Source organism: Streptomyces sp. NPDC088350, from assembly GCF_044753545.1.
GTDB lineage: Bacteria > Actinomycetota > Actinomycetes > Streptomycetales > Streptomycetaceae > Streptomyces.
Map to the genome: position 1 here is coordinate 471,439 of NZ_JBIVNL010000007.1, position 114,384 is coordinate 585,822.

The 114,384-nt window shown below is 70.2% G+C and carries 103 protein-coding genes and 1 riboswitch (2 of these 104 cut by a window edge); of the genes, 57 read left to right on the plus strand and 46 right to left on the minus strand.

Annotated features, from left to right (window positions below):
* Positions 1-80, plus strand: the final stretch of a protein-coding gene (locus ACIQBL_RS26820; protein WP_401945542.1) for a GntR family transcriptional regulator. 568 nt of this gene lie to the left of the window's left edge; 80 of the gene's 648 nt are visible here — the last part of the coding sequence; its start codon lies off the left edge, out of view; its stop codon occupies positions 78-80.
* Between the two features lie 13 nt (positions 81-93).
* On the plus strand, positions 94-1,110 hold the full coding sequence (locus ACIQBL_RS26825) for a 1-aminocyclopropane-1-carboxylate deaminase (protein ID WP_401945544.1): 1,017 nt from the start codon (positions 94-96) through the stop codon (positions 1,108-1,110).
* A 37-nt stretch (positions 1,111-1,147) separates the two neighbouring features.
* Here the strand turns inward: ACIQBL_RS26825 and ACIQBL_RS26830 are convergent, their stop codons facing one another.
* Positions 1,148-2,584, minus strand: coding sequence for an MFS transporter (locus ACIQBL_RS26830; protein WP_401945545.1), 1,437 nt, complete (start codon positions 2,582-2,584; stop codon positions 1,148-1,150).
* A gap of 146 nt (positions 2,585-2,730) precedes the next feature.
* Here ACIQBL_RS26830 and ACIQBL_RS26835 point away from each other — a divergent pair, with 146 nt between their 5' ends.
* On the plus strand, positions 2,731-3,327 hold the full coding sequence (locus ACIQBL_RS26835) for a TetR/AcrR family transcriptional regulator (RefSeq protein WP_401945546.1): 597 nt from the start codon (positions 2,731-2,733) through the stop codon (positions 3,325-3,327).
* A 60-nt stretch (positions 3,328-3,387) separates the two neighbouring features.
* Here the strand turns inward: ACIQBL_RS26835 and ACIQBL_RS26840 are convergent, their stop codons facing one another.
* Together ACIQBL_RS26840 and ACIQBL_RS26845 are read right to left on the minus strand one after the other, a co-directional pair.
* Positions 3,388-4,557 carry a TerD family protein gene (locus ACIQBL_RS26840; protein ID WP_401945800.1) on the minus strand — a complete coding sequence of 390 codons (1,170 nt, stop codon included), beginning with the start codon at positions 4,555-4,557 and terminating at the stop codon, positions 3,388-3,390.
* Positions 4,558-4,736: 179 nt separating this feature from the next.
* Positions 4,737-6,332: a glycoside hydrolase family 32 protein gene (locus ACIQBL_RS26845; protein WP_401945548.1), complete on the minus strand. Its 1,596-nt coding sequence runs from the start codon at positions 6,330-6,332 to the stop codon at positions 4,737-4,739.
* Positions 6,333-6,521: 189 nt separating this feature from the next.
* Here ACIQBL_RS26845 and ACIQBL_RS26850 point away from each other — a divergent pair, with 189 nt between their 5' ends.
* Genes ACIQBL_RS26850 through ACIQBL_RS26865 form a run of 4 tightly spaced genes read left to right on the plus strand, consistent with a single transcriptional unit; the run spans position 6,522 to position 11,176 of the window.
* Positions 6,522-7,931, plus strand: a complete 1,410-nt coding sequence (locus tag ACIQBL_RS26850; RefSeq protein ID WP_401945550.1) for an extracellular solute-binding protein — start codon at positions 6,522-6,524, stop codon at positions 7,929-7,931.
* Positions 7,928-8,893 carry a carbohydrate ABC transporter permease gene (locus ACIQBL_RS26855; protein ID WP_401945552.1) on the plus strand — a complete coding sequence of 322 codons (966 nt, stop codon included), beginning with the start codon at positions 7,928-7,930 and terminating at the stop codon, positions 8,891-8,893. The genes ACIQBL_RS26850 and ACIQBL_RS26855 overlap by 4 nt, the downstream gene beginning before the upstream one ends.
* A 22-nt stretch (positions 8,894-8,915) precedes the next feature.
* Entirely contained in the window at positions 8,916-9,788 is an 873-nt protein-coding gene (locus tag ACIQBL_RS26860) for a carbohydrate ABC transporter permease (RefSeq protein ID WP_401945554.1), read from the plus strand.
* Entirely contained in the window at positions 9,785-11,176 is a 1,392-nt protein-coding gene (locus ACIQBL_RS26865; RefSeq protein WP_401945555.1) for a glycoside hydrolase family 32 protein, read from the plus strand. The genes ACIQBL_RS26860 and ACIQBL_RS26865 overlap by 4 nt, the downstream gene beginning before the upstream one ends.
* A 246-nt stretch (positions 11,177-11,422) precedes the next feature.
* On the opposite strand, the gene ACIQBL_RS26870 is transcribed toward ACIQBL_RS26865, so the two are convergent.
* The 7 genes from ACIQBL_RS26870 to ACIQBL_RS26900 form a co-directional block, all read right to left on the minus strand.
* On the minus strand, positions 11,423-12,487 hold the full coding sequence (locus ACIQBL_RS26870; RefSeq protein ID WP_401945801.1) for a LacI family DNA-binding transcriptional regulator: 1,065 nt from the start codon (positions 12,485-12,487) through the stop codon (positions 11,423-11,425).
* Between the two features lie 542 nt (positions 12,488-13,029).
* Positions 13,030-14,019 (minus strand): zinc-dependent alcohol dehydrogenase family protein, encoded by a 990-nt coding sequence (locus ACIQBL_RS26875; RefSeq protein ID WP_401945557.1) that lies wholly within the window; start codon positions 14,017-14,019, stop codon positions 13,030-13,032.
* Complete coding sequence (locus tag ACIQBL_RS26880; RefSeq protein ID WP_401945558.1) at positions 14,016-14,864, minus strand: carbohydrate ABC transporter permease; 849 nt, start codon at positions 14,862-14,864, stop codon at positions 14,016-14,018. Before ACIQBL_RS26880 ends, ACIQBL_RS26875 begins: the two co-directional genes overlap by 4 nt.
* The gene (locus ACIQBL_RS26885; RefSeq protein WP_401945559.1) at positions 14,861-15,799 is read right to left on the minus strand and encodes a carbohydrate ABC transporter permease; all 939 of its coding nucleotides are present in this window, start codon (positions 15,797-15,799) and stop codon (positions 14,861-14,863) included. Before ACIQBL_RS26885 ends, ACIQBL_RS26880 begins: the two co-directional genes overlap by 4 nt.
* Entirely contained in the window at positions 15,796-17,166 is a 1,371-nt protein-coding gene (locus tag ACIQBL_RS26890) for an ABC transporter substrate-binding protein (protein ID WP_401945560.1), read from the minus strand. Before ACIQBL_RS26890 ends, ACIQBL_RS26885 begins: the two co-directional genes overlap by 4 nt.
* A 90-nt stretch (positions 17,167-17,256) precedes the next feature.
* Positions 17,257-18,027, minus strand: a complete 771-nt coding sequence (locus tag ACIQBL_RS26895) for a DeoR/GlpR family DNA-binding transcription regulator (RefSeq protein ID WP_401945562.1) — start codon at positions 18,025-18,027, stop codon at positions 17,257-17,259.
* Between the two features lie 269 nt (positions 18,028-18,296).
* Complete coding sequence (locus tag ACIQBL_RS26900; RefSeq protein WP_401945564.1) at positions 18,297-19,106, minus strand: NAD-dependent epimerase/dehydratase family protein; 810 nt, start codon at positions 19,104-19,106, stop codon at positions 18,297-18,299.
* Positions 19,107-19,346: 240 nt separating this feature from the next.
* Between ACIQBL_RS26900 and ACIQBL_RS26905 the strand changes: the two genes are divergently transcribed.
* Positions 19,347-20,312 (plus strand): 5-dehydro-4-deoxyglucarate dehydratase, encoded by a 966-nt coding sequence (locus ACIQBL_RS26905; protein WP_401945565.1) that lies wholly within the window; start codon positions 19,347-19,349, stop codon positions 20,310-20,312.
* Positions 20,309-21,472, plus strand: a complete 1,164-nt coding sequence (locus ACIQBL_RS26910; RefSeq protein ID WP_401945567.1) for a hypothetical protein — start codon at positions 20,309-20,311, stop codon at positions 21,470-21,472. The genes ACIQBL_RS26905 and ACIQBL_RS26910 overlap by 4 nt, the downstream gene beginning before the upstream one ends.
* Here the strand turns inward: ACIQBL_RS26910 and ACIQBL_RS26915 are convergent.
* Positions 21,409-22,668 carry an MFS transporter gene (locus tag ACIQBL_RS26915; protein ID WP_401945568.1) on the minus strand — a complete coding sequence of 420 codons (1,260 nt, stop codon included), beginning with the start codon at positions 22,666-22,668 and terminating at the stop codon, positions 21,409-21,411. The genes ACIQBL_RS26910 and ACIQBL_RS26915 overlap by 64 nt on opposite strands.
* 143 nt (positions 22,669-22,811) lie before the next feature.
* Here ACIQBL_RS26915 and ACIQBL_RS26920 point away from each other — a divergent pair, with 143 nt between their 5' ends.
* The 16 genes from ACIQBL_RS26920 (at position 22,812) to ACIQBL_RS26995 (ending at position 40,380) form a co-directional block, all read left to right on the plus strand.
* Positions 22,812-23,399 (plus strand): TIGR03086 family metal-binding protein, encoded by a 588-nt coding sequence (locus tag ACIQBL_RS26920; RefSeq protein WP_401945570.1) that lies wholly within the window; start codon positions 22,812-22,814, stop codon positions 23,397-23,399.
* Between the two features lie 77 nt (positions 23,400-23,476).
* On the plus strand, positions 23,477-24,226 hold the full coding sequence (locus tag ACIQBL_RS26925) for an MBL fold metallo-hydrolase (protein ID WP_401945572.1): 750 nt from the start codon (positions 23,477-23,479) through the stop codon (positions 24,224-24,226).
* Positions 24,227-24,373: 147 nt separating this feature from the next.
* Positions 24,374-25,042: a GntR family transcriptional regulator gene (locus ACIQBL_RS26930; RefSeq protein WP_401945573.1), complete on the plus strand. Its 669-nt coding sequence runs from the start codon at positions 24,374-24,376 to the stop codon at positions 25,040-25,042.
* Positions 25,039-25,947 (plus strand): dihydrodipicolinate synthase family protein, encoded by a 909-nt coding sequence (locus ACIQBL_RS26935; RefSeq protein ID WP_401945574.1) that lies wholly within the window; start codon positions 25,039-25,041, stop codon positions 25,945-25,947. The genes ACIQBL_RS26930 and ACIQBL_RS26935 overlap by 4 nt, the downstream gene beginning before the upstream one ends.
* Complete coding sequence (araD, locus tag ACIQBL_RS26940; RefSeq protein ID WP_401945576.1) at positions 25,944-27,683, plus strand: L-arabinonate dehydratase; 1,740 nt, start codon at positions 25,944-25,946, stop codon at positions 27,681-27,683. The genes ACIQBL_RS26935 and araD overlap by 4 nt, the downstream gene beginning before the upstream one ends.
* 144 nt (positions 27,684-27,827) lie before the next feature.
* A complete protein-coding gene (locus ACIQBL_RS26945) occupies positions 27,828-28,763 on the plus strand; it encodes a carbohydrate ABC transporter permease (RefSeq protein ID WP_401945577.1) in 936 nt (311 codons plus the stop codon).
* Complete coding sequence (locus ACIQBL_RS26950; RefSeq protein WP_401945579.1) at positions 28,760-29,644, plus strand: carbohydrate ABC transporter permease; 885 nt, start codon at positions 28,760-28,762, stop codon at positions 29,642-29,644. Before ACIQBL_RS26945 ends, ACIQBL_RS26950 begins: the two co-directional genes overlap by 4 nt.
* Before the next feature lie 49 nt (positions 29,645-29,693).
* The gene (locus tag ACIQBL_RS26955) at positions 29,694-30,899 is read left to right on the plus strand and encodes a Gfo/Idh/MocA family protein (RefSeq protein ID WP_401945580.1); all 1,206 of its coding nucleotides are present in this window, start codon (positions 29,694-29,696) and stop codon (positions 30,897-30,899) included.
* On the plus strand, positions 30,899-31,744 hold the full coding sequence (locus ACIQBL_RS26960; RefSeq protein WP_401945581.1) for a PmoA family protein: 846 nt from the start codon (positions 30,899-30,901) through the stop codon (positions 31,742-31,744). The genes ACIQBL_RS26955 and ACIQBL_RS26960 overlap by 1 nt, the downstream gene beginning before the upstream one ends.
* Positions 31,741-33,252, plus strand: a complete 1,512-nt coding sequence (locus ACIQBL_RS26965; RefSeq protein ID WP_401945583.1) for a glycoside hydrolase 43 family protein — start codon at positions 31,741-31,743, stop codon at positions 33,250-33,252. Before ACIQBL_RS26960 ends, ACIQBL_RS26965 begins: the two co-directional genes overlap by 4 nt.
* A gap of 114 nt (positions 33,253-33,366) precedes the next feature.
* Positions 33,367-34,704, plus strand: coding sequence for an ABC transporter substrate-binding protein (locus ACIQBL_RS26970; protein WP_401945584.1), 1,338 nt, complete (start codon positions 33,367-33,369; stop codon positions 34,702-34,704).
* A gap of 99 nt (positions 34,705-34,803) precedes the next feature.
* Positions 34,804-35,589 carry a rhamnogalacturonan acetylesterase gene (locus ACIQBL_RS26975; RefSeq protein ID WP_401945586.1) on the plus strand — a complete coding sequence of 262 codons (786 nt, stop codon included), beginning with the start codon at positions 34,804-34,806 and terminating at the stop codon, positions 35,587-35,589.
* A gap of 17 nt (positions 35,590-35,606) precedes the next feature.
* The gene (locus ACIQBL_RS26980) at positions 35,607-36,917 is read left to right on the plus strand and encodes a polysaccharide lyase family 1 protein (protein ID WP_401945588.1); all 1,311 of its coding nucleotides are present in this window, start codon (positions 35,607-35,609) and stop codon (positions 36,915-36,917) included.
* Positions 36,918-37,008: 91 nt separating this feature from the next.
* Positions 37,009-38,175: a pectinesterase family protein gene (locus tag ACIQBL_RS26985; RefSeq protein WP_401945589.1), complete on the plus strand. Its 1,167-nt coding sequence runs from the start codon at positions 37,009-37,011 to the stop codon at positions 38,173-38,175.
* Positions 38,176-38,177: 2 nt separating this feature from the next.
* On the plus strand, positions 38,178-39,218 hold the full coding sequence (locus ACIQBL_RS26990) for a pectinesterase family protein (RefSeq protein WP_401945803.1): 1,041 nt from the start codon (positions 38,178-38,180) through the stop codon (positions 39,216-39,218).
* Positions 39,219-39,267: 49 nt separating this feature from the next.
* Positions 39,268-40,380: a pectate lyase gene (locus ACIQBL_RS26995; RefSeq protein ID WP_401945591.1), complete on the plus strand. Its 1,113-nt coding sequence runs from the start codon at positions 39,268-39,270 to the stop codon at positions 40,378-40,380.
* Positions 40,381-40,460: 80 nt separating this feature from the next.
* Here the strand turns inward: ACIQBL_RS26995 and ACIQBL_RS27000 are convergent, their stop codons facing one another.
* Positions 40,461-41,237 (minus strand): hypothetical protein, encoded by a 777-nt coding sequence (locus ACIQBL_RS27000; RefSeq protein WP_401945593.1) that lies wholly within the window; start codon positions 41,235-41,237, stop codon positions 40,461-40,463.
* Between the two features lie 438 nt (positions 41,238-41,675).
* On the opposite strand from ACIQBL_RS27000, the gene ACIQBL_RS27005 reads away from it, so the two are divergent.
* Complete coding sequence (locus ACIQBL_RS27005) at positions 41,676-42,467, plus strand: HAD family acid phosphatase (RefSeq protein ID WP_401945595.1); 792 nt, start codon at positions 41,676-41,678, stop codon at positions 42,465-42,467.
* Here the strand turns inward: ACIQBL_RS27005 and ACIQBL_RS27010 are convergent.
* Complete coding sequence (locus tag ACIQBL_RS27010; protein WP_401945597.1) at positions 42,464-44,608, minus strand: family 43 glycosylhydrolase; 2,145 nt, start codon at positions 44,606-44,608, stop codon at positions 42,464-42,466. The genes ACIQBL_RS27005 and ACIQBL_RS27010 overlap by 4 nt on opposite strands.
* 128 nt (positions 44,609-44,736) lie before the next feature.
* Here ACIQBL_RS27010 and ACIQBL_RS27015 point away from each other — a divergent pair, with 128 nt between their 5' ends.
* On the plus strand, positions 44,737-45,891 hold the full coding sequence (locus tag ACIQBL_RS27015) for a right-handed parallel beta-helix repeat-containing protein (protein ID WP_401945599.1): 1,155 nt from the start codon (positions 44,737-44,739) through the stop codon (positions 45,889-45,891).
* A gap of 113 nt (positions 45,892-46,004) precedes the next feature.
* Here the strand turns inward: ACIQBL_RS27015 and ACIQBL_RS27020 are convergent, their stop codons facing one another.
* Complete coding sequence (locus ACIQBL_RS27020; protein WP_401945601.1) at positions 46,005-46,223, minus strand: hypothetical protein; 219 nt, start codon at positions 46,221-46,223, stop codon at positions 46,005-46,007.
* Positions 46,220-46,474: an ATP-binding protein gene (locus tag ACIQBL_RS27025; protein WP_401945603.1), complete on the minus strand. Its 255-nt coding sequence runs from the start codon at positions 46,472-46,474 to the stop codon at positions 46,220-46,222. Before ACIQBL_RS27025 ends, ACIQBL_RS27020 begins: the two co-directional genes overlap by 4 nt.
* Before the next feature lie 326 nt (positions 46,475-46,800).
* Here ACIQBL_RS27025 and ACIQBL_RS27030 point away from each other — a divergent pair, with 326 nt between their 5' ends.
* From ACIQBL_RS27030 to ACIQBL_RS27045, 4 genes are read left to right on the plus strand one after another with little or no spacing between them, the layout of a single operon-like run.
* A complete protein-coding gene (locus ACIQBL_RS27030; protein WP_401945605.1) occupies positions 46,801-47,073 on the plus strand; it encodes a helix-turn-helix domain-containing protein in 273 nt (90 codons plus the stop codon).
* The gene (locus ACIQBL_RS27035) at positions 47,070-47,429 is read left to right on the plus strand and encodes a hypothetical protein (protein WP_401945606.1); all 360 of its coding nucleotides are present in this window, start codon (positions 47,070-47,072) and stop codon (positions 47,427-47,429) included. Before ACIQBL_RS27030 ends, ACIQBL_RS27035 begins: the two co-directional genes overlap by 4 nt.
* Positions 47,408-48,043, plus strand: coding sequence for a hypothetical protein (locus ACIQBL_RS27040; protein ID WP_401945608.1), 636 nt, complete (start codon positions 47,408-47,410; stop codon positions 48,041-48,043). Before ACIQBL_RS27035 ends, ACIQBL_RS27040 begins: the two co-directional genes overlap by 22 nt.
* Complete coding sequence (locus tag ACIQBL_RS27045) at positions 48,043-48,561, plus strand: GNAT family N-acetyltransferase (RefSeq protein WP_401945609.1); 519 nt, start codon at positions 48,043-48,045, stop codon at positions 48,559-48,561. The genes ACIQBL_RS27040 and ACIQBL_RS27045 overlap by 1 nt, the downstream gene beginning before the upstream one ends.
* Positions 48,562-49,002: 441 nt before the next feature.
* Here the strand turns inward: ACIQBL_RS27045 and ACIQBL_RS27050 are convergent, their stop codons facing one another.
* The 3 genes from ACIQBL_RS27050 to ACIQBL_RS27060 form a co-directional block, all read right to left on the minus strand.
* Positions 49,003-50,685 carry a rhamnogalacturonan lyase B N-terminal domain-containing protein gene (locus ACIQBL_RS27050; RefSeq protein WP_401945610.1) on the minus strand — a complete coding sequence of 561 codons (1,683 nt, stop codon included), beginning with the start codon at positions 50,683-50,685 and terminating at the stop codon, positions 49,003-49,005.
* A 105-nt stretch (positions 50,686-50,790) separates the two neighbouring features.
* Positions 50,791-51,642: a hypothetical protein gene (locus tag ACIQBL_RS27055; RefSeq protein ID WP_401945612.1), complete on the minus strand. Its 852-nt coding sequence runs from the start codon at positions 51,640-51,642 to the stop codon at positions 50,791-50,793.
* A complete protein-coding gene (locus ACIQBL_RS27060) occupies positions 51,639-52,205 on the minus strand; it encodes a SigE family RNA polymerase sigma factor (RefSeq protein ID WP_043680774.1) in 567 nt (188 codons plus the stop codon). Before ACIQBL_RS27060 ends, ACIQBL_RS27055 begins: the two co-directional genes overlap by 4 nt.
* A 244-nt stretch (positions 52,206-52,449) precedes the next feature.
* On the opposite strand from ACIQBL_RS27060, the gene ACIQBL_RS27065 reads away from it, so the two are divergent.
* Positions 52,450-53,901 (plus strand): NCS2 family permease, encoded by a 1,452-nt coding sequence (locus tag ACIQBL_RS27065; protein WP_401945613.1) that lies wholly within the window; start codon positions 52,450-52,452, stop codon positions 53,899-53,901.
* Positions 53,902-53,986: 85 nt separating this feature from the next.
* Here ACIQBL_RS27065 and ACIQBL_RS27070 read toward each other — a convergent pair whose 3' ends face one another.
* The 3 genes from ACIQBL_RS27070 to ACIQBL_RS27080 all read right to left on the minus strand — a co-directional run bounded on the left by ACIQBL_RS27070 (position 53,987) and on the right by ACIQBL_RS27080 (position 56,809).
* Positions 53,987-55,444 (minus strand): peptidoglycan D,D-transpeptidase FtsI family protein, encoded by a 1,458-nt coding sequence (locus ACIQBL_RS27070; RefSeq protein ID WP_401945615.1) that lies wholly within the window; start codon positions 55,442-55,444, stop codon positions 53,987-53,989.
* Positions 55,445-55,557: 113 nt separating this feature from the next.
* On the minus strand, positions 55,558-56,031 hold the full coding sequence (locus ACIQBL_RS27075) for a GNAT family N-acetyltransferase (RefSeq protein WP_401945617.1): 474 nt from the start codon (positions 56,029-56,031) through the stop codon (positions 55,558-55,560).
* Positions 56,032-56,035: 4 nt separating this feature from the next.
* A complete protein-coding gene (locus tag ACIQBL_RS27080) occupies positions 56,036-56,809 on the minus strand; it encodes an IclR family transcriptional regulator (protein ID WP_200678173.1) in 774 nt (257 codons plus the stop codon).
* A 131-nt stretch (positions 56,810-56,940) separates the two neighbouring features.
* Between ACIQBL_RS27080 and ACIQBL_RS27085 the strand changes: the two genes are divergently transcribed.
* Together ACIQBL_RS27085 and ACIQBL_RS27090 are read left to right on the plus strand one after the other, a co-directional pair.
* Positions 56,941-58,470, plus strand: coding sequence for an aldehyde dehydrogenase (NADP(+)) (locus ACIQBL_RS27085; RefSeq protein WP_401945619.1), 1,530 nt, complete (start codon positions 56,941-56,943; stop codon positions 58,468-58,470).
* Positions 58,471-58,598: 128 nt separating this feature from the next.
* The gene (locus ACIQBL_RS27090) at positions 58,599-59,207 is read left to right on the plus strand and encodes a DUF1349 domain-containing protein (protein WP_401945621.1); all 609 of its coding nucleotides are present in this window, start codon (positions 58,599-58,601) and stop codon (positions 59,205-59,207) included.
* On the opposite strand, the gene ACIQBL_RS27095 is transcribed toward ACIQBL_RS27090, so the two are convergent.
* The gene (locus ACIQBL_RS27095) at positions 59,146-60,546 is read right to left on the minus strand and encodes an MFS transporter (protein ID WP_401945622.1); all 1,401 of its coding nucleotides are present in this window, start codon (positions 60,544-60,546) and stop codon (positions 59,146-59,148) included. The two genes, ACIQBL_RS27090 and ACIQBL_RS27095, sit on opposite strands and share 62 nt — an antisense overlap.
* Positions 60,547-60,608: 62 nt before the next feature.
* Between ACIQBL_RS27095 and ACIQBL_RS27100 the strand changes: the two genes are divergently transcribed.
* The 4 genes from ACIQBL_RS27100 (at position 60,609) to ACIQBL_RS27115 (ending at position 64,183) form a co-directional block, all read left to right on the plus strand.
* Complete coding sequence (locus ACIQBL_RS27100) at positions 60,609-61,622, plus strand: GlxA family transcriptional regulator (protein ID WP_401945624.1); 1,014 nt, start codon at positions 60,609-60,611, stop codon at positions 61,620-61,622.
* Positions 61,619-62,107, plus strand: coding sequence for a GNAT family N-acetyltransferase (locus ACIQBL_RS27105; protein WP_401945626.1), 489 nt, complete (start codon positions 61,619-61,621; stop codon positions 62,105-62,107). Before ACIQBL_RS27100 ends, ACIQBL_RS27105 begins: the two co-directional genes overlap by 4 nt.
* A gap of 180 nt (positions 62,108-62,287) precedes the next feature.
* Complete coding sequence (locus ACIQBL_RS27110) at positions 62,288-63,001, plus strand: DsbA family oxidoreductase (RefSeq protein ID WP_401945628.1); 714 nt, start codon at positions 62,288-62,290, stop codon at positions 62,999-63,001.
* A gap of 96 nt (positions 63,002-63,097) precedes the next feature.
* Positions 63,098-64,183 carry an aminotransferase class V-fold PLP-dependent enzyme gene (locus ACIQBL_RS27115; RefSeq protein ID WP_401945630.1) on the plus strand — a complete coding sequence of 362 codons (1,086 nt, stop codon included), beginning with the start codon at positions 63,098-63,100 and terminating at the stop codon, positions 64,181-64,183.
* 140 nt (positions 64,184-64,323) lie between these two features.
* Here ACIQBL_RS27115 and ACIQBL_RS27120 read toward each other — a convergent pair whose 3' ends face one another.
* Positions 64,324-65,373 carry a pyridoxal-phosphate-dependent aminotransferase family protein gene (locus ACIQBL_RS27120; RefSeq protein WP_401945632.1) on the minus strand — a complete coding sequence of 350 codons (1,050 nt, stop codon included), beginning with the start codon at positions 65,371-65,373 and terminating at the stop codon, positions 64,324-64,326.
* 193 nt (positions 65,374-65,566) lie between these two features.
* On the opposite strand from ACIQBL_RS27120, the gene ACIQBL_RS27125 reads away from it, so the two are divergent.
* The 5 genes from ACIQBL_RS27125 to ACIQBL_RS27145 all read left to right on the plus strand — a co-directional run bounded on the left by ACIQBL_RS27125 (position 65,567) and on the right by ACIQBL_RS27145 (position 70,227).
* A complete protein-coding gene (locus tag ACIQBL_RS27125) occupies positions 65,567-66,442 on the plus strand; it encodes a transporter substrate-binding domain-containing protein (RefSeq protein ID WP_401945634.1) in 876 nt (291 codons plus the stop codon).
* Positions 66,439-67,266: an amino acid ABC transporter permease gene (locus ACIQBL_RS27130; RefSeq protein WP_401945804.1), complete on the plus strand. Its 828-nt coding sequence runs from the start codon at positions 66,439-66,441 to the stop codon at positions 67,264-67,266. The genes ACIQBL_RS27125 and ACIQBL_RS27130 overlap by 4 nt, the downstream gene beginning before the upstream one ends.
* Positions 67,263-68,057: an amino acid ABC transporter ATP-binding protein gene (locus tag ACIQBL_RS27135; protein ID WP_401945636.1), complete on the plus strand. Its 795-nt coding sequence runs from the start codon at positions 67,263-67,265 to the stop codon at positions 68,055-68,057. The genes ACIQBL_RS27130 and ACIQBL_RS27135 overlap by 4 nt, the downstream gene beginning before the upstream one ends.
* Positions 68,058-68,122: 65 nt before the next feature.
* A complete protein-coding gene (locus tag ACIQBL_RS27140) occupies positions 68,123-69,214 on the plus strand; it encodes an amidohydrolase family protein (protein WP_401945638.1) in 1,092 nt (363 codons plus the stop codon).
* A 131-nt stretch (positions 69,215-69,345) separates the two neighbouring features.
* Complete coding sequence (locus ACIQBL_RS27145; protein ID WP_401945640.1) at positions 69,346-70,227, plus strand: SCO1860 family LAETG-anchored protein; 882 nt, start codon at positions 69,346-69,348, stop codon at positions 70,225-70,227.
* Positions 70,228-70,312: 85 nt separating this feature from the next.
* On the opposite strand, the gene cobC is transcribed toward ACIQBL_RS27145, so the two are convergent.
* From cobC to cobM, 6 genes are read right to left on the minus strand one after another with little or no spacing between them, the layout of a single operon-like run.
* Positions 70,313-71,398, minus strand: a complete 1,086-nt coding sequence (cobC, locus tag ACIQBL_RS27150) for an Rv2231c family pyridoxal phosphate-dependent protein CobC (RefSeq protein ID WP_401945642.1) — start codon at positions 71,396-71,398, stop codon at positions 70,313-70,315.
* On the minus strand, positions 71,388-72,323 hold the full coding sequence (locus tag ACIQBL_RS27155) for a sirohydrochlorin chelatase (protein WP_401945643.1): 936 nt from the start codon (positions 72,321-72,323) through the stop codon (positions 71,388-71,390). Before ACIQBL_RS27155 ends, cobC begins: the two co-directional genes overlap by 11 nt.
* Positions 72,320-72,934 carry a precorrin-8X methylmutase gene (locus ACIQBL_RS27160; protein ID WP_401945806.1) on the minus strand — a complete coding sequence of 205 codons (615 nt, stop codon included), beginning with the start codon at positions 72,932-72,934 and terminating at the stop codon, positions 72,320-72,322. The genes ACIQBL_RS27155 and ACIQBL_RS27160 overlap by 4 nt, the downstream gene beginning before the upstream one ends.
* A gap of 14 nt (positions 72,935-72,948) precedes the next feature.
* Positions 72,949-74,658 carry a precorrin-3B C(17)-methyltransferase gene (cobJ, locus tag ACIQBL_RS27165; RefSeq protein ID WP_401945645.1) on the minus strand — a complete coding sequence of 570 codons (1,710 nt, stop codon included), beginning with the start codon at positions 74,656-74,658 and terminating at the stop codon, positions 72,949-72,951.
* The gene (cbiE, locus tag ACIQBL_RS27170) at positions 74,655-75,893 is read right to left on the minus strand and encodes a precorrin-6y C5,15-methyltransferase (decarboxylating) subunit CbiE (RefSeq protein ID WP_401945646.1); all 1,239 of its coding nucleotides are present in this window, start codon (positions 75,891-75,893) and stop codon (positions 74,655-74,657) included. Before cbiE ends, cobJ begins: the two co-directional genes overlap by 4 nt.
* Complete coding sequence (cobM, locus tag ACIQBL_RS27175) at positions 75,890-76,720, minus strand: precorrin-4 C(11)-methyltransferase (RefSeq protein WP_401945647.1); 831 nt, start codon at positions 76,718-76,720, stop codon at positions 75,890-75,892. Before cobM ends, cbiE begins: the two co-directional genes overlap by 4 nt.
* 110 nt (positions 76,721-76,830) lie before the next feature.
* On the opposite strand from cobM, the gene ACIQBL_RS27180 reads away from it, so the two are divergent.
* Entirely contained in the window at positions 76,831-77,559 is a 729-nt protein-coding gene (locus ACIQBL_RS27180; protein ID WP_401945649.1) for a ZIP family metal transporter, read from the plus strand.
* A gap of 20 nt (positions 77,560-77,579) precedes the next feature.
* Here the strand turns inward: ACIQBL_RS27180 and cobI are convergent, their stop codons facing one another.
* The 10 genes from cobI to ACIQBL_RS27230 form a co-directional block, all read right to left on the minus strand.
* The gene (gene cobI, locus ACIQBL_RS27185; protein WP_401945650.1) at positions 77,580-78,332 is read right to left on the minus strand and encodes a precorrin-2 C(20)-methyltransferase; all 753 of its coding nucleotides are present in this window, start codon (positions 78,330-78,332) and stop codon (positions 77,580-77,582) included.
* Positions 78,329-79,765: a cobyrinate a,c-diamide synthase gene (locus ACIQBL_RS27190; RefSeq protein ID WP_401945652.1), complete on the minus strand. Its 1,437-nt coding sequence runs from the start codon at positions 79,763-79,765 to the stop codon at positions 78,329-78,331. Before ACIQBL_RS27190 ends, cobI begins: the two co-directional genes overlap by 4 nt.
* Positions 79,765-80,364 (minus strand): cob(I)yrinic acid a,c-diamide adenosyltransferase, encoded by a 600-nt coding sequence (gene cobO / locus ACIQBL_RS27195; protein WP_401945653.1) that lies wholly within the window; start codon positions 80,362-80,364, stop codon positions 79,765-79,767. The genes ACIQBL_RS27190 and cobO overlap by 1 nt, the downstream gene beginning before the upstream one ends.
* Positions 80,364-82,373: a putative cobaltochelatase gene (locus ACIQBL_RS27200; protein ID WP_401945654.1), complete on the minus strand. Its 2,010-nt coding sequence runs from the start codon at positions 82,371-82,373 to the stop codon at positions 80,364-80,366. Before ACIQBL_RS27200 ends, cobO begins: the two co-directional genes overlap by 1 nt.
* Positions 82,370-86,023, minus strand: a complete 3,654-nt coding sequence (gene cobN / locus ACIQBL_RS27205) for a cobaltochelatase subunit CobN (protein WP_401945656.1) — start codon at positions 86,021-86,023, stop codon at positions 82,370-82,372. The genes ACIQBL_RS27200 and cobN overlap by 4 nt, the downstream gene beginning before the upstream one ends.
* The gene (locus ACIQBL_RS27210) at positions 86,020-87,531 is read right to left on the minus strand and encodes a cobyric acid synthase (RefSeq protein WP_401945658.1); all 1,512 of its coding nucleotides are present in this window, start codon (positions 87,529-87,531) and stop codon (positions 86,020-86,022) included. Before ACIQBL_RS27210 ends, cobN begins: the two co-directional genes overlap by 4 nt.
* Entirely contained in the window at positions 87,528-88,469 is a 942-nt protein-coding gene (locus tag ACIQBL_RS27215) for a cobalamin biosynthesis protein (protein WP_401945659.1), read from the minus strand. Before ACIQBL_RS27215 ends, ACIQBL_RS27210 begins: the two co-directional genes overlap by 4 nt.
* 99 nt (positions 88,470-88,568) lie before the next feature.
* Positions 88,569-88,711, minus strand: a riboswitch (cobalamin riboswitch).
* Positions 88,712-88,906: 195 nt separating this feature from the next.
* Positions 88,907-89,128, minus strand: a complete 222-nt coding sequence (locus ACIQBL_RS27220; protein ID WP_401945660.1) for a hypothetical protein — start codon at positions 89,126-89,128, stop codon at positions 88,907-88,909.
* Positions 89,129-89,171: 43 nt separating this feature from the next.
* Entirely contained in the window at positions 89,172-90,431 is a 1,260-nt protein-coding gene (locus ACIQBL_RS27225; RefSeq protein WP_401945662.1) for an anion permease, read from the minus strand.
* 98 nt (positions 90,432-90,529) lie between these two features.
* Positions 90,530-91,279, minus strand: coding sequence for a lysozyme (locus ACIQBL_RS27230; RefSeq protein WP_401945663.1), 750 nt, complete (start codon positions 91,277-91,279; stop codon positions 90,530-90,532).
* 197 nt (positions 91,280-91,476) lie between these two features.
* Here ACIQBL_RS27230 and ACIQBL_RS27235 point away from each other — a divergent pair, with 197 nt between their 5' ends.
* From ACIQBL_RS27235 to ACIQBL_RS27245, 3 genes are all read left to right on the plus strand, one after another.
* Positions 91,477-92,208 carry a class II aldolase/adducin family protein gene (locus tag ACIQBL_RS27235; RefSeq protein WP_401945665.1) on the plus strand — a complete coding sequence of 244 codons (732 nt, stop codon included), beginning with the start codon at positions 91,477-91,479 and terminating at the stop codon, positions 92,206-92,208.
* A gap of 705 nt (positions 92,209-92,913) precedes the next feature.
* Entirely contained in the window at positions 92,914-94,041 is a 1,128-nt protein-coding gene (locus ACIQBL_RS27240; RefSeq protein ID WP_401945807.1) for an alpha/beta hydrolase family protein, read from the plus strand.
* A 295-nt stretch (positions 94,042-94,336) separates the two neighbouring features.
* Positions 94,337-95,737, plus strand: a complete 1,401-nt coding sequence (locus tag ACIQBL_RS27245) for a hypothetical protein (RefSeq protein ID WP_401945667.1) — start codon at positions 94,337-94,339, stop codon at positions 95,735-95,737.
* 6 nt (positions 95,738-95,743) lie between these two features.
* Here ACIQBL_RS27245 and ACIQBL_RS27250 read toward each other — a convergent pair whose 3' ends face one another.
* Together ACIQBL_RS27250 and ACIQBL_RS27255 are read right to left on the minus strand one after the other, a co-directional pair.
* A complete protein-coding gene (locus ACIQBL_RS27250; RefSeq protein WP_401945668.1) occupies positions 95,744-96,166 on the minus strand; it encodes a VOC family protein in 423 nt (140 codons plus the stop codon).
* 128 nt (positions 96,167-96,294) lie between these two features.
* A complete protein-coding gene (locus tag ACIQBL_RS27255) occupies positions 96,295-97,185 on the minus strand; it encodes a neutral zinc metallopeptidase (RefSeq protein ID WP_401945670.1) in 891 nt (296 codons plus the stop codon).
* Positions 97,186-97,548: 363 nt separating this feature from the next.
* On the opposite strand from ACIQBL_RS27255, the gene ACIQBL_RS27260 reads away from it, so the two are divergent.
* The 3 genes from ACIQBL_RS27260 to ACIQBL_RS27270 all read left to right on the plus strand — a co-directional run bounded on the left by ACIQBL_RS27260 (position 97,549) and on the right by ACIQBL_RS27270 (position 100,660).
* Positions 97,549-99,147 carry an ABC-F family ATP-binding cassette domain-containing protein gene (locus ACIQBL_RS27260; RefSeq protein ID WP_401945672.1) on the plus strand — a complete coding sequence of 533 codons (1,599 nt, stop codon included), beginning with the start codon at positions 97,549-97,551 and terminating at the stop codon, positions 99,145-99,147.
* 364 nt (positions 99,148-99,511) lie between these two features.
* On the plus strand, positions 99,512-99,730 hold the full coding sequence (locus tag ACIQBL_RS27265; protein WP_019060653.1) for a helix-turn-helix domain-containing protein: 219 nt from the start codon (positions 99,512-99,514) through the stop codon (positions 99,728-99,730).
* A 117-nt stretch (positions 99,731-99,847) separates the two neighbouring features.
* A complete protein-coding gene (locus tag ACIQBL_RS27270; RefSeq protein WP_401945673.1) occupies positions 99,848-100,660 on the plus strand; it encodes an enoyl-CoA hydratase/isomerase family protein in 813 nt (270 codons plus the stop codon).
* A 41-nt stretch (positions 100,661-100,701) separates the two neighbouring features.
* Here ACIQBL_RS27270 and ACIQBL_RS27275 read toward each other — a convergent pair whose 3' ends face one another.
* Complete coding sequence (locus ACIQBL_RS27275) at positions 100,702-101,475, minus strand: nucleopolyhedrovirus P10 family protein (protein WP_401945675.1); 774 nt, start codon at positions 101,473-101,475, stop codon at positions 100,702-100,704.
* 87 nt (positions 101,476-101,562) lie between these two features.
* Here ACIQBL_RS27275 and ACIQBL_RS27280 point away from each other — a divergent pair, with 87 nt between their 5' ends.
* The 5 genes from ACIQBL_RS27280 to amaP all read left to right on the plus strand — a co-directional run bounded on the left by ACIQBL_RS27280 (position 101,563) and on the right by amaP (position 103,942).
* Positions 101,563-102,048: an Asp23/Gls24 family envelope stress response protein gene (locus ACIQBL_RS27280; RefSeq protein WP_401945677.1), complete on the plus strand. Its 486-nt coding sequence runs from the start codon at positions 101,563-101,565 to the stop codon at positions 102,046-102,048.
* A 67-nt stretch (positions 102,049-102,115) separates the two neighbouring features.
* On the plus strand, positions 102,116-102,301 hold the full coding sequence (locus ACIQBL_RS27285) for a hypothetical protein (RefSeq protein ID WP_019060657.1): 186 nt from the start codon (positions 102,116-102,118) through the stop codon (positions 102,299-102,301).
* Positions 102,298-102,690, plus strand: coding sequence for a hypothetical protein (locus ACIQBL_RS27290; RefSeq protein WP_401945678.1), 393 nt, complete (start codon positions 102,298-102,300; stop codon positions 102,688-102,690). Before ACIQBL_RS27285 ends, ACIQBL_RS27290 begins: the two co-directional genes overlap by 4 nt.
* Complete coding sequence (locus tag ACIQBL_RS27295) at positions 102,687-103,358, plus strand: DUF6286 domain-containing protein (RefSeq protein WP_401945680.1); 672 nt, start codon at positions 102,687-102,689, stop codon at positions 103,356-103,358. Before ACIQBL_RS27290 ends, ACIQBL_RS27295 begins: the two co-directional genes overlap by 4 nt.
* A 5-nt stretch (positions 103,359-103,363) precedes the next feature.
* Positions 103,364-103,942, plus strand: coding sequence for an alkaline shock response membrane anchor protein AmaP (gene amaP, locus ACIQBL_RS27300; protein ID WP_401945681.1), 579 nt, complete (start codon positions 103,364-103,366; stop codon positions 103,940-103,942).
* A gap of 102 nt (positions 103,943-104,044) precedes the next feature.
* Here amaP and ACIQBL_RS27305 read toward each other — a convergent pair whose 3' ends face one another.
* The 4 genes from ACIQBL_RS27305 to ACIQBL_RS27320 form a co-directional block, all read right to left on the minus strand.
* The gene (locus ACIQBL_RS27305) at positions 104,045-104,800 is read right to left on the minus strand and encodes an SDR family oxidoreductase (protein ID WP_401945683.1); all 756 of its coding nucleotides are present in this window, start codon (positions 104,798-104,800) and stop codon (positions 104,045-104,047) included.
* 5 nt (positions 104,801-104,805) lie between these two features.
* Positions 104,806-106,593, minus strand: coding sequence for a glycoside hydrolase family 15 protein (locus ACIQBL_RS27310; RefSeq protein WP_401945684.1), 1,788 nt, complete (start codon positions 106,591-106,593; stop codon positions 104,806-104,808).
* A 71-nt stretch (positions 106,594-106,664) separates the two neighbouring features.
* On the minus strand, positions 106,665-107,459 hold the full coding sequence (locus ACIQBL_RS27315) for an SURF1 family protein (RefSeq protein WP_401945686.1): 795 nt from the start codon (positions 107,457-107,459) through the stop codon (positions 106,665-106,667).
* Positions 107,460-107,531: 72 nt separating this feature from the next.
* The gene (locus ACIQBL_RS27320) at positions 107,532-107,723 is read right to left on the minus strand and encodes a hypothetical protein (protein ID WP_401945808.1); all 192 of its coding nucleotides are present in this window, start codon (positions 107,721-107,723) and stop codon (positions 107,532-107,534) included.
* Positions 107,724-107,957: 234 nt separating this feature from the next.
* Here ACIQBL_RS27320 and ACIQBL_RS27325 point away from each other — a divergent pair, with 234 nt between their 5' ends.
* Both ACIQBL_RS27325 and ACIQBL_RS27330 read left to right on the plus strand, forming a co-directional pair.
* Positions 107,958-108,206, plus strand: a complete 249-nt coding sequence (locus ACIQBL_RS27325; protein ID WP_365444758.1) for a hypothetical protein — start codon at positions 107,958-107,960, stop codon at positions 108,204-108,206.
* 645 nt (positions 108,207-108,851) lie between these two features.
* Positions 108,852-114,384 carry the 5' portion of a LamG-like jellyroll fold domain-containing protein gene (locus ACIQBL_RS27330; protein ID WP_401945688.1) on the plus strand. It continues 4,022 nt past the right edge of the window, so only the first 5,533 of its 9,555 coding nucleotides appear in the window; it begins with the start codon at positions 108,852-108,854; the stop codon falls past the right edge of the window.

Below are 114,384 nucleotides of genomic sequence, written 5' to 3' on the forward strand. Positions count from 1 at the left end.
CCGAAGGTGACACGGACGGTGCGGTCCGCGTCACGGCCGACATCTGGCACACCCTCGCAGACCTGGCCGACGCCGACTGACCCTGGAGATCCCATGTCCCTTTCCTCGTACGACCGTTACCCCCTCCTCTTCGGCCCCTCGCCCGTCCACCCGCTGGAGCGCCTCACCGCGCACCTCGGCGGTGCCGCCCTGTGGGCCAAGCGGGAGGACTGCAACTCCGGTGTGGCGTACGGCGGGAACAAGACCCGCAAGCTGGAGTACCTCGTCGCCGACGCCCTCGCGAAGGGCTGCGACACCCTCGTCTCGATCGGCGGTGTGCAGTCCAACCACACCCGCCAGGTCGCCGCCTGTGCCGCCCGCGCGGGGCTCAAGTGCGTGCTGATCCAGGAGAGCTGGGTGGAGTGGCCCGACTCCGTCTACGACAAGGTCGGCAACATCCTGATCAGCCGGCTCGCCGGAGCGGACGTACGGCTGGTGAAGGCCGGGTTCGGCATCGGCTTCAAGGAGAGCTGGGAGCAGGCGTTGAGGGAGGTCGAGGAGTCGGGCGGCAAGCCGTACGCCATCCCGGCCGGTGCCTCCGACCACCCGCTCGGCGGCCTCGGGTTCGCCAACTGGGCCCATGAAGTCGCCGAGCAGGAACGGGAGTCGGGCGTCTTCTTCGACACCGTGGTGGTGTGCTCGGTGACCGGTTCCACCCAGGCCGGCATGGTCGCCGGGTTCCGGGCGATCGAGGAGGCGGGCGGGCGCGAGCGCCGCGTGCTCGGCATCGACGCGTCGGCCAAGCCCGCCGAGACCCGCGAGCAGGTGGCCCGTATCGCCCAGCGGACCGGTCAACTCATCGGTGTCAAGCGGGAGTTGACTGTCGACGACGTCGAACTGGACGACCGCTACCACGCCGGCGTCTACGGCATCCCCGACGAGACCACCCTCGAAGCGATGCGCCTCGCCGCCCGCACCGAGGGGATGGTCACCGACCCCGTGTACGAGGGCAAGTCGATGGCCGGGATGATCGACCTCGTGGCACGCGGGGAGATCGGCCGGGACTCCACCGTGCTCTACGCCCACCTCGGCGGACAGCCCGCCCTGAACGCGTACAGCGCGCTGTTCTAGACCCGCTGTTCAGACCCCCGGTCCTGGATTCCCTGTCCTAGGCTCCCTCGGTCTTCCTCCCTGTGATCACGAACGCCGACACCAGCAGCGCGGTCAGGGCGATCAGCGCGCCGACGCCGAACGCGCGGGCCGCGCCGTGCACGAGGATGTCGGACGGCGATCCGGTCGCGTGCCGGGTCGCCGTACCGAAGACCGTGACCAGGACGGACAGGCCGAGGGTGCCGCCCAGCCACTGCAGGGTCTGCAGGAGGCCCGACGCGGCGCCCGCCTCGCGGGGTGCGATGCCCGCGAGGATCGTCGCGTTGAGGGGCATGAAACTGAGGCCGACGCCCGCACCCATCAGCAGCAGCGGGCCGAGAAGGCCGGTCAAGTAGCCGTCACCCGGGCGGAGTTGCCACAGCCACACGGCCGCGGTGACGAGCAGGGCCATACCGGTGAGCAGGATCGGTTTCGCGCCGAGGCGGGCGAGCAGGCGCGGTACGAAACGTACGACCGTGAACAGCGCCAGGGTCATCGGCAGGAAGGCGAAGCCCGCGCGCAACGGGCTGTAGTCCAGGACCCGTTGGCTGATCAGGGTGAGGAAGTAGAACGCGCCGAACATGCCCGCAGGCAGCAACAGGACGCCCACGTAACCGCCCGCGCGGTCGCGGCTCGCGAACAGGTGCAGCGGCATGATCGGTTGGTCGGCGCGGGACTCGACCAGGGTGAAGCCCACGAGCAGGGCAGCCGCCGCGCTGAACCCCAACTGCGCCTGGATATCGCTCCATCCGTCCGAGGAGACCCGGATGAACGCGTACACCAGGGAGGTCATTCCGGCGGTGCCGGTGAGGGCGCCCGCCGCGTCGAACCGGCCCGCGTGGCGCGGGGTTTCGGCGACGAAGCGGGGGAGGGCGAGGGCGACCGCGATGCCGATCGGCACGTTGATCAGCAGGGACCAGCGCCAGGACGCCCAGGAGGTGAGCATGCCGCCGAGGACCAGGCCTATCGAGGCGCCGATGCCGGCCATGGAGGTGTAGATCCCGAGCGCGTGGTGCCGGCGCGGGCCCTCCGGGAAGTTGGTGGTGAGCAGGGCGAGGGTGTTGGGCGCGACGAGCGCGGCGCCCACGCCCTGGAGCGCGCGGGCCGCGAGCAACCAGGCACTGTCGGTGGCCAGTCCGCCGAGCAGGGAGGACGAGGCGAAGAGCAGGACGCCGATCGTGAGCGTACGGCGGCGGCCGACGATGTCGCCGACCCGGCCGCCCAGCAGGAGCAGCCCGCCGAAGGCGAGCGTGTAGGCGTTGAGCACCCAGGACAGGCCGGTGGGGCTGAAGTCGAGGTCCTTCTGGATGGCGGGCAGCGCCACGTTGACGACGGTGGAGTCGACGCCGACCATCAGATAGGCGGTCACGATGACGAAGAGGACGGCGCCGAGCCTGGCGGGCCCGGGTGGTGCGGAGAGAGGATCGGTGGTGGACGGTGCGGACGGGGTGGACATGGAGTTCTCCCGGTCTGGCGTCCCCGGCTGAGCGGCGTGCGGGCAGCACGGACTGTCCGTCACGAACACATCGATAAGCGGGGACTGTCTCCGTTTAGTACTCGGTAAGATACGGAGACGGTCCCCGGTTCGCAAGGAGTATCTGGATGGCGCAGGTCAGGCCCATGCGCGCGGACGCCCGGCGCAACTACGAGCGACTGCTGAAGGTGGCGGCGGAGGCTTTCGCCGAGCATGGGGAGAACGCGTCCCTCGACGACATCGCCAAGCGCGCGGGCGTCGGGTCGGGCACGCTGTACCGGCACTTCCCGACCCGGCAGGCGCTGCTGGAGGCGGCCTACGTCGAACGGATCGAGGCGCTCGGAGCCCGCGCCGACGAGCTCGCGAAGGAACTCCCGCCGGGCGAGGCGCTGGCCGAGTGGCTGTACGAGGTCTGTGTCGGCACGATCCAGGTGCGGGGGATGAAGACCCTGCTGGGCTCGGCCGTCACGGACGGCAGCCAGGTCGCGCTCACGGCCTGCGCCACCTCCATGAAGGGCGCGGCACAGCGGCTGGTCGAGGCGGCGCAGCGGGAGGGGACCCTGCGTCAGGACATCGAGCCGATCGAGGTCCTGCGGCTGGCCCACGGGGTGTCCACAGCCTCGGAGCTGGCGAACGGGCAGGGAAAGCACATCCGCCGGTACCTGTCGCTGCTGACCGACGGCTTGCGGCCGTCCAGCGAGGGGTCGTCCGCCCACGGGGAGTGAACGCCGGGCGCCCCTCGCTCAGGGGCGCCCGCAGCGGTCGTAGGGCTGTGTTCGGGGTGGTTACAGTGCTTGGGCGGCGGGCTTCACCATGCCGCGTACCGTGCGGGACTTCACGAAGTCGCCCATCGCGGTCATGTCCCACTCGCCGGAGAACTGCTTGACGAGTTTGGCCATCATCACCCCGGTCTGTGCCTCGGCGTTGGTGAGGTCGAAGCGGACCAGTTCCTCGCCGGTCGCGGCGTCCAGGAGGCGGCAGTAGGCCTTGGCGACCTCGGTGAACTTCTGGCCGGAGAAGGAGTTGACGGTGAAGACCAGGCCGGTGACCTCCTGGGGGATGCGGCCGAGGTCGACGACGATCACCTCGTCGTCACCGCCGCCCTCGCCGGTGAGGTTGTCGCCGGAGTGCTTGATCGCGCCGTTCAGGATCGACAGCTTGCCGAAGTAGCAGCTGTCGATGTGGTTGCGCTGAGGGCCGTAGGCGATGACCGAGGCGTCCAGGTCGATGTCCTTGCCGCGGAACGCGGGCTCCCAGCCGAGGCCCATCTTGACCTGGGAGAGGAGCGGACGGCCGCCCTTGACCAGGGACACCGTCTGGTTCTTCTGGAGGCTGACGCGGCCCTTGTCGAGGTTGATCTTTCCGGCGCCGAGCGGGGGTGCGGCGGGCGGCGGCGGGGGAGTCGGGGGAGCCGCGGCGGCCACCGGCGCGGGCGGGGCCACCGGCGTCGGAGCCGGGGCCGGCTCCTCGACCGAGACGCCGAAGTCCGCCGCGATGCCCGCCAGGCCGTTCGCGTATCCCTGGCCGACCGCGCGGGCCTTCCAGACGCCGTTGCGCAGGTAGATCTCGACGACCACCAGGGCCGTCTCGGCGCCGAGCTGCGGGGGAGTGAACGTGCCCAGCACGCTGTTGTCGTCCGCGTCGCGGATCGTGGCCGTGGGCTCGATGCCCTGGAAGCTCTGGCCGGCCGCGTCCGGGCTGGCGGTGACGACGATCTTCTCGATGCCCGGCGGGACGGCGCCGGTGTCGACGGTGATCGCGTCGGGTGCCGTACCGCCGCCGGAGCGGTAGGTCACGCCGGGGCCCGTCGGCTGGTTGTAGAAGATGAAGTCGTCGTCGGAGCGCACCTTGCCGTCGCCCGTGAGCAGCAGGCCCGATACGTCGAGCCGCACCGGGGCGGCGACGTCCACCGTCACGCGCGCGGCGGAGAGAGGGATGTTCGAGCCGGGGGTCATAGCTGTCATGCCTCGTGAACGACCGGGACCATTTTGCCGTTCCCTTACCAAGCGACCAATTGCCAAGCCTTGGAAGTTCCAGCCCGAATCCCGTCGATTCTCCCGGGCTGAAGCGGTCGGTGGATGCCCGGACGACAGTGACCGAGGTGCCTGGCGTGCACCCGTGCCGCCGGCCGGCCTCAGACCGAGAACTCACGTATCACCGTGTTGCGGAACACCGCGCTGCCGCCGATGGTGAACAGCGCGAGCCGGGTGTCCAGCAGGTACGGGAACACCTGGCTGGTGTGCACATAGCGGCCGTCGTCGACGAACATCTCCACCGACGTGCGGTCCACCAGGATGCGCAGCTTCACCGTGCCGGCGGACGGGTCGAACGGGGTGTGGCTCTCCTGCCATTTGCCGGACGTGTCGGCGTTCACGGTGTTGCGTCGGTTGAGGAAGGCGTAGTCGGCGTAGATCCCGGCGTCGATGTGCCGGCCGCCGCTGGGTGAGCGCCTCAACTGAAGGCCGGCGCCGGTCAGTTGGGACCACGTGATCTCGGTCGTCACCTCGTAGGAGATACCGGTGTAGTCGAGCACCTTCGTACCGTCCACGGTCACGTCGCCCAGGTTCACCGTGCGGGAGACATACGCGTCGAGACCGGCGACGGGCCGGGAGGCGAGGTAGTAGGTGCTGTCGGACGCCTTCTTCAGGGTGATCTCGCGGACGACGGAGTCGGTGCCGTTGAAGCCGTCGCAGTCGATGGTGGGGGTGGTGTCGGCGTAGTCCCAGTCGTTCACCCAGCCGATCGCGTACCGGGCGGACGCGTCCACCGCGCCGCTCGCGTCCCGCTTCTCGAAGGTGACGGCGCCGTACCAGTCCCAGCCGTGGTCGAGCCACTGCGGGTCGCTCGCGTCGGCGGTGAACGCGCTGCCGTCGAAGGAACCCGTCCAGTAGGCGTACGTGTTGGGCAGCCCCGAGCTCTTCCCGTTGGCGCTCGCGCCGAGCACCCATTTCACGGTGCCGTCGCCGGCGGTGACGCGGAACAGGTCGGGGCACTCCAGGACGCCGATGCCGTCGTGGACGAAACCGTTCACGTACGTCCAGGACTTGAGGTCGTCGGAGTGGTAGAAACCGATCTTGTCGTTCTCGGCGAGGGCCATCACCCAGCGGCCCCGGTCCTCGTCGCGGATCACCTTGGGGTCGCGGAAGTCGGCGACGCCGGGGTTGGGCAGGACGGGGGCGGTCCCGTAGTTGGTGAAGGTGAGACCGCCGTCGGTCGAGTAGTACAGGAACTGCTCCTGGTCGTCGGTGCCGCCGCCGGGCGACATGGTGACGATGACGACGACCGCGCCCGCGCCGAATCCGGCCGTGTTGCCGGTGTCGACCACCGCCGAACCCGACCAGAGATCGCCGTTGGGCGTGGTGTCCTTGGGTACGGCGACCCCGCGGTCGGTGAAGGAGACCAGGTCCTTGGTGGTGGCCAGGCGCCACGCGGTGCCGACGACACCGGTGAAGTAGTCGGCGTTGTAGAGGTAGTAGTAGTGGTACTCGCCGTCGATCCAGACGGGTCGCTGCGGGTCGTTCTTCCACTGGTCGGGAACCGTGAAGTGGTAAGCGGCGCGGTAACTCGCCCCGCTTACCGCGGAGTTGGCCGCGCTCTTGGCCGTCGCCCCGGGCTTGGGCCTGGGCTTCGGGGCGGCTGTGGCCGTTCCGGCGGGCAGCAGCGCGGCGGCGGTGCCCGCCGCGGATCCCGCGAACAGTGATCTCCTGGAAATCCCCGATGTTCCGGGCATGACGCATCGTTCCTCTCGTGGCGGCTCACGGAGTAGAGCAGAGCAGAGGGCGTGAAAAGCGGCTCCTGCGAACGAGGACTGTAGACCTAACTCGTTAAAGGTCAAGCGTTCCCGACCCTTGACAGGTCTGCCGCCCGGTTTCCATCATCTGGGGCATCACCCCTGAACTAACACGAGTTAGGCCCGTTGATGACTGACTCGCACCTCCCCCGCCGCACGCTGCTGCGGTACGGCGCGTACGGGGCCGGAGCAGCCGCTCTGGCCGCGACCGCCGCGAGCTGGGACCGGCTCACCGGAGCCGACATCCCCGGCCGTGACGACGGCTCCCTCGTCGTCGCCACCCTCGGCGCCGCCTTCGACCCGGCCACCATCGACGCCCTCACCAAGGGCTTCCACCGGCTCCACCCCGACATCCCGCTGCGGGTGAACGCGGTGCAGGCCGTCGACTGGTCGGACTTCTTCGCGAAGATCCTCACCCAGATCGCCGCGGGCACCGCCCCCGACCTGGTGTATGTGGCCACCGAGGGCGTGCAGTTGTTCGCCCGGAAGCTCGGCGTGGCCCTGGACCGCTGGGTACGGCGGGACGCGTCGGAACTGCGTGAGTACTTCGCCGACGTCCACCCCTCGCTGGTGGAGTCGATGATGTACGAGGGGAACCTCTACCAGCTGCCGATGGAGTTCAACGCCGCCGACATCTACCTCAACAAGCAGGTGCTGAAGCGGGCGGGCGCGGGTTTCCCGGCGGCCGACTGGAGCCGCGACGACTTCACCGCGCTGCTGCGGGAGATGAAACGCACCGGCGGCGCGCACTTCACGCCGTACTTCTGGACCAACCGGCTGTGGGGCGGCGTCGTGCCCTGGCTCTTCGCGAACGGCACGAACCTGCTGAAGGAGTCGAAGGCACCCGGCGGCTCCTGGCTGTGGGACACCTTCTACCCGGCCGCCGACCGCCAGGGGCGCGGCGGAGGCTTCCGCTGGAGCACCCCGCAGGCCACCGCCGACCGGGTCGAGGAGGCGTACGACTATCTCGCCTCCCTCGTCCAGGAGAACCTGTGCACCCGGCCCGAGGGCGGCAACGGCAGCAATCTGGTCGGCGTGTTCTCCACGGGCCGCGTCGGTGTCACACCGGCGGGCGGCTTCTGGGCGGGCGGCCTGCAGCAGGCCGGCATGCGGGCCGACGGCTACGACGTGCAGTACTTCCCCCGCTGGCGTACCCAGCGCCACCAGTTCGGCGCGGCGGGCTACGCGCTGCTGCGCACCTCGAAGAAGCAGGAAGCCGCCTGGGAGTTCATCAAGTACGCGGCCCGCAAGGACACGATGACCCGGCTGTTCCGGAGCAACCAGACCACCCCGGCCCGGCGTTCGATGCTGAACGCCGCCCGCTACGCCGAGAGCGGCCCGGCGCACTGGCGGGTCTTCTACGACACCCTCGACAGGTTTCCCGACACCGGCCCGATCCCCGCGCCGCCGCAGGTCGCCGAGGTGACCGACGTCCTGCTCAAGTACACCGGCACCGCGCTGGCCTCGCCGCGTGCGGTGGGTCCCGCGCTGCGCCGGATGCAGGGCGACCTGGAGCAGGCCATGGAGCGTGAGATATGACGAACACCGAGGTCCCGAACAGCCAAGTACAGGACGTGCGTTCGCGGCCCACCACGCCACCCGCCGTCACCGTACGGCCGTCCGTCCGCGACCGCGGTGCCCGGCTGCTGGCCACGCTGTTCCTGGCGCCCACGGTCGTCGGCATCGTCGTCTTCACGGTCGTGCCGATCATCGGGTCGATCGTGCTGAGCCTGTTCCACTGGAACGTGATCGACCCGCCCCGTTTCGCCGGCGGCGCCAACTACCGTACGACCTTCACGGATTCGACCGTCCTGGTCTCCTTCCGCAACACGCTCGTCTTCATGGTCCTCGCGGTCGCGCTGCAACTGCTGATCGCGCTGTCGCTGGCGCTCGCGCTGAACGGGCGGATGCCGGGATGGCTGCGGTCGCTGTTCCGTTCGGCCTTCTTCTTCCCGCTGGTGCTGTCCGCCGCGTCCATCTCGGTGGTGATGAAGTACCTGTTCAACCAGGACTTCGGGGTGGTGAACTGGCTGATCGGCCTGGTCGGCGTCGCGCCCGTGCCCTGGCTGACCTCGGAGCACGCGGCGATGGCCACGGTGATCCTGGTCTACGTCTGGCAGCAGTTCGGCTTCTCGTTCCTGCTGTTCGTCGGCGGTCTGAACAACATCCCCAAGGAGATCCACGAGGCCGCCGCCCTCGACGGCGCGACCGGCCTGCGCAAGCACCTCGGCGTCACGCTGCCGCTGCTGTCGCCGACGCTGCTCGTCGCGTCGGTGGTCGGCATCATCAACGCCCTCCAGGTCTTCGAACAGCCCTACGTCCTCACCGACGGCGGCCCCGGCGACGCCACCCGCACCGTGGTGATGGTGATCTACGAACGGGCCTTCGAGCAGCTCGACTTCGGCGAGGCGTCCGCGGTGGGCGTGCTGCTCTTCGCGCTGATCATGGCGGTCACCGCCCTCCAGTTCCGGCTCAGCCGGCGTTTCGTCCACTACCAGTGAGCCGGTGAGCCGCATGAGCGCTATGAGCCAAGCAACCCCGACCCTGAAAGCAACCCCGACCCTCAGCCGCCTACGTTATTCACTCACCCCCTGGGCCCGGATCGCCGCACTGACCGTGTGCGCCCTGCTGACGCTGGGCCCGGTCGTCTGGACCGTCTCCACCTCGCTGCGCACGCCGGCCCAGTCCTTCGACCTGCCCCCGCAGATCATCCCGACGCACCCGACGACCGCCGCCTACCGCGGGGTCTTCGATCAGATCGACGTGTGGCTGCTCGCCCTGAACTCCACGCTGGTGACGGCGCTGGTCGCCGTCGGTCAGATGATCACGGCGGGCCTGGCCGGATACGCCTTCGCGCGCATGGAGTTCCGTTTCAAGAGGCCGCTCTTCGGCCTGGTCCTGGCGACCATGATGGTGCCCTTGCAGGTCACCATCGTGCCGGTGTTCCTGGTGCTGAAGTCGATGGGCCTCACCGACACGCTCCTCGGCCTGATCGTCCCGGCCTTCCCGACGGCCTTCGGCACCTTCCTGATGCGCCAGTACTTCCTCGGTATGCCGAAGGACCTGGGCGAGGCGGCCATGCTGGACGGCGCGGGGCCCTGGCGGATCTTCCGCTCGGTGTACGCGCCGCTGGCCGCGCCCGGCCTGGCGATCGTCGGCGTACTGGCCTTCAACTACCACTGGAACGAGTTCTTCCGCCCGCTGATCCTGGAGACCTCCAGCCAGAACTACACGCTTCCACTGGGCCTGGTCTCCCTCCAGGGCAACCTCGGCACCGGCTCGATCTCCGTCGTCCTCGCCGGTGTCGTCCTCTCCATGTTCCCCGCCCTCGCCGTGTTCGTCGTCGGCCAGCGCCCGCTGCGTGAGGGCATCACCTCGGCAGGAGTCAACCGTTGAGCCATGACCCCAACGCGCCGCGTTTCAGGGTCCGTCCGCCCGCCGGCTGGATCAACGACCCCAATGGGCCGTTCCGTTGGCGGGACCGCCACCACCTCTTCTACCAGCACAACCCCGACGCACCGGTGCACGCGAACGTCCACTGGGGGCATGCCTCCAGCGCCGACCTCGTGCACTGGGAGCACCATCCGATCGCGCTCACCCCGACGCCCGGCGGCCCCGACGAGGCCGGCTGCTGGTCGGGCTGCGTGACCGACGACGCCGGCACACCGACCGCCGTATACACGGGAGTTGACCGTGCCCACACCGGACTCGGCACCATCTGCCTGGCGCGGGCGGCGGACTCCGACGACGAGCGGCTGACCGAGTGGAAGCCGCTGCCGACGCCGGTGGTGGCGGGGCCGCCGCCCGGCCTGGACGTGGTGATGTTCCGCGACCCGTTCGTCTTCCGCCACGCGGACCGGCGCTGGGCCCTCGTCGGCGCCGGGCACGCCGACGGCACACCGTCGGTCCTGCTCTACGACTGCGACGACCTGACCGACTGGCGGTTCGCCGGTGTGCTGCTGGACGGCAAGGACCCGGTGGCCGCGGGTGTGTTCGGCGACAAGTCGGTGGGCTGGGAGTGCCCGCACCTGTACCGGACGGCGGGCGGCGAGTACGTGCTCCTGGTGTCCCTGTGGGACGGAGACCCCTGCTCCACCGGATACTTGACGGGTCGTCTGGAAGCTTACCGCCTGGGCGAGTTGAGGTTCGTTCCGCGCGCCGGCGGCCGGCTCGACCAGGGGCGGGACTTCTACGCCCCCGCCGTGCTCCAGGAGCCGGACCGCGCACTGCTGTGGGGCTGGTCGTGGGAGGCCCGCCCGCAGGAGGAGGTGGACCGGGCCGGGTGGGCAGGCGTACTCACGGCACCCCGGGTCGTCGACGTCCACCCCGACGGTTCACTGCGGGTGAGTCCGGCCCCGGAACTCGACCTCCTGCGCCCGGCGGAGCCGTTCGTCACCACGCCGGGCCGGGTTCCGCTTCCCCGCGCCTACGACCTGACGGTCACCGCCTGCGGACCGACCACGGTGAGCCTGCTCCGGGACGCGGCGGGCCGGGAGTTGACCGTCCGGGCGGACCCCGCCTCGGGGACCGTCGTCCTCGACCGCAGCGCCTGGCCCCGGACCGGCAGGGAAGGCTCCGCCCCGATCACCGTGCACGTGCCGAAGGGGCCGGAACTCGCGCTCCGGCTGCTCGTCGACGGCTCGCTCCTCGAACTCTTCGTCGCGGACCGGGCCATGGTCACCGAACGCGTCTACCGGCGCCCCGGCGACATCCCCGAGCTGGTCGTCGACGGGCCGGGCGCCCGGGTCACGGGGTGGGCGCCGGACCCTGGGAGGCACGACTGACCACGGGCCAGGGCATGCGCGGGCCGGGTGCCCAGGTCGCGGGGTGGGCGGCCGGACCTACGGAGGCGCGGCTGACCGGAGCGCAGGCCACCGCGGGCCGGGCGCCCGGGGCACCGGATGGGGGCCGCGCCCGCGAAGGCACGACTGACCACGCACGGGCCGGGTGCTCAGGTCACCGGATGGGCGCTGAGCTCAGGGAGGCGCGGCTGACCACGGGGTAGGTCACGCGCGGGCCCGGCGTCCGGATCACCGGGTCGGTGCCGGACCCACCGAGTCGCGGCTGACCACCGGGCAGGCCAGGCGCCGGACGGTCGCGGGTGGCGTACGGCCTGCTTCGATGGCGTCCAGGAGCAGCCGGGCCGCCGCCTCGCCCATCGCCCGGTGCGGCAGCGCGACCGAGGTGAGCGGCGGGGTGAGGAACGCGGCCATGTGCTCCTGGTCGTCGTAGCCGACCACCGACAGATCGGCGGGCACATCGATCCCGAGCCGGGTCGCGGCGTGCAGGACACCTGCCGCGACCCGGTCGTTGTAGCACAGGACGCCAGTGGGGCGACGGTCCGGCCCGACCCCGTCGAGCAGGCGCAGCGCCCCCGCGTATCCCGCGGAGATCTCCCCGCCGCCGCGCACGATCCACTCCTTCGGCACGGTGACGCCCTCGGCGCGCAGCACCTCCCGGAAACCACGGGTACGTTCCACCGAGGCGATGTCGTCCAGACCGCCGATCACGGCGAGCCGGCGGTGGCCCGCACCGAGCAGCAGCCTGGCCGCGGTACGGCCACCGGCGCGCTCGGCGGGGACCACGGCGGGCAGGGAGCCGTCCTCGGGCAGGCAGTTGGCCAGCACGGAATGGGTGCGGTGCAGGCCCTCGGGGACGCGGACCCGGCGCAGTGACATGGCCGCGTAGATGATGCCGTCCACACGCCGGTCGAGCAGTTCCGCGACGGCCGCGTCCTCCTTGACCGGGTCACCGCCGGAGTCCACGGTGAGGACGAGATGGTCCCTGTCCCAGGCGGTCTCCATGGCGCCGCGCAGCAGCCGGCCGGCGAACGGCGAGGACGCGATCTCATCGGTGACCAGCCCGATCACGGCCGTACGGCGACGGCGCAGACCGCGGGCCACCGGGTCGGGCCGGTAGCCCAGCCGGGTCGCGGCCTGCCGGATGCGTTCCTGGGTGGCGGGGGAGAGATTGCCCTCGGCCCGGCCGTTGAACACGAAGGACACCGCGGTGTGCGACACACCGGCGAGCCGGGCGACGTCCCGTGACGTCGGGCGCCCGGTGCCCGTGTTCCCGCTCTCCTCGGCACCGCCCACGCCGTCCGCCGCCCTCGCCAGCCCGTCCCCGTCGATCACCGTCCACCCTATCCGCGGGGAGCGCGACGGCACACAGGAGATCCTCGGGGCGTCGCGGCGCGGGCGTCCGATGTGATCACTCACCGGATTCCGCGGAGAGCGGGGACCGCTTCGGGCCGGGCGTCGGACCGACTGGGCGCAAGCACGTCATCCGCCGGCGATGCCGACCCACCCGCCCGGTGGAGGGCCTGTCTGCGGGCCGGACCGCGCAAGCCGCTCACGGCGACGGGCCGTGACGGCGGACCAGACCGGCGCCCCCCGCCGAAGGTGACGTCCTCGATCCGGCGGACGGTGTTCTCGATGACCCCGTGCGCGCGAGCCCGGCCCGCGACCTCCTTCGCGGTGGCCTGCCCGGCGCGCAGACAGGCCCTCCTGGCACTCGATGAACTGCCAAGAAGCCCTGCTGCCCTGCTGCCCTGCTGTCCTGCCTCGGCCTCACGCGATCACCCGATCAGGAACTCTGTTCGGCCGGACCAGCCCCGTGATCGACAAGCGGATGACGTCTAAGGGACCACGACGATCTTCCGGCCCACCCCGGCCGCGAACTGCTCCAGCGCCTCCGGATACCGCTCCAGCTCGATCCGGTCGCTGATGAAGATCCCCGGGTCGAGGACCCCGTTCGCGAACAGCTCCGCCGCGCGCTCGAAGCTGTGCAGCACCGCCATGGAGCCGGTGATGGTGATCTCCTGGTTGTAGATACGGTACGGGTCGATCGACACCCGGGTCGCGTAGTCCGCCACCCCGAACTGGAGGAACGTGCCCGCCTTCGCCACCCGGTCCAGGCCGTCCTGGATCGCCGCCGCGTTGCCGGTCGCGTCGACGACGAGGTCCCAGCCCCGCGGCCGGTCCAGCTCGTCCGCGTTCGCCGCCGACCCGGAGACACCGAGCGTGCGGGCGGTCTCCAGGCGGGCCGGGTTCAGGTCCACGATGTCGACGCTCGCCGCGCCGGTGCGCTTGGCCAGCTCCAGCATCATCAGGCCCATGGTCCCGGAGCCGTAGATCAGGACATGCGCGCCGAGACGGGACTTGAGGACGTCGTAGCCGCGCACCGCGCAGGAGAGCGGTTCGACGAGGGCCGCGTCCTGGGTGCGTACGTGCTCGGGGAGCCTCACGCAGTTCGCCACCGGGGCGAGGGCGTACTGGGCCGCGCCGCCCGCCGTGGTGACGCCGATCGCGGCCCAGCGTTCGCAGAGGTTGTTGTGGCCGTTGCGGCACTGCCGGCACTCGTAGCAGTAGAGGGACGGGTCCACGGCCACCTGGTCGCCGACCGAGACCTCGGTGACCTGGGTGCCGACCGCGACGATCTCGCCCGCGAACTCGTGGCCCGGCACGATCGGCAGCTTGGGGGCGAACTCGCCCTGGAGGATGTGCAGATCGGTGCCGCAGAGGCCGCAGGCGGCGACCTCGACGACGACCTCGCGGGGGCCCGGCGTCGGGTCCGGGACCTCGGTGACGACGGCGCGGCCCACGGACTCGATGACGGCGGCCTTCATTTGACGGCTCCCAAGGAGAGGCCCTGGACCAGTTTGTCCTGGGCGGCGAACCCCGCGGCGAGCACCGGCAGGGAGATCACGAGCGACGCGGCGCACACCTTCGCCAGGAACAGGCCCTGGCTGGTGATGAACCCGGTCAGGAAGACGGGCGCGGTCTCCGCCACCACGCCGGTGAGCACGCGGGCGAACAGCAGCTCGTTCCAGCTGAAGATGAAGCAGATCAAGGCGGTTGCCGCGATACCTGGGAGGGAGATCGGGGCCACCACGCGCGCGAGGATGGTCGGCAGCCGGGCGCCGTCGATCTGTGCCGCCTCGATGACGGCGACCGGGACCTCGGAGAGGAAGGACTGCATCATCCACACCGCGATCGGCAGGTTCATCGAGGTGTAGAGGATGACCAGGAGCCAGATGTTGTCGAGCATCCCGGCGTTCTTCGCGAACAGGTAGATCGGCAGCAGGCCAGCCACCACGGGGAGCATCTTCGTGGACAGGAAGAAGAACAGGACGTCGGTCCACTTCTTCACCGGGCGGATCGACAGCGCGTAGGCCGCCGGGAACGCCAGCAGCAGCACGAAGAGCGTCGAAGCCACGGACGCGACAAGGGAGTTGACCAGCGCGGGCCAGGGGCTCGCGCCGCCGCCGGTGCCGAAGAACTCCCGGTAGCCGTCCAGGGTGAGGGCGGCCCCGAAGGACGGCGGGTTGGTGGCCGCGTCGGGCTCGGAGTGGAAGGACGTCAGCGCCATCCAGGCGATGGGCAGGAAGAACAGGATGCCCAGCACCCAGGCCACCAGGCCCAGGCCCGCTCCTTTGCGGCGGGCACGCACGCGTACGGCGATGCTGCTCATGCGCGGGACGCCTCCTCTCGGAACAGGGACGACACGACGCGCAGGGCGAAGGTCGCGATGATGATGGAGCCGATGACGACCAGGACGCCGGCCGCCGAGGCGAGGCCGTTCTCGTGGGCCTGGTAGAAGCTCTGGTAGACGGTGTAGGGCAGGTTGGCGGTGCCCAGGCCGCCGGACGTGATCGTGAAGACCGCGTCGAAGTTCTGGACGATGTAGATCGAGCCCAGCAGGGCGCCGAGTTCGAGATAGCGGCGCAGATGCGGGAGCGTCAGATAGCGGAAGACCTGCCAGTCGCTGGCGCCGTCCACCTTCGCGGCCTCGGTCTGCTGGTGGTCGCGGCTCTGCAGCCCGGCCAGCAGGATCAGCATCATGAACGGCGTCCACTGCCACACCAGGGAGGCCTCGACCGCGAGCAGCGGGTTGGTGGAGATCCAGTCCGGCTGTGGGCCGCCCACATAGTGCAACAGCCCATTGAACAGGCCGTATTCAGGGTTGTAGAGCACATGCTTCCAGAGCAGGGCCGCGGCCACCGGCACCACCAGGAACGGCGCGATCAGCAGGGTGCGGACGAAGCCCCGGCCGCGGAACTTCCGGTCCAGCAGCAGTGCGAGGAGTAGGCCGAAGACCAGGCTGGCCAGCACCACCGCCACGGTGAGCAGGACGGTCGTCCACACTGAGTGGCGCAGGTCGGCGTCGCTGAGGACCTGCTGGTAGTTGTCGAAACCGGTGAAGTGACGGGCCTTCGGATAGAGGGCGTTCCAGTCGAAGAACGAGATCACCAGCGTGGCCACGAACGGGAGTTGGGTCACGACGATCATGAAGATCAGGGCGGGGAGCAGCGGGGCGCGGGTGGCCCAGGCGCGCAGCCTGTCCGAGGGCTGACGCGCGGTGCGGGTCGGAGTGGCGGCCAGACGGGCCGTTGTCGTGGCGGTCATCGTCCCTCGTACTCCTTGGAGATCTTCTCGGCGAGTTTCTGGGACTTCTTCAGGGCCGAGTCGACGGACTGACGTCCGGCGATGGCCGAACTGATCTCCTGGGAGACCTTCGTGCCGAGGTCGGTGAACTCGGGGATGTCGACGAACTGGATGCCGGGCGCGGGGCGCGGCTGCACACCCGGGTCGGTGGGCCTGGCGCCCTCGATGGCCGCCTTCGTCATCTCCTGGAAGGCGGCGGCCTCCTTGACGTAGTCGGGGTTCGTGTACGTCGAGGCGCGCTTGCCGGCCGGCACGTTGGACCAGCCGTCCGTGTCGCCGACCAGCTGCTCGTACTGCTTGCTGGACGCCCAGGACACGAACTTCCAGGCCTTGTCGGAGTTGTGGGACGCCTTCTGGATGCCCCAGGCCCAGGTGTAGAGCCAGCCGGAGGACGCGGTCTTCTCGACGGGCGCGGGGACGTAGCCGAGCTTGCCCTTGACCGGGGAGCCCTTCGCCTCCAGCGATCCGGCCGCCGAGGTGGCGTCGTACCACATGGCGACCTTGCCCTGGGTCATGTTGTTGAGGCACTCGGCGAAACCGGACTGGGCCGCGCCGGACTCGCCGTGCTTGCGGACCAGGTCGACATAGAACTGTGTCGCCTTCTTGAACGCGGGGGAGTCGAGCCGCGCCTTCCAGTTCTTGTCGAACCAGGTGCCGCCGAAGGTGTTCACGACGGTCGTCAGGGGCGCCATCACCTCGCCCCAACCGGGCAGCCCGCGCAGGCAGATGCCCTTCATGCCCGACTTCGCGCCGTCGACCTGGGCGGCCAGGTCGGCCACCTGGGTCCAGGTCGGGTGCGCGGGCATCGTGAGGCCCTTCTCGGCGAAGATGTCCTTGCGGTACATCAGGAAGGACGACTCGCCGTAGAACGGCTGCCCGTAGAGCTTGCCGTCGTCGGCGGTCAGGGACTGCCGCATCGGTTTGAGGATGTCCTGCTCGTCGTATGCCGGGTCCTTCGCGACGTACGAGTCCATCTCGTGCAGCCAGCCGTTGCGGGCGTAGATCGGGATCTCGTAGTTCGAGAGGGTCGCCACGTCGTACTGGCCGGCCTGGTTGGCGAAGTCCTGGCTGATCTTGTCGCGGACGTCGTTCTCGGGCAGCACCGTGAAGTTGACCTTGATGCCGGTCTCCTCGGTGAAGTGCGGGGCCAGTTTCTGGAGTTCGGTCATCTGGGGGTTGTTGACCATGAGGACGTTGATCGAGTTGCCGCCGGATCCGGCGCCGCCCGCTCCGACCCAGCAGCCGGAGAGCAGCGGGGCGAGCAGCGTCCCTACGGCGGCCAGGGCGAGCGTGGCTCGCGGCGGCCGTCGTCGGCTCTGGGTTCGCATGGATCGCTCCTGCACATATGGGGAGAAAAAGCGCGGGCCGGGCATGGTCGCGCCCTACGTAGAGACTCAGTTGGAATTCCAAACGGCGTGCTAGACGCGGATGACCTGTGGCCCCAGCAAGGAGTACCGGTGGGCTTCGGCCGACGGGAGCAGCGTGCTCGTGACGATCGTCTCCAGGGCGCCGATCTCGGCGAACCGGCAGAAACTGACCGCCCCGAACTTGGTGTGCACGCCCGCGAACACGGTGCGCCGGGAGGCGCGGACGGCCTGTGCCTTGACCTCGCTGACCGCGGGGTCGGGGGTGGTCAGGCCGTGTTCGCGGGAGATGCCGTTGGCGCCGATGAAGGCGAGGTCGATGACGAAGCCGGCGAGCATCTTCGTCGTCCAGTGGTCCACGGTCGCGAGCGTGCCGTGCCGGACCCGGCCGCCGAGCAGCAGCACCGAGGTGTTCTCGGACTCGGCCAGCACGCCCGCGACCGGCAGGGAGGCGGTCACCACGGTCAGCGGCCGGTCCCTGGGCAGCGCCTCGGCGATGAGCTGGGGGGTGAAGCCCTCGTCGACGAAGACCGTCTCGGCGTCCCCGAGCAGCTCGGCCGCCGCGACCGCGATCCGGCGCTTCTCCGGGACATGACTCGTGGCGCGGAAGGCGAGCGTCGTCTCGAAACCGGCGCTCTCCACGGGGTAGGCGCCGCCATGGGTCCTGCGGACCAGCCCGTGGTCCTCCAGGGCGCGCAGATCGCGCCGTACGGTCTCCTTGGCCACGCCCAGCTCGGCGGCGAGCGCGGTGACATCGACCGAGCCGGTGCGGCGGGCGGCCCGCACGATCTCCCGCTGACGTTCTTCCGCCGAACTCGCGCCCATGGCCGACACCGCCTTCCCCGCTCACCTGGAGTACTGCCCGTTCGGGCCCGGTGGGACCCTGGGGGAAGTTCTACAGCCGACGTGCGGCACTGACCAGGCCTGTTGCACGCCCGATGCTGCCCGTGTGTGACCGTTTGCCGCACGCGGTGCCCGTCGCGGACCTGCGCGGCTGTCCACCGGGGCGTGGGATCGGGCAGTGTCCGTGCCCGAACACGCCGACGGGCGGGCCCGTTCGGTGCCCGCCCGCCTGTCCGGAGTTCCTTTTCCGGTCAGTACGGCCAGATCGGCGGGTCGTTCACGAAGTGCCCGCCCAGATAGGCGTGGGCCTCCTTGCCCGGCTCCAGCTCGCCGTGTTCGGCGATCAGCTTCTCGGCGTACGGCTCCGAGTCGTCCCGCGGCTCGTAACCGAGCGCCCGCGCGGTCGAGAGGTCCCACCACAGACGGGTGTTGGCGGAGGAGCCGTAGACGACGGTGTGCTCCACGTCCTCGGCGGTCAGGGCCGCGTGGAAGAGGCGGGCGCCGTCGGCGGGGCTCATCCAGATCGACAGCATGCGCACGCTGCTGGGCTCGGGGAAGCAGGAGCCGATGCGCACGGAGACGGTCTCCAGGCCGTGCCTGTCCCAGTAGAGCTGCGCCAGGTCCTCGCCGAAGGACTTGGACAGGCCGTAGAAGGTGTCGGGGCGGTGCGGGGTGTCGACCGGGACGAGTGGGTCGTCGCCTTGAGGCCTCGGGGTGTAGCCCACCGCGTGGTTGGAGGAGGCGAAGACGACACGGGGGACGCCTTCCTCGCGGGCGGCCTCGTAGAGGTTGTACGTGCCCTCGATGTTCGCCTTGAGGACCTTGTCGAAGGAGGCTTCCAGGGAGATGCCCGCGAGATGGATGACCGCGTCGACGCCCCGCACGGCCTCGCGGAGCGCCGCCCGGTCGGAGAGGTCCGCGGTGATCGCGTCCGGCTCGCCCTCGACCGGGCGCATGTCCAGCAGCCGCAGGTCGTAGCCGTAGGAGGGCAGCAGGTCCCGCATCAGGGTGCCGAGCCCGCCTGCGGCGCCGGTGAGCAGAACGGTGCGGGGAGCGGGCATCCTCGGGTCTCCTTGAGTGGTCGGCGAGTTGCTGGCCTCATGTGTGGATGGTATTCACATGCGTGGACCAGTTAAGGATCTGTCGTCGCGCCCGTCAAGTGTGGCGCGGACCTGGGAAATCCGCTCCCCTGTTGCTCATTCGCGCGCTTGACCCATCCTGAGGCGGCTCCCTAGGGTGAGCTTGTTCAGAGATGTAGACATTGATCAGAAGAACGTACGCGCTTGTTCAAGGGAGAGCCCGTGACGCCAGCCCCTCTCGCCGACCGGCTCTCTGTCCCCAGCGGGCCGCTGTTCTTCCCCGTCACTCCGTACGGCCCCGACGGCTCCGTCGATCTCGACGTCTACCGCGCGCATGTCAGCCGGGGCGTCGAGGCGGGTGCCGCCGCCGTGTTCGCGTGCTGCGGCACCGGGGAGTTCCACGCGCTGCTGCCCGAGGAGTTCGAGGCGTGTGTCCGGGCGGCCGTGGAGGCGGCGGACGGGCGGGTGCCGGTGGTCGCGGGCGCCGGCTACGGCACCGCGCTCGCCGTACGGTACGCGCGGCTCGCGGAGAGTGCCGGGGGGGACGGGCTGCTCGCCATGCCGCCGTACCTGGTGGTCGCCGGGCAGGAGGGACTGCTGCGGCACTACCGGGAGGTGGCCGGGGCGACCGCGCTGCCCGTCATCGTCTACCAGCGCGACAACGCCGTGTTCACCCCGTCGACGGTCGTCGGACTCGCCCGCACCGAGGGCATCATCGGCTTCAAGGACGGACTCGGCGACCTCGACCTGATGCAGCGGATCGTGAGCACCGTACGCACCGAAGTCCCCGGCGACTTCCTCTACTTCAACGGACTGCCGACCGCCGAACAGACCCAGCTCGCCTACCGGGGCATCGGTATCACCCTCTACTCGTCCGCCGTGTTCTGCTTCGCCCCCGAGATCGCGCTCGCCTTCCACCGGGCACTCGCGACCGGCGACGACACCACGGCCAACCGCCTCCTGGACGGCTTCTACCGGCCGTTCGTCGAACTCCGTGCCCTGGGCCGGGGTTACGCCGTCTCGCTCGTCAAGGCGGGGGTGCGCCTGCGGGGACTGGACGTCGGCGAGGTGCGCCCGCCGCTGACCGAACCGGCCGAGGACCACGTCAAACAGCTCGCCCAACTCATCGAGCGGGGCTACGCGTTGATCGATACGTTGAGCGGGACATTGATCGAGGAGGACGCGTGAAGGCATCGGCTTTCGTCTACCCCTGGGACATCAACGGCGACCCCGAGGCGGGCGGCAGGATCGCCGCGCTCGGCGTCCAGCAGGCGACCCTCGCCTCCGCGTACCACTCCACGCGCGCGCTGACCCCCCGCCACCCGCGCCACCGCGTCGTCACCGCCGAGCACGCCGCCGTGCTGTATCCGCCGGACTCCCGTTGGCAGGGGCGGGAGTTGAGGCCCTACCCGGCCGGCGACTGGGCGCCCGGCGACGCCTACGGCGAGGCAGCCACCGCCCTCGCCGACGCGGGCCTCGATGTGCACACCTGGGTCGTGCTCGCCCACAACTCCCGCCTGGGCGCGGAACATCCGGACACCTCGGTGGTCAACGCCTACGGCGACCGCTACCCCTGGGCACCCTGCGTCGCCCAGCCCGCCACGCGCGCGTACCTCGTCGACCTCGCCGCCGAGGCGGCCGTACGCCCCGGCGCGCGCGGCACCGAACTGGAGTCCCTCGGCTGGTACGGCCTCACCCACCTGCACGCCCACGACAAGACCGCCGGCATCGGGCTCGGAGACGCCGGCCAGTACCTGATGGCTCTCTGCTTCTGCCCGGTCTGCCGGGAGGGCTACGGTGAACAGGGCCTCGACGCCGAGGAGTTGGCGTCGGCCGTACGGACCGCGCTGGAACCGGTGTGGCAGGGGGCACCCTCCGACGGCGGCTGGGCGGGGGTCGAGAAACTCCTCGGCGAGGCGAACGCGACGGCCACCCGCGCCTGGCGCGACGACAGGGCCCGCACACTCCAGGAGACGGCGGTGGCCGCGGTCCGGGCCGCCGCACCCGACGGCTTCCAGGTACTGCTGCACGCGGACCCGGAGTCGTACCACTGCGGCGCCAACGCCGGCGTCGACCCCGCGCACATCCTCTCGGTGGCCGACGGTGTCGTCGTCCCCTGCACGGCAGGCGCGGGTCTGCTGACCCCGTTCGCCGAACAGGGCCGGGACGGGGCGGTGTTGGCCGCCAACTTCACGGTGGTCTCCGGGATGGGAGGACGGCCGGGGGCGCTTGCGGCGGACGCGGCGCGGGCGCGGGAGCTGGGGGCGACCGAACTGCGCCTCTATCACGCGGGGTTGGCGTCGGAAGGGGACCTGGCAGGGGTGCGGGAGGCGTTGGGCGGGCTCTGAGGCGGGGGCGTTCTCGTCCCGAGCAGCGCCAGCGAAAGGCCCGTTGCGAGCAGCGCGAGGCCGATCAGGACCAACAGCAGCCGGTAGTCGGCCAGTTCGACCAGTGCCGCCCCCGCCGCCAGTCCGATCACGTTCGGTGTGAAGATCAGGGTGTTGGCGGTGGCGGTCGCCCGGCCGAGCAGCGGCCCCGGCAACTCGCCCTGCACAGCGGTGAACGCGGCGATCAGTACGCACGGCAGCCCCAGTCCGATCGCGGCGCTGCAGGCCAGGACCACGAGGTCGGACGGCACCGCCCGCGCGGCCACCGCGACCGCCGTGAGCGCGATCCCGGCCGCCCCGAACCGGCGCGCGCCGAGCCGTCGTAGCGCGGGCCCGGAGACCAGTCCGACCGCCACCGAGCCGGCGCCCTGCGCCGCGTACAGCACGCCGGTGTAGGCCGGGGCGTGCCCCAGGGCGTCGACGATCGCGTAGGTCGTGCTGCTGCTCAGGGAGGCGAGGAACATCGTGGCCCCGCCCGCCAGGACCAGCGGGCGCAGCCGGGGGTGCCGCCACAACTCGCGTACGCCTTCGGCGGTTTGGGCCCGCCAGGTGCCGGCGGGACGCTCGGGCCGCTCCTCGTGCGCGCGGACGAACAGCCACAGGCAGGCCGCCAGCACGAACGTGACCGCGTCCAGAGCGGCCACCGCGGGCCCGCCGAACGCCGCGTACAGGCCCGCGCCCGTCAGCGGTGCCACCAGCTTCATGCCCTCCACGGCCGTCATCCGCAGCCCGTTGAAGTCGCCGAGGAGGTCCCGGTCGACGACGGTGGCGAGGAGGGCCGACTCGGCGGGGTCCTGGACGACGGCAATGGTGCCGTAGACGAACAGGACGGTGAACAGGAGCCACAGGTCGGCGCGGGAGTGGACGGCGAAGAGGGTGAGGAGGAGGGCGGCCAGGCCGAGGTTCGTCCGGATCAGCAGCGGCTTGCGGCGGACGCGGTCGGCGAGCGTGCCCAGGGCCGGGCCGCACAGGGTCGGCGCCCAGACGGCGAACACGCACAACGCGGCGAGGCCGTTCGAGCCGGTGAGGTCCTTCACCCACACACCGGCCGCGAGCCCGAGCGCGGACGTGCCGAAGGCGGACACCACCAGGCCCGTGAAATACAGCCCCGCGTCGCGGTCCCGCAGGATGCGCGTCACCGTCCAGTTTGTCGTCATGCCTGGTCATCGTGGGTCTAAGGCGGGGGAGACGGCATCGGGCAGGTGCCCTACATATACGGGGTCGCGGAGGCGCGCGATGAGTTTCGGGTCCGCCGTCGGTCCACCTCACGACAGGAGACCGATCCCCCGAAGGGAAGCGCATGACCGACAGCATCTTCGACCTCGGCCCGCAGACCCGTGTCGTCGCCCGTCTCGTGGAGGGCGTCACCGACGAGCAGCTCAAGGACGTGACCCCGTGCCCCGGCACCGCCGTACGCAACATGCTGGGCCATCTGCTCGGCCTGTCCGTCGCCTTCCGCGACGCCGCGCGCAAGGACCTGGGCGTCATGACGGACACCGCACCGGACGCCGCCGTCCCGGACATCGGCCCCGGCTGGCGCGAGGACTTCCCCAAGGTCCTCGACGGACTCGCCGAGGCCTGGCGCGACCCGGCCGCCTGGACCGGCATGACCCGCGCGGGCGGCATCGACCTCCCCGCCGCGGTCGCCGCGGCCGTCGTGGCCGACGAACTGGTCATCCACGGCTGGGACCTGGCCCACGCCACCGGCCAGACCTACGAGCCCGACCCGGCCGCGCTCCGGGCGTCGTACACCTTCCTGCTGGCGGCGGCCGAGGACCCGACCGGGGGCGGGGGGATCTTCGGCCCGGTGGTGCGGGTACCGGTGGACGCGCCGCTGCTGGACCGGGCGGTGGGCCTGAGCGGACGGGACCCGGGCTGGAAGCCGTAGAACATCCCGAGGCCGGGCGCCAGGGAACGCCCCGAAATGTGAGCGTCCCGGCCCCCGGAACCGTACTCTTCCCCACCATGCCTCTCAGTCTCACCGTCCTCGGCACCGCCTCCCCGCATCCGCGTCCCGGCCGACCCTGCTCCGGGTATCTGCTGCGCGGTGGGGGCGCCGAGGTGTGGGTGGACGCGGGGACCGGGACGTTCGCCGAATTGCAGCGGCACACGGATCCGGCGCGGCTCACCGCGATCTGGATCTCGCATCTGCACGCCGACCACAGCGCCGATCTCCTCGCGGCGGCCTACGCGTTCGCCTTCGGCGGGATGACCCCGGCCGCACCGATCCCGCTCTACGCCCCGCAGGACTGCGCCCGCCGGCTCGCGGGCTTCTTCGGGCAGCCGGACGTACGGTTCCTGAGCGGCGTCTTCGACTTCCGCCCGCTCTACGACGGCCACTCCGTCCGGCACTGGAACCTCCGGCTCACCGCGCGCGCCGTCGTCCACGACACCGAGGCGTACGGGCTGCGCGCCGAGTGCCAGGGGAGTGTCCTCGGGTACTCCGGGGACAGCGGCCCCTGCGACGCACTGGCCGAACTCGCGGGCGGCGCCGACGTGTTCCTCTGCGAGGCCGACATCGACCGGCATCGCGAAGGCGAACGGCAGGTGCATCTCACGCCCGAGGACGCGGGCGCCTGGGCGAAGGGCGCGCGCGAACTCCTCATCACCCACGTGGGACCCACCCTCACCAGGGAATCGGCCCTGGAACGCGCCGCCGCGATCTTCCCGGGCCGGACCTCCGCCGCCCTCGAAGGCGTCACCAAGATCATGTGACGTCCTTTCCCGTTCCTTTGTCAGAAGCATTGACGAAACACAGGGCCGCTCCTACCTTCAACGCGTCGTACTTCGTACGTCATATATGAGACGCGATACGCGAGATCAGATACGCGACCGCAGCCACGTGACATCCGAGAGGCGCGCATGACCTCTGTGCCCACGCCGATCCCCTCCCGCACGCAGTACGTGCAGGAGGAGATCAAACGCCGCATCCTCACCGGACAGTTGACGCCGGGTCAGCCACTGGTCGAGACCGAACTCGCCGCACGGTTCGGGGTGTCCAAGACCCCGGTGCGCGAGGCGCTCAAGACCCTGGCCGGTACCGGACTCGTCGTGATGAACCAGTACAAGGGCGTCACGGTGCGCATGGTGGACGCGGACATGGCGCGCGAGGTCTACGACGTACGGCTGCTCCTCGAACCCGAGGCGCTCCGGCGGGCCGTACGGCGCAAGGCCTCCCTGGACGCCGCGCGCGACGCGCTGACCCGCGCCGACGAGGCCACGGACACCGCCGAACGCTCCCTCGCCAACCGGGAGTTCCACCGCGCCCTGTACCTGCCGTGCGGCAACCCGCTGCTCGGCCGGATGCTCGACGAGGTCCGCGACCAGGCAGCCCTCGTCTCCGCCGTCGCCTGGGCCGCCTCGCCCTCCTGGGAACGCGAGGCCGGCGAACACCGGGAGATCCTGCGGCTCGCCCTCGACGGCGACGCGGACGGCGCGGCCACCGCGCTGCACGCCCACATCGCGTCGTTCGTGCGACGGGCCTTCCCCGACGCGGAGTTCGGGGACCAGGGAGAGGACGGTCAGGCATGACAGCGGCGTTCGAGACCAGGCGGGCGGCCCTGGCCGACGTGGTGGCGATCCCGGTGACCCCGTTCGCCGAGGACGGCACCGTCGACCAGGACACCCACCGGGCCCTGCTGCGCCGGCTGCTCGACGGCGGGGTCGGGATCCTCACGCCCAACGGGAACACCGGTGAGTTCTACGCCCTGACCCCTCAAGAGCGGCAACTGGTGACGGAGTTGACCGTCGACGAGGCGGGGGACCGGGCCATCGTCCTCGTCGGTGTCGGTCACGACGTGCCGACCGCCGTCCAATCCGCCCGGCACGCCCGCGAGTTGGGCGCGGACATGGTCATGGTCCATCAGCCCGTCCACCCCTACGTCTCACAGGACGGCTGGGTCGACTACCACCGCGCCATCGCCGGGGCCGTGCCCGACCTCGGCGTCGTCCCGTACATCCGCAACGCCCAGCTCCCCGGCGCCCGCCTCGCCGAACTCGCCGACGACTGCCCGAACGTCATCGGCGTCAAGTACGCCGTCCCGGACGCGGCCCGCTTCGCAGCCTTCGCCCGGGACGCGGGGCTCGAACGCTTCGTGTGGGTCGCCGGTCTTGCCGAACCGTACGCGCCCTCCTACTTCTCGGCGGGCGCCACCGGCTTCACCTCGGGGCTCGTGAACGTCGCCCCGTCCGTCTCGCTGAACATGATCGAAGCGCTTCGATCAGGAGACTATCCGGGGGCGATGAAGGTGTGGGAGCAGATCCGCCGGTTCGAGGAACTCCGTGCGGCGAACGGCTCCGCGAACAACGTCACGATCGTCAAGGAAGCGCTTGCGTCCCTCGGCCAGTGCCGCCGTGACGTTCGCCCGCCCAGCAGGCCCCTGCCCGAGAGCGAGCGCGCCGAGGTCGCCGCGATAGCCGCCGGATGGTCCATATGAATGCCCCTGTCACCAGAAAGCGTCCCGAGGAACTCAGAAGCCACCAGTGGTACGGCACCGACGGGCTGCGCTCCTTCAGCCACCGGGCCCGGACCCGTCAGCTCGGCTACCTCCCCGAGGAACACCTCGGCAAGCCCGTCATCGCGATCCTCAACACCTGGTCGGACATCAATCCCTGTCATGTGCACCTCCGTGAGCGCGCCCAGGCGGTCAAGCGGGGCGTGTGGCAGGCCGGCGGCTTCCCCCTCGAATTCCCGGTCTCCACGCTCAGCGAGACCTTCCAGAAGCCGACCCCGATGCTCTACCGCAACCTCCTCGCGATGGAGACCGAGGAACTGCTGCGGTCCTATCCGGTCGACGGAGCCGTGCTCATGGGCGGCTGCGACAAGTCGACCCCCGCGCTGCTCATGGGTGCCGCGAGCGTCGACCTGCCCACTGTCTTCGTGCCCGCCGGGCCGATGCTGCCGGGGCACTGGCGCAACGAGATCCTCGGCTCCGGCACCGACATGTGGAAGTACTGGGACGACAAGCGCGCCGGCCTCATCGGCGACTGCGAGCTGACCGAACTGGAGAGCGGCCTCGCGCGCTCGCCCGGTCACTGCATGACCATGGGGACGGCGTCCACGCTGACGGCCGCGGCGGAGGCGCTGGGCGTGACCGTGCCGGGGGCGTCGAGCATTCCCGCGGTGGACTCGGGGCACGACAGGATGGCCGCGTCATCCGGCATGAGGATTGTTGAACAAGTCCACAAGGGGCGTGTTCTCTCGTCGATCCTCACCCAGGACGCCTTCGAGGACGCGGTCACCACCGTCCTCGGCCTCGGCGGCTCCACCAACGCCGTGATCCACCTCATCGCCATGGCCGGCCGCGCCGGCGTCCACCTCACGCTCGACGACTTCGACCGCATCGCCCGCACGGTCCCGGTCCTGGCGAACGTACGGCCCGGCGGACAGACGTACTTGATGGAGGACTTCCACTTCGCCGGCGGCCTCCCCGGGTTCCTCTCCCGGATCACGGACCTGCTCCACCTCGACCGCCCGACCGTCTCCCACGACACCCTGCGCGAACAGCTCGCCGGCGCGCGGGTGCACAACGACGACGTCATACGACCCCGCGGCAACCCGGTCGCGCACGAGGGCGGGGTCGCGGTCCTGCGCGGCAACCTCTGCCCGGACGGCGCCGTCATCAAGCACATCGCCGCCGAACCCCACCTGCTCAAGCACACCGGCCCCGCGGTCGTCTTCGACGACTACCGGACCATGCAACGCACCATCAACGACCCGGAGTTGGACATCACCGCCGACAGTGTGCTGGTGCTGCGCAACGCGGGCCCCAAGGGCGGCCCGGGCATGCCCGAGTACGGCATGCTCCCGCTCCCCGACCATCTGCTCAAGCAGGGCGTCCGGGACATGGTCCGGATCTCCGACGCCCGGATGAGCGGCACGAGTTACGGCGCGTGCGTGCTGCACGTGGCGCCCGAGTCGTACGTCGGCGGACCACTGGCGCTCGTCCGGACCGGGGACACCATCACCCTGGACGTCGAGGCGCGCACCCTCCAACTCAACGTGGACGACGAGGAGTTGGCGCGACGCAGGGCGGAGTGGACACCGCCGCCCGCACGGTACGAGCGCGGCTACGGCGCGCTCTACAACGACCAGATCACCCAGGCGGACACCGGCTGCGACTTCGAGTTCCTGGCCCGGCCGGGCAAGGTGCCGGACCCGTACGCCGGTTGAGCACCCTCGCTCTTTGCATGTCCGTTGAGCAAGCGCTTCCTATACCTGAACCGCACACCTGTACCTGAACCGCCCCCGTACCTGAACCGCCCCCGTACCTGAACCGCACCTGCTCCACCCGCCCCACTGGAACGGAGAACAGTCATGGCCCAAGCCGCAGCCGTGGCGAAACCGCCCGCGCCACCCCGGCAGCGCCGTGCCTCCGCGACCCCGCGCAGGCTCCCGTACCTGCTGATCGCCCCGGCCGCGCTGCTCATGCTGGGCTTCATCGCCTACCCGGTGATCAGCGTCTTCTACTACAGCCTGCAGAACTACAACCCCACCAAGCCGTGGCGCAACGGCTTCGCGGGCCTCGACAACTTCACCCACGCCTTCACCAACGACCCCCAGTTCTGGGACACGTTGACCTTCAGCGCCAAGTGGGTGATCGTCGAGGTAGGCCTCCAACTGCTCTTCGGACTCGCACTCGCGCTGATCGTCAACCAGACCTTCGTGGGCCGGTCCATCGGCCGCGCGCTGGTGTTCTCCCCGTGGGCCGTCTCGGGCGTACTGACCTCCGCGATCTGGGTCCTGCTCTACAACTCCCAGACTGGCGTGACCCGTTACCTCGCGGACATGGGCATCGGCCAGTACGGCACGAGTTGGCTCTCGGACCCCTCAACGGTCTTCTCCGCAGCGGTGGTTGCGGACCTCTGGCGAGGCGTCCCGTTCTTCGCGATCCTCATCCTCGCCGACCTCCAGTCCGTGTCGAAGGACCTGTACGAGGCCGCCGAGGTCGACGGCGCGAGCCGCTTCCAGCAGTTCCTGCACATCACGCTGCCGCACCTCAAGGACGCGATCGTCCTCTCCACCCTCCTGCGCGCGGTATGGGAGTTCAACAACGTCGACCTCCTCTACACCCTGACCGGCGGCGGCCCGGCCGGCGAGACGACCACGCTCCCGCTCTACGTCGCCAACACCAGTGTCGAGGCCCACAACTTCGGCTACGCGTCGGCCCTCACCACGGTCGCGTTCGTGATCCTGCTGTTCTTCTCGATCGTCTATCTGCGCCTGAGCAAGTTCGGAGGCGGCGACAAGTGATCACCGAGATCGCCCCGGCCCGCGAGCGGGAGACCGCCGCACCGCACCAGCCGCGCAAGGTCCGCCGCGCCTGGGACGAGGTCCCGCGCTGGCAGATCTACGTCCCCCTGGGCATCTACCTCGTCTTCACCCTGATCCCCTTCTACTGGATCCTGCTCTTCGCGTTCCGCCCGGCCGGCTCGACCTCCCTGGTGCCCTGGCCGATGACCTTCGACCACTTCCAGAAGGTGTGGACCGAACGCGGCTTCGGCGTCTACTTCCAGAACAGCGTCTACGTCGGTGTGGCCACCCTGGTCCTCACCACGGTCGTCGCCCTGGCCGGCGGCTACGCCCTCGCGCGCTTCGAGTTCAGGATCAAGCGCGCCTTCATGCTGGCCCTGCTCTGCTCCCAATTCGTGCCGGGCGCCCTGCTGTTGGTCCCGCTGTTCCAGATCTTCGCCAAGCTCCAGATGATCAACTCGCTCGGCAGCGTCATCATCGCGGAGACCGTCTTCCAGCTGCCGCTGTCGATGATCCTGATCAGCGGCTTCATCAGGAACGTCCCGCAGTCCCTGGAGGAGGCCGCCTGGGTCGACGGCTGCAACCGCTTCGCCGCGTTCCGTATCGTCGTCCTCCCGCTGCTGCGGCCGGGGTTGATCGCCGTCGGCTCCTTCGCCTTCGTGCACGCGTGGAACCACTTCCTCTTCGCCCTGATGTTCCTCTCCGACCAGAGCAAGCAGACCATCCCGGTCGGCCTCAACACCCTGATGGGCGCGGACAGCGTCGACCTGGGCGCCCTCGCCGCGGGCGGCATCGTCGCGGCCGTACCGGTGGTGATCGTGTTCGCCTTCATCCAGAAGTGGCTGATCACCGGGTTCAGCGCGGGGGCGGTGAAGGGATGAGGCAACCGCTTACCCTGCTGGCGAAGATCGTCGACGCAGGGAGAATCCCATGACATCCAAGACCGGCCCTACGACCGTCACCGCGCAGGCTCCTACGACGGCCCCCGCGCCCGTCACCCTGCCCGTCCCCGTCGTCCTCGCCGGCGCCCGAGGCCACGGCCGCTGGCACGTCGAGAACATCCGCCGACTCCAGGACAAGGGACTCGTACGCCTTGCCGGCATCTGTGAGCTGACGCCCCTGACGGAGGAGGAGTTCGGGGGCGGACTCCCCGCGCAGTCACCGGACTTCGGCGCCCTGCTCGACTCCACCGGCGCCCGGGTCGCGGTGATCTGCACCCCGATCCCGACCCACACCGACCTCGCCCTGGCCGCCGCGAAGCGGGGCGTCCACCTGCTGCTGGAGAAGCCGCCCGCGCCGTCGTACGCCGAGTTCCGCCGGATGGCCGACGGGGTCGCCGCGGCCGGGGTGGCCTGCCAGATCGGGTTCCAGTCGCTCGGCTCGCACGCCGTGCCCGCGATCCGTGAGCTGATCGCCAAGGGCGCCATCGGCACGCTGACCGGGGTCGGCGGGGCCGGTGCCTGGGCGCGCGACGAGGCCTACTACCGGCGCGCCCCCTGGGCGGGCAAGCGGCGCCTGAACGGCGTCGACGTGATCGACGGCGCGCTGACCAACCCCCTCGCCCACGCCGTGGCCACCGCCCTCGCGCTGAACGGCACGACCCGCGCCGAGGACGTCACCGGCATCGAGACGGAACTCGTCCGCGCCAACGACATCGAGTCCGACGACACCTCCTGCGTCCGCGTCACCACCGTCCAGGGCCGCCCGGTCACCGTCGCCGTGACCCTGTGCGCCGAACACCCCGGCGAGCCCTACGTGGTGGTGCACGGCAGCCACGGCCGGATCACCTACTGGTACAAGCAGGACCGCGCACTGCTCCAGCGGGCGGACCACGGCCCCGAGGAGTTCGAGTACGGCAGCACGGACCTGCTGGAGAACCTGGTCGCCCATCTCGCCGACGGCGAGGAGCTGTTGGTCGAACCGGACTCAACAGGCGCCTTCATGAAGGTCGTTGAGGCGATCCGCCAGGCCCCCGACCCGGCCCCGCTGCCCGCCGACGCCTGGCACCTGATCCCCGCCGAGAACCGCCGGGTCGTCCCCGGCATCGACGCGCTGGTCACGGCGGCGGCCGACACCCTCGCCCTCTACTCCGAGCTGGGCGCCCCCTGGGCCCCACCGAAAGAGGTGAGCCCCTGATGATCACCCATGACACGCCGGTGCTGCGCGTCGCGGGCCGCCCGGTCGCCCGGTACGTCACCCGGCCCGAGCTGCCCGCCCGGCTCTCCCCGCGCCCGTATCTGCACCCCGTCACCACCCTGGCCGGTACAGCGGTCACCGAGCTGAGCCCCGCCGACCACACCCACCACCTCGGCGTCGGTGTCGCCGTTCCCGACGTCGAGGGGCACAACTTCTGGGGCGGACGCACGTATGTGCGTGAGCAGGGGCCGGTGGCGTTGGACAACCACGGCGCCCAACGCCACACCGCCTTCCAGCTCCGCGACCCCGACGGCTTCGTCGAGGAACTGCGCTGGATGGCGTCCGGCGCCGAGCTGCTGCGCGAACGCCGTACGGTCGCGGCCACCGAACTCACCGACACGGCATGGGCGTTGGACTTCACGTTCTCCCTCACCAACGTGACACCGACCCCACTCTCCATCGGCAGCCCCGCCACCAACGGCCGCCCCGGCGCGGCCTACGGCGGCTTCTTCTGGCGGGCCCGCAAGGAGGCCGAGACGCCGCACGTCTTCACCGCCGACCGTGCGGGCGAACCGGAGATCCACGGCACCCGCGCCGACTGGCTCGCCCTCGCCGGCACGGGCTGGACGCTGGTGTTCGCCGGCGCCACGGACCGCTCCCGCGAGGACCCGTGGTTCGTCCGCACCGCCGAATACCCGGGCGTGGGCGGGTCGTTGGCCTGGGCCGAGCGGCTGCCGGTACCGCCCGGCGACACGGTCGTACGGCGGATCGTCACCGTAGTCGCCGACGGCCGCCTGGACCGGGCCGAGGCGGCGGCGCTGGTGCGGAAGGCGGTCGGCCAGTGACGCACGAGACGTACACCAACCCCGTCCTGAACGCCGACTGGTCCGACCCGGACGTCGTTCGCGTCGGCGACGACTTCTACCTCACCGCGTCCAGCTTCGGCCGTGTACCGGGCCTGCCGCTGCTGCACTCCCGCGACCTGGTGAACTGGACCCTGATCGGCCACGCCCTCCAACGCCTCGAACCGGCAGGGGAGTTCACGTCTCCCCGGCACGACTGCGGGGTCTGGGCACCGGCGTTGAGACACCACGACGAACGCTTCTGGATCTTCTGGGGCGACCCCGACCAGGGCATCTTCCAGATCAACGCCCCCGAGATACGCGGCCCTTGGACCCGCCCGCACCTCCTCAAGGAGGGCAAGGGCCTCATCGATCCCTGCCCCCTGTGGGACGACGGCAACGACGAGGCCTACCTCGTCCACGCCTGGGCCAACTCCCGCGCGGGCATCAAGAACCGCCTCACCGGCCACCGTATGCATCCCGACGGCACGACTCTGCTCGACGACGGCAAGGTCATCGTCGACGCGGACCGCATCCCCGGCTGGTTCACCCTGGAGGGCCCCAAGGTCCACCAACACGACGGCTGGTTCTGGATCTTCGCCCCCGCCGGGGGAGTCGAGACCGGCTGGCAGGGCGTGTTCCGCTCCCGCGGCTTCTTCGGACCGTACGAGGAAAAGGTCGTCCTGGAGCAACGGGACACCTCGGTCAACGGCCCGCACCAAGGCGCGTGGGTGCGCACCCCGTCCGGCGAGGACTGGTTCCTGCACTTCCAACAGCGGGGCGCCTACGGCCGGTTGGTCCACCTCCAGCCGATGCGCTGGGGTGATGGGGGCTGGCCGGTCGTCGGCGACGAGGGCGCCCCCGTAGCCGTACACCGGAAACCGGACCTGCCGCCGCAGCCGGCCGCCGCGCCCGCCACCGACGACGACTTCCCCGGCGGACGGTACGGCCGCCAGTGGCAGTGGACGGCGAACCCGCGGGACGGCTGGGCCACCCACCACTCGGGAGACGGCCTGCGGCTGACGTGTGTCCGCTCGGCCGACGCGCACGACCTGCGCAAGCTCCCCAACCTGCTCACCCAGCGGCTCCCCGGCACACCCGTCGTGGTCGAGACCGAACTATGCCTGCACAGCGCGGAATTGGGGGCGCGGGCCGGGCTGGCCGTGCTCGGGGACGCGTACAGCTGGATCGGACTCCAGCGGGGTGCGGACGGGCTGGTGCGGTTCGTGCACCGCTTCGCGGAGCCGGTCGCCGAGCGCGAACGCGACGCGGGGGAGTCGTGCCTCGCACCCGAGGGGCGGGTCCGGCTGCGCATCGAGATCGGTACCGGGGCGCGCTGCCGTTTCCTCTACGACGTCGGGGACGGGCCGCGTCCGACCGGCCAGGTGTTCGCCGCCACCCCCTGGCGCTGGGTCGGCGCCCTGCTCGGGCTCTTCGCGCTCGCGCCCGTCGGCACGGGACATGCCGGCGCGGCCACGTTCACGTGGTTCCGGATCACGCCTCTTCATTGACTCAGCCTGCCCGTACGCCTGTTGGGAGTCGCCATGACGCACCTCCGTAGCAAGCGCTTGCCAGCCCTTCGTGACGTCAACACCCCGTTGGATCCACCGGAAGAGAGCCGACCTATGAAGACCAGCATCCGCAGAAGCAGGCGTGCCGCCACGGCCGTCGCCCTGGGCTCCGTGCTCGCGCTGACCGCCACCGCCTGCGGCGACGACGGCAGCGGCGGCGCGGGGGACAAGGGCGGCGAGGGCTCCGGCAAGGGCACGATCACCTTCTGGGACAACAACGGCGGTGTCCGCACCGACATCTGGAAGCAGATCATCGCGGACTTCGAGAAGAAGTACCCCGACATCAAGGTCAAGTACGTCGGGATACCCGCCGCGAGCGCCCAGTCCAAGTACGACACCGCCATCCAGGGCGGCGGTCTGCCCGACGTCGGCGGAGTGGGGACCGCGGTGCTCGCCGAGGTCGCGGTGCAGGGGGCGCTGGAGCCGTTGGACAGTCGGCTCAAGTCGAGTTCGCTGAACGGCAAGTTGAGCCAGAATCTCATCGACGTCAGCAAGTCCGCGGGGGGCGGGGACACGCTGTACCAGATCCCGACCTCCGCCAACAACGGCACGCTGTGGTACCGCACCGACCTGTTCAAGGCGGCGGGGCTGGACGCGCCGACCACCTGGGCGAAGTTCTACGCCGCCGCCGACAAGCTCACCGACAAGGCGAAGAACAAGTTCGGGTTCACCATCCGGGGCGGTGAGGGGTCGATCGCGCCGGCGCTCGACGCGGTGTACGGGCAGACCGGGATCACGTCGTTCTGGAACGGGGACAAGACGACGGTCAACGACCCCAAGAACGTTGCCGCGTTGGAGAAGTATATCGGCCTGTACAAGAAGGACACTCCGTCCGCCGACCTCAACAACGACTTCACCAAGATGGTCGCGCAGTGGGACAGCGGCACGATCGGGATGCTGAGTCACAATCTCGGGTCGTATCAGGATCATCTGAAGGCTCTCGGCGCGGACAAGTTCAAGGGCATTCCCAATCCCACGCTGGAGGACGGCACACGGGTGCAGATCTCCAACCCCGTTGACGGGCTGAGTCTGTTCAAGTCCAGCAAGAACAAGACGGCCGCCTGGAAGTTCATCGAGTTCGCGGTGTCCGCCGCGGAGAACTCCAAGTACAACGAGTCGGCGGGGCAGGTTCCGGCGAACACGGACGCGGCACGCTCCGCGTGGATTCAGAAGTCCGAGCCCACGCAGTTGGCTGCGGAGGCGCTCAACGGGGCCGACACGAAGATTGTGCAGCTGCCGTATTACCTGCCGGACTGGAACACGATCTCCAAGGCGGACAACGAGCCGAACTTCCAGAAGCTGTTGCTGGGGAAGATGACGGCGAAGGCGTTTCTGGACACGCTCGCGGACCAGCTGAACAAGGCGCAGGCGGACTGGAAGAAGAACCACTGAGTTCGGGTGGTTTCGGTTTGCGGGGGACTGCCGGCCCGTTGTGGCTGGTCGCGCAGCTCCCCGCACCCCTGAAAGACAAAAGCCGGAAGGTGAACCATCGTGTCTCTCACCCGCAGACAGGTCACCCTTGCTGGTCTCGCTGCCGTTCCATTACGAGCTGGTCGGCAGAAGGACCGTACTCTCCACATCGCCGGTGATTCCACCGCCGCCCAGAAGTACTCCACCGAAGCCCCGGAAACAGGGTGGGGAATGGCGCTCCCCTTCTTTCTCAGGAAGGGAGTGAAAGTCGCCAACCAGGCCGTCAACGGGCGGAGTTCGAAGAGCTTCGTCGACGAGGGGCGGCTGGACGCCATCCTCGCCGCCATCCGGCCCGGCGATTTCCTCCTCGTCCAGTTCGCGCACAACGACGAGAAGAGCGCCGATCCGACCCGCTACACCGAGCCCTGGACGACCTACCAGGACTATCTGCGGCTGTACGTCGACGGGGCCCGGGGCCGTGGCGCCCGGCCCGTGCTCGTCACCCCGGTCGAGCGCCGCAGGTTCGACGTCGACGGCAACGCCGTGCCGACGCACGGTGATTACCCGGCGGCGATGCGGGCGCTCGCGCAGGAGGAGTGTGTCGCGCTGCTCGACATCGAGGCGTTGTCGCTCGCGCTGTGGCAGCGGCTCGGAGTCGAGGAGACGAAGGTCTACTTCAACTGGACCGGCACCGAGCAGGACAACACGCACTTCAATCCGCCCGGTGCGATCGCCGTGGCGCGGCTCGTGGCGCGGGAGTTGGCGCGTACTCGGGTGCTCGCGCCGCGTGACGTCGTCCGGCTGCACGAGGACATCCCCACGTCCTGGATCACCTGGCCCGAGGCGACGGACGCCTCGGACGTCTGAGCAAGGAGACCCGCACCATGCGTACACAGAAATGTCATGGACGCGTCATAGCTGCGCTGGTGGGCTGCACCGCCATGGTCGTCGCGGTCACCACCACGACGGCCCAGGCCCATCCGCGCAGCCTCGCCCGCGAGGAACTCGGGGCAGGTGACGGCTGGGCCTCCTACGGCACCGGCACCGGCGGTGGCGCCGCCGCCACCCCCGATCACGTCTACACCGTCACCAACTGGGCCGAATTCAAAGCCGCGTTGGCCGACGGCGGTACCGCGCCGAAGATCATCGGCATCAAGGGGACGATCGACGCCAACGCCGAGGGCTGCGACTCCTTCGCCGCGCCCGGCTACGACTTCGCCCAGTACCTCGCCACCTACGACCCCGCCGTCTGGGGCTACGGCCAGAACCTCGACAACGAGCCCGCCGACAGCCCCGAGGGCCTGCGCCGGGTGTCGGCCGCCAACCAGGACACGGCCATCAAGGCCTACATCCCCGCCAACACCACCATCATCGGCATCGGCGGGAACGCCGGCTTCAAGGGCGCCAGCCTGCAGATCAAGGCCGTCGACAACGTCATCGTCAGGAATCTCTCGTTCGAGAGCCCGCTCGACTGCTTCCCGCAGTGGGACCCGACCGACGGCGCCACCGGCAACTGGAACTCCGAGTACGACAGCGCCGTCATCTACGGCTCCACCCATGTCTGGCTGGACCACGACACGTTCACCGACGGCGCCCACCCGGACAGCTCGCTGCCCACCTACTTCGGGCGGATCTTCGAACAGCACGACGGCGAACTCGACATCGTCAAGGGCGCCGACTACGTCACCGCCTCCTGGAACGTCTTCAGCGACCACGACAAGACGATCCTCATCGGCAACAGCGACAGCGCCTCCACCGCCGCCGTCGACCGGGGCCATCTGAAGGTGACGCTCCATCACAACCTGTTCGCCAACCTCGTCGAACGCGCGCCCCGCGTCCGCTTCGGCCAAGTCGACTCCTACAACAACCACTTCGTCGCCGAGCCCGGATACGGCTACAGCTACGGCATCGGCAAGGAGTCCCAACTCGTCGCGGAACACAACGCGTTCACGGTCCCGGCCGGTATCTCGCAGGCCACCGTCCTCAAGAAGTGGTCCGAGGCGCCGCTCACCGCCGACGACAACTACGTCAACGGCACCCTCACCGACCTGATCGCCGTCCACAACGCGGGTGTGCCCACCGAGATCCTCCAGTCCGGCGCGGGCTGGACACCGACCCTGCGCACGAAGATCGACCCCGCGAAGGCCGTGCCGTGCGTCGTCGACCGCGGCGCGGGCGCGGGCCGCCTGCGCTGACACCACCACCGCACCGGGACCGGGCCGGTCCCCTCCGACCGGCCCGGCACCGGCGCCCACCTCACGAGCCACACCGCGAAGGAGCACCCGCATGCCCTCGCACCACCAACTCCCGCTTTCCAGAAGGGGATTCCTGATGGCGAGCGCCGGCGCGGGCGTCGCGCTCGGCCTCGGCGCCGTCCCCGCTCTCGCCGTCGGCCGGCCGCACCCGCCGTTCGGCCGGTACGGTTCGCCGTCCGCGCGCCTCACCCCGCTCACCCTGTACGTCGACCCGCGCGGCCGGGGTGACGTCACCACCGTCCAGGCCGCCGTCACCGCCGCGACCGGTGCCGGGTACACCCTCGTCATCGCGCCCGGCGTCTACCGCGAGACGGTCACCGCCGGAGTCACCGACCCCGCCACCGGCCAACTCACCCCCGCCGCCTCCGAGATGACCTGGATAGGCGCGAGCGAGAACCCGTGTGACGTCGTCATCGTCTACGACAACGCCAACGGCACCCGGAAACCCGACGGTTCGGGCACCTACGGCACCTCCGGCTCGGCCACCACCCTCATCCGCACCGACGGCTTCACCGCCCGCCGGATCACCTTCGCCAACGACTGGCTGCGTGCCGACCACCCCGACATCACCGGCACACAGGCGGTCGCGATCAAGGTGCAGGGCGACCGTTCGGCGTTCTTCGACTGCCGCTTCCTCGGCCATCAAGACACGCTGTACGCCGACTCGTTCGCCCTCGGGGTCTTCGCCCGCCAGTACTACGCGCGCTGCTATGTCGAGGGAGACGTCGACTTCGTCTTCGGGCGGGCGACGGCCGTCTACGACCACTGCCACTTCCGGACCCTGAACCGCACCGGCCTGGCGACGGCGCCGTACGGCTTCGTGTTCGCGCCCTCCACGGCGGTCGCGAACCCGCGCGGATACCTGGTGACGCGCAGCCGGGTGAGCAGCCAAGCGCCGGACACCTACTACAAGTTGGCCCGGCCCTGGGTGCCCGGCTCGGACACCACCGCCCGCCCGATGCTCACCGTGCGGGACACGGTGCTCGGCCCGGGGATCGACGCGGTGGCGCCGTACACCAACATGTCGGACACCTATCCCTGGCAGAGCCAGCGGTTCGCCGAATATCGCGACTCGGGCCCGGGTGCCGTGATCAGCGTGCCGGAGAACCGGCCCCAACTCACGCCCGCCGAAGCCGGGTTGCACACCCCTGCCGCCTATCTCGGCGACTGGAACCCCGGGGCGGAGGCGCTGAGATGACCCTGCGCAGACGCACACTCCTGACGGGATTGACGGGATTGACGGGGATCGCCGGTGGGCTGGTGCCCGCCGTTGCCGTGCCCGCCGTAGCGCTCGACCGTCGTCGTGTGCTGCATGTGCGGCCCGGTGACTCGGTGCAGTCGGCCGTGGACGCGGTGGACGGCGGCGGCTGGACGATCGTCGTGCACCCGGGGACGTACCGCGAGGTCGTCAACGTGCCTGCGGGGGTGGGTGAGTTGACCCTGTGCGGTGCCACCCGGGACCCGCGTGACGTCGTCATCGTCCACGACAACGCCAACGGGACGCAGAAGCCGGACGGTTCGGGGACGTACGGTACGGCGGGTTCCGCGACCTTCACCTCGGCGGCGCCCGGTCTGACCGTACGGGACCTGACCCTCGCCAACGACTGGCTGCGCGCGGACCATCCGGAGATCACGGGGACGCAGGCGGTGGCCGCGTATGTGACGGGGGACCGTTCGCGGTTCTCGCACGTCCGGCTGCTGGCCCACCAGGACACGCTGTTCGTGGACACGTCGGCGCTGGACGCCTTCGACCGGCAGTACTTCTCCCGCTGCTACATCGAGGGGGACGTCGACTTCGTCTTCGGGCGGGCCACCGCCGTCTTCGCGGACTGCCACTTCCACACGCTGCAACGGGACGTGGCCTTCACCCCGAAGGGCATGGTGTTCGCCCCGTCCACCGCCCGCGCCAACCCGCACGGCATCCTCGCGGTCCGCTCGCGGATCACCTCCGGTGCCGAGGACGCCGCGTACAAGCTGGCCCGGCCGTGGGTCCCGTCGTACGAGACGACGGCCTGGCCGTCCCTCGTGGTGCGGGACACCCGGATCGGGCCCGGCATCGACCCGGTCGCGCCCTACGCGAACATGCGCGACGCCTATCCCTGGCAGTCGATGCGCTTCCACGAGTACCGCAACACAGGACCGGGCTCCGTGATCACCGTCCCGGAGAACCGGCCCCAACTCACGGCTGCCGAGGCCCAGTTGCACACCCCTGCGACGTACCTCGGTGACTGGCGTCCCTGAAATCCTCCATCCGCAGCAAAGAAGAGAACGACGAAAGGACCGCACTCCTATGTCTCGTCGTACCGCTCTCACCCTGGCCACGGCCCTCGCGCTCGGCGCCGGGCTGGCCGTCCTCCCCACCCAGGCCCAGGCCGCCACGGTCGTCGTCGACACGACCGCCGAACTGACCAGCGCCATCTCAAGTGCCACCGCCGGTACTGTCATTCAGGTGCGCGGCGGCACGTACTACCCGACGTCCACCCTTCAGTCCACGACGAACGGCACCTCGTCCTCGCCGGTCACGCTCACCGCGTACGGCTCGGAGACGGTGAAGATCGACGGTTCGTCGCTGCCGTCCGGGTCCTGGATCTTCAAGCTGACCGCCGACTACTGGAACGTCTCCAACATCACCTTCCAGAACTCCCCGGACAGCGCGGTCGTGTGCCAGTCCTGCACCGGCACCAACTGGAGCAACGTCAAGACCATCAACGGCGGCGACTCCGGCTTCACGCTCACCGGCGACGGCACCGTCAACAACACGGTCAAGAACCTTGACTCGTACGGCAATTACGACGCCGCGACGCACGGCCAGAACGCGGACGGGGTCGCCATCAAGTTCGGCTCCGGCACCGGGAACCTCGTCACCGGCGCCCGCCTGTACAACAACTCGGACGACGGCATCGACCTCTGGTCCTTCTCGTCGCCGGTCACCATCGAGCACAGCTGGTCCTTCGGCAACGGGGTCAACCGCTGGGGCGACTCCGCCTTCGAGGGCAACGGCAACGGCTTCAAGCTGGGCGGCAACGGCGTCACCGTCGCCCACGTCGTCAACAACTCCGCCGCCTGGGGCAACGCCGGCAACGGCTTCACCGAGAACTCCAACACCGGCGCGATCGTCATCAACCGCACCACCGCGTACGCCAACAGCGGCTGGGGCTACTACTTCGCCACCAGCTCCGCCAAACTCGGCAAGAACCTCGCGGTGAGCAACGGCAGCGGCTCGGTCAGCAAGGGCTCCGCGGTCACCTCGGCCGGCAACAACTGGGACTCAGGCATCTCCACCCCGTCCTTCGTCTCCACGGACGCGTCGACGACGTACAACGCCCGCTCGTCCAGCGGCACGTTGCCGACGACGACGTTCCTGACGACGGGGAGTTCGACGATCGGCGCGACGATGAACTGACCTGGCGCGTGGGCTCGGTCGCGGTGTGGTGGCACCGAGACCGGGCCCGGTCGCCAGGACGAACTTCCTGTGCTGTCGCGCTACTCGAACCAGTTCTCGCGGAACTCGGCGACCCGGTCCCGCAGGACCGAGGCCCGGGGATCGTCGGCCAGCGGTGCGAGTCCGGCCAGGAGCGCGTCGAGTTCCCCGAGCAGCTCCGGGTCACCGTCCTGCATGCGGTCGATCCCGGGTTCCACGAACAGGTCGAAGAAGACGCTCATCGCCCGGACCTGCGCCACCGGCGGTTCGTGCGCGGCGGGTGTCTCACCCGGGTGGGCGAGATGGGCGGCCGGGTGCGTGAGGATCCAGCCCGCGTAACCCCCGTCGGCGAAGACGAGGTCCAGGTCGCGGGCGACGCGGAGCCGGAGCAGTTCCCGGGGGGCGGTGGACGGGTTGTCGTAGGCGCACAGCAGAAGATCACCGCCCGGACCGGTCCAGCGGAGGTCCGTGGGCGGTGCGTCGAAGTTCTCGGGCCTGAGGGAGCGCAGGCTTCCCTCGACGGGTGGTGCGTCGAGCCAGGACATCGGGGCCCGGGACGCGGGGAACGCCTCGTCCGGCACGGTCAGGGTGACTCCCTTCAGCTCCTCGTCGGCCTTGCCGAACCGGAACTCGTCGTTGGGGGACGACAGCCAGTCGACGCTGCCGAAGGTCTCCGACAGCAGTGACTCGTGGCCGCGCTGATCCGTGTGGGGGGAGACCGATACGATCCCGCCCAACGGGGTGAAGCGCGGCCGGTAGGGGAGGGGTGGCCCCGAGACGGCGACCGGATGGTGGTCGGGCAGCAGGAGGTCGGTCCGGGCGGCCGGCGTGGATCCCATGGGTGTTCCTTAGCGCAGCGGGGTCGCGGGAGGCAGCGGGCAGGATCTTCCGAGCCTCGTCCGCAACGCTCACCGGCACCGTCCGCCTCGGTGACCTTCACGTCGGTGAACATTCCGGCGATCAACTCGTCGTTGTCCACGTGACCGTCCGCCATGTCGACCAACGCCTCGTGAATGCCCGTCAGACCGAGCACCAGCGTGCCCGCCGCGCTGGACCAGGTCCTCGCCGTCACCCATTGTGCGTTCCCCCGTTCGCAGTCGCGTCCACAACCCCGGGAGAGGATGACCAAGAGGAGGTCGAGTGCGCCCCATGCGCGGGCAATTCCCCGGCCTGTGCGTTGTGTATCGATCGGATAAAGGTCCTCGCGTACTGGGTTGTGATGCGCGTAGATAGTCCCTGACCTGGTGCATCACCCATCAACCAGATCCGGAGATCCCATGCGGAAGTCCCTCAGAGCGGCCGCCGTCGGCGCCGCCTGTGTCGTCGCCGGTGCCGCCCTGTACGGCACTGGCGTCGCCACGGCCGGCCAGTCGACGGCCAACTCGACTCACGAGCCCTACAACATCGGGCTGTTGACGAAGGACATCGACACCTACTACGGCACCACGCTCGACAGCAACGGTGTGTACCAGGCCTCGGCGACCAGCCCGTACGCCAAGGACCTGGCGCGCATCGACGCGTCGGCCAAGAAGTACATCGACGAGGCCGTGCGCAAGCACCACAAGGGCGCCAAGCCCGCGGTCGTCTTCGACATCGACGACACGCTGCTGCTCAGCCTGGACTACGAGAAGAAGAACAACTACGGCTACAGCTCGGCCACCTGGGCCACCTACGTGGCCCAGGCCAACCGCCCGGAGGTCTTCGGCACCCCCGAGCTGGTCGAGTACGCCGCGTCCAAGGGCGTCACGGTCTTCTACAACTCGGGTCTGAAGGAGTCGCAGCGCACCTACGCGGTCGACAACCTGAAGAAGGTCGGCGCCGACGTCAACCTCGACGCCGACCACATGTTCCTCAAGGACACGGCCAACCCGCCGGCGTACCTGAGCGACTGCGCCACCGTGACGGCCTGGACCTGCACCACCGTGCAGTACAAGTCCGGCACCCGGAAGCACATTGAGGACCTCGGGTACAACATCATCGCCAACTTCGGCGACCAGTACTCGGACCTCGACGGGGGCTACGCCGACAAGACGTACAAGATCCCGAACCCGACCTACTTCGTCAGCTAGTCCGTACGGGCAGTCCGTACGGGGCTGATCGACCCGAGGGTGGGCACCGCCGGCAGGATCGTCCCGTCCGCCGCGAACCGCAGGCGGTCGATCGTGGTCTCCCGGTGCGTGCCGTCCCCACCAGGCTTTCCTGGCCCGTTCAGGGCGAACCGGTGGTAGACGATGTACCAGTCGTCGGTCCCCGGAGCATTCACCACGGAGTGGTGGCCGGTGCCCAGGATGCCGTACTCGGGGTTCTTGGACAGAATCGTGCCCCGCTCGGTCCACGGACCGAGCGGGGACGGTCCCGTCGCGTAGGCCACGTGGTAGTTCTCGCTGCGGGTGTCGTCCTCGGACCACATGAAGTAGTAAGTCCCCTTGCGCTTCACCACGAAGGACCCCTCACGGAAGTCGCCCGCCGTGATCTCCTTCACCTCCGTCACGTCGTACGACGTCATGTCGTCGTTCAACGGCACGACATACGCGTGCCCGTTGCCCCAGTAGAGATACGACTGCCCGTCGTCGTCCGTGAAGACCGCAGGGTCGATCATCTGACCTGTGAACTGGCCCTTCTGTATGAGGGGTTGGCCCAGCGCGTCCTTGAATGGGCCTGCGGGCGAGTCCGCCACCGCGACCCCGATCTGCTGCTCCGCGCAGAAGTAGAAGTAGTACTTCCCGTCGCGCTCCGCTACCGCCGGCGCCCACGCGTTCTTGTCGGCCCAGGAGACGTCCGACCCCAGGTCGAGGACGACTCCATGGTCCTGCCAGTGGGCCAAGTCCGTTGAGGAGTACGCCTTGAAGTTGGTGCCGCCCCAGTCCGCGTAGCCGTCGCTCGTCGGGTAGATCCAGTACCGCCCGTCGAGAAAGTGCCCGTCCGGGTCGGCGGTCAGCCCCGGCAGTACGGGACTTCGCGTCTCCACGGCCTCCACTGTCCAGGCCCGGCTCGTTCCGTCTGCTGCCGTGACCGTGTACGACTGCGGCTCACGGAAGTCGCGCGCGGTACCGGACGGCGGGCTGAGCGTCGCACCGGTACCGATGGCGAGCGAGGGCGCCAAGTGCCTGGGATCCACGCCCGGTTGCATCGGCAGCACGACCTTCGACGAGGCCTCCGTGACGACGGCGTACCCGCGCTGTCCCTCGACCGTCGCGTCAACGACCGATGCCGAGGTCACCGGACAGGCGGCCGACAGCCGGTCGTACTCCGCCCGCGTCACAGGTACGACGGTGCCGTGGCGGGGATTCGGGGGCAGTTGGTGATCCGTGCACGGAATCCACTCACCGGAGTCGAGATCGGTCGTCTCGAAGGGGACGTAGCCGCGCAGACCGTACTCGTCGACGAACAGGTACCACTTCTCCTCGGTGTTGGACTTGAACACCGTCGGCCCCTCGCCCCGCTCGATCGCCCCGCTGCCGATGCACTCGGAGACGAAGTCGTACGAAGTGGAGGTCAGTGAGGTCGACTTCTCGCCGGTGATGAACTTCGAGCAGGGTGAGCCGGCGGCCGTATCGCGCTCGTCCTTGGTGTAGCGGTAGTAAGTGTCCTTGTACCGCACGACAGTCGAGTCGATGACGGAGTGACCCGGGTCGTCCCAGACCTTCGGGTCGCTGAAGGTGCGGAAGTCCTTCGTCGTCGCGTACAGCATGCGGTTGTACGTCGAGCCGGTGTGGCCGGGGTCGTCGTCGGCGTACAGCTTCGACGCCCAGAAGACGACGTACTCACCGAGCGAGTCGTCCCAACAGGCCTCCGGCGCCCAGGTGTTGCCCGCGTTGTCCGGGGCCACCCGCACCAGCCGCCGGTCGGTCCAGTGGACCAGGTCCGTCGACTCCCAGATCATTACCGACCTGCTGCCGTGCCGCTGGACATCGTCCCAACTGCCGCTGCCGTTCCGGTACATCCGCAGATCGGTGGCGATCAGATAGAACCTGTCGCCCTCGGGGGAGCGGATCACGAACGGGTCGCGCAGCCCCTTCTCGCCGATCGTGGAGGAGAGGACGGGCCGGCCGCCGTTCAACTCCCGCCAGTGCAAAGGGTCGTTGCCACGGCTGAGGGCGTAGCGGATCTGCTCGCCGTCGGCGGTGTCCTCCCCGGTGAAGTAGACGAAGAGGTAGCCGGCGTACGGGGGTCGGGTCACGGGCGGTGCTCCTGAGTGCGCATGGCACATAGTTTTGCTTCTTTTCCGGTGCCCGCGGCAACCCTTTCCGGCCACGGCGGCGACCAGGACTCAGAAACGGGCAGGGGCGGCCCCTCCGGTCCGTTTCGTCCTCGTCATCCAGGAAAGGAACCAACGCCGTGCGTACGAGCACCGGACGCCACCGCAGGACCCGCACCCTCTCGATCGCCGCCGCGGTGGCCGTCGCCGCGGGGGCGGGCGGCGTCTACCTCGGCCTCAACAGCGGCGGCGCGCAAGCCGCTTCGTCGACGGTCACCGTGTCCACCACCGCGCAGCTGGAGTCGGCGGTGGCGAACGCCGTAGCCGGTACGGTCATCCAGGTCCGCGCCGGCACCTACACCCCGGCCGCGACCCTCAAGTCCACGGCGAACGGCACCAGTTCGGCCCGGATCACGCTGGAGGCGTACGGCACGGAGAAGGTGAGGATCGACGGCTCCAAGCTGCCCGCGGGCCAGTGGCTGGCCGGTATCTACGGCGACTACTGGACCGTCCAGAACCTCACCTTCCAGAACTCCCCAGCGCAGGGCTTCGTAGCCACGTCCTCCGCCGACGGCGTCTTCAAGAACCTGGTCACGGCGAACAACGGGGACTCCGGCTTCACCCTGCGCGGCGACGGCACGACCAACAACCTCGTGCAGAACCTGGACAGTTACGGCAACTACGACGCCGCAGGACACGGCCAGAACGCCGACGGCATCGCCATCAAGTTCGGCTCCGGCACCGGCAACAAGGTCACCGGCGCCCGCCTCTACAACAACTCCGACGACGGCCTCGACCTGTGGCAGTTCTCCTCGCCGGTCACCATCGAGCACTCCTGGGCGTTCGGCAACGGCAAGAACCGCTGGAACGACTCCGCCTTCGAGGGCAACGGCAATGGCTTCAAGCTCGGCGGCGGAGGCGTCGCGGTCGCGCACGTCGCCAACGACAACGCGGCCTGGGACAACAGCCTCAACGGCTTCACCGAGAACTCCAACACCGGCGCGATCGTCCTCAACCGCAACACGGCGTACTCGAACGCGGCGGCGGGCTTCTTCTTCGCCACCAGCAAGTCCCGCCTGGCCCGCAACCTGGCGGTCGGCAACAAGGGCGGCCTGGACAAGCTCGGTTCGGGGACGGTGTCCGCGGCGAACAACTGGGACGGCGGCGTCACGACTCCGTCCTTCAAGTCGACGGACGCGACGACGGCGTACGGCGCGCGGTCGTCGAGCGGGACGCTGCCGACGACGACGTTTCTTACGACGGGGTCGACGACCATCGGCGCGACGATGGATTGAGGTGCCGCTCACTGCGAGCTCTGCTTTTCAGGGGGGCGATGTGCAGGGCTGACGCGCGAAGGGCCCCGGTAGTTGTGAGCTGACCGGGGCCTTCCCTTTCTTTCCGGGGTGGGTCACCAACCCAACTCCCGGTGTCGCTTGAGCCGCTCGTCGCGGGGGAGGACGACCTCCAGGTTCTCGTCACTGGGAGCTGTCCAGGTGGCCGTCCACATATGAACGGGGCCCAGGACGTACGTTCCGTCGCCCGTCACGTCGGTGACGATGCCTTCCCTGCCCGCGTCGGCGTCGTAGACCTGGTCGCCGACCCACGCTCGGGGCTTCTTCTCGCTCATACCGTTGACTCGCTCAGCAGCTCGGCCCAGACCTGCTTGCCCCAGCGATACATGTCCGTCCCCCAGCGCTCGGCCAGGGCATCGATCAGCAGGAGACCCCGACCACTGGTGGACAGGTCGTCGCCGGGCTTGACCATCTGCGGCAACGCGCGGGCCTTGTCGACCACACCGATCCGTACGAACCGTTCACTCGGCCTGGAGACCACGACCCGGATGCGCCGGGTGTTCGTGTGCTTGATCGCGTTGGCCACTAACTCCGTGACGAGGAGAATCCCCGAGTCCGTCAGATCGTCCAGGTGTCACGCGGCCAGTGCGGTTCTGACGAGCGTGCGAGCTGCAACGGCGCTCTCCTCCAGTGCAGGAAAGGACTCGGAGTATCCGGGGTGCCCGATGGGGCGTGGCTGCGCTGACACGATCATCTGGACCTCAGGGGTGTCGGTGGACGACGGCCTCGCCTCAGTCAACGGCCGTACACCCGTGGCGAGGAGGAAAAGTCGGCCTCATGCGCATCGTGGGCAACCGGAAATTTCTCGCCTCTCACACCTACTCACGGGGTCGAATTGGCTACCGTGGGTGCATGGAGGGCAACGCGAGCCTCATCAACGCCATGCGCGAGTCGGCCCTCAAACAGGCCGAGTTGGCCGAGACCGTGAACGACTTCCTGTGCGCTCGCGGAGACGAAGGAACGGTGAGTGACCGTACCGTCCGCAACTGGCTCACCGGAAAGACCCGCTGGCCCCACCCGCGTCAGCGTGAAGCCTTAGAGGCAGTATTCGGCTGTACGGCCGAGGAGTTGGGCTTCAGCCGCCAGCGGCAAGCCGCATCACCACCGAACCGGAGACATCAGTGAGGCGCAGGAACTTCCTCACCGGCACCGCTGCCGCCGTCGCGGCGCCCATCCTGGATTCGCGGCCGACCTCAGTCGGTACCTCCGATGTGATCCGCCTCCGTGGTGGACTCGACGCCCTGATGGCCCTGGACGCGTCCAGAGGCGGACACGAAGACTTGGAGCGGTCGGCGCTCGCCGGCGCGGACGACGCACTCGGCAAGGTGGGGCACGCCGCCTCCCAGCGCATCCGCCAGCGGCTGTACTCGGTGGCCGCCAACTACCTGTCGACTGCCGCATGGGCCGCCAACTCGGCCGCGCCCAGAGCCGCTTGGACCGCGCTTTGTACCTCGCCGGAATGGCCAAGGACCCCGTCGTAGAACTGCGCGTCTGGAACTCGTACGCGATGCTCGCCCACCAGCGGGACAAGTTCACCGACGCTGTGGACGCCGGGTACGCGGCCCAGTCGACTGCGATCGCCAGGCGGGACTCCTTCTACGGCTCCCTCGCCCACGCCCGTACGGCCCTCGCCCACGCCACCCTAGGCGACCGCCAGGCCACCATCAGGTCCCTCGGGTACGCCGAGGAGGCGTTGAGCAAGTCGACCGACGACGAGACCCGCCCGAGCTGGGTGGGCTTCTACGGGGTGGCCGAGCTGACCGCGATGACGGCCATCGCCCGGGACCGAATCGGAGACTCGGCAGAGGCGGAAGCGGCTTCCCACAAGGCACTGAGCGGCATCCCGAAACCCTTCAAGCGAAACCGTGCCCTGGCCACGGCCCGACTCGCCCTGACGCAGGTGCACCAGCGGGACCTGGACCCTGCGTGCAGGTCGGCCTCGGAAGTCTTCGAGCTGATGTCCGGCCACCCGATCCCCGGCCGTATGCGATCCCTACTCGGCGACTTCTACCGGGACTTGATCACTCTTGCGCCGGACGCGTCCATCGCCCGAGAGTGGGGAGACCGCTACCGATCCGAATGGAGCCGAGCCTGATGGCAGACCTGGACGTCCGTCGCTACCGCCGTGAGGACCTGCCGGAGATCCGGCAAACGATCATCGACATCCACGCGGACGCCCAGGGCGAGCGGCCGGACGGGTTTCGCAAGAAGTTCCCCTGGTTCGTCGACCAGTGGGGCTCGCGCGAGGGCTACTCCTGCGTGATCGCGTGGGACGGGGACACGGCTGTCGGGTTCGCGTACGGCGCTCCGGCGGTGGAGAGGAGGGAGTGGTGGCGCGAGTACGTCGAGCCGGCGCCGGAGAGGACCGTAACCTTCGCCTACTCGGAACTGGCCGTCCGTCAGGCGTACCGGAAGCGGGGCATCGCCGACCTGCTCTCCCGAGCTCTGCTGGAGGACAGGCCGGAAGAACTGGCCGTTCTTCTGGTGGACGTCACCCACCCCCGCGTCCAGGCACTGTACGAGGACTGGGGCTTCAAGAAGGTGGGCGAACAGCAGCCCTTCCCGGACTCCCCGGTCTTCGCCGTGATGCTGGTCGAATTGCCTCTGGAGTAGGCACCGAACACTGAGGGGAGCCCTTTTGGATCGGGATCGGAAGGGGATGTTCAACAGCTACTACCTGCGCCGTCTCGACGACTTCGCCGAATTGGTGCCCACGGACGGACTTGCGGATGGACTCGAACTCGCGAAGGTCGACTGAGGGATGGAATGAGGCACTTGAGTAAAGACACTGCGTGGCGGCAAGCGTGTTGATGATCAGCGGGTGTGGACTGATGTTCGATCTGATGGCCCATCTCTCCTGACGCCATGAGTTTCCGTTCTGGAGCCGCGGATCAACCTCTTCGAGATTCGAGCAAGCCTTGCGTCGGTGTTCGACTTGTCTATCTAAGCTCCGCGTGTCTGGTACACCATGGCGCATGAGTCCCTGAGATCTAGGGGACAACGCCCCCACCGGTCGTCACCGGCAGGGGCGTCGCTCTGCTGACCGAGGGGGGCTCAGGCCAGCAGGTCCACGCAGTCGAACGACGTACCCGGGCTGAGGAACCCCGACCCCGTCGAACCACTGACGACATTGATCTTCAGCACGTTGTCCTTCGTGACGTCCGAACTCCACGCACTGGAAGGGACGTTGAAAACGAACGTGTGGTTGTTTCCGCGATAGGAACCCGTGGTGAGATCGCGCGTCGAGGGCTGCGTGGGAGGCGTGGGGACGGCCGAGACCCAGTCGTTCACGGTCACTTGGGGACGGGCGTTGATGTACGCCGTCGTCACCCCGACCCGCAGCGTGTGCGCGACGGCGGCCTGTGCCGCGGTCAGCTTGAAGTAGACGAGGACACCGTTGTTCACGTCCTTCCACAGGTATGCCGGGAAGGACGCGGCCTCGCTCCCGCTCCCGATCGTGACGTTCCCGGTCCACTTCGCCGCGCGGGCGTCGGAGGGATGCGCGTAGGTCATCAGCTCGGCGTTCTTGAACTCCCCGGGCGTACCGTCCCAGTTGCCCAGCCGCCACACGGCCGAGGCGGCGGACGGGTCACCGGTGAGGCTCAGGGTGTGCAGGGACGTCGTACCGCCCGCCGTCACCGTCACCGACCCGGTGTGCACGGCGAGTTCACCCTTGAAGACGGTCAGCGTGTACGTCCCCGGGAGCATCCCCTTGCAGGAGAACGCGCCGGTGCCGGCCGCGGCCTTCGCCCAGTACTGCGCGTCGGTGTTGGAAAAGCCCACGGTGTAGGGGTACTTGGCGTCCATGCCCTTCAGGCCGACCCCCGCCACCTTCCCGCGACCCGCCTTGCCCACCCAGCCTGTGATGCCCAGCGCGTCCACCCACGACGTGTCGAGGTTCGCCGCGAAGAGCGAGGACGAGGGCGTCCCGCCGTCCGTGAACGCCACCACGAACGGGCCCTGCAGACCGAAGCGTTCGGCCTCCGTCTGGGCCTCGTTGTAGTGCAGGATCTCGTACAGCCCCGCGCCGCCCTCGTTCGAGTGGCGCAGCAGGGAGCGGTAGAACGGGCCGCCGGACGCCTTCTCGTGGTTGGAGCGCACCACGTACAGGCCGACCGAGCCGGTGGTGAAGCCGACGTGGTCGTAGTCGATGGTCCGCTTGCCCGAGTAGTGCTTGGAGTGGGTCGTACCGTCGGGGTGCTTCCAGACGTCACCGGCCTCGATGATCGTGTCGGTGGTCGAATTCCACGCGTCCGAACCGGAGTTGGGGAACACTCCCGCCTTCACGCGCACGATGTACCGGGTCGCGGTGAAGGAGGCGTCCGCCTTGTTCGTCCACAGGTAGACGTTGTTCTGGCCGCTGCGGGCCGCGTACCACTGGGTGATCGCGCCGTGCACGACCTTCACCAGGATCGTCGAACCCGACTGCTTGATGGTGACCGTGGAGGCGCCCAGCCCGGACTCGACATGCGAGTGCTTGCCGCCGTAGCCCTCGTACTCCTTGCCCTTGTAGGTCAGGGAGGTGAGGTCACCGGTCGACTTGGAGACCTTGAACACGAGCGAAGCGCCCGTGGTGATCACGTAGTGGGAGCCGTCGTCGGTGTACCCGAAGCCGGCGGCGGAGGCGGACGAGAGGAGACCGGTACCGCCCGCGACGGCCGCGCCGGTGGCGGCGACACCGATCGCGGAGGCCCCGAGCACCCGCCTGCGGGTGAGGTGCTTCTTGTGCGTGCTCAAGCGACTTGCTCCGTGTGCTCCGTGCGAGAGGAACCTTGCGCCTCTTGGTCGCCACCGCCGGAGAAAGGGTTGCCGCCCGCCCGAGATTTTTTCTACGACCTACTGCTACGACTTCTGCGCCGCGAAGTCGCCCTTCACCGCGAGCTGTTGGCCGCCCGCGGTGGCCGCCGCCGAGTAGCTGTCGTCCTTGGCGTCCCGCCCGCCGCGCTCATGCTCGTACTGCCCGGCGAAGACCCACTGGCCGACCGCGACCGTACGGCCCTCCTTGAGCACCCAGGTGTAGACCAGGAACCCGTCCTGCTCCGCCACCGTCTGCGTGAAGTCCTGCTCGGGCAACGAGCGCCAGGCGCCCGCGGAGCTGACCCCGCCGGTCAGCTTGATCTTCAACTGGACGGTGAGCGCGGTGAGTTTCCTGGTCGTCTTCAGGGTGACGTCGCTCTGCGCCCAGAAGTCGTTGCTGCCCGGGTCCACCGAGCCGTCCGACCACAGCGGGCCGTCCTGGACGCCGGAAGCGGGCGGCAGTACGGGCACGGAGGCCGAGGCGGTCGCGGACGGAGTCGGCGAGGCGCTCACCGTGGGGGAGCTGTGCGAGGTGCCGCCGGAACCCGAACTCGGCTTCGGGACAACCGGTTTGACCGGCGCGCGGCTCGTCGCGGCCGGTGACGGCGTGGGTGTCGGCGAGACGGACACGGTCTGCTCGGCGGGGGAGTTGCCCTTCACCGCGGACGCCACCGCGTAGCCGCCGATCGCGAGGACGCTCGCCACCGCGGCCGTGGCGCTGACGACCCGCACCCAGCCGAACACGGGCGGCCGGGTGGCCCGGTGGTCGGGACGGGACTGCGCGGCCATACCGCGTTCGAGCCGCGCCAGGATGCGAGAACGGTCGGGCTCGTGCCCCTCGCCGGCCTCGCGCAGTCGCGCGATCAACTCGTCGTCGTGCACGTCCTGGTGCCTCATCGGTTCCTCCCTCCGGTCTCGCCGCCGCGTGCCATCGTCGCGTGCATCCGCAGCGGAGGGCTCTGCGGACCGAGCAACCGCTGCAACTCCGCCATGCCCTTCGACGTCTGGCTCTTAACCGTACCGACGGAAACACCGAGGGCGAGCGCGGTGTCCTTCTCCGACAGGTCGAACGCGTGCCGCAGCACCACACAGGCCCGCTTGCGGAACGGCAGTCTGCGCAACGCCTCCTGGACGTCGACCACACCGGCCACGTCCGGGTTCTCGGTCTTCTCCTCGCGCTGCGACCAGAACAGGGCGACCCGCCGCCGCTCGCGCACCGCGCTGCGGATCCGGGTGCGGGCCAGATTGGCGACGACCCCGCGGGCGTAGGCAGCGGGATGGTCGGCGGCGCGCACCCGGTCCCAGCGGTGCCAGAGCGCCAGCAGCGCGTCGGCCGCGAGATCGTCGGCGGCGTCCGCCTCACCCGTCAACAGGTGGGCGAGCCGGGACAGTTCGGCGTAGTGGCGTTCGAAGAAGGCGTGGAACTCCACGGAGGCGGCGTCGTCGACGACTGTGCCCACGGCGGACCTCTCCTCGCTGTGGTGTGTGCGTGTCATGTAGATGACACGTGATCATTCGGGAAGGACCCCGACCAGATCGGGAGCGTAGCAGTGATCAACTGGGCGGATTGGTACAGGCCTTCGGACATCGTCTGGCGGGCCGACCCCGATTCCGTAACACGGGGAAAACCTGAAACAGGTTCAACGCGGGAACAATCCAGCCAGCATCCGCGCACCGATCATTGAGGCAACGAGGAGTACCCGCATGTCAGAGTCACAGAAGGTGGCCGACCGGCCAAGTGCTGAACCACCGGCGGCGAACGGCGTCGACCGGTTCTTCAAGATCTCCGAACGGGGATCCACCTTCGGCCGTGAGATACGCGGCGGCTTCGCCACGTTCTTCACGATGGCCTACATCCTCGTCCTGAACCCGATCATCCTCGGCAGCGCCAAGGACAAGTTCGGGCACACCCTCGACACCGGCCAACTGGTCACCGCCACCGCCCTGGTGGCCTGTGTGATGACGGTCATCATGGGCGTCGGCGGCAACCTGCCCCTCGCCATCGCCGCGGGCCTCGGCCTCAACGCCGTCGTCGCCTTCCAGTTGGCGCCGCTGATGAGCTGGCCCGACGCGATGGGTCTCGTCGTCATCGAAGGCGTCCTGATCTGCGTCCTGGTCCTCACCGGCCTCCGCGAAGCGATCATGAACGCCATCCCGCAACAGCTCAAGCAGGCCATCGGCGTCGGCATCGGCCTGTTCATCGCGTTCATCGGCTTCGTCGACGCCGGCTTCGTCAGTCGTATACCGGACGTCGCGCAGACCACGGTCCCCGTGCAACTCGGTGCCGTCGGCAGGCTGACCGGCTGGCCCGTCCTGGTGTTCTGTCTCGGCGTACTGCTGACCATCGCGCTGGTCGCCCGCAAGGTGAAGGGCGCGATCCTGATCAGCATCGTGTCGATGACCGTCCTCGCGATCATCATCAACTCCGCCGCGGACATCAAGAGTTGGGGTCTGATGACCCCCAAGGTGCCGGACAAGATCGTGGACACGCCCGACTTCGGACTCATCGGCCACTTCAGCCTGTTCGGGGCCTTCGGCGAGACCGGCGCGATCACCGTGATCCTGCTGATCTTCACGCTGATCCTGTCGGACTTCTTCGACGCGATGGGCACGATCGTGGGTATCAGCGCGGAGGCCGGTCTCCTGGACGACGACGGTCAGGTGCCGAACATCGGTCGCGTCCTGTTCATCGACGGTGCGGCAGCCGTCGCCGGCGGGATCGGGTCCGCTTCCTCCAACACCGCGTACATCGAGTCGGCTTCCGGTGTCGGTGAGGGAGCGCGTACCGGGTTCTCGAACCTGATCACCGGTGGGCTGTTCGGGCTCGCGCTGTTCCTTACGCCGTTGCTGACGATCGTCCCCTTGCAGGCCGCCGCGCCCGCGCTGATCGCCGTCGGGTTCCTGATGATGACCCACGTCAAGCACATCGACTGGGACAAGTACGAGATCGCCATCCCGGCGTTCCTCACCATCGCCGTGATGCCGTTCACGTACTCGATCACCGACGGGATCGGGGCGGGGTTCATCTCGTACGTCGTGATCAAGGCGGTGCTCGGTAAGGCGAAGGAGGTCAACTGGTTGCTGTGGGGAGTGTCGGCGCTGTTCCTCGTGTACTTCGCCATCGACCCGGTGGAGCAGATTCTGGGTGTGAAGTAGAAGTAGGGGGCGCTGCGCGATCGGCTGACGGTTCGTCGTGGCTGGTCGCGCAGTTCCCCGCGCCCCTAAAAGCGAAAACAGGGCATCACTGCAACGCCGCTTTCATCATGGCCTTGGCCACCGGAGCCGCCAAGCCGTTGCCGCTGATCTCCGACCTTGCCGCGTCCGACTGCTCGACCACTACCGCCACGGCGACCTCTTTCCCGGTCTTGTCGGACTTGCCGTAGGCCGTGAACCAGGCGTACGGCGACTGGTCGTTGTTCTCTCCGTGCTGGGCCGTGCCTGTCTTGCCGCCCACCGTCACGCCGGAGATCCGGGCGTTCGTGCCCGTGCCGTCCTCGACGACCGTCTGCATCGCCGACTGGAGCTGCTGGGCGGTGTGGGAGCTGACGATCTCCTTCGTTGTCGTGCTGTTGTCGTAGTTGTGGACCACATCTCCGCCGCTGTTGGTGGTCTCCGACACCATGTGCGGGGACACCAGCTTGCCGTCGTTGGCTATAGCTGCGGACACCATGGCCATCTGGAGCGGGGTGGCGGTCACGTCGTACTGGCCGATGCCGGTCAGCGCCGTGGACGACTTGTTCATGCTCGACGGGTACACGCTCGTGTACGCCCGCACCGGGACGTCCAGCTTGTCGTCGTTGAAGCCGAACTTCTCCGCCATCGCCTTGACCTTGTCCTGCCCCAGGTCGACGGCCATCTTCGCGAACACGGTGTTGCACGAGTACTGCAGCGCGACGCGGATCGACGCGTTCGTGCAGGGCGCGGACGAACTCTCGTTCCTCAGCGGGGTGACCGTGCCCGGCAGGGTGTACGGCGACGGGCTGGTCGTCTTCTCGTCCACCGAGGAGTAGAGCCCGTCCTCCAGGGCTGCCGCCGCCACGACCAGCTTGAACGTCGACCCCGGCGGCAGCGGCTGGCGCAGCGCGCGGTTGGTCAGCGGCTTGTCGGAGTCCGCGGTGAGCTGCTTCCAGGCCGACGCGGCGGTGTTGGCGTCGGTCAGCGACGAGGGGTCGTAGGACGGAGTCGAGACGACGGCGAGGATCTTGCCGGTCGTCGGATCGATTGCGACGGCGGCACCCTTCTTGTCGCCGAGCGCGTTGTACGCGGCCTTCTGCACATCCGGGTCGATCGTCGTGACCACGTTGCCCGGAGCGGCCCGCTCGCCGGTGACCGTGTCCATGACGGTCTTCACGCCGCTGTCCGTGCCGTCGAGGAGATCCGCGTAGATCCCCTCCAACTGGGTCGGCGCATAGCTCTGCGAGGCGTAGCCCGTCACCGCCGCGTAGAGCTTGCCGTTCGTGTACGTGCGTTTGTACGCGAGGTCGCTGCTGCTCTCCGTCCGTGCCGAGCCGGTGATCGCGTTCCCGGCCACGATGATGTTCCCGAGCGGGTCCGCGTACGTCTCGATCGCGTTCCGCCGGTTGTCCTTGTCGTTCGCGAGTGCCTGGCCGTCGTAGAACTGCACCCAGGTCGCCCTCACGAGGAGAGCGAACACCAGCAGCAGTACGAAGACGGAGGTGCGCCTGATCGTCTTGTTCATCCCGCTCTGAAGACGACCGGACGAGCGCGAATCGTTCCCTTGCGCGGCCCTTTCTCATCGAGCGCTCATGAAGTCCGGGGTCGTTCATGAAGCGCCGATGACTCCCCCTGGCTTCATGAATCCAGCGTCAGCACCAGCTCGTCGATCTCCTCGCCCCGCGCGTTCGCGAACCCCCGATCGTGCCCGCTGACGCGGAACCCGCACTTCTCCAGCACGCGCCGCGAGCCCGCGTTGTCGGCCGCCACGCGCGCGTGCAGCGGGCGCTCGGGCACCTCGGCCAGCAGGTCGCGCAGCGCGGCCGTCGCGATGCCCTTGCCCCAGTAGGCGCGGTCGATCCAGTACGTCACCTCGCGCTCGTCCGGCTCCCCGTACACCGCCGCGCTGCCCACCACGTCACCGTCCACGAGGACCGTGCGATTGAGCACGCCGGCCGAGGCGCGAATGCGCTTCCAGTGGGCCTCGAAGGCGTCCCGGTCGGCCGGGTCCGGCGGGGTGAACGCGGCCATGCGCAGCGCTTCGGGGTCGTTCATCTGGCGGAAGAAGACCGGCAGGTCACTGTCGTGGACGGGGCGGAGCGCGACCTGCATGAGTTCAGAGCCTCCGGGTGGCGAGGGTCAGCCGGTCGCGGGCGTCGAACAGGGCGTCCTTGACCATCTGTTCGTGCGCGGGGGTCAGCCGGGCCACCGGCACCGAGCAGCTGATCGCGTCGCGGGCCGGGGTGCGGTACGGGATCGCGACGCCGAAGCAGCGCAGCCCCAGCGTGTTCTCCTCGCGGTCCACGGCGAAGCCCTGCTCGCGGACCGTGTGCAGCTCCTCGATGAGCTTCTCGCGGTCGGTGATCGTGTGCTCGGTGAGCGCGGGCAGCGTCTCCGGGAGCATCTTGCGGACCTGCTCGTCGGAGTAGGTGCTCAGCAGCGCCTTGCCCAGCGAGGTCGAGTGGGCGGGGAGCCGGCGGCCGACGCGGGTGAAGGGCCGTAGATAGTGCTGCGACTGGCGGGTGGCCAGATAGACCACGTTGGTACCGTCGAGCCGGGCCAGGTGGATGGTCTCCGTGGTGTCGTCGGAGAGCCGGTCCAGCGTGGGCCGCGCGGCGGCCACGACCTCGTCACCGTCGATGTAGGAGGTGCCCACCAGCAGCGCCCGCACGCCGATGCCGTACCGGGTGCCCGTGGCGTCCGTCTCCACCCACCCCAGCTCCACCAGCGTGCGCAGCAGCATGTAGAGACTGGACTTCGGATAACCGACGGCCTCCTGGACCGCCGCGAGGGAGTGCATGCCGGGCCGGCCCGCGAAGTATTCGAGCAGCTCCACCGTCCGCACCGCGGACTTGACCTGTGCCCCGCCGCCTGTCTCGCCTGCCGACATCGCCCTTGACCCCTTCGTTCGACGGGAAATAGTCTCCGAGAGCATATTCATCATCAGAGACAGCGTTCAGCATATCGAACGACCCTGGTGAATGACCCAGAACTGCGGCATTACATGTGGAGGGACCCCCGGTGGCAGCAGCACCAGTCTGGAGCGTCGACCCCCGAACCGGGAAGCAGCGGGAACAGGTTGCGGTGGAGGCCACAGCCCAGGAGGTGGACGCCACCGTCCGCGCAGCGTACGCGGCGCGCGGTTCCCTCGCCGACCGCACGGTCCGCGCGGCCTTCCTGCGCGGCGCGGCCGACCAGCTCGAAGCGGCCAAGGACCACCTGGTCGAGGTCGGCGACGCGGAGACCGCGCTGGGCCCGGTCCGGCTGACTGGCGAACTCGCCCGCACCTGCTACCAGTTGAGGGCCTTCGCGGACATCGTCGACGAGGGCGCCTTCCTCGACGTGGTCATCAACCACCCCGACGACACCGCGACCCCGCCGATCCCGGACCTGCGCCGCTACAAGGTGCCGCTGGGCGTCGTCGCCGTCTACTCGGCCTCCAACTTCCCCTTCGCCTTCTCCGTCCCCGGCGGCGACACCGCGAGCGCGCTGGCCGCCGGCTGCCCGGTCGTCGTCAAGGCCCACCCCGACCACCCCGGCCTGTCCGAACTGGTCGCGAAGGTACTGCGCCGCGCCGCCGCCGAGCAGGGCATCCCGGACGGCGTCCTCGGCCTGGTGCACGGCTTCGAGGCGGGCGTCGAACTGGTCAAGCACCCGCTGGTCTCGGCGGCCGGTTTCACCGGTTCCGTACGAGGCGGTCGTGCCCTGTTCGACGCGGCGGCGGCCCGTCCCGTCCCGATCCCCTTCCACGGCGAACTGGGCTCCCTCAACCCCGTGTTCATCACCGAGGCGGCGGCGGCCGAACGCGCCGAGGCGATCGGCACCGGCCTCGCCGGCTCCATGACCCTGGGCGTCGGCCAGTTCTGCGTCAAGCCCGGCCTGGTCCTGGTCCCCTCCGGCTCCGCCGGTGACGGCCTGGTCAAGTCCCTCACCGACGCGGTCAGCAACACCGACTCCGGGGTCCTCCTCGACCACCGGATGCGTGACAACTTCCTCGCCGGCGTCACCGAGCGCGCCCAACTCCCCGACGTGGACTCGCCGGTGACCCCGGGCGCGGGCAGCGAGCACACGGTCAGCCCCGGGTTCCTGACGGTGCCGGCGGAGAAGCTCGCGTCGGAGGGGGCGTACGACCTGCTCCTCGAAGAGTGCTTCGGTCCGGTCACCGTGGTGGCCCGCTACGACGACGACGCGCAGGCGAACGCGGTGCTGTCGCGGCTGCCGGGGAATCTCACGGCGACGGTTCACCTCTCGGCGGAGGAGGCGGCCGGGGAGGGGCGTGGGGCGGAGATCCTGGCCGAACTCACGCCGTTGGCCGGGCGGGTGTTGGTGAACGCGTGGCCCACGGGAGTTGCGGTCGCGCCGGCGCAGCATCACGGGGGGCCGTACCCCGCCACGACGTCGACGTCGACTTCCGTTGGTGGTACGGCGATCGAGCGGTGGCTGCGGCCTGTTGCCTACCAGAACACGCCTGAAGCGCTGCTGCCGTTGGAGTTGCGGGACGGTAATCCGCTGGGGCTGCCTCGGCGTTATGACGGGCACTTGGAGCGGTAGCGCCGTTGGGGTGCGGTGGATTTCGGAGTGCCGGTCCGCTGTGGCTGGTCGCGCCCACGCGGCGGAGCCGCATATCGACACCGCCCCGCGCCCCTACGCAAGTCAGCTGGTCCTGAGATGATTAGTGGATGGACTTGGAACTCTCCCAACTGCCCTTCCCCCTCCGCACTTATGGGCCCGACGGACACTGGTCGTTCGAGGACGGTGTGCTCACCGGGTGGGCCGGGCCCCGGCAGGATCGGTTCGTGTCGCCCACCGGGGAGGCGCTGGATCCCGCGTCGGACGCGCCTCGGCTGCTCGGGGCACCCCATGGCGACTTCCAGCTGATCGCCCGTGTGACCGTGGGGTTCGCGGGGTCGTTCGATGCCGGGGTGCTTTATGTCCATGTCGGGGAGCGGGCCTGGGCGAAGTTGTGTCTGGAGTACTCGCCGGACGTACCGACCGTGTGCACGGTGGTCACCCGGGGACACTCGGACGACGCCAACTCCTTCACGGTGGACGGGAGTTCGGTGTGGCTGCGGGTCAGCCGTACCGGTCGGGCATTCGCCTTCCACGCCTCCCTCGACGGGAAGCGCTGGACCTTCATCCGGCTCTTCACCCTCGGTGACGAGAAGGAGACGGACGCGGCGCTGGTCGGCTTCATGACGCAGTCGCCGATGGGGGAGGGGTGTGTCGTCACGTACGACCACATCGAGTTCCGCCCCAGTTGGCCGAACGACCTGAGAGACGGAAGCTGAGGAAGGCCGTCACCGCGAAGAGGGCCGCGCTGATCGCGAGGCTCTCCCGCAGTCCCGCCGTGAACCCGCCGGCGACCAGGGCCCCGAACACGGCGATGCCCAGCCCGCCGGCCACCTGCCGCGCGGAGTTGAGCACGCCGGCCGCGAGCCCCGCCCGTTCGGCGGGCACCGCGTCCATCATCACGGCGGTCAGCGGCGGGACCGTCAGGGCGCAGCCGAGGGCCATCGGCACGAGGAGCACGGCGACCAGGAGCGGGGGCGTGCGCGCGTCGACGTACAGCAGGACGAGCACGCCCACCGCGGCCAGCACCTGCCCGATCAGCATCGGCACCCGGGCGCCGAAGCGACCGGCCAGCTTGCCCGACAGGACGTTCGTCACCGCGATCAGACCGGTCATCGGCAGGAACATCAGCCCGGCGTACCACGCCGAACGCCCTTGCACCTGCTGGAAGAACAGCGAGAAGAGAAAGACCAAGCCGTAGAAGGCGGCACTGCACGCGGCACCTGCCGCGACCGCGACGGACACCGCACGACTGCGGAACAGACCGAACGGCACCACCGGATGGGCGTGCCGCAGTTCGATCCGGACGAAGACCGCGCCCGAGACGACCGCGACCAGCAGAGCCACAACTCCCGTCGTCCCGCCCTCGATCACCGCGAAGGTCACGGCGCTGAGAGCGACGACGGCCGTCAGCTGACCCGGCAGGTCCAGCGGCGCGGGCCGGCGTTCCGAGCGCGGCGCCCGGACCAGCAGCACCAACGCCACCGCGCCCAGCGGCAGGTTGATGAAGAAGATGCCCCGCCAGTCCCACACCGTGGTCAGCGCACCCCCGGCCACCGGCCCGAGAGCGATCGCCACCGCACCGCCCGCCGCCCAACTCGCCACCGCCCGCGCCCGCTTGACCGGTTCGGCGTAGGCCTGCCGTACGAGGGACAGCGAAGCAGGCAGGACGACGGCCGCGGCCACCCCCTGCACCACGCGCGCACCGATCAGCGCCGGCAGGTCCGGAGCCAGCCCACAGGCCGCCGATGCGAGGGTGAAGACCGCGATGCCGATCGCGTACGCGCGGCTCGCCCCGACCCGGTCGGCGAAGGCGCCGGTGGACAGCATCAGGGCCGCGAAGGACAACGTGTACGCGTCGACCACCCACTGCAGCCCCGACATCCCGCCACCGAGCGCGTGCCCGATCGACGGCAGCGCCACATTCACCACGGACGCGTCGAGAGTGATGAGCGCGAAGCCGAGGAGGGACGCGGTGAGGGTGAGGGCGGGAGACGAGGAGGTCAAACCGCCCGTCCGGGGCTTGAGTTGGCCGGCGGTCGATGTCATGCCCTCCATGCTGCGGACACACGACGCCGTACAGTAGTGGCCGGAACGCCATACATCCGGAGGTTCTGGCCATGCCCCCCAGCCCCAACCGCCGCTCCCGCTCCCGCCCCCGTCGGGTCGCCGTCGTCGCGGCGACCCCCGTCTCGATGTTCAACCTGGCCATCCCGGAGCTGTTGTTCGACCGAGTGGAGATCGACGGGAAACCGGGCTACGAGACGGTCATCTGCGCCCCGGAACCGGGCCCCGTCCCCACCACGGGCGGCCTCGACCTGCACGTACGGCACGGCCTCGACGTCGTACGGGACGCGGACATGGTCCTCGTCGTCGGCACGGGCCACCGGTACATACCGGACCCGCGCACGGTGACCGCCCTCCGTGCGGCGGCAGCCGCGGGCAAGCGCATCGCCTCCATCTGCAGCGGCGCGTTCGCCCTGGCCGAGGCGGGACTCCTGGACGGCCGCCGGGCCACGACCTACTGGAACCAGGCGGAGGAACTGCGCAGGCGCTATCCGGAGGTCGACCTCACGGGCGACGTCCTCTACGTCCAGGACGGCCAGTTCCTGACCGCCTCCGGATACGCCGCCGGCATCGACCTCTGCCTGCACATCATCCGCACCGACTACGGCGCCGCCGCGGCCAACGAGGTGGCCCGCCTCGCCCTGGTCGCCCCCGTCCGCCCGGGCGGCCAGACCCAGTTCACGCACACCCCCCTCCCGCCCGAACGCGGCACGGCGTGCGCCGACACCCGAGGCTGGGCCATGCGCAACCTCGACAAACCCCTCACCCTCACCGACCTGGCCCGGCACGCCGGCGTCAGCGTCCGCACCCTCACCCGCCGCTTCCACGCGGAGAGCGGCGTAAGCCCCCTCCAATGGCTCCTCCACCAGCGCATAGAGCGAGCCAGGGAACTTCTGGAGACCACCACCCTCCCCATGGACCAGCTGGCCCGAGCCTGCGGCCTGGGCACGGCGGACTCCCTGCGCGCCCACCTGATCCGCCGCACGGGCCTCACCCCGAGCGCCTACCGCACCCAGTTCACGCGCCTAGGAACCGAAGGAGCCTCCCCCACGTCATCGGTTGCATGATCAGCGACCGTGTCAACGAAACCCGGGTGATCAGAACCGCCCTGCCCACCGACGCCCAGGCCATCACCGACCTGCACTTCCGCGCCCGCTCGACCTACTACCCCGACGGCGTCCCGGACGACGGAACGGACTGGCCGGCAGCATGGCAGGGCGTCATCGTCCGCCCCCACGCCGAAGTCCTCTGCCTGATCGAACAGGACCACATCGTCGCCGTAGCCTCCTTCCGCACCCCGGACGAGGCCCCGCCGGAAACGGTCAAGCTCTTCCAGTTCCACGTGGACCCCCACCACTGGCGCGAGGGCCTGGGCACGGCCCTGCACAGGGCCTGCGTCGACCGATGGCGAGCCGACGCCCGACAGACGGCCGTACTCGAAGTCCACGTGGACAACGAACGCGCCCAGGCCTTCTACACCCGCCAGGGCTGGGTGGCCGCCCCGCCCGACGGCGGTCACCACCTCCCCATGACCCTGCCGCTGACCACGTAGCGGCAGCAAGGCGGACGAGCCCGCAGCCGCGTACGGCGCGGCCCCGACCCCCCCCACAGACCGCAGGCGCGAAGCCGCACCCCCACACAGCCGCACCAGGGAATGAACCAAGATGCTTGAACGTTCACGGGGGAAACGGAGAAACCCTCCTACCCCGCACGCCCTGGAAAGAGCCGAAGAATGCGCGTCGAGATCTGGTCGGACATAGCCTGCCCCTGGTGCTACGTGGGCAAGGCCCGCTTCGAGAAGGCCCTCGAAGCCTTCCCGCACCGCGACAACGTCGAGATCGTGCACCGCTCCTTCGAGCTGGACCCGGGCCGCGCCAAGACCGACATCCAGCCCGTGCTCAAGATGCTCACCAAGAAGTACGGCATGAGCGAGGCACAGGCGCAGGCAGGCGAGGACAACCTGGGCGCCCAGGCGGCAGCCGAGGGCTTGGACTACCGCACCCGCGACCGCGACCACGGCAACACCTTCGACATGCACCGCCTCCTCCACTTCGCCAAGGAGCAGGGCCACCAGGACGAGCTGATCCAGGCGCTGTACAAGGCGAACTTCGCCGAGGAACGCTCTGTCTTCGGCGACGACGAGCGCCTCGTCGAGCTGGCGACCGCCGCGGGCCTGGACGCGGAAGCCGCCCGCAAGGTACTGGCCGACCCCACCGCGTACGCCGACGACGTCCGCGCCGACGAGCGCGAGGCCGCCGAGCTGGGCGCGAACGGCGTCCCCTTCTTCGTCCTGGACCGCAAGTACGGCGTCTCCGGCGCCCAGCCCGCCGAGGTCTTCGCCCAGGCACTCACCCAGGCGTGGGGCGAGCACACACCCCTCAAACTGATCGACAACGGCGACGCCGAGGCCTGCGGTCCCGACGGCTGCGCGGTACCGCAGAGCTGAAACCCGCAGCTCAGGCCTGATCCATAAGCGTTCCTTAGGGGATCCAGGCAAAAACCCGCAATGGACGAGGACTCCAGGGCGCCGCAGAGTGGTGCCATGGAGACCTTCGAGAGCCTCGTCCGCGCCGAGTTCGCCCCGAAGAACACCTACCTCAACACCGCGAGCACCGGCCTCCTCCCGACCCGCACGGTCACCGCCATGCGCACCGCCATAGAGGCGGCGGCGATCGGCACCCCGACCGACATGTTCGACGACGTCGAGGCATCCCGCGCCGCCTTCGCCCGCCTGACGAACGTGCCGGTCGACCGGGTGGCGGCCGGTGCGTCCGTAGCGGTCTACAGCGGCCTGATCGCAGCCTCCCTTCCCGCGGGTGCCGAAGTCCTCACAGCAGAGGCCGACTTCAGCTCGGTGGTGACCCCCTTCCACATACGCGCCGACCTCAAGGTCCGCGGCGTCCCGCTGGAACGCATAGCCGAATCGATCCGCCCCGGCACCACCCTCGTAGCGGTCAGCGCGGCCCAGTCGGCCGACGGCAGGATCGCCGACCTGCCGGCGATCCGGGCCGCGGCGGCCCAACACGGAACACGGACGTACATCGACGCGTCACAGGCGGCCGGCTGGCTGGACCTCGACGCGGACGCCTACGACTACGTCGTCGCCGCCGGCTTCAAGTGGCTCTTGTGCCCACGCGGGGTCGCCTTCCTGGTCACCCCGCAGAACTTCGGCGACCTCACACCGGTCTTCGCCGGCTGGGTCGCCGGCGAGGCCCCCTGGGACAGCTGCTACGGCCCGGTCGAGGAACTCGCCCACTCCGCCCGCCGGTTCGACCAAAGCCCGGCCCTCTTCTCCTACGCCGGCGCCCGCCACTCGCTCGCGCTGCTGGAGGAGTTGGGCACCCACGCGATCCGCACCCACGACCTGACCCTCGCCGACCGCTTCCGCGCGGGCCTGCACACTCTCGGCCACGAACCGGTGCCGTCCCCCGGCTCACCGATCGTGTCGGTACCCGGACTAGGCGTGAGGCAGGGCGAGTTGAGCGCGTCCGGAGTCGAAGTCTCCAACCGTGCAGGAAACTTGCGCGCCGCTTTCCACCTCCACAACACCCCGGAAGACGTGGACGGACTGCTGGACGCCCTTTCCGGCCGCCGCACGGACGGGCACCCAGCAGTGAACGTCACCTGACCGGAGCGAAGTCCCGCTCGGGTGGCGGTCATGCGAATGGAATTTACCGAGAGAAATTCAAAATTGCATGGGGGAATGGGGTTGCGCGGGCAGCTGCCTGAAAAAGGCGGGAAGACAATTCCCCGGTAATTGCATGGGAATCAGAACTCGGCGGCCAGTGCCGCGCCCAGTGCCGCCAGGCAGGCCTCCACCACTTCCACCGTCGCGTCCACCCCGTAGTGGTTGACCCGGATCATCTCCTTCGCCAGGGCGCCTCCACCCGCAACCAACGGCAGGGCGGGGTCCGATGACAGGGCCCGGGCCACCAGCTCCGAGGCGACAACACTCGGCGGTGTCCTGAGCGTCGTAGCGACCGGTGCGGCCTGGGTCGCGTTGTGGACGTACGGTTCGAAGCCGCCGCCCAGGGCCACCGCGCCCGCTCGTGTCGCCGCGGCGGCGGCAGCGTGGCGGCGCATGACCGCGTCCAGGCCCTCCGACTCGATCCGCTCGACGCACGCCTCCAGCGCCAGCATCTCCAGCTGCGCCGGTGCGTGCAGGAGGGCCTTGCGGCCGGCGTCCACCCAGCGCTCCTTCCAGTCCAGCAACGAGAGGTACGAGTGGCGCGGCGCCCCCGGGTTGGACGACATCCGCGCCCACGCCCGCTCGCTCACCGACACCGCCGACACCCCCGCCGGGCCGCCCATCGCCTTCTGTGCGCCGATCACACACAGGTCGACACCCCACGCGTCCGGCAGCACCGGTTCCGCGCCGATGGAGGCCACCGCGTCGAGGTAGAAGAGCGCGCCGTGCGAGCGCACGACCTCGCCGATCTCCGCGACCGGGTTGGTGTTGCCGGTCGCCGCCTCCGCGTGGACGAGGGACACGAAGTCGATGTCGGGGCGCTCGGCGAAGGCCTCCCGGATCTGGTCGGCGGTGACCGCCGTGTGGAACGGGACGGCGAGGTCGATCACCTCGGCGCCGCAGTCCCGCAGCCAGTTCCCGAAGGTCTGCCCGTAGGGGCCGGTGACGACGTTCAGCGCGACCGTGCCAGGACCCGCCGTCGAACGGATCGCGCCCTCCAGCGGCAGCAGCGCCTCGCCCTGCATGATCACGACATCCTGTTCGGTGCCGAGCAGCCGGGCCACCCGGTCCTCGATCGCGGCGAAGTGCGCGGCGCTCAGCGGGGCCAGGTCGAGGAAGGGGTGCGTCACGGAGGTGCTCTTTCACTCGCGGGGACCGAAGGTGTCCCGGGGACCGATGCGACGAGCGTAACCGGCGCCCCCGAGCCCCCTCCGACCGGCGACTTCTTAGCCCGTACGGCCCCGTTCCCGGCGCCTCACCGCGAGCGGGTCACCCCGCCCCTCCCAATAATCGGAAGCCACAGTTCCGTCACAGGAGGCCTCCGTGAACACGCTCCTCGGCCGCCGGGTCCGCACCCTGGCCGCCACCACCGCGACGGCCGCACTCGCACTCGCCCTCGCGGCCGGCTGTACGTCGAGCGACAGCGGCGGCAGCGGTACGAAGACCGCCGCCGGTGGCGTCGAACTCGTCAAGGCCGGTCACCTCACGACCTGCACCCACCTGCCCTACCCGCCCTTCCAGTCCGAGATCGACGGCAAGGTGCAGGGCTTCGATGTCTCCCTCATCGACCTGGTCGCCAAGAACCTCGGTGTGAAGCAGGAGATCCTGGACACCCCGTTCGAGAACTTCAAGACCGGGGCCTTCCTCAACGCCGGCGAGTGCGACCTGGCCGCCGCCGGCATGACCATCACCGCCGAGCGCAAGAAGAACGTCGACTTCTCCGACCCGTACTTCGACGCCACCCAGGCCGTCCTCGTCGACAAGAAGAGCGGGATCACCTCCCTCGCCGATGTGAAGACCAAGGGCAGGAAGCTCGGCGCCCAGGCGCAGACCACCGGCGAGGACTACGCCAAGAAACAGGGCTTCGACCCCGTCTCCTTCGAGTCCTCCGACGCCGTCCTCAACGGCCTGCGCACCGGCCAGGTCCAGGCCGTCATCATCGACTACCCGGTCGTCCAGGGCTGGCTCAAGACCAAGGCCAACGCCGACGCCTTCCAGGTCGTCGACAACCTCAACACCGGTGAGCAGTACGGCTTCACGGTCAAGAAGGGCAACACGAGACTCCTCGCGGCCATCAACAAGGCGATCAAGGACGCGAAGGCGGACGGCACGTACAAGAAGCTGTACGAGAAGTGGATCGGCCCCTACGACGCCACAGCCGCCTCGCCCTCACCCTCACCTTCGTCCTCGGCCTCATGACCGACCTGCAACTCCAGCCGAAGGCAAAGGGCCTGACCCGCCGTCAGCGACGCAAGGTGTCCCAAGGCGCGCAGTACGCCGTGTTCCTCGCCGCCGTGATCGCCTTCGCGGTCACCGCCGACTGGGGCCGCCTGAAGAACCAGTTCGCGCAGTGGAGCATCGCCAAGCAGATGTTCCCGGACGTCATCACACTGGCGCTCAAGAACACCGTCCTCTACACCCTCTCGGGCTTCGTCTTCGGACTGGTCCTCGGCATGGTCGTCGCGCTGATGAGGCTGTCGTCCGTCGGCCCGTACCGCTGGCTGGCAGGCATCTACATCGAGATCTTCCGCGGCCTGCCCGCCCTGCTGATCTTCATCTTCGTCGGCGTCGCCGTGCCCCTCGCCTTCCCCGGTACGGAGATCGTCGGCGGTACCTACGGCAAGGTCGCCCTCGCGCTCGGCCTGGTGTCGGCCGCGTACATGGCGGAGACGATCCGAGCGGGCATCCAGGCGGTGCCCAAGGGCCAGTTGGAGGCGGCCCGTTCGCTCGGTTTCTCCCAGGCACGGGCCATGGTGTCGATCATCGTCCCGCAGGCCTTCCGGATCATCCTCCCGCCGCTGACCAACGAACTCGTCCTCCTCTTCAAGGACTCCTCCCTGGTCCTGTTCCTGGGCGTCACCCTGGAGGAACGCGAACTGTCCAAATACGGACGGGACTTGGCCAGCACGACCGCCAACTCCACGCCCATCCTGGTGGCGGGCCTGTGCTATCTCCTCGTCACGATCCCGCTGAGCTTCGTGGTGCGCCGCATGGAGACGAAGACGGGGGAGGCGGTCCGGTGAACGACAGTCCGGTGAAGGGCACTCCGGAGATCCAAGTCCGCGGCCTGCACAAGTCGTTCGGTACCAACGAGGTGCTGCGCGGCATCGACCTGGACATCGGACAGGGCGAGGTCGTGTGCGTCATCGGCCCGTCCGGCTCCGGCAAGTCGACCCTCCTGCGCTGCGTGAACCTGCTCGAAGAACCCACCGAGGGACGGGTGTTCGTCGGCGGTACCGAGATCACCGACCCCGATGTCGACATCGACGCCGTACGCCGTCGTATCGGCATGGTCTTCCAGCAGTTCAACCTCTTCCCGCACCTGTCCGTCACCGAGAACCTCACCCTGCCCCAACGCCGGGTCCTCCGCCGCGACAAGGCGACGGCCGCGAAGGTCGCCGCCGAGAACCTGCGCCGCGTAGGCCTCTCGGAGAAGGCCACCGCCTACCCCGCGTCCCTCTCCGGCGGACAGCAGCAACGCGTCGCGATCGCCCGGGCGTTGGCGATGGGCCCCGAGGTGATGCTCTTCGACGAACCGACCTCGGCGCTGGACCCGGAGCTGGTGGGCGACGTCCTGGCGGTCATGCGGATGCTCGCGAACGAGGGCATGACGATGATGGTGGTGACACATGAGATGACGTTCGCGAAAGAGGTGGCGGACAGGGTGGTCTTCATGGACGCGGGCGTGATCATCGAGGACGGCACCCCGGCCCAGGTCATCACCACCCCGCGGCACGACCGCACCCGCCACTTCCTGTCCCGCCTACTGGACCCGGCGATGGCCGAAGTACAGGACGAGGACAGCGCCCCTTAAGGGGCGCGGGGAACGGCGCGACCAGCCACAACGAAACCCGCACCCGACGAACTATCGTGCGTTCCATGAGCGATCAAGCCGTGCTGCACATAAAGGGCCGGATCCTGGTGGGCCCCGAGGACATCCGCGACGACCTCTGGGTAGTCGACGGCCGCATCTCCTACGACCGCCCCGTCGACACCCGTGACATCCGAACCGTCGACGGCTGGACCCTCCCCGGCCTCGTCGACGCCCACTGCCACGTAGGCCTCGGCACCCACGGCCCCGTCGACAAGGACACCGCCGAAACGCAGGCCCTCACCGACCGCGACGCCGGGACCCTGCTGCTGCGCGACGCCGGCTCGCCCTCCGACACCCGCTGGATCGACGACCGCGAAGACCTCCCGAAAATCATCCGCGCCGGCAAGCACATCGCCCGCACCCGCCGCTACATCCGCGACTTCGCCCACGAGATCGAGCCCGACGAACTCGTCGCCTACGTCGGCCGGGAGGCCCAACGCGGCGACGGCTGGGTCAAGTTGGTCGGCGACTGGATCGACCGCGACCTCGGCGACCTGTCCGCCTGCTGGCCGCGCGAAGCGGTGGAGGCGGCCATCGCCGAGGCCCACCGGCTCGGCGCGCGCGTCACCGCGCACTGCTTCGCCGAGGACGCGCTGCGCGACCTGGTCGAGGCCGGCATCGACTGCATCGAGCACGCGACCGGCCTCACCGAGGACCTGATCCCGCTGTTCGCCTCACGGGGCGTGGCGATCGTCCCGACCCTCGTGAACATCGCGACCTTCCCGCACCTCGCCGCGGGCGGCGAGGCCAAGTACCCCAGCTGGTCAGCCCACATGCTCCGGCTCTACGAGCGGCGTTACGACACCGTCCGCGCCGCCTACGACGCGGGCGTCCCGGTCTACGTCGGCACCGACGCCGGCGGCTCCCTGGCGCACGGCCTGGTCGCCGCCGAGGTCGCCGAACTGGTCACCGCCGGCATCCCGGCCGTAGAAGCGCTGTCGGCGACCGCGTGGGGCGCGCGGCGGTGGCTCGGGCGGCCCGGGCTCGAAGAGGGGGCGCCGGCGGACTTCGTCGTCTACGAGACGGATCCGCGCGCCGATGTACGGGTGCTGGCGTCGCCGCGTCGGGTGGTGCTGAACGGGCTGGTGGTCGAATAGTCGCCAGGCGATTCGAATGCGTTCACGGAAAACCCTCGATGGGGTGAAGTGACCCGGGATCGCTGACGGTTCACCCATCGTGGGTAATTCTTACCGGGTCCCAAGCATGTCTCTTCTGGGGGTCCCACACCTTGAACGGCACCAACTTCCGCATGCCCGCACGCCGTTGGGCCACCGTGGCCACGGCCACCGCCCTCGCCGCCGGACCCGTGGCGCTGGCCGGCGCGGGGTCCGCACACGCGAGAACCGACCAGGGTCGCGCGAGCGCCGTCGTACTGCGCACCGGGCTCGACGTATCGCTGCTCAACAAGACCGTGGACGTCCCGCTCGCAGTCTCCCTCAACGAGGTCCAGGCGCCGCGGAGTGCCGAAAAGACCGCGCTCACCGCCCAGTTGGACGGGGTGAACGGCGGGCAGCCCTTCAGTGTGCTCAGCGCGGACGTCGCCACGGCGAGGGCGACGGTGTCCGCGACGAAGGCCGAGGGTTACACGAACCTCGCCCACGCGCGGCTCCATGTTCCCGGCCTGCCGTTGCTCTCGCTCATCGAGATCGACGCGGTCACGTCGAAGGCGACGTGCGAGGCGGGGAAGGCGCCCGTCGCCACGTCGCATCTGCCGGGTGCGGTGACGGTGCTCGGCAAGCGGGTCACGGTGACCGCGAGCGGTCCTACGGAGGTTCAGGTGCCGGGGGTCGGTTCGGTCCGCCTCGACCTGTCCAAGACGTCGACCACGTCCCGTACGGCGGCTGCCACGGCCCTCGAACTCAAGGTCTCCGTCAACCCGTTGAAGCTGAACGTGGCGGATGTGGAGGGCGCGGTGACTTTGGCGCAGGCGACTTGTGAGTCACCCGAAGTCGCTTCGGCGCCGGACGCGAAGCCACAGGGGGCGCCTGCGGAGGCGGGGTTGGCCGAGACGGGGGGCAGCTCCGTGACGCCGTATGTCGCGGGTGGGGCGGTGGTGTTGCTGGCGCTGGGCGGGGGAGCGGTGCTGACAGCGCGCCGCCGTCGAGGCTGAGGCAACTGCTTTCCCACCCGCCGACCCGTCTCGCGGGTGGGCACAGGCCGGGGGACCAGGGGGCGGAGCCCCCTGGTGCGGGACGTCACTTCCCCGCCAGCGTCACCGCCTGATCCAGCACCTGCAAGAACCGGTTCACCGTAGCCCGCTCCCGCACAGCCAACCGCAGCCACTCCCCGCCCAACCCCGGAAACGTGTCCCCACGGCGCACGGCGAAGCCGAGGTCGCGCAGATGCCGCCGGACGGCCAGCGCGTTGGGGACACGGACGAGGACGAAGGGACCCTCGGCGGGCTCCATGACCCGGAGTCCGTCGGGGGCGAACTCGGCCAGCCCGGCGACGAGATGGGCCCGGTCGGCGGCGACCCGGTGGGCGGCGTGGGCGGCCTCGGCGAGAGCCCGCGGCTCCATGCAGGCCTCCGCCGCGGCGAGCGCGGGCGTGGACACCGGCCACAGCGGCTGGGCCCGCTCCAGTTCCGAGACCGTCTCGGGGGCGGCAAGGACGTAGCCGATCCGCAGCCCCGCCAGACCCCAGGTCTTGGTGAGGCTGCGGAGGACCACGAGACCGGGCACGTCGGTCCGGTCCGCGAGGGCCTCGCGCTCGCCCGGCACCGCGTCGATGAACGCCTCGTCGACCACCAACGTCCGCCCCGGCCGCGCGAGTCGAGTGATCGCCGCAGCCGGGTGGAGGACGGACGTGGGGTTCGTCGGATTGCCGATCAACACCAGATCCGCGTCCTCGGGGACCGCCCCCGGATCCAGCCGGAAACCGTCCGCCTCCCGCAACAGCACGCGGTCCACCGAGTGCCCCGCGTCCCGCAGCGCCGCCTCCGGCTCCGTGAACTGCGGGTGCACGACGACCGGCTGACGGACCTTCAGCGCGCGGGCGAGCAGCACGAAGGCCTCGGCGGCGCCGGCCGTCAGCAGGACCCGTTCCACCGGCAGCCCGTGCCGTGCCGCGACCGCCGCCCGCGCCGCCCGCCCGTCGGGGTAGGCGGCGAGGCCGGCCAGCGAACCGGCTATCCGCTCGCGCAGCCACACCGGGGGCGTGTCCGCGCGGACGTTCACAGCGAGGTCGGTCAACTGGGCGCCGTCGTCCCGGACTTCGGCGTCACCGTGATGGCGGAGATCGTGGGCCCTGTCCGTGGCACCGTGGGTTCTGTCAGTGTGCATGGGCGTGCCCACCGTGGTGGTGATGCCCGTGGTGGTGACCGTCGTGGTGGCCGTCGTCGTCCGGGTGGAAGTGCGGCTGCTGCGGCTGCCCCACCTTGTCCTCGAAGCCGGGCAGCGCGATGCGGTACACGCACGAGTCGCAGTTCATCCGCAGATCGCCCTTGACCGCCTCCCGGTACCGCTCCATCACCAGGTCCAGCAACTCCGGCTCCGGGCCGATGACTTCGGCCGACCGCACGTCGATCTCCGGGTGCGCCGCCGCCCAGCCCTCCGTCTGGTGCCGCACCCGCTCCGGCAGGATGCCGGTGAACAGGAAGTACGGCAGGACGACGATCCGCCGGGCGCCCAGTTTCACGCACCGGTCCAGGCCGCTCGGCACGTCCGGCGCCGCGAGCGACACGAACGCCGGCTCCACGCCCGCGTATCCGCGCCCCTCCCACAGCAGCCGCGCCGCCTTGTGCACCTCGGCGTTGGCGTCCGGGTCGGTCGACCCGCGCCCCACCAGCAGGACGGTCACATCGGCCCGGTCGGCGGGCGTGCGCACCGACTCGCCGAGCGCCTCGTCGAGCCGCCGCTCCAGCACCTTCAGCAGCGACGGATGCGGGCCCAGCGGACGCCCGTACGTGTACGAGATCCCCGCGTGCCGCTCCTTCTCGCGGGCCAGTGCCGCCGGGATGTCCCCCTTGGCGTGCCCGGCGGACACCAGCATCAGCGGTACGGCGGCGAACCGGCGCACCCCGCGCTCCACCAGCTCGGTCACCGCGTCGCCCAGCGGCGGCGGCGACAGCTCGATGAACCCGCCCGCGACGGGCAGTTCGGGATGACGGCGGCCCAACTCCCTTACGAAGTCCCGGAACGCCTCGGCTCCGGCCTCGTCCCGGGTGCCGTGTCCGGCGATGAGCAGGGCGGGCGGCGGGGTGGTCACGATTTCTCCTGATGGTACGAGTCGGAAGGTGAATCGGAAGGTGAAGTGGGGTGATACAGCAGGGCGTTGAGGGCAGCCGCGGCCACCGCCGAACCGCCCTTCTCGGACACGTTGCTCACCGCGGGCAGCCCGCTCTCGCGCAACGCGGCCTTGGACTCGACCGCGCCGACGAAGCCGACGGGCAGCCCGATGACGAGTGCGGGGGAGACGTCCAGCTTCAGCAACTCCTCCAGGGCGGTCGGCGCGTTGCCGATCACCCAGAGGGCGCCGGGCCCGACCTCCTCGTAGGCGAGCCGGATGGCGTGCGCCGAACGGGTCAGCCCCGGCCCGGACTTGGCGTCCTTGAGCCGGCACACGGTCCGGAGCCGGGTGATCCCGGCCGCGACCATCGCCACGTCCACGACCACCGGCGCCCCCGCGTGCAGCGCGGAGTGCGCCTTCGTCAACTCGCCCTCGTCCAGGACGAGATCGGACGCGTACTCCAGATCGGCGGCGGAGTGGACGACCCGCTCGACGACCGCGCGGGTCAGCGGCGGGAGGTGCGAGGTGTCCAGACGGGCGCGCATCCGCCGGTAGGACTCCACCTCGATCGGATGAACCACGCGGTCCACACGGTCCACAGCGTTCACTTGACGGCCTCCTCGGCTGTCTGTGCTGCCTGCCAGCGATAGCCGCGCGGCGTCACCATGCGCCCCGCGATGTCCCGGGTCGCCGTGTTGCCCACGGTCACCACCGTCATCATGTCGACCGTCGCCGGGTCGAGCGCCGCCAGTGTCGTCAGTCGGCTGGATTCGTCCGCCCGCGAGGCGTTCCGTACGACACCGACCGGCGTCCTCGGCTCCCGGTGCTCGGCGAGGATCGCGAGGGCCTTGGGGAGCTGCCAATCACGGCCCCGGCTGCGGGGGTTGTAGAACGTCACCACGATGTCCGCCTCGGCCGCGGCCCGCACCCGCCGCTCGATGACCTCCCACGGAGTGTGCAGGTCGGAGAGGCTGATCGACACATGGTCGTGGCCGAGCGGCGCCCCGAGGATCGCGGCGGCGGCCAACGCGGCCGTCACGCCCGGGACTCCGACCACGTCGATGTCGTCCGACGCCTCCGCCAGCGCGGGCGAGGCCATCGCGTACACCCCGGCGTCACCGCTGCCGATCAGCGCGACGGCCTGTCCCTTGCGTGCCTCGGCGACGGCCGTACGGGCCCGTTCCTCCTCGGCGCCGAGCCCCGACTCCAGGACCACGGTCCCGGGCCGCAGCAGATCGCGGATCTGGTCGACGTACTGGTCGAGCCCCACGAGCACGGCCGCGCGCCGGAGTTCGGCCTTGGCGCGCGGGGTGAGCAGATCCCGGGCGCCGGGCCCGAGCCCGACCACCGCGAGCCGCCCGCGCGCGACCCGCCGTACGACGGCACAGGTCGCCATCGCGGGCTGCCCGTCGGCACGCTCCGACTTCCGCTTGGGGACGAGGAGTTCATCTCCCCGTACGAGCGCGGCGGCCTCCGCGACGGACGGTGTGCCCACGGCGGCCAGGGGCGCGTCGGACGGGTTGGGCACGTCCACGGCGGCCAACTCCTCGGCGGAGTAGGTCACCAGCGGAACCCCGAGCCGCTGAGCCGCCCCGACGATGCCGGGCTCGTCCGACTTGGCGTCGACGGTGGCGAGTTCGGCGAGGGACGCGAGGGACAGCCCCGCGTCACGTACCGCACTCTCGACGAGCCCGAGCACCTCGTCCACAGGCGCACCCTTGGAAGCGCCGACCCCGACGACGAGCGACGGCGGCCGGAGCACGACCTCCCGCTCGACGGGCTCGACGGCACGATCGGTGACGCGGATGACGTAGGAGCCGTGGTCCGACACCTTCAGCGGCGGCAGCGGCCACGCCAACTCGGCCTCCAGGGCGATCGGTTCGCCGTCGAGCAGAGCCCGCGAGACGCCCGCGACATCCCCCTCGGCAGGGAACCCGAGCGTGTCGAGACCGGGCACACCCACCGCGTCCGTGGCCGTGGTCACCACGGGCCGGGCGGCGAGCAACTCAGCCACTTCCACGGCGAGTTCATTGGCCCCGCCGCCGTGCCCGCCGACCAGCGACACGGCGAACCGGCCGCCCTCGTCGACGCACACGACCCCCGGGTCGGTCCGCTTGTCGCCCAACAGCGGGGCGATCAGCCGTACAACGGCTCCCGTGGCCAGGAAACACACGAGCTGCTCGCACTCCGCGAACGCGGCCCGGACGGCGTCCCCCACGGGACCCTCGTACACGCGCGTACGGTCCGGCCACGCGGCGGCCAGCCGGTCCCGTGCCGTCGCTCCCGCCGCGGTGGCGGAGATGAGGCCGATCACTGAGCAACTCCTTCAACAGAGGCCGGAGGCCGGACGCCCCACAGCAGAAAGACGGGATTGGTCGCCGCGAGCCGGGTCACGTCACCCGGCAGCGGCGCCAGCCGGGACGACTGCAACAGCACCCCGTCGACCGCGAACCCGGCACCGCCGAGCACCTCGCGGACCGCCGGTACCCGGTCGAGCGCGGCCATCGCGACGACCACGGTCCGCCGGGCCCGCCGCGCGCACGCGGTGACGATGGCGGGCAGTTCGCGCCCGCCCCCGCCCACGAACACGGCGTCGGGATCGTCCAGGTCGGACAGCACGGTCGGCGCCGCCCCGTGCACGGTGTGCACATCGACGCCGTGCGCCTCGGCGTTGGCGCGGATCCGCTCGACACCGTCCCGGGTCTTCTCGACCGCGGTGACGGCGGCACCGAGCCGCGCGCACTCGACGGCCACGGAGCCGGAGCCCGAGCCGACGTCCCAGACCAGTTCGCCGAGCCGCGGCCCGAGCCGGGCCAGCGCCAGGGCCCGTACCTCGAACTTGGTGATCATCGAGTCCCGGTGCGCGAACTCCCGCTCGTCCAGCGCCCATCGGGCCGGTCCGACGGCGGCTCCGGCGACCGTCCGCACGACTCCCGTCGCCCGTGACTCGTCGAGACACAGGACCACACTCACCGCCGTACCCCAGTCCCGGGCGGCGGCCTCGGCGGGCGTGACCCGTTCCACCTGTTCCGCCCCGGAGCCCAGCGCGGACGCGACGACGAGGACCCTCCCGGTGACCCGGTGGGTGAGCGCGGCGCCCAGTTCGGCGGGCCCGGCCCCCGGCCCGGTCAGCACGGCGACCTTGGGATGCGCGCGGCACGCGTTGACCGCCGTACGCAGATCGCGTCCGTGCGCGCTGACCACCACCGCGTCGTCCCAGGTCAGCCCGAGCCGGGCGAAGGCTGTGGCGACGGAGGAGACTCCGGGCCGCACGTCGAGGGCATCGCTGCCGAACCGTTCCGCCAGCGCCCGTACGATCCCGAAGAACCCGGGGTCCCCCGAGGCGAGCACGACGACGGGCTCGCCCTTCCCCACGTAGGCCTCGATGGTGTCGAGGGCGGGCGCGAGCGGACCGAGGACGACCTGCTCGGCGCCCTCCGGGACCGCGACGGCGGCGAGATGCCGCCGCCCGCCCACGACGAGCCGCGCACCGGCGAGCACGTCGTCCACGGCGCGAACCCCCGTCCCCATCCCCACGACGGCGATCACGTGCTCGCACCCCGAGAGCGCAGGGCCCTGCGGGCCTCCGGGTCGGCCTTGCGGTAACCGTGGAAGTGGCCCGGGTGGTAGAGGTGCGAGCGGGTGCCGTGGGCGTCGAGGGCCGGGCCGACCAGAAAGAGGGTGTGCTTCCAGAGCTTGTGCTCCTTGACCGTCTCCTCCAGCGTGGCGACCGTGCACTTCACGACCAGTTCCTCGGGCCAGGTCGCCTGGTAGGCGACGACGACGGGCGTCTCCGTCGGATAGCCGCCCTCCAGCAGCTCCCGCACCAACTGCCCGCTGCGCGCGGCCGACAGGAAGATCGCCATGGTCGTCCCGTGGCGCGCGAACTCCCGCACCTCCTCCCCGGGCGGCATCGGCGTCTTGCCGCCGCCGAGCCGGGTGAGGACGACCGACTGCGCGACCTCGGGAATCGTCAGCTCGCGCTGCGCGAGGGCGGCGACAGCGGAGAAGGCCGAAACCCCGGGAACGATCTCGGTCGCGATCCCGATCTCGGCACACCGGTCGACCTGCTCCTGCGTACCGCCCCACAGGGCCGGGTCGCCGGAGTGGATACGGGCGACGCGCAGCCCATCGCTGTGGGCCCGCTCGTAGACGGCGACGACGTCCTCCAGGGACATGGTCGCCGAGTCCAGGATCTCGGCGCCCTCGCGCGCGTGGTCGAGAACCTCCGCCTGCACCAGGCTGGCCGCCCAGATCACGACGTCGGCCTCGGCGATGGCGCGCGCGGCACGGAACGTCAGCAGGTCGGCGGCGCCGGGGCCGGCACCGACGAAGGTCACCTTGCCGGTGGGGGTATCGGCAACGGCATCGGCCATGGGGTCGGATCCTCTCAAGCGGGACAAACAGAACGGGAACGTCAGTACACGTGGGGGTGGAGTGGTCCAGGATGTGCGCGAACAGGGGTTGATCGGATAGCAAGGGGACTATGGCGGTCTTCGTCGCGCTCGGCGCGTTCCTGATGACGCTGGCCGGCGGCTGGACGGCGCAGCGTGTGACCGACCGCCGTCATCTCGTCCTGGGCCTGGCCGGCGGCCTGATGCTGGGCGTGGTCGGCCTCGACCTGCTGCCGGAGGCGCTGCGTGCGGCGGGCCGCGAGGTCTTCGGCGTACCGGCCGCCCTGCTGCTCTTCGTGGCCGGTTTCCTCGTGGCCCATCTGGTCGAACGCCTGCTCGCCGCCCGCCAGGCCGCGCACGGCGCGGAGGAGAACAACGGCCGCGCGCCCGAAGTGGGCCTCACGGCAGCCGCCGCGATGGTCGGGCACAGCTTCATGGACGGTGTCGCGATCGGCGCCGCCTTCCAGGTCGGCGGGGGCATGGGCACGGCGGTCGCGCTCGCGGTCGTCGCCCATGACTTCGCGGACGGCTTCAACACGTACACGATCACGAGCCTGTACGGCAACGCCCGTCGCAAGGCCATCGCGATGCTGGTCGCGGACGCGGCGGCCCCGGTGGCCGGCGCCGCCTCGACGGCGTTCCTGACCGTCCCGGCCCCGCTGCTCGGCGGCTATCTCGGCTTCTTCGGTGGCGTGCTCCTCTACCTCGCCGCCGCCGAGATCCTCCCCGAGGCCCACCACGAACACCCCGCACCCGCGACGCTGCTGTGCACGGTCGCGGGAGCGGCGTTCATCTGGCTGGTGGTAGGCCTCGCGGCCTGACCCACGTCCTGTACGACCGGTCACAACTTCCCGCCCCGCCCGCCCTCGCGCCGCGCGGGTGCGATGAGCGTCGACAGATAGGGCAACGGCTCCCCGTCCAGCTCGGCGGCGGGCCGGATCGACTCCTCGGGCAGCCCGAGCGCCGACCCCCACACCGCGTCCTCGATCCGCCCGGTCTCCCGCAACGCCTCGGCGACCTCACCGGCCTGCCGCCCGAACTTGTACGCCACGACCGTCCCCGGCCCCGCCAACGCGTCCTTCAGCACGGCGGACCCGGCGGTCACCGGCACCAGCGTGAGCGGCTCGGTCCCCTCGGTGAGTACGGCCCCGGAACGCGCGGCGAGATCCTGCATGGCGGTGATTCCCGGCACGGTCTCGACGACGGTCCCCGGCACCGACTCCCCGATGGTCAGGGCGAGATAGGTGAAGGTGGAGTAGACGTTGGGGTCCCCGATGGTGGCGAACGCGACGACCTCGTGCGCGGCGAGCAACTCGGCGACCTTCGCCCCGGCCGCATCCCAGGCGGCCTCGCGCCGGGCCCGGTCGGTCCGCTCGTTGAGCGCGAAGACGACCCGCAGCACCTTCTCCTCGGGCACGTAGTGCAGCACGGTGGCCTCGGCCCGCCCCCGCTCACCGCCGTCTTTTCCATCAGACGCAGCCATGACCGGCACGACGACGACATCGGCGGCCCGCAGAGCGTTGACGCCCTTGACGGTCACCAGCTCCGGATCCCCGGGACCCACCCCGACTCCGATCAACCTGCTGCTGCTCATGACGTCCGGCACCTCTCCACGAACCGACGGGCCACACCGGGCTCGGCCGCCCAGTGCGTGTGCAGATAACTCGCGTGCACACCCTGTTGTACGAAACCTTCGACCCGCCGGTCAGGGGCGCGCACCCCCCAGGCGGGAGCCGCCCCCGAGCCGGGCTCGACGACGGTCCGATGAAACTCGTGCCCCCGCATCCGCGTCCCGGCCACGGCCAGCACACTGTCGCTCAGCGCGACGGCATCCCGATACCCCAACGTCAGCCGCTCGCTCATCCGCGCGGAGGCATCCAGCACCCCGCACATCGGCCGCCCGTCCAACTCCCGGCACAGATACAGCAGTCCGGCACACTCGGCGGCCACCGGAGCCCCGCTCCCGGCGAGCGCGCCAACGGCCTTGCGCAGCGGCTCGTTGGCGGACAGCTCGGCGCCGTACACCTCGGGAAACCCGCCCCCGATGACCAACCCGTGTGTCCCGTCCGGGAGTCGCTCGTCCCGGAGCGGGTCGAACACGACGACCTCGGCACCGGCGGCGGTGAGGAGCTCGGTGTGCTCGGCGTAGGAGAAGCTGAAGGCAGCTCCGCCGGCAACGGCGATTTTTAGCCTGTCCGGCGTTTGAGGACGAGGCCTTTCGGGCCGATGGGGGTCTGGGGGCGCAGCCCCCAGGGAGGGGACGGGTAGGGGCGGCGGGGGCGAAGAAGCAGCCAGCACCTCACCCGCATCCCAAGCCGCACACGACAACGCACCCGCGCTACGCGCCAGCGCAAGCAACGCCTCCAGGTCACACCCGGCGTCCACCTGCGCCCCCATCGCGGCAACAGCCCCCACCGCCGCACCCCGCCGCTCGGCGACCGGCACCAACCCCAAATGCCGAGAAGGCGTATCCACTTGAGGCGCCCGCCGCAACACGCCCAACACCGGCATCCCCGCCGAGTCCAACGCCTCCCGCAACAACGCCTCGTGCCGATCCGACCCCACCTTGTTCAGAATCACCCCCCCGACCCGAACCTCCGGATCCCAGGAAGCAAACCCGTGCACCAACGCGGCAACGGACCGAGACTGCGAAGACGCGTCGACGACAAGCACAACGGGCGCCCGCAGCAACTTCGCCACATGCGCGGTGGACGCCAACTCCCCTTCCCCCGCGGCCCCGTCGAACATCCCCATCACACCCTCGACGACGGCGAGATCACACCCGCGCGCCCCGTGGGCGAACAGCGGACCGACCAACTCCGGCCCGCACAGGTACGCGTCGAGGTTCCGCCCCACCCGCCCGGTGGCGAGCGCGTGGTACCCGGGGTCGATGTAGTCCGGCCCGACCTTGTGCGGAGACACGGCGAGCCCCCGCGCGGCGAACGCGGCCATCAACCCCGTGGCGACGGTGGTCTTGCCGCTGCCCGAAGCGGGCGCGGCAATGACCAGCCGAGGCACAGAAGACATCACCACTCGATGCCCCTCTGCCCCTTCTGCCCCGTGTCCATCGGGTGCTTGACCTTCGACATGTCGGTCACGAGATCGGCGAAGTCGACAAGCTTCTCGGGCGCGTTCCGCCCGGTGATCACGACATGCTGCGTCCCGGGCCGCTCCCGCAGCACAGCGACCACCTCATCGACATCGACCCACCCCCAGTGCATCGGGTAGGCGAACTCGTCGAGCACGTACAGCTGATACGTCTCGGCGGCGAGATCCCGCTTGACCTGCTCCCAGCCCTCGCGGGCCTTCTCCTCGTTGTCCATCTGGGAGTCGCGCTGCACCCACGACCACCCCTCGCCCATCTTGTGCCAGTCGACGGACCCGCCCTCGCCGGAAGCACCCAGCACCCGAAGGGCGTTCTCCTCCCCGACCTTCCACTTCGCCGACTTGACGAACTGGAACACCCCGATCGGCCACCCCTGATTCCAGGCACGCAGGGCGAGCCCGAAGGCGGCGGTGGACTTTCCCTTGCCCACGCCGGTGTGCACAACCACCAATGGCCGATTACGGCGCTGACGGGTCGTCAGCCCGTCGTCCGGTACGACACTCGGCTGTCCCTGCGGCATTACGCAGCCCTCCTCTGTACGTCCTTCACCAAGCCGGCGATCGAGTCGGCCCGCAACTCGTCCAGCGTCACCGCCGTCCCCTCCAGCTCGCCGGCCAACTGCCCGGCCAGCCCCAGCCGTACGGGCCCCGACTCGCAGTCCACGACCACGGAGGCGACCCCGTCGGCCGCGAACAACCGCGCGGCCCGCCCGGCGAGCGCGACCGGCTCGGGCCCGCCCGTGGCCCGCCCGTCGGTCACCACGACCACCAACGCCCGCCTGGCGGGATCCCGCAACCGTTCCACCCGCAGCACGTCACGCGCCTTGAGCAGCCCGGCCGCGAGCGGCGTACGCCCCCCGGTCGGCAACGACTCCAGCCGTACGGCGGCGGCGTCCACGGACGAGGTAGGAGGCAGCGCGACATCGGCACTCGCCCCCCGGAAAGTCACCAGGCCCACCTTGTCCCGCCGCTGATAGGCGTCCAGCAGCAGCGACAGCACAGCCCCCTTCACCGCACTCATCCGCTGCCGGGCCGCCATCGACCCGGACGCGTCCACGACGAACAGCACGAGGTTGCCCTCACGCCCCTCCCGCGTCGCCTGCCGCAGATCGTCCCGGCGCACGACCAGCCCACGCCCGGAACGCCCCCGCGCCAGCTGATGCGGCGCCGCGGCCTGCACGGTCGCCGCCAAGTGCAGCTTGGTGAGCGCCCCTTGGGGCCGCCGGGCCCCGGTGGTCCGCCCGTGCTCGGTCCGCGCCCGCGAACGCCGCCCGGCGGCACCCTCACCGATTCCCGGCACGCTCAACGCCTTGGTACGGAAGGGCTCGGAGGCCCGTACGGGCTGCTGCTCGCCGGAGTTCTGCGGCTGACCGCCCTCGCCGGCTTCCGGCTGCGCACCGGAGTCACCGCCCTGAGGACCGTCCGAGTCGTCCCCGGGCGATTGCCCGCCGCCGCCACCCGGGCCGTCGGGACCGTCAGGCCTCGGATCATCATCTTCGGGCCCCTGCTCCTGCTCCTGCTCCGCGAACTCCTCCAGCGTCTCGTCGAGCTTGTTCTCGTCAAGTCCGGGCGCGTCAAAGGGATTTCGCCGCCGCCGGTGCGGCAACGCGAGCAGCGCGGCCTGCCGAACGTCCTCGGCGAGCACATCCGTCCGCCCGGCCCAGGCCGCCAGCGCGGTCGCCGTACGCGCCATCACGATGTCGGCCCGCATACCGTCCACCTCGAAGGCCGCACAGGTCGCCGCGATCTGCCGCAACGCCCCGTCGCCCAGCCGTACGGACGGCAACAGCGCACGGGCGGCGATGATCCGCGCCCGTACGGAGGACTCCTCGTCCGCCCAGCGCGTGGCGAAACCGTTCGGATCGTCGTCGTAGGCGAGCCTGCGCCGCACGACCTCCACCCGCTGATCGGGCTCCCGCGAGGCCGCGACCTCCACCGTCAACCCGAACCGGTCGAGCAACTGCGGTCGCAGTTCGCCCTCTTCGGGGTTCATGGTGCCGACGAGCAGGAAGCGGGCGGCATGCCGGACGGAGACGCCTTCGCGTTCGACGTACGACGCGCCCATCGCCGCCGCGTCCAACAGCAGGTCGACCAGGTGGTCGTGGAGGAGGTTGACCTCGTCGACGTACAGGATCCCCCGGTGCGCGTCGGCCAGGAGCCCCGGCTCGAAGGCCTTGACGCCCTCGGAGAGGGCCCGCTCGATGTCGAGCGCGCCGACCAGCCGGTCCTCCGAGGCGCCGACCGGCAACTCCACCATGCGGGCGGGGCGTTGGGCCCCGGGTCCGGTCTCGTGCGGCCCGTCCGGGCAGGCCGGGTCGGGCGCGGCGGGGTCGCAGGAGAAACGGCAGCCGGGCACGACGGTGACCTCCGGCAGCAGCGCCGAAAGGGCGCGTACGGCCGTCGACTTGGCGGTGCCCTTCTCGCCGCGCACCAGCACACCGCCGACCGCCGGCGACACGGCGTTCAGCAGCAGCGCGAGCCGCAGGTCGTCCTGGCCGACAACGGCCGTGAACGGAAAGGGAGTTGTCACTGGTCGTCGCCCTCCAGGTCGCCTTCGAGCTCCAGGTAGGTGGCCCGCAGTCGTTCCAGCGTGTCCGCGTCCGGCTCGGCCCACAGACCGCGCTCGGCGGCTTCGAGGAGCCGTTCCGTGATGCCGCGCAGCGCCCACGGGTTGGACTTCTTCATGAAGTCCCGGTTCTCCGGGTCGAAGACGTACTCCGCGCTGAGCTTCTCGTACATCCAGTCGTCGACGACCCCGGCCGTCGCGTCGTAGCCGAAGAGGTAGTCGACGGTCGCCGCCATCTCGAAGGCGCCCTTGTACCCGTGCCGCCGCATCGCCGCCATCCAGCGGGGGTTGACGACACGCGCCCGGAACACCCGGTGCGTCTCCTCGCCCAGCGTGCGGGTCTTCACCTGGTCCGGGGTCGCGGAGTCGCCCACGTACGCCTCGGGGGAGGTGCCCGTGAGGTGGCGGACCATGGCGACCATGCCGCCGTGGTACTGGAAGTAGTCGTCGGCGTCGACGAGATCGTGCTCGCGGGTGTCAACGTTCTTGGCGGCCACGGCAATTCGCCTGAACGCCGTCTCCATGTCCCCGCGCGCCGCCCGCCCGTCGAGGCCGCGCCCGTAGGCGTATCCGCCCCACACCGCGTACACCTCGGCGAGGTCGGCGTCGCTGCGCCAGTTGCGCGCGTCGATCAGCGGCAGCAGACCGGCGCCGTACGCGCCCGGCTTGGAGCCGAAGATACGGGCCGTGGCCCGGCGCCGGTCGCCGTGCTCGGCGGTGTCCTCGTCGGCGTGCGCGCGGACGTAGTTGGACTCGGGCGGCTCCTCCAGCTCGGCCACCGCCCGCACCGCGTCGTCGATCAGCCCGACGACGTGCGGGAACGCGTCCCGGAAGAAGCCGGAGATCCGCACCGTGACGTCGATGCGCGGCCGGCCCAGCTCCGTGACGGGCACGATCTCGAAGCCGGTCACCCGGCGCGAGGCGTCGTCCCAGACCGGACGGCAGCCCAGCAGCGCGAGGATCTCGGCGATGTCGTCACCCTGGGTGCGCATCGCCGACGTACCCCACACCGTGAGGCCGACCGACTTGGGGAACTCGCCAGTGTCCTGGAGGTACCGCTGCACGAGCGAGTCGGCCAGCGACTGCCCGACCTCCCAACTCAGCCTGGACGGAATGGCCTTGGGGTCGACCGAGTAGAAGTTCCGGCCGGTCGGCAGGACGTTGACCAGGCCCCGGGTCGGGGAGCCCGACGGGCCGGCCGGGACGTAACCGCCGTCGAGCGCGAGGAGGATGTGGTCGATCTCGTCGGTGGTCCGGGTGAGCCGGGGCACGACCTCGTCGCAGGCGAACTCCAACACCGCGACGGCGTCCGGGAGTTCGGCGCCGATGACGGCACGGACGAGCGCCGGAACGGCGGTGACGTCCCACTCCTGGGCCTCCATGCCCTCCGCGAACCGGCGGCACAGCTGCTCCAGCAGATCGACCGCGTCGGCGGCGGAACGGGCGGGCCCGTCGACCAACTCGCTCAGCTCCACCGGCACCTTCACCGGCGCGCCCGGCTCGGCCAGCAACTCCTTCTCGACCAGGCCGAAGTGCTGCGCCAGCGCGGCCCGCAGACCCGGCAGCGCGTTCGCCTGCCCGCCCCACACCTGCGAGGCGCGCAGCACGGCGAGCACGAGGTTCACGCGTGCTTCGCCGACCGGGCCGCCGCCGAGGATGTGCAGTCCGTCGCGGATCTGCACGTCCTTGATCTCGCAGAGATAGCCGTCGATGTGCATCACGAACTCGTCGAACGCCGCGTCGTCCGGCTGGTCGTCCACATGCAGGTCGTGGTGCAGCTCGGCCGCCTTCACCAGCGTCCAGATCTGCGCACGCACGGCCGGGGCCTTCGTCGGGTCCAGGTCGGACACCATGGCGTACTCGTCGAGGAGTTGCTCCAGCTTCGCGAGGTCGCCGTACGTGTCGGCACGCGCCATCGGCGGCACCAGGTGGTCGACGACCGTGGCGTGCCCGCGCCGCTTGGCCTGGGTGCCCTCGCCGGGGTCGTTGACGATGAACGGGTAGATCAGGGGGAGTTCACCGAGCACGGCGTCGGGCGCGCAGCCGCTGCTGAGCCCAAGTCCCTTGCCCGGCAGCCATTCCATGGTGCCGTGCTTGCCCATGTGGATGATCGCGTCCGCGCCGAAGCTGTTGTCCAGCCAGCGGTACGCGGCCATGTAGTGGTGCGACGGAGGCATGTCGGGGTCGTGGTAGATCGCGATCGGGTTCTCGCCGAAGCCGCGCGGCGGCTGGATCATGACCACGACGTTCCCGAACTGGAGGGATGCGAGCACGATGTCGTCGCCGTCGACGTAGAGGTTGCCGGGCGGCTCGCCCCACGCGTCCAACATGCCCTGCCTGAGGTCCGGTTCGAGCTTGTCGAACCACGCCCGGTAGTCGGCCAGCGGCACCCGCGCGGGCGCGGCGGCCAGCTGCTCCTCCGTCAGCCACTCCACGTCGTGCCCACCGGCGTTGATGAGCCGGTGGATCAACTCGTCCCCGTTGTCCGGGTGTTCGTCGACCCCGTACCCGGCGTCCCGCAGCGCGTCCAGCACCCGGATCGCCGAGGCGGGGGTGTCGAGGCCGACCGCGTTGCCGACGCGCGAGTGCTTGGTCGGATAGGCGGTGAAGACGACCGCGAGCTTCTTCTCGGCGTTCGGCTTGTGCTTCAACTTCGCGTGCCGTACGGCGATTCCGGCGACCCGCGCGGCCCGCTCGGGGTCGGCGACGTACACCGGGACGTCGTCCGGACCCTGCTCCTTGAAGGAGAACGGGACCGTGATCAGCCGTCCGTCGAACTCGGGGATCGCGACCTGCATCGCCGCGTCCATGGGGGAGAGCGCGGCATCGGACTCGTCCCAGGCGGCCCTGGACGACGTAAGGCAAAGCCCTTGCAGCACAGGCACGTTGAGGTCGGCGAGCGCCCCGATGTCCCACGCCTCCTCGTCACCGCCGGCCGAGGCCTGCGAGGCGTGCGTACCGCCGGAGGCGAGGACGGTGGCGATCAGCGCGTCCGCCGTGCCGAGGATCTCGTACAGCCCGGAGTCGGCGCCGCGCAGCGAACCGCAGTACACGGCAAGGGCGTTGGCGCCCTTCGTCTCGATCTGCTCGCACAGGGTGTCCACGAAGGCGGTGTTGCCGGAGAGGTGATGCGCCCGGTAGAAGAGCACGCCGACCGTCGGCCGTCCCTCGACGAAGGCACGCTCGCCGTGGACGCCGAACTCGGCCATCTTCTGCGGCTCTTCGAAGCCCTCGCCGGTGAGCAGCACGGTGTCGGAGAGGAAGCGGGCGAGTTCGGTGAGGTTGTCGGGGCCGCCCTCGACGAGGTACCTGAGCGCCTCGGCGACCACACCCGCCGGTACCGACGACTCGGCCATCAACTCGGCGTCCGGGACGCTCTCCCCGCCCAGCAGCACGGTCGGGATGCCCGAGGCCTTCAGCGCGGCCAGCCCGTCCTCCCAGGCCCGCTTGCCGCCGAGCAGTCGTACGACGGCGATGTCCGCGCCCGCGATCAGCGCGGGCAGCTCCTCGGTGGCGTCCACGCGGGACGGGTTGCCGATTCGGTACCCGGCGCCGGAGGCACGCGCCGCCAGCAGATCCGTGTCGGCGGTCGACAACAACAACACTGTGCTCATGCGGGCGCTCCCGGTGGAATGAAAGGCAGTCCTTGCGGCGCGCCGGACTCGATGAGCCGCCACAGCGCGTCCGTGTCCGCGTGCTGTTCGATGAGGTCGCCGAGCCGGTCGAGCTGCTCCTCGCGCAGCGCGGCGAACGAGGTGTCGGCGGCCGGCGTGAACCGGCGGCCCGCGGCAGCTGCCACCTCGCGCAGAAACGCCCGCCGGAACCCGTCCGACTCCAGCGAGCCGTGCCAGTGGGTCCCCCAGGTCTGGCCGGCCCGGCACCCGTCCAAGAAGGCTTCGCCTCCGGTGAGTTGGGCGACCCCGTGATGGATCTCGTACCCCTCGACCGGCTCGCCGAGGGCTTCCCCCACCGGCCGGGTGAGGGTCTTCTCGCGCGCGAACCGCACGCGCAGCGGCAGCACCCCGAGCCCGTCGACCGAACCCTGCCGGCTCTCGACCTCGTCCTCGATGTGCTCGCCGAGGATCTGGAAGCCGCCGCAGATGCCGAGGACCGGGCGCTGTTCGGCGGCCCGGCGGACGATCGCGTCCGCGAGTCCCCGCTCCCGCAGCCACTCCAGCGCCTTCACCGTGCCCCGGGTGCCGGGGATCACGACGAGATCGGCGTCGGCCAGTTCCTCGGGCCGGTCCACGAACCGCACCACGACGCCCGGTTCGGCGGCCAGCGCGTCCACGTCGGTGAAGTTGGACATGAGGGGGATCGCGCAGACGGCGACCCGCAGCACGTCCTCGCCGACCGGCGGGGCGGTGTTCGACTCGCGGACGGTCCCGCGCAGCGAGATCCGCAGCCCGTCCTCCTCGTCGATCCCGAGCCCGTGCCGGAACGGCAGCACGCCGTACGTCCGCCGCCCGGTGAGGCCGTGCAGCATCTCCAACCCCGGTTCCAGCAACGACACATCGCCCCGGAACTTGTTGACGAGGAACCCGGCGACGAACGCCTGGTCCTCGGGGGACAGCAGCGCGACGGTCCCGAAGAAGGAGGCGAAGACGCCCCCGCGGTCGATGTCGCCGACGACGAGAACGGGCAGCCCGGCATTGCGCGCGATGCCCATGTTCACGATGTCGGTCCGCCGCAGATTGATCTCGGCGGGACTGCCGGCCCCCTCACAGATCACCGCGTCATACGTGCCCCGCAACTCGGCGAGACAGTCCAGCACGGTCCCGAGCAGCGCCTCCTGTCGCCCGCCGTGATAGCCGCGCGCACTCATCTCGCCAACTGGCTTGCCCATGAGAACGACCTGACTGGTCCGGTCGCTCCCCGGCTTCAGCAGGACGGGATTCATCAGCGCGGTCGGCTCGATACGGCACGCCTGTGCCTGCATGGCCTGCGCCCGCCCGATCTCCGCGCCCTCCCGCGTCACGAACGAGTTCAGGGACATGTTCTGCGCCTTGAACGGCGCCACCTTCACGCCCTGCCGCACCAGCCACCGGCAGATCCCGGCGGTGACGACACTCTTCCCGGCGTCCGAGGTGGTGCCGGCGACCAGCAGTCCGCCGCCGCTCATGACGTCCGTCCCTTCACGAGGAGCCGCCCGGCGACACTGACGCCGAGCGCGAGCAGACCGACGCGCCGGGACAGCCGTACGGCACGCGCGATGTCCGGTACGGCGACGGCGCGTCCGTCGCCGTTGAGCACGGGCCGGTGCTCGACCCGGCCGCCGTAGGAGAGCGTCCCGCCCAGCCGGACGCCGAGGGCGCCCGCGAAGGAGGCCTCCACGGGACCGGCGTTGGGGCTGGGGTGTCTGCGGGCGTCGGTGCGCCAGGCGCGGGCGGCGCCGCGCGGGTCGCCGCCCGCGACGGTCGCGAGGACGGCGGTGAGGCGGGCGCCCGGCCAGCCGGCGATGTCGTCGAGGCGGGCCGAAGCCCAGCCGTAGCGGCGGTACTTGGCCGACTTGTGGCCGACCATGGCGTCGAGGGTGTTCACGGCCCGGAAGCCGAGCAGCCCCGGGACACCCGCGATGCCGCCCCACACCAGGGCGCCCACCACCGCGTCGGACGTGTTCTCGGCGACGGACTCGACGACGGCCCGGGCGATCCCGTCGGCGTCGAGGGATTGGGGGTCCCGCCCGCAGAGGTGGGGCAGGCGTGCCCGAGCCGCATCGATGTCGCCTGCCTCCAGCGCGCGCCCGATGACCCCGGCCTCGCGGGCCAGGGAGCTCCCGCCGACGACGGCCCAGGTGGCGGCGGCGGTGAGCGCGGCAGAGGCCGTACGGGAAGGTCGTAGGACCGAAGTGGCTACGGCGGCGAGGGCGACGGTGCCACCCACGCACACGGTGGTGTGCAGGGCGCCCCACCCGCGGTGGTCGCGCCACAGCACCTGTTCCACGGCGCTCGCGGCGCGGCCGAACGCGGCGACCGGATGCCCGCGGCGAGGATCGCCGAGCAGGTGGTCGCCGAGAAGGCCGGCGGCGGCGCCGTACGCGAAGACGCGATCGGCACGCATCGGCTCAGCCGATCGCGGAGTCGGGCACTGCGCTGGTACTGGAGCTCAATCGGCAGCCGAGCATGGCGACATGTCCTCACTCAGGGTGTCCACGCCCTGGTTCGACGAGACCGGCGGTGAGAGTTCCTGGCTCCCGGGGCTACCTACCCCGGTGACAGTGGCGGGACCGCGCCGGATTCGCACCGGCTTCCTCTCCTGCCGCCGTATATGGCTCCGGCAGTCCACCACGGTGTTGGAAGGGGCGTCAACTTGCCGTTGACCTGCGGGGGAGGAGTGTGCTGATGCCCACACGTCCGCCGTCGGCGGGTCACGAAAGCGTGGGGTGGGGGGGGGGGGGGGGGGGCGCCCCCCCCCCCGGGGGGGGGGGGGGGGGGGGGGGGGGGGGGGGGGGGGGCCCCCCCCCCCCCCCCCCCACGGTGGGTCCAACTGGCGGCCGGTCAGGCCACGATGAGATAGATCCCGTACGCCACCGCCGCCGCGCAGGCCGCGAAGCAGGCGTACGCGCCGGTCAGCGCGAGGTTCGCGGAGTCGCCCTGGGCGGTGGCCCGTTCGCGGTGGGAGAGGGCGGTGATGCCGAGGGTGAAGACGGCCACGAGGGCCACGGTGGACACGAGGCTGACGCCGAAGACGGAGCCGAGGGCCGCCCAGTCGATGTGCATGCTTCTGCTTCTTTCTTGTTCCTTCTTGACCGGGTGTCCGGGCTCAGACGGCGGCGGCCGGCGGGGTCGCCGGGTCGGACGTGGCGACGGGGGCCGGGTTCACGGGCGGCGAGGGGATCGTCGCCGTGAGGCCCTCGGAGAGGGCGACCGACGGGGGCGGGGTCACGGCGGCGATCGCGGCGGTGACCACGCCGGGCGGCTCCTCGACCTCGTTGACGTTCGAGGCGTCGACCACCTGGCGGCGGGAGAGCAGCCAGATCGCGGCGCTGGAGGCGACCAGGAAGACGGCCACCAGCGCGGTGCCCCAGTCGCCGAGGCCGGTCACGGACTCGGCGAGCGCGCCGACCAGCGCGGCGGCCGGCAGCGTCAGGCCCCAGGCGACGAACATCCGGGTGGCGGTCGACCAGCGGACGACACCGCCCTTGCGGCCGAGGCCCGCGCCCATCACCGAGCCGGAGACGGCGTGCGTGGTGGACAGGGAGAAGCCGATGTGCGAGGAGGCCAGGATGACCGCGGCGGCGCTGGTCTGGGCGGCGAAGCCCTGCTGCGGCCGGAGGTCGGTCAGGCCCTTGCCCATGGTGCGGATGATGCGCCAGCCGCCGATGTACGTGCCCATCGCGATGGCCAGGCCCGCGGAGAGGATGACCCAGGTGGGCGGGTCCGAGTCGGGGGCGAGGGAACCGCCGGCGACCAGGGCGAGGGTGATGATGCCCATCGTCTTCTGCGCGTCGTTCGTGCCGTGCGCCAGCGAGACCAGTCCGGCGGAGGCGATCTGGCCGACCCGGAAGCCCTTGTCGGCGGCCTTGCCGTTCGCGTTCCGGCTCAGCGCGTACGAGAACCGGGTGGCCAGCATCGCCGCGACGCCCGCGACGATCGGGGCGGCGACCGCCGGCAGCAGCACCTTGGTGACCAGGACATCGCCGTGCACCGCACCGGTGCCGGCGGAGGCGATGGTGGCACCGATCAGGCCGCCCATCAGGGCGTGCGAGGAACTGGACGGCAGGCCGACGAGCCAGGTCACCAGGTTCCAGAGGATCGCGCCGACCAGGGCGGCGAAAATGACCTCGGGACGGATGCCGCTCTCATCGACGAGCCCCTTGGAGATCGTGTTGGCGACCTCCACGGAGAGAAAAGCGCCCACCAGGTTGAGGGCGGCCGACATGGCCACCGCGACCTTGGGCTTGAGCGCACCGGTCGAGATGGTGGTGGCCATCGCGTTGGCGGTGTCGTGGAAACCGTTCGTGAAATCAAACGCGAGTGCGGTTACCACCACAATCGCGAGGATCAGCGAGAAGTTTTCCATTTACCCAGGCAATCGTTCGAGGTCATTGGCGCGTTGACCGTAGGCAACCTGGATGAACGGAAGATGAACTGAGGGGGTCCCTGCGGTGTCCGAACCGCCTAGTAACCCCGGGTGAACTTCCTCAGTCGGCTCGCCGTCCCGTGGAAGAGATTCTGATCACCCGGCAGGCTGCCGCTGTTGTCGTACTGCCAGAAGGTCCAGTACGACCATCCGGCGGGCAGCGACCCCGTGTCCGCGGATTCGTGGCGGGCGATCCAGAGCGCGTGCGTCGAGGCCAGGGCGGTGCTGTCGCCCGTGCAGGTGTTCCACCAGTGGGCGGTCGTGTAGATCACCGGACGGCGGCCGGTCTCCCGCTTCACCTCGTCGCTGAAGTCCTTGATCCAGCCGACCATCCCGGCCTTGGTGAGGCCGTAGCAGCCGTGCTTCTTGTCGTACGGGTTGTATTCGATGTCGAGCGCGGGCGGCAGCGTCCAGCCGTCCGCCTTCCAGTCGCCGCCGTGCGCCACGAAGTACGCGGCCTGGGTGGCGCCCGACGACTTGTCCGGGAGTGCGAAGTGGTACGCGCCGCGGATGATGCCGGCGGCTCGGGCGCCGTCGTACTGCTGCCCGAAGTAGGGGTTGCGGTAGGTGGTGGACTCGGTCGCCTTGACGTAGACGAACGTGGCGCCCTTCGCCTTCGCGCTCGGCCAGTCGACGTTCTTCTGGTGCGCGGAGACGTCGTGGCCCTTCGCGGGGCTCGCGGCGGCGGCCGGAATCTCGGTGAGAGCGACCCCGGCGAGGGTCAGCGCGGCCGTGGAGGCGGTGAGGAGGCGGGCGCGGCGGCGGGACGGTTTGCGATCACGGGCCATGTTTTCCCCCGGGAATGGCGACGTGCACGACAAATCCCCCAGAGGTTATGGGAAGGTCTGTCGATGCCGGTCGGCCTCCGGCCAAGCGGCCCGGGCGGGCGACATATGCCCATACGTGCTCTTTCGGATGCGCGGCTCACGGCCTAAAGTGCCCGCGCCCGAACGCGTGTCGGGGCGTCGGCTGGCAGGATCGCGACATGGCTGAGGAGCGGCGGGACCAGCGGGACGGACGGGATGCCCGGGAGGGCGCACAGACCGCGGGGGAGCCGTGGCGGAGGCGTGTGCGCGCGGAGGAGGCGCAGGCCTGGGACGCGCTCGTCGAGACGGCCCGCCGGACGGTGTCCGACGGCCTGGTGGTCGGCACCTCCGGGAACGTCTCGGCGCGCGTCGGCGACATCGTCCTGGTCACACCCTCGGGCGTCCCCTACGACCGGCTGACCCCTGACGACACGGTCGGCGTCGACCTCGACGGGCGCCAGGTGCTCGGCACCCTGCTCCCCACGAGCGAACTCCCCATGCATCTCGCCGTCTACCGCAGCACCGACGCCCACGCAGTCGTCCACACCCACGCCGTCCACGCGACCGCCGTCTCGACCCTCGTCCCCGAACTCCCCTCCGTCCACTACATGTCCGGCGCCCTCGGCGGCCCGGTCCGGGTTGCCCCGTATGCGACATACGGCACCGAGGAGTTGGCCGAGAACATGCTCCACGCCCTCGCCGACCGCTCCGCCTGCCTCCTCCAGAACCACGGCACGATCGCCTACGGCGACTCCCTGGACCAGGCCTACGACCGCACGGCCCAGCTGGAGTGGATGTGCCGGCTGTGGCTGACGGCGTCTTCGGTGCCGGGGCTGTCGCCGACGCTGCTTTCGGGGGAGCAGGTGGCGGAGGCGGGGGAGCGGTTGCGGGGGTACGGGCAGTGGGGGTGAGGCCGGTAGGGGTGGGGGCAGTGGGGGTGAGGGCGGTAGGGGTGGGGGCGGCGGGGGTGAGGGCGGTAGGGGTGGGGGCAGTGGGGGTGAAGACGGCAGGGGTGAGGGCCGCGGGGTGAGGGTTGGTGTTGGCGGCCCGCTTCTTCAGGGTGCCGACGTCTTTCCGGGCGGCCCCCGTTGCGTCCCCTTCGCCGTGGCGTTCTGCTGGGCCGACTTGTCTCCCGCCGGACTCGTGTCGGGCTGCTCTCTCCCTCCGGCCCCGTCTGGCCTGTGCTAGGACGCCGGGCCACGGTGAACCTTTCCGGCGCAGCCGAGCTTTTCCGTACCGCCCGTACTACCCGTACCGCCCGTACTGCTCGCGCCCCCGGCGCCGTCCAGCCTTCGCGACGATGCCGGGCCGCGGTGAGCCTTTCCGGCGGAGCCAAGCTCGCCCGCACCGCCCGTACCGCCCGTACCGCCCGTACCGCCCGTACCGCCCGTACCGCCCGTACCGCCCGTACCGCCCGTACCGCCCGTACCGCCCGTACCGCCTGTACCGCCCGCGCTACCGCCGTACCGCCGTACCGCCGCACCTCCCGCACCAACCCGTACCGCCCCACACCACCGGCACCGTCCTCCCGCCACAGACACCCCCGCCAGTCATCACCCCGGACCCCGAGCCTCTTCCGGCTGGCCGCCCGCCCGGTCCGCCGGGACACTGGAGCCGTGCGCACAGTCAGAGCGACGGCCGCGGCCGTCTCCGTGGCCCTCGCGGCCGGCGCGGCAGGCGTCGTCGTCGGCCGGTACGCCAGCGACGCCGCGCTGAAGGCGCCGCCCGGCCGCCCCCTGCCGACCGAACCCCGGCTCACGGTGCACTCCACCGCCGCCGGCCAGATCACCCTCACCCGGGACCTGGCCTCCCTCCGCCCCGGCACCTACGGCCTCGCCGGCGACGGCTCCCACGCGGTCGTCGGCCCGGTCGTCGCGACGGCGTCCCCCTCCGCCGACGCCGTCGTACGCCGCCTGGAACGCGTCACTCACGGCACCCTGGGCCCCGGCGCCAAGGTGTGGCTCACCCCGAACGTCCACATCGGCAACCCGAGCGCCGCCCTCGGTCTGGACCACGCCGACATCGACATCCCAGGTGAACTCGGCTCCCTGCCCGCGTGGTTCGTGCCCGGAGCGCGGAGCACCTGGGTGATCGCGGTGCACGGTCTGGCCGCGACCCGCGAACTCTCCCTGAACGTCATGGAGTTCCTGCACCGCCAGCGCTTCCCGGTCCTCGCCCTCGCCTACCGCGGCGACCTGGGCGCACCCCGCAACCCCGACGGCCTGGGCCACCTCGGGGAGACCGAGTGGCGCGACCTGGACGCGGCGATCCGCTACGCCGTGCGGTACGGCGCCGAGCAGGTCGTCCTGTACGGCTGGTCGACCGGCGCCACCATGGCGCTGCGCGCCGCCGCGCACTCCGCGATGCGCGACCGCGTCTCCGGCCTCGTGCTGGACTCGCCGGTGCTCGACTGGGAGACGACGCTGCGTGCCCTCGCCACGGCCCGGCACACCCCGAGCGCGCTGCTGCCGCTGGCGGTACGCGCCGCGCAGGGCCGCACCGGTCTCCACGGCGACCGCATCGCCGAGGCCGCCGACCCCACTCGGCTCAGGGTCCCGACCCTGATCTTCCACGGCCCCGACGACACGGTCGCCCCCTGGACCCTCTCCCGCCGCTTCGCCGCCCACCGCCCCGACCTGATCACCCTCCAACCGGTGGCCCAGGCCCCCCACAGCGCCATGTGGAACGCCGCCCCGGCCGGCTACGAGGAAATCCTGCGCCGCTTCCTGACACCGCTGATGTGACCCTGAACCGCTTACGGCACCGGCCGCCTCTTACTGTCGCCGGGCAGCCACCCCTCACCCGCACCAAACCCCCGTGCCCATCCCTACGCCTACTCCGTCCCCCATCCCCGTCCCACCCCTCCACCGACACCGCCCCCCACCCCCGCCACCCCCCTCCAACCCTTCCGTTTAGCCCTCTACCACTGGCCTGATCCCGGTCCCCAGCAGCCCCCGGGCCCTCGTGCCTTGGCCATCCCCGTCGCCCGCCGTGACATTCCGTTTGGGTTTTCGGACCGTCAACCGGAAGACTGCACCCGTGACGTCCCGTATCCCGCGCGACTCCAGGCTTCGACTCGTCCGCCCGCGACCCCTGGCCGCCGCCCCCCGAGCGATGAACCAGCGGCGCTCGCGCCGCCCCGCGCCCCGCCCTCCGGAGGGCACACCGGCCCCCGCGGAACTGGCCAGAATGGCACGCTCCGGCCTGGCCGGCGCGGCCCGCGTCGCCCACTGGGCCGACGCCGCACTACGCCCCGGCCGTGACAGCGCGAGCCCCGACGGCAAGGGCACCCTCTCCGACGCGACCGCCGAACTCGCGGCCGAGGATCTGGGCCTGACCCCGGCTCAGGTCCGCGCCGACTGGGACACCGCCCGCCTCGCGGGTCTCGTCGAGGTGCACGGCGACGAGGCCCGCCCCGGCTGGCGGCTGCGTGCCTGGGACCGCGACGACAGTGCCGTACTGCGCGGCTGGGTCGCCCTCTTCGACGCCTGGTCGCTCGCCCACCCGGAACCCCGGGAGCACGAGCCCTCCGCCGTCGCCGAGGTCGTCTCGGCCATGCCTCAGGTGCTCTCCTTCCTCCAGCTGTCCGCCGGTCCCGTCCCCGTCGAACAGCTCCTCGATCTCCTCGAACAACGCGTCACCGAACTGCGCACCGAGCGCTGCGAGATCCCCTACGGCCCGCAGCCCGAGCCCGTCCAGCAGACGCCTGCCGCGGACGCCCCCCTCGACCCCCTCCTCGACTGGGCCCTGCACGCCCTCGCCTCCGTCGGCGCCCTCACCTACGGCGACGCCCAGGCCACCCTCACCCCGCTCGGCAGCTGGGCGGTCTGGGTCAAGCTGGAGCAGATCTGCGTGGCCGCGCAGAGCCCCGCCGGGAACATCGAGCAGTCCGCCGAGGACATGCTCCGCGGCTGCTCCCAGCTCCGCCCGAACGCCGCCCGCGCCGAGTACCGCGCCTGGCTCGCCGCCCGCACCGTGGGCAGCGCGGTCGGCGAGCTGATCGACGCCGCCCGCGGCGAGGACGCCCTGCTGCGCGGCCTCGCCTTCGAGGCGCTGCGCGTCGTCGGCGCCCCCGCCGAGCCCGACGTCCGTGCCGCGGTCGACGAGGCGACGCTCCGGCCGTACGCCCTGCTCTGGCTCGCCGAGCACGACGGGATCGACCCCGAGGACGCCCACGAGGTCCTCACCCGCGAAGAGGCCACCTGGATGTGGGTCGACACCGCCGCCGCCGTCGCCGACCACGGTGAGGCCCCGCTGCTCGTGCGCCACCTGGAGTCCGCGATCCAGCCGACCGTCCCCATGCTCCTCGACGAGGTCCGCGCCGTCGGCCACCCGCGCACCGTGCAGGTCCTGGTCGCGCTCGCCGCCGCGCACCCCGACCCGGCGCTCGCCAAGGCCGTACGCCGGGCGGCCTTCCAGGTGCACACAGGAGGCAGCTAGGCGGGGTCAGGCCTCTATGCCAGGGGCGTACGTACCGAAGCTCCAGATGTTGCCCTCGATGTCCCGGGCCATGTAGTCCCGTGATCCGTAGTCCTGGTCCGTCGGGGGCATCAGGATCTCCGCGCCGTGCTCCGCGGCCCGCCGGTGATGGGCGTCGACGTCGTCCACGACGATGTACACCCCGGCGGGTCCCGCGCTCTTCATCGCCTCGTCGAAGCGGCCGCCGCGCCCCTTGGAACCGAGCATCACCGCGCCGTTGCCCTGCACCAGCTCCGCGTGCATCACCGAGCCGTCCTCGCCCTCGTACACCGCCAGTTCGCTGAATCCGAACGCCTCCGTGAGCTGCCGGATCGCCGCCTTCGCGTCCGCGTACAGCAGCGACGGGTAGATGCTGGGCCGCCCGCTGTCCGTGCCGTCCGTACCTGTCATGCCGATCACTTCCTTGTGTTCGGGTGCTTGTCGTGCCTCGGTGTCTTTGGTGTTTCTGCTGCTCTGAGCGCTTTCGACGAGTCTTGCACCCGCCACTGACAACGGCCCCGACAGCGCCCTTCGGCCCGTCAGCGGAACGTGTTGCACCGCGCCATGTCCCCGGTCCGGTAGCCCTGGTGGAACCACTGCTGCCGCTGCGCCGCCGACCCGTGCGTCCAGGTCTCCGGCGTCACCCGGCCCTGGAACCGCTCCTGGATCCGGTCGTCGCCCACGGCCGCCGCCGCGTCCAGACCGTCCCGGATGTCGGCGTCCGTGAGGCTCGTGATCAACGGCCGCCCGGTCGACTCGTCCTTCGTGGTCGTCGCGTGATGCGCCCAGACCCCCGCGTAGCAGTCCGCCTGCAGTTCCACCTTCACCGCGTTGCTGTTCGCCCCGGTCCGCCCGTCCTGCGACCGGCCGAGCGTGCCCATCAGGTCCTGTACGTGGTGCCCGTACTCGTGGGCCACGACGTACGCCTGCGCGAACGGCCCGCCGCTGGAGCCGAACTTCGTCCGCAGCTCGTCGAAGAACCCCAGGTCCAGATAGACCTTCCGGTCGCCGGGGCAGTAGAAGGGCCCCACCGTGGAGGTCGCCGTCCCGCACGCCGTGGCGACCTGCCCGCTGAAGAAGACCGTCGGCGACCGCGTGTACGTACCGCTGCGCCGCCGGAACTCCTGCGTCCAGAAGTCCTGCACGCTGTTGACCACCGCCACGATGCGGCAGTCCTCCTTGGTGTTCGCGTCCTGCCCGGTACGGCAGGCCGACTGCACCTGGGCCGGCGAGGACGCGGTCGCCGCCGGTGAGTCGCTGCCCGACGACAACCCCAGGTTGTCGGGACCGACCCCGAAGAAGAGCCCCAGCAGCAGTGCGATCAGCCCGGCGAGACCCCCGCCCACGGTCGCCCGGCCACCGGGAATCCGGCTGCCGCGCACGTCCTGCACCTCGGAGGTGTCCAGATCGGCATCGTCGTCGAACTGCATGGGCCCCGCTCTCCGCAGTCGTAGCCCCCTGACGTCATCCTCGCCCGCCACCCCCACCGGGGCGCCGGACAGGCGTCCGAACGGGCGACACCCCTCACGCGCGCGTGCCGTTCGTCACGGCGCGGCGTCGCTCGCCGCCCGGCCGTGTTCGGGCGCCGGCCCGGACCGCCCAGCTCACCGCCGTGGACCGCGTGAGCCGGATCACCTCGGGCCGCACGCACCCCGGCAACGAGCCGCCGTGGACAGAAAAAGCGCTTGCACTGCCCCGTTAGACTTGGCCTATGGCCATTCTCCTCGCGCATTAGACGGCGGGAACGTCCTCAGCCGCCCCTTCCGCCTACGACCCCGCTCTGGAGTCTGACCGTGATCTCCGCCTCCGGTATCGAGCTGCGCGCCGGTGCCCGCGTCCTCATCGAGTCCGCCACCTTCCGTATCGCCAAGGGCGACCGCATCGGCCTGGTCGGCCGCAACGGCGCCGGCAAGACCACCCTGACCAAGGTCCTGGCCGGCGAGGGCCAGCCCGCCGGCGGCACCGTCACCCGCTCCGGCGAGGTCGGCTACCTCCCGCAGGACCCCCGCACCGGCGACCTGGACGTGCTCGCCAGCGACCGCATCCTCTCCGCGCGCGGCCTGGACACCCTGATCCGCAAGATGCGCGAGAACGAACAGCGCATCGCCAACGGCAGCGGCGCCACCCGCGAGAAGGCCATGCGCCAGTACGAGCGCCAGGAGACGGAGTTCCTCACCAAGGGCGGTTACTCCGCCGAGGCCGAGGCCGCCACCATCGCCGCCGCGCTGAACCTCCCGGACCGCGTGCTCGGCCAGCCGCTCCACACGCTCTCCGGCGGTCAGCGCCGCCGTATCGAGCTGGCCCGCATCCTGTTCTCCGACGCGGACACGCTCCTGCTCGACGAGCCCACGAACCACCTCGACGCCGACTCGATCGTCTGGCTGCGCGACTACCTGAAGACGTACCGCGGCGGCTTCATCGTGATCTCCCACGACGTCGACCTCGTCGAGACGGTCGTCAACAAGGTGTTCTATCTGGACGCCAATCGCGCCCAGATCGACTACTACAACATGGGCTGGAAGCTCTACCAGCAGCAGCGCGAGGCCGACGAGAAGCGCCGCAAGCGCGAGCGGCAGAACGCCGAGAAGAAGGCCGCCGCCCTGCACTCGCAGGCCGACAAGATGCGCGCCAAGGCCACCAAGACGGTCGCCGCGCAGAACATGGCCAAGCGCGCCGACCGGCTGCTCGCCGGGCTGGACGCGGTGCGCGTCTCCGACAAGGTCGCCAAGCTGCGCTTCCCGGAGCCCTCGCCCTGCGGTAAGACCCCGCTCATGGCGGAGGGCCTGTCGAAGTCGTACGGCTCCCTGGAGATCTTCACCGACGTCGACCTGGCCATCGACAAGGGCTCGCGCGTCGTCATCCTCGGCCTGAACGGCGCCGGCAAGACGACCTTGCTGCGCCTGCTCGGCGGTGCGGAGAAGCCCGACACCGGCGAGGTCATCGAGGGCCACGGCCTCAAGCTCGGCTACTACGCGCAGGAGCACGAGACCCTCGACCCGGAGCGCACGGTCCTGGAGAACATGCGCTCCGCCGCCCCCGACCTGGACCTCGTCGAGGTCCGTAAGACGCTCGGCTCGTTCCTGTTCTCGGGCGACGACGTCGACAAGCCGGCCGGGGTCCTCTCCGGCGGCGAGAAGACCCGCCTGGCGCTCGCCACCCTCGTCGTGTCGTCGGCGAACGTCCTGCTCCTGGACGAGCCGACGAACAACCTCGACCCGGCCAGCCGTGAGGAGATCCTCGGGGCGCTGCGCACCTACAAGGGCGCCGTCGTCCTCGTCACCCACGACGAGGGCGCCGTCGAGGCGCTCCAGCCGGAGCGCATCATCCTGCTGCCCGACGGCGTCGAGGACCTGTGGGGCGCGGACTACGCGGACCTCGTCGCCCTGGCGTGACCCGAAGCCGGTGACCGAAAGCTCCTGACCGATTGCTTGATCAACGGCGTATGGATCATTCGGCCTACCGGTGATCCACCATCTGTGTGAGATCTCCTCGTACCGAGGTGTGTCGTACATCGATTTCCCGGCCGAGCCCTTTATCGACAAGGGCTCGGCCGTCCTGCGTCTCTGACCAGGTACTTCGCGGAACAACTCGTTCGGCCGTACGGACACGACCCTGTGGAATTCCATATTCCACTTGTGGGGACGCACTCCTGTCGTCAAAACCTTGTCTTACGGACCTTGCCGAATGGGTGGCCATGAACGCTTGGAGGGGTGATCATGAGGAGACCAAGAGCGCACTTCCCATGAGGAGGCACGGGTGGCCGAGACTCTGAAGAAGGGCAGCCGGGTAACCGGCGCCGCGCGCGACAAGCTCGCGGCAGACCTGAAGAAGAAGTACGACTCCGGTGCGAGCATCCGAGCGCTGGCCGAGGAGACCGGCCGCTCGTATGGCTTCGTCCACCGGATGCTCAGCGAGTCCGGCGTCACGCTCCGTGGGCGTGGCGGGGCGACCCGGGGCAAGAAGGCTTCGGCCTGACCCCGGGCGGCCCATCGGCTTCGATGGTGGCCACCCGGTCGGACGACTGACCGGCCGGGTGGTTACTGTGCAGTCACTTAGCTCTGCTCTGCTGACCGCACACATCGGAGGCGCCCCATGGCTTCGCCCGAACAGGACGACAAGGACCTCGGTCCCGTACTCGACAAGGACGGCGTACGGCTCACCGTCGACGACGCGATCGCCACGGTGACGCTGACCAACCCGGCCAAGCGCAACGCTCAAAGTCCTGCTCTGTGGCGGGCGTTGGCGGAGGCCGGACGGTTGCTGCCGGGCTCCGTCCGTGTCGTGGTGCTGCGTGCCGAGGGCAAGTCCTTCTCGGCCGGCCTCGACCGGCAGGCGTTCACACCCGAGGGCTTCGACGGCGAACCGTCGTTCATCGACCTCGCGCACAGCGGTGACGCCGTACTGGACGGGACCATCGCCGAGTACCAGGAGGGCTTCACCTGGTGGCGGCGCAGCGACATCGTGTCCATCGCCGCCGTCCAGGGGCATGCCATCGGGGCCGGGTTCCAACTCGCCCTCGCCTGTGACCTGCGCGTCGTCGCCGACGATGTGCAGTTCGCCATGCGCGAGACCAGCCTCGGTCTTGTGCCCGACCTGACCGGCACGAACCCGCTGGTCGGCCTCGTCGGCTACGCCCGCGCGCTGGAGATCTGCGCGACGGGGCGCTCCGTCCTGGCCGAGGAGGCCGTGAGCACCGGCCTCGCCAACATCGCGGTACCCGCCGACCAGGTCGAGGACGCCGTACGCGACCTGACGACCGCGCTGCTGGCCGCACCGCGCGACGCCCTCATCGAGACCAAGGCGCTCCTCCAGGGCGTTCAGGGCCGTACGTACGACGACCAGCGCGCCGCCGAGCGCGCCGCACAGGCGCGACGGCTGCGGGACCTGGCGGGCGTCGGCGAATAGGCGCACAGGCGTCAGCGGGTCGTGGCACAGCCGGTCGTGGTTCAGCCGATCCTGGTGATGAGCACCGCCACGGTCGGGCGACCGGGCAGCACCTCGCCGACCCTCGCGCGGACCTCCCGGGCCACATCCAGGGCCCGGCGGTCCGCGCGCACCGCGAGTTCCACGCGCGCGTGGAGGCGCGGCAGCGCGCCCTCGCCCTGCTGCTCCTCGATGTGCACCGCCCGGCCCAGCCCGCCCGGTGTGCTGGTCAGCCGGGCCACACCGGGGACGGCGAGTGCGGCTGCGGCGATCAGGACCTCGCCGCTCTCGTCAACGCCGTCCACACGGTCAATGTCATCAACATGATCAATGTCGGCAGTGGTGGTGGACTCCGTGTCGACCATACGGTCAACACTGTCAACACCGTCCAGGTCGTCCATATGGTCCAGCAGGGCAGTCACCTGTAGATCAATCTCCGCCACCTCCAGACCGAGCCGCTCCGCCGCAGCCGCCGCGAGGGTCGTGCGCAGGCGGGACGCCGTGGCAGGGAGGGGCTCGGTCGCCACGGCCGCGAAGTCCGCCGCGATCCGTAGCGGGCCGGGCGGCAGGGCGCCGGGCGGGGCCGGCACGGCGGGTTCGTACGCGTCCTGCGGATCGGCGAGCGCGATGCGCAGCGCGCCCAGCCGCACGCCCCGCACATGCCGCGCCGCGCTCCGGAGCACCGTCTCCGCCGCCCGCTCGGCGATCCACGCGCCGTCGCGCCGGTCGCCCAGGGGCAGCAGCCTGCCGAGCCGCAACTGATGCCGTACCGCTCGCGTCCACGCGTCCGCCGTCATTCCTCCAGCCTGCCGCATCCCCGGCGCGGGAGACCGCAACCGCACTTACCGTGGTCGAAGGACGACGACCGAAAGGGACGTACGGCGATGACCGACATGACGGAGCGGAACCGGACGCAGGACCCCGACGGCGAGCGGGAGCCGGTACAGACCCGCAAGACCCCGATCAAACGTGGCGGAGGCGACCCGGCGTCCCGCGGGCGCACCACCATCGCCGACGGGGTCGTGGAGAAGATCGCCGGGCTGGCCGCCCGGGACGTCCTGGGCGTGCACGCCATGGGCAGCGGGCTGTCCCGCACCTTCGGGGCCGTGCGCGACCGGGTGCCAGGCGGCTCGAAGTCGGTGTCCCGGGGCGTGAAGGCCGAGGTCGGCGAGGTGCAGACCGCGCTCGACCTGGAGATCGTCGTCGACTACGGAGTGTCGATCGCGGATGTCGCCCGGGCCGTACGGGAGAACGTCATCGCGGCCGTGGAGCGGATGACCGGCCTTGAGGTCGTCGAGGTCAACATCGCGGTGAGCGATGTGAAGCTCCCGGACGAAGAGGACGAGGAACCGGAACCCCGACTCCAGTGACCGAGCCGACGAGCGAGCCGACGGACGAGCCGATGAGCGGGCCGACGAACGAGCTGAGGAGCGCAGGATGAGCAGGGCCGTGGTCGGCATGATCGCCGGAATGGCGCTGGGCTTCGCCGGGTATTTCGGCGGGTTCGGTGCGTTCCTGCTGGTGGCGGCCCTGGGCGCCATCGGGTTCGTCGTCGGCCGGTTCCTGGAGGGGGACCTGGAACTCGGCGACTTCTTCCGCTCGCGCGACGACCGGCGGCGATGACGTCCATGAGCGGCGGGCACGGCACGGTCGACGAGCGCGGCAGACCCCCGACGGTCGTCGCGCCCGGCGAGCGGGGCGCCACCCGGATCGCCGACCGGGTCGTCGCGAAGATCGCCGCGCAGGCGGCCCGCGAGGCGCTCGGACCACTGCCCCCGGAGGCCGCACCGCCGCACGCCACCGTCGTCGTCCACCACGAGACCGCACGCGTGCGCGTGCACCTCGAACTCGACTATCCCTGCGACATCGGCGCCCGCTGCTTTCAGGTGCGTCGACAGGTGGTTCAGCGGGTACGCGCGTTGGTGGGCATGGACGTGCCCGAGGTCGCCGTCCAAGTGGAACGGCTGCATCCGGCACGGTCGCACGGCGCGGCACAGGGGAGGACGCGATGAGCGAGCCCCAGGGCTCCGATGGCACGACCCAACGACTACCGGTCATCGAGAAGGAGACCGATCCAGGGCGGGGCGGGTACGTCCCGGCGGTGGACCACGATCCCGTACCCGTGGTGGGGGACGGGAAGGACGGCCGCTTCTGGTCGGCGCGCCGCGTCCCCGCGGGCATCGTCGCCACCCTGCTGCTCGTCGGCGCGGGCGCCCTGCTCTACGACGTCACCGCCGTGCGCGCCGAACGGCCCGCCGCGCACTGGCGCCGGGAACTGGCCCGGCAACTCGCCCAGCGCCCCCTGGACGACACTTGGGTCCTCGTCGGCGCCGGTGTCGCCGCCGCCCTGGGCCTCTGGCTGATCGTGCTCGCCGTCACGCCCGGCCTGCGCCAGGTGCTGCCGATGCGCCGCACCCACGCCGACATCCGGGCCGGCCTGCAACGCGCCGCCGCCGCGATGGTGCTGCGCGACCGGGCCATGGAGGTCTCGGGCGTGCAGTCGGTACGGGTACGGACCAGCAGGACCAGAACCGATGTCCGCGCGGTGTCCCATTTCCGCGAACTCGACGACGTACGGGCCGACTTGGACGCCGTGCTCACTGACGCGATCACCGGGCTCGGGCTGGCCCGGCCGCCCGCGCTGACGGTGCGCGTCGGCCGTTCCGGACGGAAGGGGTGAGGTCGGTGCTCAGGATCGTCAACCGTGTGGTGACCGGTGTCGTGGGCCTGGTCCTGGTCGTCCTCGGCGGCTCCGTGCTGGCCGTCGGGCGCGGCGTGAAGCCACCCTCCTGGTGGATCTACGACGGCCGCCACGACGTCCTGCTGAGCGCCGCCCGGCGAACCCGCTGGCGAGGCGACGGCTGGTGGTGGCCTACGGTTCTCGCCGCGCTCGCCGTCCTCGTCCTGCTCACCCTGTGGTGGCTCGTCGCGGTCCTACGACGCCGTCGGCTCACCGAGGTCGCCGTCCGCACCGGCGACGGCGAGGGCGCGCTGCTCCGGGGCCGCGCCCTGGAAGGCGTCCTCGCCACCGACGCGGGCGACCTGGACGGCGTGGCCCACGCGCACGTGCGTCTCGCCGGCACCCGCACGGCACCCGAGGCCCGCGTCCAACTCCACCTGGAACCCCATGTGGACCCCGGAGCGGCCCTCGACCACCTGACGGCCAACGCCCTCAGCCACGCCCGCGATTCGGCGGGCCTGGACGCACTGCCGACGGAGGTCCGCCTGAAGGGCGTCAAGCACCGCGCGGAGAGGGTGAGTTGAAGCGGGCAGAGGTGCATCCCCCTAAGGACGCGGGGCTGTGTCTGATGGGCGGCTCCGCCGCGTGGACGCGCCCAGCCCCAGGGGGCCCGCAGTCATACGACTTCAGAACCCATGCCGCATCCCACCGTCAACAGGCACCATGATCCCCGTCAGGTAGGACGCGGCCGGCGACAGCAGGAACGCCGCCACCCGGCCGAACTCGTCAGAAGTGCCGTACCGCCGTAGCGGAATCCGCGTCTCGTTGGCCCTCCGTGTGGCCTCCGGGTCCGCGGACATCCCGTCCAGCTCGCGCACGCGGTCCGTGTCGATACGGGCCGGCAGCAGCCCGACGACACGGATGCCGCGCGGCCCCAGCTCGTCCGCGAGGGACTTGGCGAAACCGGCGAGACCCGGCCGCAGCGCGTTCGAGATCGTCAGCCCCGGGATCGGCTCGTGCACCGACCCGGACAGCACGAACCCGATGACACCGCCCGCCTCCAACTCCCCGGCCGCCGCGCGGGCGAGCCGCACCGCGCCCAGGAACACCGACTCGAACGATGCCTGCCACTGCTCGTCGGTGTTGTCGGCGACGAACCCGGGCGGCGGCCCGCCGACGCTCACGAGGATGCCGTCGAAGCGCCCGAAGTGGTCACGCGCGGCGGCGATCAGCCGGGCCGGTGCCCCGGCGTCGGCGTTGTCGACGGCCACGCCGATCGCGTTCGGCCCCAGTTCGGCCGCCGCGTCGGCGGCGCGCTTCTCGTCCCGCCCGGTGACGACCACCTTCGCGCCGTCGGCCACCAGCTCGCGCGCGGAGGCGTTGCCCAGCCCGCGGGTGGCTCCGGTGACGACGTACACCCGGTCCTTCAGTCCAAGATCCATGGCCCCTATCCTGCCTCCTCGTCCGCGAACAGGGCGAGGGCGCTGTTCACCAGGCCGATGTGGCTGAACGCCTGCGGGAAGTTGCCCAGCTGGCGGCCGGCCACCGGGTCGTACTCCTCCGCGAGCAGCCCCACGTCGTTCGCGAGCCCCACCAGACGCTCGAACAGCACCTTGGCCTCCTTCGTACGGCCTGTCAGGTGCAGGGCGTCCACGAGCCAGAACGAGCACGCCAGGAAGGCGCCCTCGTCACCCGGCAGCCCGTCGACGACGGTGTCGGCGGCGGTGTCGTAGCGCCGTACGAAGCCGTCGTGGCCGAGCGCCTCCTGGACGGCGTCGACCGTGCCGATCACCCGGGGATCGTCGGGAGGCAGGAAGCCGAAGCGGGGGATGAGCAGCAGGGCGGCGTCGAGTTCCTGCGAGCCGTAGGACTGCGTGAAGGTGTTGCGTTCCGGGTCGTAGCCGTTCTCGCACACGTCGCGGTGCACCTCGTCGCGCAGTTCGCGCCAGCCCGACAGGTCGCCGGGGAGGTCGCCGTACTCCTCCAGGGTGCGTACGGCGCGGTCGGCGGCCACCCAGACCATGACCTTGGAGTGCACGAAGTGCCGGCGTCCGCCGCGCACCTCCCACAGACCCTCGTCCGGCTGCCGCCACTGCGAGCGCAGCCACTCCAGGAGGATGCTCTGGAGGGACCACATGTGCGGTTTGGGCGACAGGCCCGCGCGCCGGGCCAGCCACAAGGAGTCCATCACCTCTCCGTAGACGTCGAGTTGGAGCTGGTTGACGGCTCCGTTGCCGATCCGTACGGGAGTCGAACCGCCGAAGCCGGACAGGTGCGGCAGTTCGAACTCGGGCAGCCGTCGCTCGCCCGCCACGCCGTACATGATCTGCAGGTCGGCCGGGTCGCCCGCGACCGCGCGCAGCAGCCAGTTCCGCCAGGCCTCGGCCTCCTTGAGGTAGCCCGCGGAGACCAGGGCGCCGAGGGTGAGGGTGGAGTCGCGCAGCCAGCAGTAGCGGTAGTCCCAGTTGCGGACGCCGCCCATCTCCTCGGGCAGCGAGGTGGTGGCCGCGGCGACGATGCCGCCGGTCGGTCGGTAGGTGAGCGCCTTGAGGGTGATCAGGGAGCGTACGACCGCGTCCCGGTAGGGGCCGTCGTAGCGGCAGCGGGCCGCCCAGCGCTTCCAGTCCGCGACGCTGGTCCGCAGCGACTCGTACGGGTCGACGAGTGGCGGGCGCGGCTCGTGCGAGGGGTGCCAGGTGAGGACGAAGGCGACCTTCTGACCGGCCTCTACGGTGAACTCCGAGTGCGTGCCGAAGTCCTCGCCCCAGGTGCGCACGTCCGGTTCGCTGCGCAGCCACACAGAGTCGGGTCCGGCCACGGCCACCCGGTGCCCGTCGGACCTGCGCATCCACGGCACGACCGAGCCGTAGTCGAAGCGCAGGCGGAGCGTGCTGTGGACGGTGACCTTTCCGCTGAGGCCTTCGACGACGCGTACGACGTCGGGGGCGATGTCACGCTGGGGCATCAGGTCGGTGACGCGTACCGTGCCCTCGTCGGTCTCCCACTCCGTGTCCAGCACCAGCGTGTCGGGGCGGTAGGCGCGGCGGGTGCAGCGGTCCGCGCCCTTGGGGGCGATGCGCCAGTGGCCGTTCTCCTCGTCGCCGAGCAGTCTGGCGAAGCAGGCGGCCGAGTCGAAGCGGGGCAGACACAGCCAGTCGACCGAGCCGTCCATGCCGACCAGGGCAGCGGTCTGTTCGTCGCCGATGAGGGCGTAGTCCTCGATACGTGGGTGCACGGGGTGCGGGTTCCCTGACTACCGGTGGGGCAATCAAGGTTCGGGGCCGGGCGGGTGAAGCGAGGGGCAGCTCACACCGTCGCGGGCTCGGCCTCCGCCGTCTCCGCTTCCTTCGCCGCCGCCTCCCGGCGGTCACGGGCCTCACGGCGGGCCAGGACGACATAGCCGACCGGGACGGCCGCGGCGAACAGCCACCACTGGATCATGTACGCGTAGTTCAGCGGGGCGTCTTCCTTGCCCGGGTCGGAGATCTGCTCCGGCGTGTCGCCCTTCGGCGCCGGCGCGGTCTGCTCGACATAGCCGCCGAGCACTTGGGCGTTGAGCCGTCTTGCCTGTTCCTCGCTGTTGATCAACATGATCTGGCGGTCGGGCAGGCCCTTGATGTCCTTGATGCCGCTCGCCGCTGTCGTCTCGTCGGCCATCAGGCGCCCCGTGATGGTGGTCCTGCCGGCCGGGGGCGCGGGGATCTTCGGGAAGGCGGTCTGCGCCCCGGTCGCCGGGATCCATCCACGGTTGATCAACACCACCTTGCCGTCCGTCAACACGAACGGGGTGAGGACGTGGAAGCCGACCTCGTCGTCGTCATTGGTACGGCGCCGGACGACGACTTCTTTGGAGGTGTCGAAGGTCCCGGTCGCGGTGACGGTGCGGTACTTCTCCGTGCGGGTGACCGCGTGCCCGGGGGTGCTGATCGTCTCCACGGGGACCGGCTTGGAGTGCAGGGCTTCCGACACCAGCTGGTTGCGGGCGCTGCGCATCTCGTAGCGGTGCATCTGCCAGATGCCCAGCCTGATCATCGTGGGGATCAGGAGAAGGGTGATCAACGCGAGGATCACCCACTGCCGGGACATCAGGAAGCGGTACACCCCACGACCGTACAACTCGGTCGCGGGGCGCAATGAGGGGGGTACCGGAAGGGGGTCCTGCGGGTCGGCGGCTCACACCTTGTCGATGATCCCCACCTTCCCCTCCGCCCGAGCGCAGTGGCCGCCGCAGAACCAGTGGCCCTCGACCTCCACGCCCTGGCCGATGATCTGCACCCGGCAGTGCTCGCAGATGGGGGCCATGCGGTGGATCGCGCAGGAGAAGCAGTCGAAGACGTGCACTCTCCTCTTTGAGGGAACTGATATCTCGAAGAGGGTGTGTTACCTGTGACTATGACGAAGAGTGAGTGGCTTGAGTACTGGTTGTCACGGGCGCCGATGTTGTCGGAGGATGATCTGGACGACATCGACCACATCTGACACGGGTGCGGGCGAATGGTCTGCCAATCAGTGACATCGCTACGCCGACCAGGGGTAACCCCTGGTCGGCGTAGCGATGTCAGCTTGCGAGTGCCCGCCCCGCCCCTGACGATGCGGCTTATGACACGTTGTGAAGTGTGTGGGAATGACTACGAGCTGGCGTTCACTGTCGAGACCCGGGATGGGGCACGTCACGTTTTCGATTCGTTCGCTTGCGCGATCCATCGCATGGCGCCCATCTGCGAGCACTGCCGGGTGCAGATCATCGGCCAGGGTGTCGAGGTGGATGGTCACTGGTTCTGCGGCGCGCATTGTGCCCGTGCGGAGGGCAAGGTCGGCATCGTGGACAAGGTTGGCTCTGCCGTGTAGCCAACGGGTCCCTTGGCGCTTGGGTCAGGGTGCGAAAAGGACTGGCTCGGCGCGGGCCAGGGCGAACCAGCCGCCGCGATTCCTGGCGGGGTGAATGGCCATGGCCTGGAGCACCTTCACCCTGACAGTCACCGCGATCGTCATCTGGCTCCGCGACACCCTCCAAGAGCCACCGGGAACGGCCTAGTCATCACCTGTCTGATGACGAGCGCCGGATCGCCGCCGGCTTCGGCATCTCTCTGCGTGCACGCCTTGACGTCGAGGGTTGTCCGTGTGCTCGCCGGTCGGGCGCCGACCCTACTCAAGGTTCTGCCCAAGGACGATCCCGAGTACATGATGCTGGGGGTGCAGGAGGTCGCTGGAGCGCCCGTTGCGTACATGACTCCGGAGTGGCGGCACGGTGAACGGAGGGCCGCGATCCTGTGGTTTGCCTCCCGGCTTGGTAAAGGGGCTCTACAGGTCGCCACAAGAGATCTTGTCTCTGTCTTCACGCTGCGCTTACAACTTGGTGCCGCAGCTTGCGTGATCACGGGGATGACCTGATGCATCGGCTGCTCCTGTCGTGATGCGATGCGTAAAGGGTCGGTGGGTGGGGTGCGTCCGCTGTCGCGGTGGCGTGTGTGGCTGGCTGTGGTGCCGTTGTTGGTGTCCTTCTGGGCTCAGGAGGGAGGCGCGGCCTACGCGGCGGCGCGTCCGTCGGCTTCGCTGGGCGCGGGGCTGGGCCAGGTGTGGAAGTGGCTGTCGGGCTCGGACGGTTCGGGGCCTCGGTCGAAGACCGGTTCGGCCCACGACGTACGCGCCGCGAAGGCCGGCAGGGGACGGCCTTCCGGGAAGGCGCCGGGCAAGGGCAAGGGCCAGCTGGCGGCCTGGAAGGCGCCGAGCACCCAGGCCAAGAAGGAACGTTCCGGCGACGCGGCCGTGGGCTTCAACGCGAAGACGAGCAAGCGCGTGGCCGCGAAGTCCGGTGCACAGTTCGACTACTTCCAGAACGTCGACGGGTCCTTCACCCGGAAGATGTCGCAGTCCAGGATCAACTACCCTGATTCTTCCGGTACTTGGAAGTCCATCGATACCGCCGTCGCGAAGGGTGCCGACGGCCGCTGGCACGAGAAGGCGAACTCCCTCGGTGTGTCCTTCGCGTCCTCCACGGGGACGGACACTTCCGTACGGCAGTCCGCGCTGCGGGCGGAGAGTGGTGCGGGGTCGGTCGTGCCCGCCGCCCTGACCTGGAAGACCGCCTCCGCCCTTCAGGTCGTCGCCGCCGATGACCCGACGACAGCCGCCCCCAGCCCGACCGTCAGTTCCGGGACCTCGGCGCAGGGCGAGCTGGCGACCCTGACCGTCTCCGACTCCGAGTCGGTGTCCTGGTCGCTGGCCGGCGCGAACGCCGTGACCGGCACCGCCTCCGACTCCGGCTCAGGCATCGAGTACGACGGTGTCCTGACCAACACGAACCTCGTCCTCGCGCCGACCGCCGACGGCGTGAAGGAGTCCCTGGTCCTGACCTCGGCGAACGCGCCGACCAGCTGGGTCTTCCCGATGTCCCTCAAGGGCCTCACGCTGACCACGGCGTCCGACGGCACCGTGGAGCTGGTCGACGGCAGCGGTACGGTCGCCGCGACCCTGCCCCAGCCGTTCGCCCGTGACTCCTACGTCGACCCGGCCACCGGTGAGTCCCACGACAACTGGGCCATGACGTACAGCGTCACCGACGTCGACGGCACCCCGGCCGTGAAGATGTCGCTGGACCCCTCCTGGCTCGCCGGCTCCGACATCGCCTTCCCGGTGACGGTGGACCCGACGATGACGGTGTCCACCGCCGGCCAGAACCTCACGACGTACGTCTACTACCCGAACACCGCCGACTACTCGTCGGACACGATCATGCGCGTCGGTACCCCGGACGGCGGCGCGTACATCGGTCAGGCGTTCATGAAGTTCCTCGGGCTGCCGGACACCGACGGCTACCACATCACCGCCGCCGACCTGCACCTCTTCGACGTGTGGGCGTACACGTGCAGCTCCTCCACGTCGTACCACGTCATGCCGATCACGCAGCAGTGGTGGGTGACCGGCCAGAAGTCCTGGTCGGACAGGCCGGCGACGGCCGCCTCCATAGGCACCTGGTCGGGCACGGTGTCCGACACGGTGTGCGGGAACACCTCGGTGTCCACCGGCACCGGCCAGTGGCAGACCACCAGTCTGGACACGGACTACTTCCAGAAGATCGCCCTGGGCCAGACCAGCAACTACGGCCTGTCCGTGTTCTCCTCGGGGACCAGCTCGAGTCAGTGGAAGAAGTTCGACTCCGACCAGGTCGACTCGCACTCCCCGTACGTCACGGTGACGTACAGCAAGAACTCCGCGCCGGACCTCGAACACACCTATCCCAAGGCGAACTTCACCTCTCCCTCCCTTCGCCCGCAGTTGCAGGTCAAGGCCGTCGACCCCGACTCCTGGCCCACCTCTCCGCTGAAGTACGACTTCGCGCTGTACTCCTCGGCGGGCAAGCAGCTCGACACCTCCGGCTGGCAGACGTCCGGCAAGTGGACTGTCCCGTCAGGGGACTTGGACTGGTCGACGTCGTACTACTGGACGGTGTCGGCATACGACGGCTGGACGACGACCACGAGCAGCAGCCAGCCCCTGTCGACGCTGGTGGCGCAGCCACTGGTCGCCTCCCGGCTGGCGCAGAACGGCGGTCACGGCTACGACGAGGAGGCCGGCAACTACACCACCTCCGCCACCGACGCCTCCGTCTCGACCGTCGGCCCGTCCCTGGAGGTGACGCGCTCCTACAACTCCCTGGACACCAGCACCGCGGGAGCCTTCGGCGCGGGCTGGTCGGCGCTGGCCGACATGCGGGCCGTGATGGACGACGACGGTTCCAAGAACGTGGTGGTCACCGATGACGGCGGCGAGCAGGAACGCTGGGGCTATTCGTCCTCCGGGTACACCTCGCCGACCGGCACCTACGGCACGTTCAAGGCGCTGTCCGCCGGCTACTCGCTGACCGAGACCTCGGGCACGACGTACACGTTCGACACCGCGGGCGGCACCAACATCTGGCTGCTGTCGAAGATCAAGACGCATGCCGGGCTGACCGAGACGCTCACCTACGACTCCTCCTACCGGCTGAGCACCATCAAGAACGACGTCTCCGCCCGCACCCTGACCTTCACCTGGAGCAAGCCCTCGGGCGCCGCGCACTACCACGTCCACACGGTCACCACCGACGCCGCCACCAGCGGTGACGCCACGACCGCCGCGCTGTGGACGTACGGCTACACGGGCGACCAACTCACCGCCGTGTGCCCGCCGTCCACCACGAGCCCCTCCACGGCGTCGACCTCCTGCTACGCCTACACCTACATCGCGGGCTCCAACTACCCCTCCGCCGCTCTGGACGCCGGCCCCAGCGGATACTGGCGCCTCGACGAGCCGTCCGGCAGCACCACCGCGGCCTCCTCGGCCCTGGCCAACGAGCAGACGGACGCGGGCAGTTACAAGAACGCCACGCTCGGCAGCGGCACCGGCCCGCTCACCGGCTCGACGGCGACGGCCCTGACTCTCGCCGGCACCGGCTACGCGAAGGTCCCGGCCGGGCTGCTGCACGCCAGCACCACCCGCGCCCTGTCCCTGTGGTTCAAGACGTCGAAGAAGGGCGTCCTGATCGGCGACCAGTCCAAGGCGGTCGCCGGTACCGCGGCCTCCGGTACCTGGACCCCGGTCCTGTACGTGGGTTCGGACGGCAAGCTGCACGGCCACTGGTGGAGCGTCAGCGGCTCGGGCAGTGCCGATTTCGGCTCGACCGGCACGGTCACCGACAGCACCTGGCACCACGCCGTGCTCAGCTCGGACGGCAGCACCCAGACCCTCTACCTGGACGGCACCAAGCAGGACACCTTCTCCGGCACCCCGGACGACCAGGACAACGCCTACACCTACATCGGCGCCGGATTCGCCACCTCCTGGCTCGACTCGCCCGGTGATGTCAGCTACTTCACCGGTTCCATCTCCGACGTCTCCTTCTACAGTCACCCGATCACCGCCTCCCAGGTCGACGACCTGTACGCCGACGGCACCGCGAGCGCGGCCCTGCTCACCAAGGCGTCCAGCCCCGCCGGGCGCACCACCGCGGCCGTGTCCTACGACACCGACGCCGACCGTCTGACCCAGGTCACCGACGAGAAGGGCGGCACCTGGAAGCTCGGCACGCCGGCCGTGGCGGGCTCCAGCGCGGTCTACCGGGGTACGGTGCTCGGCGCGGACCCCGCCGGGTACTGGCAGTTGGGCGACGACAACACCGGCGGCGCGGCCACCTACGCGGCGGACGAGGTCAACGGCGGCGACGGAACGTACAACAACGTCACGCTCGGCGTGAGCGGTCCGTTCAGTGCGAAGGACAGCACCGCGAGTACGGCGGCCTCCTTCGACGGGACGAGCTCGTACGTCTCCGTACCGGCCGACCCGCTGCACACCGACACCAAGCGAAGCATCGGCATCTGGTTCAAGACCTCCACCTCCGGCGTGCTGGTCGGCGACCAGTCCACCGCGATCGACGGGGCCACGGACGCCTCCGGCACCTGGACGCCCGTCCTCTACGTCGGATCCGACGGCAAGCTGCACGGCCACTGGTGGAGCGTGAGCGGCTCGGGCAGCGCCGACTTCGGATCCACCGGGACGGTCACCGACAACGCGTGGCACTACGCGGTGCTCAGCTGCGACGTCGACAGCCAGGCGCTGTTCCTCGACGGTACGAAGCAGGACACCTTCTCCGGCACCCCGGCCGACCAGTCCAACAGCATCACCTACATCGGCGCGGGCTTCGCCAAGAACTGGATCGACTCGCCCGGAATCGTCAGCCACTTCAAGGGTTCGATCGCGGAAGCCGCCTTCTACGACCACAATCTGACGTCCGCTCAGGTCGCCACCCAGTGGAACGCCTACAAGCAGTCCACCGGCACCATCGCCACCGAGTCCGTCGCCGTCACCGACCCCGGCAACAACACCCTGACCAGCACCTACGACCTGTCCGACGGCGGCCGGATCCTGACCGACACGGACGGCACCGGAGCCACCACGTCCTACGGCTACGACACCTCCGGCTTCCTCTACACGACCACCGACGGCAACGGGAACGTGACCACCACCGGCCACAACTCCCGCGGCGACGTGGTCTCCCGCACGACCTGCCAGGACCAGTCCGCCTCGAAGTGCTCGACGTCGTACTTCACGTACTACCTCAACGCCAACTCCGATACGGACCCGCGCAACGACCAGCTGCTGACCTCCTCGGACGGCCGCTCGTCCAGCTCGTCGGACACGACGTACCAGACCGTCAACACCTATGACACCAACGGCAATCCGCTCACCACGACGACCCCTGCGGTCACCGGCCACAGCGCGGGCCTGACGACGAAGAAGACGTACACCAGCTCCAGCACGCCCAGTTGGGTCACCGGTATCTACGCCCCGGGCGGCCTGCTGGCCTCGACGACGACACCGGGCGGCGCGGCGACGTCGTACTCCTACTACGCGAACGGTGATCTCGCCCAGGAGACCTCGCCGCTGGGCCTGGTCACCCGCTACACCTACGACCAGCTCGGCCACGTCCTGACGAAGACCGAGATCTCCGACACCTACCCGGCCGGCCTGGTCACCCTTTACACCTACGACCCGCTGGGCGGCGTCCTCACCGAACTCGACCCCGGCACGACGTACGCCGTCAACCAGGCCATCGTCCACACGGCCCTCACGACCAGGACCTACGACGCGGACGGCAACACCCTCACCAGCACCGTCTCCGACACCACCGGCGGCGACACCGCCCGCACCACGAGCACCGTCTACAACGACTTCGGCGAACCGAAGACCGTCACCGACCCCGAGCAGCACACCACCGCCTTCACCTACGACGCCTACGGCAACAAGCAGGGCGAGACCGACGCCGACGGCCAGGTCTACGCCTTCACCCACGATGCCAACGGCAACCTGCTCACGACGACGCTCACCAACTACACCGGCTCCTCGGCCACTTCACAGACGGCCGCCGCCAAGCTGCTGGAGCAGCGGACCTACGACGCGGGCGGCCGCCTGCACACGATCACCGACGGCATCGGCGTCACCACCACCTACACCTACTACGACAACGGGCTGACCCAACAGATCACCCGCA

Excerpts from the sequence above, each read along its gene's own strand:
- ACIQBL_RS27220 (WP_401945660.1), bottom strand. The coding sequence starts at position 89,128 with ATGCACATCGACTGGGCGGCCCTCGGCTCCGTCTTCGGCGTCAGCCTC.
- ACIQBL_RS26985 (WP_401945589.1), top strand. The coding sequence starts at position 37,009 with ATGCCCTCGCACCACCAACTCCCGCTTTCCAGAAGGGGATTCCTGATG.
- cobN (WP_401945656.1), bottom strand. The coding sequence starts at position 86,023 with ATGAGCACAGTGTTGTTGTTGTCGACCGCCGACACGGATCTGCTGGCG.
- ACIQBL_RS27100 (WP_401945624.1), top strand. The coding sequence starts at position 60,609 with ATGCCCCCCAGCCCCAACCGCCGCTCCCGCTCCCGCCCCCGTCGGGTC.
- ACIQBL_RS26945 (WP_401945577.1), top strand. The coding sequence starts at position 27,828 with ATGGCCCAAGCCGCAGCCGTGGCGAAACCGCCCGCGCCACCCCGGCAG.
- ACIQBL_RS27210 (WP_401945658.1), bottom strand. The coding sequence starts at position 87,531 with ATGAGCGGCGGCGGACTGCTGGTCGCCGGCACCACCTCGGACGCCGGG.
- ACIQBL_RS27270 (WP_401945673.1), top strand. The coding sequence starts at position 99,848 with ATGGCTTCGCCCGAACAGGACGACAAGGACCTCGGTCCCGTACTCGAC.
- ACIQBL_RS26955 (WP_401945580.1), top strand. The coding sequence starts at position 29,694 with ATGACATCCAAGACCGGCCCTACGACCGTCACCGCGCAGGCTCCTACG.
- ACIQBL_RS27080 (WP_200678173.1), bottom strand. The coding sequence starts at position 56,809 with ATGTCGGCAGGCGAGACAGGCGGCGGGGCACAGGTCAAGTCCGCGGTG.
- ACIQBL_RS26850 (WP_401945550.1), top strand. The coding sequence starts at position 6,522 with ATGACTGACTCGCACCTCCCCCGCCGCACGCTGCTGCGGTACGGCGCG.
- ACIQBL_RS27075 (WP_401945617.1), bottom strand. The coding sequence starts at position 56,031 with ATGCAGGTCGCGCTCCGCCCCGTCCACGACAGTGACCTGCCGGTCTTC.
- ACIQBL_RS27010 (WP_401945597.1), bottom strand. The coding sequence starts at position 44,608 with ATGTGCCATGCGCACTCAGGAGCACCGCCCGTGACCCGACCCCCGTAC.
- ACIQBL_RS27105 (WP_401945626.1), top strand. The coding sequence starts at position 61,619 with ATGATCAGCGACCGTGTCAACGAAACCCGGGTGATCAGAACCGCCCTG.
- ACIQBL_RS26840 (WP_401945800.1), bottom strand. The coding sequence starts at position 4,557 with ATGACCCCCGGCTCGAACATCCCTCTCTCCGCCGCGCGCGTGACGGTG.
- ACIQBL_RS27290 (WP_401945678.1), top strand. The coding sequence starts at position 102,298 with ATGACGTCCATGAGCGGCGGGCACGGCACGGTCGACGAGCGCGGCAGA.
- ACIQBL_RS27215 (WP_401945659.1), bottom strand. The coding sequence starts at position 88,469 with ATGCGTGCCGATCGCGTCTTCGCGTACGGCGCCGCCGCCGGCCTTCTC.
- ACIQBL_RS27045 (WP_401945609.1), top strand. The coding sequence starts at position 48,043 with ATGGCAGACCTGGACGTCCGTCGCTACCGCCGTGAGGACCTGCCGGAG.
- cobM (WP_401945647.1), bottom strand. The coding sequence starts at position 76,720 with ATGGCCGATGCCGTTGCCGATACCCCCACCGGCAAGGTGACCTTCGTC.
- ACIQBL_RS26995 (WP_401945591.1), top strand. The coding sequence starts at position 39,268 with ATGTCTCGTCGTACCGCTCTCACCCTGGCCACGGCCCTCGCGCTCGGC.
- ACIQBL_RS27275 (WP_401945675.1), bottom strand. The coding sequence starts at position 101,475 with ATGACGGCGGACGCGTGGACGCGAGCGGTACGGCATCAGTTGCGGCTC.
- ACIQBL_RS26890 (WP_401945560.1), bottom strand. The coding sequence starts at position 17,166 with ATGCGAACCCAGAGCCGACGACGGCCGCCGCGAGCCACGCTCGCCCTG.
- ACIQBL_RS27285 (WP_019060657.1), top strand. The coding sequence starts at position 102,116 with ATGAGCAGGGCCGTGGTCGGCATGATCGCCGGAATGGCGCTGGGCTTC.
- ACIQBL_RS27030 (WP_401945605.1), top strand. The coding sequence starts at position 46,801 with ATGGAGGGCAACGCGAGCCTCATCAACGCCATGCGCGAGTCGGCCCTC.
- ACIQBL_RS27110 (WP_401945628.1), top strand. The coding sequence starts at position 62,288 with ATGCGCGTCGAGATCTGGTCGGACATAGCCTGCCCCTGGTGCTACGTG.
- ACIQBL_RS27190 (WP_401945652.1), bottom strand. The coding sequence starts at position 79,765 with ATGTCTTCTGTGCCTCGGCTGGTCATTGCCGCGCCCGCTTCGGGCAGC.
- ACIQBL_RS26825 (WP_401945544.1), top strand. The coding sequence starts at position 94 with ATGTCCCTTTCCTCGTACGACCGTTACCCCCTCCTCTTCGGCCCCTCG.
- ACIQBL_RS26875 (WP_401945557.1), bottom strand. The coding sequence starts at position 14,019 with ATGAAGGCCGCCGTCATCGAGTCCGTGGGCCGCGCCGTCGTCACCGAG.
- ACIQBL_RS27180 (WP_401945649.1), top strand. The coding sequence starts at position 76,831 with ATGGCGGTCTTCGTCGCGCTCGGCGCGTTCCTGATGACGCTGGCCGGC.
- ACIQBL_RS26830 (WP_401945545.1), bottom strand. The coding sequence starts at position 2,584 with ATGTCCACCCCGTCCGCACCGTCCACCACCGATCCTCTCTCCGCACCA.
- ACIQBL_RS27065 (WP_401945613.1), top strand. The coding sequence starts at position 52,450 with ATGTCAGAGTCACAGAAGGTGGCCGACCGGCCAAGTGCTGAACCACCG.
- ACIQBL_RS27095 (WP_401945622.1), bottom strand. The coding sequence starts at position 60,546 with ATGGAGGGCATGACATCGACCGCCGGCCAACTCAAGCCCCGGACGGGC.
- ACIQBL_RS27090 (WP_401945621.1), top strand. The coding sequence starts at position 58,599 with ATGGACTTGGAACTCTCCCAACTGCCCTTCCCCCTCCGCACTTATGGG.
- ACIQBL_RS26930 (WP_401945573.1), top strand. The coding sequence starts at position 24,374 with ATGACCTCTGTGCCCACGCCGATCCCCTCCCGCACGCAGTACGTGCAG.
- ACIQBL_RS27040 (WP_401945608.1), top strand. The coding sequence starts at position 47,408 with ATGGCCAAGGACCCCGTCGTAGAACTGCGCGTCTGGAACTCGTACGCG.
- ACIQBL_RS27020 (WP_401945601.1), bottom strand. The coding sequence starts at position 46,223 with ATGAGCGAGAAGAAGCCCCGAGCGTGGGTCGGCGACCAGGTCTACGAC.
- ACIQBL_RS27280 (WP_401945677.1), top strand. The coding sequence starts at position 101,563 with ATGACCGACATGACGGAGCGGAACCGGACGCAGGACCCCGACGGCGAG.
- ACIQBL_RS26835 (WP_401945546.1), top strand. The coding sequence starts at position 2,731 with ATGGCGCAGGTCAGGCCCATGCGCGCGGACGCCCGGCGCAACTACGAG.
- ACIQBL_RS26960 (WP_401945581.1), top strand. The coding sequence starts at position 30,899 with ATGATCACCCATGACACGCCGGTGCTGCGCGTCGCGGGCCGCCCGGTC.
- ACIQBL_RS27325 (WP_365444758.1), top strand. The coding sequence starts at position 107,958 with ATGACACGTTGTGAAGTGTGTGGGAATGACTACGAGCTGGCGTTCACT.
- ACIQBL_RS26935 (WP_401945574.1), top strand. The coding sequence starts at position 25,039 with ATGACAGCGGCGTTCGAGACCAGGCGGGCGGCCCTGGCCGACGTGGTG.
- ACIQBL_RS27295 (WP_401945680.1), top strand. The coding sequence starts at position 102,687 with ATGAGCGAGCCCCAGGGCTCCGATGGCACGACCCAACGACTACCGGTC.
- ACIQBL_RS26915 (WP_401945568.1), bottom strand. The coding sequence starts at position 22,668 with ATGACGACAAACTGGACGGTGACGCGCATCCTGCGGGACCGCGACGCG.
- ACIQBL_RS27250 (WP_401945668.1), bottom strand. The coding sequence starts at position 96,166 with ATGACAGGTACGGACGGCACGGACAGCGGGCGGCCCAGCATCTACCCG.
- ACIQBL_RS27140 (WP_401945638.1), top strand. The coding sequence starts at position 68,123 with ATGAGCGATCAAGCCGTGCTGCACATAAAGGGCCGGATCCTGGTGGGC.
- ACIQBL_RS26860 (WP_401945554.1), top strand. The coding sequence starts at position 8,916 with ATGAGCCAAGCAACCCCGACCCTGAAAGCAACCCCGACCCTCAGCCGC.
- ACIQBL_RS26970 (WP_401945584.1), top strand. The coding sequence starts at position 33,367 with ATGAAGACCAGCATCCGCAGAAGCAGGCGTGCCGCCACGGCCGTCGCC.
- ACIQBL_RS27305 (WP_401945683.1), bottom strand. The coding sequence starts at position 104,800 with ATGGATCTTGGACTGAAGGACCGGGTGTACGTCGTCACCGGAGCCACC.
- ACIQBL_RS27235 (WP_401945665.1), top strand. The coding sequence starts at position 91,477 with ATGGCTGAGGAGCGGCGGGACCAGCGGGACGGACGGGATGCCCGGGAG.
- ACIQBL_RS27255 (WP_401945670.1), bottom strand. The coding sequence starts at position 97,185 with ATGCAGTTCGACGACGATGCCGATCTGGACACCTCCGAGGTGCAGGAC.
- ACIQBL_RS27055 (WP_401945612.1), bottom strand. The coding sequence starts at position 51,642 with ATGAGGCACCAGGACGTGCACGACGACGAGTTGATCGCGCGACTGCGC.
- ACIQBL_RS26980 (WP_401945588.1), top strand. The coding sequence starts at position 35,607 with ATGCGTACACAGAAATGTCATGGACGCGTCATAGCTGCGCTGGTGGGC.
- ACIQBL_RS27225 (WP_401945662.1), bottom strand. The coding sequence starts at position 90,431 with ATGGAAAACTTCTCGCTGATCCTCGCGATTGTGGTGGTAACCGCACTC.
- ACIQBL_RS26925 (WP_401945572.1), top strand. The coding sequence starts at position 23,477 with ATGCCTCTCAGTCTCACCGTCCTCGGCACCGCCTCCCCGCATCCGCGT.
- cobO (WP_401945653.1), bottom strand. The coding sequence starts at position 80,364 with ATGCCGCAGGGACAGCCGAGTGTCGTACCGGACGACGGGCTGACGACC.
- ACIQBL_RS27115 (WP_401945630.1), top strand. The coding sequence starts at position 63,098 with ATGGAGACCTTCGAGAGCCTCGTCCGCGCCGAGTTCGCCCCGAAGAAC.
- ACIQBL_RS26845 (WP_401945548.1), bottom strand. The coding sequence starts at position 6,332 with ATGCCCGGAACATCGGGGATTTCCAGGAGATCACTGTTCGCGGGATCC.
- ACIQBL_RS27005 (WP_401945595.1), top strand. The coding sequence starts at position 41,676 with ATGCGGAAGTCCCTCAGAGCGGCCGCCGTCGGCGCCGCCTGTGTCGTC.
- ACIQBL_RS26885 (WP_401945559.1), bottom strand. The coding sequence starts at position 15,799 with ATGACCGCCACGACAACGGCCCGTCTGGCCGCCACTCCGACCCGCACC.
- cobC (WP_401945642.1), bottom strand. The coding sequence starts at position 71,398 with ATGCACACTGACAGAACCCACGGTGCCACGGACAGGGCCCACGATCTC.
- cobI (WP_401945650.1), bottom strand. The coding sequence starts at position 78,332 with ATGAGCAGCAGCAGGTTGATCGGAGTCGGGGTGGGTCCCGGGGATCCG.
- ACIQBL_RS27130 (WP_401945804.1), top strand. The coding sequence starts at position 66,439 with ATGACCGACCTGCAACTCCAGCCGAAGGCAAAGGGCCTGACCCGCCGT.
- ACIQBL_RS26855 (WP_401945552.1), top strand. The coding sequence starts at position 7,928 with ATGACGAACACCGAGGTCCCGAACAGCCAAGTACAGGACGTGCGTTCG.
- ACIQBL_RS27230 (WP_401945663.1), bottom strand. The coding sequence starts at position 91,279 with ATGGCCCGTGATCGCAAACCGTCCCGCCGCCGCGCCCGCCTCCTCACC.
- araD (WP_401945576.1), top strand. The coding sequence starts at position 25,944 with ATGAATGCCCCTGTCACCAGAAAGCGTCCCGAGGAACTCAGAAGCCAC.
- ACIQBL_RS27070 (WP_401945615.1), bottom strand. The coding sequence starts at position 55,444 with ATGAACAAGACGATCAGGCGCACCTCCGTCTTCGTACTGCTGCTGGTG.
- ACIQBL_RS26895 (WP_401945562.1), bottom strand. The coding sequence starts at position 18,027 with ATGGGCGCGAGTTCGGCGGAAGAACGTCAGCGGGAGATCGTGCGGGCC.
- ACIQBL_RS26920 (WP_401945570.1), top strand. The coding sequence starts at position 22,812 with ATGACCGACAGCATCTTCGACCTCGGCCCGCAGACCCGTGTCGTCGCC.
- ACIQBL_RS26880 (WP_401945558.1), bottom strand. The coding sequence starts at position 14,864 with ATGAGCAGCATCGCCGTACGCGTGCGTGCCCGCCGCAAAGGAGCGGGC.
- ACIQBL_RS26900 (WP_401945564.1), bottom strand. The coding sequence starts at position 19,106 with ATGCCCGCTCCCCGCACCGTTCTGCTCACCGGCGCCGCAGGCGGGCTC.
- ACIQBL_RS27000 (WP_401945593.1), bottom strand. The coding sequence starts at position 41,237 with ATGGGATCCACGCCGGCCGCCCGGACCGACCTCCTGCTGCCCGACCAC.